Below are 88,247 nucleotides of genomic sequence, written 5' to 3'. Positions count from 1 at the left end.
GTCCTGTCTTTCAGACAGCTGGTATTGCTCATCCTTTTTCCGCAGGTCGATGACCCGCGGTTATGAAGATTTGGCTTTTCAAGCCATTTCACAACTCCTGATTGGCATTATTAAATATTTGTTTAAAAAAGTGACAAAAGTGACACCTTTTTCAATACTTTTCATTGTTACTATTTCTCTAGATAAGCCAAAGAACACTCCTTATTATTAGATAAATATATTTCAAAACAATGAATATAGATCATTAAAATACATTAGGGCAACCCAAATTAATTTTGGTTTTATTTAGAGCCTCTTAAATTTTATAGCAAATCTTTTTTATAGCTATTTTTAGATGTATTTTATCATTTTTGCTAGCCGAACCAACGGTCAGCGGAGCTAATTAGCGGGCTAGACCAAGAGTAAAAGGGAATTGAAAATCGGCGGAGCCAAAAATACGGTAAAAAGAGCATAAAAAAATTGCTAAGAACTATTGACCTGAACCTGTAATATAAATTTTCGCTAAAATTTAAACAGGCTCTAAATATATCGTTAAAAGATTCTATTACAGAGGGTAAGATAGGGTAGGGGGAGCCTACTCTTTTTCTTTTATGCGTACCAGCCGCATGATAATTTTATCGGGGTGGTCTTTATCTGTGACGGTTAAGATGTCGTCTTTTATTTCAAATTTACTCGTCTGCTGCTTTCCCATCCTGTCGGTAACAGTAATCAGGTTGCTGCTGATTGTATAAAAACCGAGACATTCACTCTTCGCTATCAGTCCGTTTGTCCTTACTTCCATATACATGGAGTCGCGGTCGATACGCAGTTCTGGGGCGACAATCGTATCTCCTCCGATAATAACCACTGTATCCCTGTTGTGATCCATTTCCATAGCCCATCTGCCCTCGATGGTCGGTTTTGTACTGCATGCCATGAGTACGATGATAAACGAAAAGCAAAAAAAGAGTTGTTTCATATTCATCCGGTTAATAGGCTGCAAGGTATGAAAAAAAATTAAATGATTGAATTTTGTGTCTCAAATTCAGATGGAGAAGGTGATAAGAATATGGCTTGAGGAGAGCTTCTGCTTTGTTATCCAATGCTAAAAAACATTTTGAGCGTTATTTCCTGGTAAACAATTGGCTTTGTTTGGTTGTTATTTTAATAAATATCCTATATTTGTTAAAAAGAAAATGTATAACACATAAAATACAGCACATTATGAAAGGATTTATATTAGGATTGGCTGTCGGCGCACTAGGTGTGTATGCGGCATTGAAGTTGTCGGATGAAGAAACAAGGCAGGAACTGCGCACAAGAGTAAATAATGCTACAGATAAGGCTAAATCGGAGCTGGATTATGGTATTTCTGTAGGGAGAAGCAAAGCTTTGCGTGCCGGAGTAAAAGCAAGGCAGGAAGTAAGAAAAGGAAAACAATTAATAAATGAAGTTACCGGAGAAGTTGCCGGAAAACTGGCAAGCGAATTATCTGAAATAGAAGCTAAAGCAAAAGCGAATGCCTGATTGGGTATGAATTCAGAAAAAACTATAAGCGAAAGGAGGCGATTGAAAAATCGCCTCCTTTTTTATCTGTGTACAGAATTATTCTCTGATTAATGGTAAGGTAGAGCACCGCAGAAGGCCTCCCATTTTCGATATTTCGTGGTAAGGGATGGTTTCTACAGTCATCCCCCATTTTTCGGACATGTGACGATTCAGCCTTTCGAAGTTTCTCTCGCTCACTACCACCGACGGGGAGATGGAGAATATATTCGTATTCATATAATACATCTCTTCCTGTGTGATTTCAAATACATTGTCCCTGCCGAAGAAATTGACAAGGAAATTGTAGTCGTCTTCATTCTTGAATCCCCGCTTGTATATGATGGCTTTGCCTTTGCCTACAGGCATAAATGTGCAATCGAGGTGGAGTATTCCTTTCCGCGGGTCTGTATCACTCTTTTCCAGTTCGAGCGGAACAAAAATTTTTTCGGGAAACAACTCTTTCAGAAAGGCGATAGCGTAAGCGTTTGTGCGGGCTGTTTTAAATTCGGAATAGTCACGTTCGGTATAAGTGCCTACAAAGATAGTTTCGTTGTACAATACCACATCCCCTCCCTCAACATGTGCCCTCTCAGGTAGATTATATATCTTGTTGAAGGCTATGTCGTTGTATATAGGTGCATAGGCTTCCTGCTCATCTGCCCTGTCGGGTATTATGTTGGAAGTGATAATCTTATCATCTATTACAAAAGCCACATCGCGCGCGTACACCTGATTGCAATTGGGCAATATAAGAGGGCGCAATACCTCTACATCATGTTTGAGCAATACCTGCTCGAAGGCTGACATTTCAGCGGCTATATCATCTTCTTTGGGATATGTCCCGTTTTGTATGCTTTCGTATGACTTGGCGTCATAAGATTCATCAAGAGCGGGTTCTTTTCCCAAAGAGTATGGTTGCCCTAAAACTACGGTTTTGAGCCGTGCAGTTTCATTTTGTATATTTAATATCATAAGTTCATTATTTATTACAAAGATAATGCTTTCAAATTGTATTATGAAACCTGAGAAACTGTTTAAATTTTATATCAATATCTTATAGCTCAACTCCTGCCTGAAAGGCAGAATCTACCTAACCGTATGCAAGCGCAGCGTAGCTTACGGAGCAAGGGGCAATTACACTCCCCCTGCCCGAAGCGGCAGGACACACAGTATGTCCTGTCTTTCAGACAGCTGGTATTGCTCATCCTTTTTCCGCAGGCCGATGATCCGCGGTTATGAAGATTTGGCTTTTCAAGCCATTTCTCAACCCCTGATTGGCATTACTAATAATATTTTATATTTTTATATTCTTAAAACACAATTAACATAATGAAGAGAATAGCGATAACCGGAGCTGCCGGAAATCTGGGCGGATTGTTGGCTCAGGGGCTGAAAGACAGAGCCGATGTCGGGCTAAACCTGCTGATACATAAGAAAAATGTTACTGATAACCTGAAAGGTAAGAAGAATATATCAGTGTTCAGGGTTGATTTGGCAAAAAAAGAAACGCTTGGCGATGCATTGCAGAATGTAGATGTTATCGTTCATTTTGCCGGAATCTTATTTAAGGCTAATCCTGAAAAATTCTTGCCAACGACCAATACTCAATACTTCAACAACTTACTGGATATTGCCGTACAGCAGGGGGTGAAACGTATTATATTGATTAGTTTTCCTCATGTAGAAGGCGAGAATACACCCGATAATCCGGCTAAAGGCGTCCTCACAGGCAGTCCTCAATCGATGCATGCCCGTACACGGCTCGAAGAAGAAAAACTGTTGTTCCAATATGGGGATAAATACGGTTTCGAAGCTGTGTCTTTACGTGTCGGGATGGTATATGGCGAAGGGATACTGATGATAGATGCAGGGCAGTGGTTTGCCCGCCATTGGCTGTTGGGTGTGTGGAAAAAACCTACATATATACATCTTATCTCTAAAGTGGATTTTGTAGATGCTACAATTGCCGCGTCACTGAATCCCGGTATACGAGGTATTTATCATCTTGGCGATGAGGGAGTGCAAACTTTGCAGCAGTTTCTGGATGACATTACAGTTTATAAAGGCAATCATAAACCGTGGCGTATGCCTGTATGGATGATAATGACAGCAGCCGGAAGCTTTGAACTGTTTTCGTCCGTTTTTGGAACCCGCAGCCCGTTGACTATAGACTTTGTCAGGATTGGGATGGCATCGTATTATGGCGATACGGGGCGTATGAGGACAGAACTGTTGCCTGAATTGAAGTACCGGACTTATAAAGATGGGATGGAGCTGTTTTGATATAAAAAGAGAAAAGAGCCTGTCATCTCGTATTAGAAGACGGGATGACAAATATTGGGATTAGCCTCTTTTTTTATCTTATTTCCTTACCAAACGGTACAAGAGCCAGATGTATCAGTTTGAAATGCTGTTTGCCAAACGGGATACCTATGATGGTAATGCAAAGGAGCACTCCCCAAAAGAGGTGTGTAAGGGCAATCCAGAATCCTCCGACGATAATCCATATTATATTCAAAATCAGGTTGAGGCATCCCGGAGCAGATTCTTTTGCTTCGACTGAACTGCCAAACGGCCAGATAGCGAGTATACCCAATTTGAAAGCCTGTAGCCCAAATGGTATGCCGATAACGGTAAGCAACATCACAAATCCGGATATAAAATATTCTATGGCTATCATAAAACCACCACAAATCAGCCAGATCAAGTTACCTAATGTTTTCATATGTTTCTTGCGTCGTTAATTATTATTCAGAATGATATAATGAAGCAAATATAGCAGGATTTTGCATACAGAATAATTTTTTATAAAGGTTAAATTCTTATTAATGGAAAATAATTCGTTTTTTTGTACCAAATAGATTTTATATGTCTAAACTGATACAAGTTATATTAGTCATATTATACTTACTTACTATCAGTAGTTGTAAGCCTTATAATAGCGATGAGGTTAATAACCGGATGATACAGGGCAAGTGGCGGCTGGTTGATATAGAAAGGGAACAGAGCGATACTGTTAACGAAGATCTGGAACAACAGGAGGTTTTTTTAATCTTCGACGGGAATAAATGTACACAGGATATGGTCGGATTGATTACGACTGAATATACCTTCTCGATACATAATTATACCTTGATGTTGTATAAAGATTCTGTTTTTGATAATAATCTTTATATAAATACGTTAACGTCCGATTCTCTGATTTTTACTAAAGGGGCGGATCAGGTCATGATATATAAAAAAATGGAGCAATAGCCTTACTGCTCCATTTTTTTTATATATCGTGTGTGATCTATTCCACCTTTTCCACCCATCTTTTCTCCGTATAGATATTCTCCGGATTTTTGTCTGTCCTGTATTCGTTGAAGCTGACAAAGGTGTCGCTATTCCACTCTTTAACCCATAGGAAGAATGATTTATTTTCTCTGTTTCCATTTTCATCCTGTACCTGGTAGAATGCATAGATGATATCGTCGACGATACTTGTCGGACAATTTATATCAGTCCACTCCCAGTTCCCGCTTTTGTCGTATACTTTATATTTATATATACACCTGAGGTCGTTTTTGTTATTGTATTCAAATGTATACACATTACTTTTGATTGTATCCAGATACGCTTTTGAGTAATTACGTAGAAATTCACCATTCAGAATCATCGCGTAGTCGGAAACTTCCCATGATCCTAACAGTTTATTTATATTGCCTGATACATCGATCTTTTCTACATTGGGATGTATAGTGGTGCCATACTTGCGCATCGATCTGGCATCTTTTACAATAAAGCTACTGCCTGAATTAAAGAATTTATAGACGGTTAAGGAACTTTTGTCTAAATATAACTGTGATATTACGTCTTTACTTACGAAAGACGTGTCTCTACCGTCATGTCTAAGAACAGACAGAATGATTGTATCTTTATTTATTTTGTAGTTACCACTATCTATTAAGGCATTCACTACATTCCTGTTTTCAAATGTATAGGTACCATCTGCACTTTTTTCAAATTTATTGATAAATCCGTCATATTCCGGATTCCTGAAACTAGGGAAATCCTTTCTCGAACCATCGCTAAGGAGCTGGCTTACTTTCTTTACAGAGTAATATATTTCCCATGTGCCCAGCAAGTCGTCTTCTTTTACACTTTTAGGATCAACTATAGGAGGTGTTGGATTTGGATCATCCGGATCAGAGCCACCGCTATTACAACTGCTTAAACCTATTGTGAGAAGAAGGGAAAGGGCGTAGATTAATTTCTTTATCATCGTTTTACTGGTGAACCGTTGTTGTATGTATGTTTATGTTTGACACAAAGATACAATAAATTAATAAAATATTAAGTTGTAAAGTTTAGTTTTCAATTTATTAAGAGTTTGTTTAAATTTTAGCGAAAATTAAAAAAGGCTCTTAACAGATCTGGCTCTTTTAAATGCTTAACGTATAATTTTGTAAATTATTATAGGGCGTTCATATTTATTTTCTATTGATAAATTACTCCTTATTGCCATCTCTATCTGTCGATAATTGCTTCTTCAATATCAGCGGGTAGCTGTAGTCGTAGTCGTTGACGAGCAATCTCATTATATTGTTATTTAAAGACAATACCTTGAAAGATATCTGTCTGGCTTTTCTATCGCCTGTCTTGCTATGCAGCAAGTCGAAATAAATGACATTGATAGTATCCTCCAGAAGCGTGTATTTTCCTGTAATGTTAAAAAGGATGACACCATCGGAAGCCTCTCCCAGATGAAATACATTATTCTCCCTGAATATGTATGTATAAGGATATTCCGGTTCCGTATAGGTTTCCGTGTTATCCGTTTCTTTCACTTCTACCCATCGTCCGGTGATCTTTTCTATTGCCAGAGGAGTGTCTTGGGAAAAGACGCTCAGGCAGAGACTCCAAAGTGACCAAAGTAAAATAATTTTCTTCATCTATGTTCTGTATCTTAGGTTGCCGGTTGATCCTCTATTATTTAGCCAGTTCAGCTATTTCATCGGACTGATATACATGGAAGCCCACGGTGTTTTGCCGGGCTATTTTGTACATGGCCTCAGCTACTTTCTTCGCTTTTATCGGCCTGTATTTTCTTAATTTGCCAATAAAAAACACAGATAGGAGCGTCATCACATATTTAGCTAATTTTTCTCCGAGCCGGAATTCTTTCCTGTTCCCTTCCAACAGGGATGGTCTGAATATAGAAATAGACTGGAATGGTAGTTTTCTCAATTCTTCCTCGCATTTCCCTTTTGTTCGCAGGTAAAAATTGTCTGATTCGGCATTAGCGCCGATGGACGATATAATTGAAAACTGTTTTGTACCATTTGTCGCAGCTACTCTGGCAAATTGCAAGGGGTAGGTAAGGTCTACTTTTTCGAAAGCTTCCTGGCTGCCTGCTTTTTTTATCGTAGTACCCAGGCAACAAAACATATCATTGCCTTCCACATATTCTTTATACGAATCGGTGTCGTCAAAATCAACAACATATTGTGTCAGTTTCGGGTGCGATATTTTTGTGTTTTGCCGTACAAAGCTGATTACCTTATCATAGATTTCGCTGTTTAGCAGTATCTTCAATAGATGCGATCCGGTTAGTCCTGTACTTCCAATTATAATAGCGGTCTTTGTCATTTATTCTGAATTAGTCTTTTGTTTATAACGTATTGATGGCAATAATAATGCCAATGTTTTATCCAGTTTTGACGTGCTTAGGCAAGATATGATATTTTTAAATATAAAAGGCATAAAAGCACTAATATTATATACAAAATAACAGTTGTAAGGACAGTTGCAGTTGCTATATAGATAATTCTGCTACTGGCCGGCATCACTTTTTTCTTTAGTATCCGCCACCAGATAAGCCCGATGGGTATCGCCATTATCAGAAAATATATTATAAGTTCATAGCCAAAGCCTAATGATATGCCGTCCGGGTTGATGTTTATATCCATTTTGTTTATTGTCTGGTTATTCAAGGTCGACCACGGTGATGCCTGTCCCTCCAAATTGTACGTGCTCGTCCTGATAGTGGCGTACACCCGGAGCCAAACGCAGGTAGTCCCGGATCATTTGCCGCAAGGCTCCCGTTCCCGTTCCGTGTAATATGCGTACGCGCGACATGCCTACCAGTATGGCGTCATCGACAAAATACATAACAGCTTGCAGTGCTTCTTCGCCGCGCATACCCCTTACGTCAATATCCTGTTTGAAGTTGAGCTTCTTTTCACGCACATCGTCACTGGCGGCGGCGCTTACAAGTGTACTCTTTGTCTCCCGTTTTACCTGATTTTTGCTTATATATTCAAGGGTGTCGAGCTTGGCGGTAGATTTTATCATACCGAAAGCAACCGTCGCATTCCCTTTTTGTATATCCAGTACCTGCCCTATCGAGGTTTGTCCTTTTATGCGTACATTATCGCCAACAGAGATGGGTTGTTCCTTGTGCTCTTTGGGTGGGTTATTTTTCGTTTTCTTGCCCTTTTCCTTCTCTTTTAATTTCTGGATTTTGCGCGCTATCTTCTCATCGGCGAAATTAGCATCATTGCCCAGAGAAGACTTGAACTCATTCAGAGCCTGTCTCGCCTGTTTGGTTTTTTCTTTTTCGGCCTGAGATTCACGGATTGTGCGTATTGTATTTTCTATTTTCGCGTTGGTCTCAGCTAAAATGCGTTCCGCATCTGCTTTTGCCTGACGGATTATCTCCTTTCGCTGCTTCTCCACACTGAGCAGGTCTGTTTCGTAAGTCTCTGTAATTTCCTCCAACCGCTTTTCCTTCTGGCGGATATTCTGGCGTTTGGTTTCCCAGTAGCGTTTGTCGCGGACAATATCCTGCAGGTATTTATCCATATTTATATAGTCGCTGCCTACTATTTCGGAAGCATCGGTGATGACGTCTTCCGGTAAGCCTATCTTGCGGGCGATCTCTATGGCAAAGGAACTCCCCGGATTACCTATCGACAGTGTAAACAGGGGTTGCATCAGGTGGCGGTCGTATAGCATGGCTCCGTTTATAACCCCTTTGTTCTCGTTCGCAAAATGCTTCAGGTTCTGGTAGTGGGTGGTAATTACGCCGAACGCGCCTTTTTCGTTAAAGCGTTTAAGGAGCGATTCAGCGATTGCCCCTCCAATCTGAGGCTCTGTTCCCCCTCCGAATTCGTCTATCAGCAGGATTGTCTTTTTATCGCAGTTCCTCACAAAAAACTTCATGTTGGTAAGGTGGGAGCTATATGTGCTCAGGTCGTTTTCGATAGATTGCTCATCGCCTATGTCGATAAAGACATTGTCGAATATCCCTACTATCGAGTTTTCGTCCAACGGTATCGGTACCCCGCATTGTACCATATATTGAAGCAGTCCAACGGTTTTGAGGCATACGGACTTGCCTCCGGCATTAGGCCCTGAGATAATTAATATGCGGTTGTCATCCTCCAGTTCTATGTCGAGGGGTATTATCTGTTTATTCTGTTTTCTGTGCGATAAGAACAAAAGCGGATGTTTTGCCCTGTACCATCTTATAATCTGTTTGTCCTCTATGGCCGGCTTTATAGCGTTGAGGTCGATTGACAAAACAGCCTTGGCTCTGATAAAGTCTATTTTAGCAAGAAACTCGTACGATTGCAGGATGTCCGGCACGGATGGGCGCAGGATATCCGTGAAATTTATAAGTATTTTTATAATCTCCCGGCGTTCCTCGCTTTCCAGTTCCCTGATCCGGTTGTTTGCTTCAACTACTTCGGCGGGCTCTATAAATACCGTTTTCCCTGATGCCGACTCATCGTGTACGATACCTTTTATCTTCCGCTTAAATGCCGGGGCTACGGGAATAACAAGGCGTCCGTCGCGCATTGTAGGCGTCACGTCCTTTTCTACCAGCCCTTCGCTTTGCGCTGTCCGCAGTATGGCGTTGAGGCTGCGCGATATGCCACCCGATACATGTGCGATGTCTTTCCTTATCCTGTTTAATTCAGTAGATGCATTGTCTTTTATCCGCCCAAATTTGTCGAGTATATTGTCTATTTTACTTATCAGCTGGGGGAAAACGGCTACATCGCCTGCTAAAGCATATAGATAGGGGTAAGGTGTATTTTCTTCATCCTCTTTTTTTAAGAAGCTCACGATGTCCCTGATTGTCTGCAAAGAACGTCGCAAGTCAAACAGGGCTGTCTCGTCTATCCATGTGCCTTCTACGCGTATGCTTTTTAGAGCAGGCCTTACATCGAGAAAATAATTCGTAGGGAAATTGTCTTCCTCTTTTATGATGCGGATGAATTCTTCGGTTTGGGATAAAGACCCTGTAATGTATGCGTAGTCGGAAGAAAATGCCAGTTCTGCTACCTTCTCTTCTCCTAGCGGGCTCAGGCATTTGTCTGTCAGCAGCCCTCTTATTTTGTCGAATCCTATTTTAGATTCAAAGTTTTCGGGATAAGTCACTATGTTTAGTAATATGTAAGTATTTAGAGTCTGTTTTTATAATATAACTATCTATTTATTGTTATATAAGTCAAAGTAATATATAGGCCGGAGACCTTAATTAAATCGGATACAAAGATAATGAAATAGATTAATCCGGATTTAAAACTTTTTTTTAATAAATTGATGGAATATGCTTGTTAAATAAAAAATTTAGTTTTATTTTTGTGAAGAATAATAAAAGAGGAATTATTTTTATTAATCTTTGCAAACTGTATAAATACGACGTATCAAATCTTCATTATTGAAAAAGAAAAGGACTATACATTAATTTTACTACCTGTAAAACGAAGAAGCCCAAAAAGATAACATTCAAAGTAATATAAGAGGTAAATTAATTAAAATCTTAGTGTTTTATAAGTATGTTCTGGTTTTGCTGATACGAATCAAAAATATATACCAATGCAAGAGAGGAGTGACTAAAGGATTTATTGGGCATTTATTATCCTGCAATGACTCTTATCTTTAAACTAACAAGTGTTTTACCTCATTTGTTTGCTTGTGAAAGTAGATTCTTGAGTTTTGTCATTGAAAACACTTCTCTTACGCATTGGTTTCTCTAAAAATATCCATATCTGATTTTTTTTATAAGTCTGGGGTTGAGTACATGGCAAAAATAGAATGTAATTCTATGCTGCCCTTCGGTTTCGCCGACTTTGGTCCGCCTTCGCTTCGACGATCGCTGATTCAATTCTGGGCACGCTTCTTCGTGGATTCTGTGTTGGGCATGGGATAACAGGCTTTTGATATATACTTCCTTCAGTGTATCCCGAAAGAAACAGGCTGAATGCCAGAAGTATTCGAAATCCTTTTTTATACTCATTCTAAATAAAGGTTGTTTTTCTTTCTCTTTTCAGATAAAAATACGCATCTTTGTATCCCTAAAATATAAGAAGGAAATAGATTATGCTTTTATCTGATTTGAAAACGGGAGAGAAAGGTGTTATTGTCCGGGTCAACGGTAGCGGCGCCTTTCGTAAGCGTATTCTTGAGATGGGTTTTATTAGAGGTAAGACAATTAAAGTTATACTGAACGCACCGCTTAAGGATCCCATCAAATATAAGATAATGGATTATGAGGTTTCGCTTCGTAGGAGTGAGGCAAGGCTTATAGAGGTGGTGTATTCTGATACCCGAAATAAGAAAGAAGAATCTACATTGCATAATGTTCATAATACCGTATCTTTTCAGCATTCCGAATCGGAAGAAATACACGCCCAGTCTCATAAGCCTCATTTTGAAAATAAGAAGATAATTACGGTAGCGTTGGTGGGGAATCCGAATGCCGGAAAAACGTCCTTGTTTAATATAGCCTCTGGCGCCCACGAACATGTGGGGAACTATGGCGGTGTAACAGTGGATTCAAAAGAGGGGAAGTTTAAACATGGAGGATATACTTTCCATATTGTGGATCTGCCCGGAACATATTCACTTTCGGCATATACACCCGAAGAATTGTTTGTGCGGAGGCATATTGTCGAAGATCAGCCTGATGTGGTAATAAATATAGTGGCGGCTTCTAATCTGGAGCGCAATCTCTATCTTACAACAGAGCTTATCGATATGGAAGTCCCTGCTGTGATCGCCCTCAATATGTATGATGAGTTGCAAGAGACCGGTAGTGAATTTGATTATCGGAGCTTGTCGGAAATGATCGGTATTCCTATCGTTCCTACAGTTGCAAAGTCGGGCTTGGGTATCGGAGACCTGTTTGACGCAGTAATCCGTGTTTATGAAGGAAATGAGCCTGTTGTGCGCCGTGTGCATGTGTATTATGGCAATGTGGTCGAAAATTCGGTAAGCAAATTAAATATACTTCTGGAAAAAGATAAAAAAAATCAGTTAGCTTTTCCCAGACGCTATATCTCTGTTAAGTTGTTAGAAAAAGATGAAGATATAGATAAATATGTAAGTTCTTTGCCAAACGCGAAAGATATCTATGCCTTAAGGGACGCTGAGGTAAGGTACATAGAGGAGACCTTAAAGGAGGATACGGAGTCGGTCTTAACGAATGCCCGTTATGGTTTCGTTGCGGGAGGATTGAAACAGACCTTGAAAGAAAAGTTGGTAGAGTCCGATGTTACGCGCGTGATAGATGCTGTGGTTACCAATAAATACCTTGGTTTTCCTATCTTTTTCCTTTTTATGTGGATCATGTTTGAATGTACATTCCGTTTAGGCGGGTATCCCATGGAGTGGATAGAAAGCGGGGTTGGCGCACTGGGCGACCTTGTACGTGGCAATATGGCGAATGGTATGCTTAAAGACTTATTGGTAGATGGGATTATAGGCGGAGTTGGAGGGGTAATAGTCTTCTTGCCCAATATCCTGATATTATATGCATTTATTTCCTTTATGGAAGATTCGGGCTATATGGCACGGGCGGCCTTTATAATGGATAAGGTGATGCACAAAATGGGCCTGCACGGTAAGTCGTTTATCCCGTTGGTTATGGGTTTTGGTTGCAATGTGCCGGCTATCTTGTCTACAAGGACTATCGAGAGCCGCAACAGCCGTATGATAACGATGTTGATAAACCCCTTTATGTCGTGTAGCGCGCGCTTGCCTGTTTACCTGCTGTTTGTCGGGGTCTTTTTTAAATCGTATGCAAGTTTTGTCTTGTTCGGCTTATATTTTACGGGCATATTGATAGCAGTCTTTTCTGCCCGCCTGTTTAAGCGTTTCCTTTTCCCTAAGGAAGATACGCCTTTTGTTATGGAACTACCTCCGTATCGTATGCCTACGGCAAGATCGGTAGCTATACATATGTGGGACAAATCCCAGCAATATTTACGCAAGATGGGAGGAGTCATCCTTATTGCATCTATTATAATATGGTTTTTAGGTTATTTTCCTCTCGATAAGGAGCGGGAAGCAAAATATGACGATATGGTGGCTCAGGTAGAGCAGCAGAATGATATAGCTTACGATGAAAAGGATACCCGTATAGTGGAGATAGAAGAACGGCGGAATATAGATCATCAGGAAGATTCGTATATTGGCCGTATAGGGAAAGCTATCGAGCCTGTTATGAGACCACTTGGCTTTGACTGGAAAATCAGTGTCAGTTTGCTCTCTGGTATGGCTGCTAAAGAGGTGGTGGTGAGTACGCTGGGTGTGTTATATACCGGAAGTTCGGAGAATCAGGAATCCTTGGAATCTCGTTTGACTGCGGAAAAGCAGGCTGATGGCTTACCTGTGTTTACTCCTTTGGTTGTTGTCAGTTTGTTGCTTTTTGTCTTGATTTACTTTCCATGTGTCGCCACTATTGCTGCTATAAAAGAAGAGTCCGGTTCATGGAAATGGGGCATTTTTAGTATCATTTATACAACGATGTTAGCCTGGATTATCTCATTTGTTGTTTATCAGGTTGGAAGTTTGTTCTAAATTGTCTGTATTTCCTGACTATTTGTTCTACTAGTGTGGTTTTTATAAATTTATGACAGGGAAAACGATGACTATTGTGGCTCTTTTCTTATTTTTACAAAACGCTAAAAAAAAGTGTTAAATCTTTGTTTTTCATAGAACAGCAAATCGCTGTTTACTAGCCGTATTCTTGGTTTAGACTGTAATTGCCTTTCAATATGTTCGTTATTTAACATTAGGTCTCTCTTTATATGCTCGTTTGTCTGCATTTTTGTATATATATGCTTTCAAAATGTCAAAATTTATATAAATTAATTCAATGTTTGTTTTTTCGTGAAAATTGTCTAAATTTGCATATCAAAAAGCAAACTGATGCTAAAACGTCCAATATCGCATCAAAGTGTTAAATGGATAGTGTCGATTTGAAGTTTTAATTTATAATTAAAAGTAGTGTTTGTATGAAGAAAAGAGTGATGTTGATTTTATCCTGCTTATTGCTAAGCATAGGATTTATTACAGCGCAAACAACTCGTGTAACCGGTGTCGTTGTAGACGATATTGGTGAACCGGTTATTGGTGCTTCGGTCGTTGTTAAAGGAACAACTGTTGGTACAATAACAGAAGTTGATGGTACTTTTGGTATTAATGTTCCTGAAGGACGTAATACCTTGGTTTTCTCACTGGTTGGGATGCAGCCGGTAGAAGCAACAGCCGCCCAAGATATGAAAGTGGTTATGAAGAATGACGATACAGCTTTGGCGGAAGTAGAGATTGTAGGAGCAATGGGTATTAACCGCTCCCCAAGGTCTGTGGGTTTCGCACAATCGGTAGTTGATCCGAAAGAAGCTGTTCTAAAAGCAGAACCGGATTTGTTCCGCTCATTGAGTGGTAAAATACCTGGAGTTCATATAGCTTCATCATCGTCAACCCCAGGTAGTGCTACGAAGGTTCAGGTCAGAGGAGCTACTTCGTTTTATGGCTCCAATGAGCCACTCTATGTTGTGGATGGTATTCCTTACAACAATCCCCAAATCGAAACAGGTAACAGGTTAACAACTGCTGGAGCTTACGGAACAGGTATTTCTACGCTCGACCCGAATGACATCGCATCAATGGATGTGCTGAAAGGGGCTGCCGCCGCTGCCCTGTATGGAAGCCGTGCTGCCAATGGTGTTGTGTTGATAACAACTAAATCGGGAAGTAAAAGAGCACGCCCTTCTCAGAAAAAACTTGAAGTAACACTTGCTTCATCATACTCTGTAGAGAATATCGCTTCATTACCTAAATATCAGAATATGTATGGGCAAGGTTCCAATTTTACATATTCTAATGCAAATGGTTCTTGGGGGCCTGCTTTTGGTTCTCTGGCAACCATTCCTACATATCCTGATTATCTTAAGGCTTATCCTGATATGGATGCAACAATGCCTTATCAGGCTTACCCGAATAATGTAAAAGACCTATTCAATACAGGTGGTATATTTGATAATTCGGTAAATGTGATAAGCTACAACGATAAAGGAAGTTTCAGTACTACCGTATCATATATTCAGCAGGATGGGATAGTCCCTCATTCCGAATTTGACCGTACTTCATTCAGTGTAGGCGGTAACCAGAAATTAGATAATGGTATTGTTGTGGGAGGTACACTAGCCTACTCCAAAACCAACCAGAGCGGCCCATTCTTCGGAGCCGGAAATTATGGGGGGTCAGTTAGCTCTTTTGCCCGTACTATGTTAATGCCACGTAACGTTGATGCCGCAGGATTGCCTTATGAGAAACTTGATGGATCAAGTCTTATGGCTTTCAGTGGCTCTTCTGTCGACAATCCTTTGTGGTCGTGGAAGAACAATAAAATTACTTCAGAGCAGGAACGTATTACAGCGACTGTTAATGTAAGTTATGATATTACAAAATGGTTGTCTGCTTATTATCAGTATGGTTTGAACCATTATAGAATGGATCGTAAACAAGTCATAAATATCGGTTCGACAGGACCTAGCGGTTTTGTTGGGCAAGGACAAATTACAGATGATAACTATAAGTCGGAGGAGTTTGAGTCGAATTTCAATCTTACATTCAAACACAAGATTATAGAAGATCTTGATTTGAGGGCGGTGTTTGGTCATAATGCCAATCAACGTAAAACTGTTCAGACGCAACTAGTTGGTAATAAGATGATCTATAAAGGGATTTATAATATTAGCAATACGGAGGAACAAACAGCAGATATTGATAATACGAGGAATATGAAGAGAAGATTGTGGGCATTGTATACCGACATCTCACTGAATTATAAAAATTATGCATTTTTTAATTTCACATTGCGTAACGACCACTCCTCTACGTTGCCGGTAAAGAATAACAGCTATTTCTATCCATCTTTCTCAGGTTCTTTCGTTTTCAGCGAAGCCTTTGGGATCGAAGATAGTGCTTTGAGTTTTGGTAAACTCCGTGCCAGTTGGGGACGAGTAGGTAACGATGCATCACCTTATGCTGTAAATGGGGCTTTTGGGCCGAACGGCACATTCGGTGGAAAGCCGTTAATGTATTTGCCAACCACTTTGTACGATCCGGAATTAAAACCGGAATTTAAGACCGAATATGAGTTTGGAACCGAATTATTGTTTTTTGGAGGTAGAGCAGGACTTGATTTTACTTGGTATCATCAAACAATGACCGATCAAATAGCTTCAGTTAGTTTGGCGCGTTCGACAGGTTCATCTGCTTATTATACCAATTTTGGGAAGATGACAAATAAAGGAATAGAAATGGGGCTCACCCTGGTTCCTGTTGAATTGAGAAATTCTTTCAGATGGCATATCTATGGAGTCTTTACCAAAAATGTCAATAAAGTTGTTGAACTGACAGGTGGACTGGATCAAATGACGATTTCAACCAATTCATCATCCGAGCCTCAGATCCTCATTAAACCGGGCTATTCTTACGGATATTTGCGCGGTTCGGGAATTGCGCGGGACGAAGACGGAACGCCGCTTATAAATCCAAATACCGGTACTTATATGGAGGCTTCAGAATGGATTGATTTAGGCGATCCATATCCTGATAGTAAATTGACAATTACAAATACATTTTCTTACAAAGGCTTTACTCTCAGCGCTATGTTTGATGCAAGCTTTGGTGGCAAAATAATATCCGGTACAGTGTCTGATCTGTTGGGACGTGGTGTTACAAGAGATACAGAAAATCGTTTGGGAACCCGTGTCCTATATGGAGTTTTAGCCGATCCTGACACTCAAAAACCGTTATTGGATGCTAGTGGAAACAGGATAATGAATACGGTACAGATGTCTGAAAACGAGCTATGGTTTGCGTCAAGTGGAACCAATCCTACATTTGCTATGAATGGTGTGCACGAGTTTCAAACATTCGACGCGACAGTATTCCGCTTGAATGAGATAACTTTAGGGTATGACATTCCTGCTGCCTGGTTGAAAAAAACATTTATAGGTTCAGCAACAGTCTCTGTTATCGGGAGAAACTTATGGTACTATGCTCCCGGAATACCAAAATACACAAAATTCGACCCAAGTTCCAATTCTTTTGGTGCGGGTAATGCACAGGGTATTGAAAGGGAAACTGCGCCTACAGCAAGAAGAATAGGATTTAACGTTAAATTAACATTCTAATTGGCAATTAATATGAAAAATATAAAAAAAATAGTATTGGTTTTATTTGTTGGAGTGCTTCTGGGAAGTTGCACAAAAGGATGGCTCGATATAAATGAGGATCCCAATAAACCAACAGCCCCTGTATTGTCGCAAATACTCTCATTCAGTGAAACTCAACTGGCAGGAGCAATGGGCCAAGGTAATTATCTCGGAACTGTCCTTTCGTCAGTCATGCATCAATCGGTATCGCGTGAATCGCAGAACTATGGGATAGATATGCAAGACAATAATACGTACAACTCGTGGAATACCTTTTATCTCTATACACTGAAAGATTTGGACGCGTTAATTGATTATGCCGAACTTGACGGTAATTTGATTTATGCAGGTATAGGGAAAACACTGAAAGCATATACTGTTGCTACAATGGTAGACCTGTGGGGAGATATTCCTTACTCGGAATATAATGTGGTAGGGATTAACGAACCTAAAGTAGATTCAGGTAAAGATATTTACAATGCGTTGTTTGTGCTTTTAGACGAGGCTAAATCCGATCTGCAAAATAAAGATGCGTTAAATATCGTAAAGCCGGGCTCTGATGATTTCTTTTATGGTGGCAATGTAGACAAATGGATAAGATTGAATAATACGATCCAGTTGAAAATGCTGTTGCAAACACGTAAGGTAAAAGCGGATATCTCCGATTGGCAAGCCAAATTTAATGCCTTGGTCAGCGCCAATAACTTTATTGCTTCGGGTGAAGATTTTGAATTCTGGTATAACGAAAAAACGAGTCCTTCCGATATGCGCCATCCGGCTTTCCGTGCGTCAGGATTTTATACCGGGCAGCATACATTCTACATAAGCCCATATTTTTATGAAACGATGATGGGACAAACTTATAATACCACAGACAACCCGTTTGCTGGTATAAAAGACCCACGTGTTCCTTATTATTTCGTTAATCAGCTAAGTACAGGAACAGAACCCGCAAATCCGTACGAATACCGGAACGGGAACTTCTTATCCATGTTCTTTGCTTCGAATGGGCCAAACAATTCAAGTTCCAACGACGGTTCTTTCACAAAAGTCGGAATTTATGCAAACGGAGGTAAGTACGATAACGGTAAGGGTGGTGCTGTTTCTTTAAAAACAGGAACAGGTGTTGCGCCAACCAAAATAATTACTTATCAGGCTCTTAAATTTATGCTTGCCGAACTGGTTCTAGCAGGAGAAACTGGCGGAGATGCCAAGGCGCTGCTAAAGGAAGGAATCACTGCTGCTTTTGCTCATGTGAATACTGTTGTCGAAAAACAACCAACAGTTCCTGAGTTAACAGACGATGATAGAGACGCGTACATTACATCTGTGCTGGCAAAATACGATGCAGCCAATGCTGAAGGAAAGATGAGGATAGTTATGACACAGAAGTGGATTGCCGGTTTTATGAGTCCTATCGATACTTATACCGATTACAGGCGTACGGGTTATCCAACGTTATTTGACCCATCAAAGACACAAAATCCTGGTTATGGTGTTAACCTTGTAGTTGCCGACCGATCTCCCGAACAAGTGCCATTGTTGAAATTTGCTTCATTCCCACGGTCACTCTATTATCCGAACGTTTCAGAAATTACGTTAAATTCGAATATAGAGCAGAAAACCAATTTGGCGAGCCCATTTGTATTTTGGGATAAATAATTATAAAAAACAGAATGTAATATGAAAAAAATATTTTTAGCATTTATATCGCTTACTCTGCTGTTTATTACATCCGGTTGCGATAAAGATCTTCCATATCCTATCGATCAGGTAACAAAAGGAGTCCTTGTTGATATTACTCGCGTAGCGGGTACAGATCCGGTAATGTATGATGGAGACGTATCCGGTAACTTCAAGGTGAAACTCCTTATACCAGAGAATCAAGGCGACTATTCTCAGTTGAAATATGTCCAGTTATTAGCCGTATTAGAGAATGTTGACGAAACAATAACTTCGCACGTTGTAGTGGATAATATCACACAATTTCCTTCAGAATTAACCATTGATGTTGCGGATATTTTTGGTAAATTTGGGCAGGCTGCACCGATTGCAGCACAAGCATTGTCTTTTACAGTCAATGTTGTATTGAATGATGGTACGGTTATTCCCGGATGGACTAAAGAAACTGGATTTAATAATGAGAAATTTCTTAATTGGCCGGTTGAAGATAGGTATTATTCCAACAAGGTTATGTACCCGGTAGTATGCGAATTGGTCTTGGACGACTTTGTAGGAACATGCACAGTAACCCTTGATGAATGGTGGGGTATGACACCTTATCCTGTTGAAGTAACAAAAATTTCCGATACGGAATTAAGTATTAAAGGGTTGTTTAACGGAGAGGCTGTAAATCCTTTGATTATTACCGTGAACAAAGAAGAATACACTGTGTCTTTTCCAAAACAAGTCTTATTGCCTAATTCGGCGTTGCTATGGTGGGAAAGCGATGGGACAGCCTATGATAACTTCAGTTTGGAAGGTTTAGGTACAATAAATTCTTGTGAAACCAGTATTTCATTTACAGCAGAGGCAAGAGTAAATGCCGGAGGCTTTGGTGATAATTCATTTAAATTGGGTAAAATAAAATAACCCTTTGAATATCGAGATAAAAAAGACTGCTTAGGCAGTCTTTTTTTATGTAAGGAGAGAAGCAATATGTAATATGTAACTCCAGTGAGTTTTTTATTTCTTTTAACCCCCATTTAACGCCATTTTTCTTTTTTCTTATATAACTTTGTTTTCAGAAACGGAGGGTAGATAAAATGTTTCAGGAAATTATAGTAGGTATCATAGGTATAGTAGTCGCTTTACTTGTCATATATAAAATATATGGATTCTTTTTTTCGAAGAATGAACAAAAAGGAAGTTGCGGATGTTCAAGTTGTGGCTGTGGTACTAAACATAAGCAAGTAAATATTGAACGTTTTAAGTGACGAAAACGAAACAAGGTTTTATTCCATGTTATCATAGAGTTACAAAAAAACGGTTGATGAAATTGAAATTTTATTTGGAACTAAGGATTAAAACCCTTATATTTGATATAGATAAAAGATTTAAGTCGTGTTGGTCGATTGGGAAGCTCATCAAGAAAAAAATGACCGAGACAAGCTTTTGATTCCAATGGCGGGCCACACCTTCGGGTTGCTTAGCGCGGTGGATTACAAAGGGATCGAAGCACTCAAATCCTGTTTTACGGAGTTTCGGTATATCCACCAATGCGACTTTTTATACAAGAGGAGTTACTTTACACAAAGTAGCTCCTTTTTTGATTACAAGCTCTTTGAATTTTATTCATATTTTCTTTATGCTATAATTTCTTTTGTTATTTCTATTAATTGTATATTTGTAGCCGGATAATTTTGATTGTTGTTATTTAGACCAAATAAAAATGAACACTTTAGAAAAACTGACAGCCGAAAAACTACTTAGTATAAGGGCCATTAAGTTACAGCCCTCAAATCCTTTTACATGGGCTTCAGGGTGGAAATCGCCTATTTATTGTGATAATCGTAAATTGATATCGTATCCTCGTATACGTACCTTTATAAAGACGGAATTGGCACGCCTGATCCTTGAAAACTTTCAGGAAGTAGACGCTATTGCCGGTGTTGCTACAGGTGCTATCGCACCAGGTGCATTGGTGGCCGATGCTCTCGGATTACCGTTTGTATATATACGTTCTACACCTAAAGATCATGGGCTGGAAAACCTGATTGAAGGAGAACTAAAGCCGGGAAGTAAAGTTGTTGTTGTCGAAGACCTCGTATCTACCGGTAAAAGCAGCCTGAAAGCCGTTGAGGCAGTACGTAGAGACGGCTCGGAGGTTATAGGGATGGTTGCCAACTTTACTTACGATTTTCCTATTGCTACAGACAACTTTAAAAATGCCGGCGTTGAACTGATTACTCTTACCAACTATGACGCCGTACTGAAAGAGGCTCTGCGTATAGAATATATTGCGGAATCTGATCTGGAAACATTGCAGGAATGGAGAAAATCTCCTGCCGACTGGAAATAAATCAACAAGATAAATAATGGCTGAATTTGTAAGCGAGATTAAAACAATACCACATGCCGATGTGGATATATATACGGTTCTTTCCGATTTGAATAATCTGGAATTGGCAAAGGGAAAGATTCCGCAGGATATGATTAAAGACCTCTCATTCGATCAGGATTCCTGTACGGTTACGGTCGATCCTGTAGGTAAAATCAAATTTGTAGTAGTTGACAGAGAACCGAATAAAACGATCAAATTCCAGTCGGAACAATTGCCGTTTGATGTTACCATGTGGATTCAACTAGTGGCCTCCGCGGATGAAGAAACGAAGATGAAGCTTACCATTAAAGCTGACTTAAACCCTTTCCTGAAGCCTATGGTTTCCAAACCATTACAGGCCGGATTGGATAAGGTCGCAGAAGGCTTGTCCACCTTGCCTTATGCCGACATTTTGAATAAAGGAAGAATAGAAGAATAATCGATGAAACTTTGGGAAAAAAGCGTTCAGGTAAACAAAGATGTAGAATCTTATACTATCGGGCGCGACCGTGAGTTGGATGTATATCTGGCTCCTTATGATGTTTTAGGTTCGATGGCTCATATTACGATGCTTGAGTCTGTAGGGTTACTTGTCAAAGATGAATTGGTGGTTTTGATAGAAGAACTTAAGGCTATCTATCATCAGGCTGTTTCAGGGCAATTTACAATAGAAGAGGGTATCGAAGATGTACATTCTCAGGTAGAGCTGATACTTACCCGCAAACTGGGCGACGTAGGGAAAAAGATTCATAGCGGGCGTTCACGCAACGATCAGGTTTTAATCGACCTAAAGCTTTTTACCCGCGATCAGATTCACTTATTGGTAGACTCAGTGTCTAAGCTGATCGATGTATTATTAGCTCAAAGTGAGAAGTATAAAGATGTGCTGATGCCCGGCTACACACATTTGCAGATAGCGATGCCTTCATCATTTGGCCTATGGTTCGGTGCTTATGCCGAAAGCCTTGTAGATGACTTGCAATTGCTTCTGGCTGCATATAAGATATGTAACCGCAACCCACTTGGGTCGGCGGCAGGATATGGTTCGTCTTTTCCGCTCAATCGCCAGTTGACAACCGATCTGTTGGGCTTCGACTCTATGGATTATAATGTCGTTTATGCGCAGATGGGCAGGGGAAAAATGGAGCGTATCGTTTCATTTGCTATTGCCAGCATTGCCGGAACATTATCCAAATTGTCTTATGACGCGTGTTTGTATAATAGCCAGAATTTTAGCTTTATCAAGTTGCCGGACGAATATACTACCGGTTCGAGCATTATGCCTCATAAGAAAAATCCGGATGTCTTTGAACTGACCCGTGCAAAGTGCAATAAATTGCAGGCACTGCCTAACGATATTACATTGATAACCAATAGTCTTCCTTCAGGTTATTTCAGGGATTTACAGGTTATTAAAGAATTGTTTATCCCTTCTTTTGAAGAAATGAACGATTGCCTGCAAATGGTGACCAGGATGGTAGGTGAAGTGAAAATCAATGAACATATACTCGATGACCCTAAATACCTTCTAATCTTTAGCGTAGAAGAAGTGAACAGGCTCGTATTAGAGGGGGTACCTTTTCGCGATGCGTATAAGCAAGTTGGTCTGGAGATAGAAAAAGGAAATTTCGCACATGATAAGAAAGTACATCATACACATGAAGGAAGCATTGGTAACCTGTGTAATGATCGTATCGATATCCTTAAGCAGCAGATTGTCGATCAATTTGAATTTGATAAAGTTGTTTCGGCTGAAAAAAAATTATTAGGAGAGGCATGACCGCTTCAATAGATTTCTTAATATATAGAGACTTATTTTACACATGGAAGAATCTGAAATAATCCTGGCCAGCCTGTCAGGAGAGGACAAACCTGGGGTAACAGCTACTTTGACGGCTGTTTTAGCTGAACATAACGCGAATATTCTCGACATAGGGCAGGCAAATATCCACCATTCCCTGTCGCTGGCTATAATGTTTGAAGCGACAAACACAGGAGATGTAATTAAGGATTTACTTTTTAAAGCAACAGAAATAGGTGTCATCATCCGTTTTTCGCCGATCAGTAAGGAAGAATATATGCGGTGGGTAAACCTGCAAGGCACCAAGAACCGCTATATAGTCACAGTATTGGGACGTACGCTGAATCCTGCTCATATATCGGCCGTAGCGGAAGTTAGCCAGAAGTATAAACTGAATATCGAAAAAATAATACGCCTGACGGGACGCGTTCCGTTAAATGCCTCGGAACGTCCAAGTCGTTCATGTATTGAACTGTCTATCAGAGGTTTCGTTGATGATGTAGATCAGTTGAAGCACGACTTTATGAAGCTGGCCGACGATTTAGGTATAGATATTGCTTTTCAGGTAGAGAATATGTATCGCCGTATGCGCCGTTTGGTCTGCTTCGATATGGATTCCACATTGATTCAGACGGAGGTTATAGACGAACTGGCAGAACGCGCCGGGGTAGGGGAGGAAGTGAAGGCTATTACCGAATCCGCTATGCGTGGCGAGATTGACTTTAGCGAGAGTTTCAAGAAGCGTGTAAGCTTGCTCAGGGGGTTGGATGAATCTGTAATGCAGGATATCGCAGAAAATCTTCCTGTAACAGAGGGTATGACACGCCTTATCCGTATCTTGAAAAAGAGTGGATGCAAACTGGCTATCCTTTCGGGAGGTTTTACCTATTTTGGTAACTACCTGAAAGATAAATACGGATTCGACTATGTATATGCCAACGAACTGGAGATTGTAGATGGCAAGCTAACCGGGAATTATGTAGGAGATATAGTAGACGGTAAACGTAAGGCCGAGTTACTTCGCTTATTGGCACAGGTCGAAAAAGTAGATATACGCCAGACTGTTGCAGTAGGCGACGGCGCTAACGATCTGCCAATGCTTGGTATTGCGGGACTTGGCATTGCGTTCCATGCCAAACCTAAAGTAAAGGCGAATGCAAAACAATCGCTGTCTACAGTCGGACTGGATGGGATCTTATACTTCCTTGGGTATCGTGATTCTATGTTGGAAGGAGAGAAGTAATAAAAACGATATATAAATGTAAAAAGTCCGGAAACGTCCGGACTTTTCTTTTTCATAAACCTTATTCCTGTGCCCACAGGCTTACCCGGTTTCCTTCTATCGTTGATAGTGCTGCCTCTATATCAGGGCAGGCTTATGAGAACACTATCCCGGGATGGATTGAAGTTTTCAACCCACGAAATAGCACCACAGGCATCGCTGCTATCGTTCGAAAAGAATGCCTTTTTTTATGGCCGCAGTTCATTACAGATAGTTTAGAGCCTGTTTAAATTTTATAGCAAATCTTTTTTATAACTATTTTTCAAGTCATCTGGATTTCGCCCTGTAAGAGTAGTATAACAGATAGTAACAGGCCTTATGTGTATTGTGACTTTTCTGTTGATAATAATTCTGCGGGGTAGTAATAATATCGAAAGGAGTTATACCCAATAACCGTGTTATCCAAAATCCACTTTCGCAAGCAGAAGTTTAAATCTGTAAGGTCGGTAATAAGTAAGGAGACTTACGCGGTTACTGAAGGTTACAAATGCCCAGAACACCCTTAGATAACTCCTTTCTGATATTTCTTTGTACAGGAAATTTATATTATTTTTTGTGTATATATGGATTACAATTGTGTTTAAAATACACGTAGCTTGCACATACAAATATAGCTAAATATTTATTACCAGCTACACTTATTATGTTAAATTTACACGTAGCTTGTGCTTTTTGCTGTAGACATACGTTTCAGGGTATATTCGATTTGAATATTGGGCATTATCCATAATGCAAAAAGGCAGATATCTTGTTTCAGATTCTGCCTTTCTTTATATTGGTCAGCTTAGGTTAGCTGTACATTTTTTCGCGTAGCGCTTTTATCTCATCCGATGTGATATAGTCATCATAATCCATGATTTTATCAATGGTTCCTTTCGGAGTCAATTCTATAACACGGTTACATACGGTCTGGATAAACTCATGGTCGTGTGATGCCATTAACACATTTCCTTTAAATTGTATCAGCGTATTATTGAATGCCTGTATCGATTCCAGGTCGAGATGGTTAGTTGGCGAGTCCAGTACCAGGCAGTTAGCACTTTTAAGCATCATGCGCGCGATCATACAACGCATCTTTTCGCCTCCCGACAAAACCTTCGTGTTTTTGAGTACTTCTTCTCCCGAGAAGAGCATTCTCCCCAGAAAGCCTTTAATATATATTTCACTGGTATCGTCAGAGAACTGCGACAACCAGTCAATCAGGTTAAGGTCTTCCTTGAAGTAGTCACTATTATCCAAAGGCAGGTAGGCCGGTGTAATTGTTTGTCCCCAGCTGAATGTGCCTGCATCAGCCTTTACATAGTCGTTTATGATTTCAAAGAAGGCTGTCATAGCGCGTGGGTCTTTAGATAAGAATACGATTTTATCGTCTTTCTCTACATTGAAGCTAACGTTATCAAACAGAACCTTGCCTTCTACTGTTTTGCTGAGGCCGTTTACTTCGAGTATCTTGTTCCCGGGCTCGCGGTCGGGAGAAAATATGATACCCGGATATTTACGGGAGGAAGGTTTTATTTCTTCGATATTCAGCTTCTCTATCATCTTTTTACGGCTGGTAGTCTGCTTCGATTTAGCCACATTGGCGCTAAACCGCCGTATGAATTCTTCCAGTTCCTTCTTTTTTTCCTCTGCTTTTTTGTTCTGTTGCTGTTGTTGGCGTAGTGCTAACTGGCTCGATTCGTACCAGAAACTGTAGTTTCCTGCAAACAGGGTTACTTTTCCAAAGTCTATATCGACAGTGTGTGTACATACCGAGTCCAGAAAGTGGCGGTCGTGCGATACGATCAGAATCGTATTTTCCGCGTTAGCCAGATAATTCTCAAGCCACATTACAGTTTCTATGTCGAGGTCATTGGTAGGCTCATCCAATAATAAGTTGTCGGGATTTCCAAACAAGGCGCGGGCTAATAAGATGCGTACTTTCTGTTTACCGCTCATGTCCCCCATCATCTGGTAATGCGTATCCTCGCTTACTCCAAGGCCGCTAAGGAGCATTGCCGCGTCATTTTCGGCATTCCATCCTTCCAGTTCGGCAAACTTCTCTTCCAGTTCCGATGCTTTGATACCGTCTTCGTCCGAAAAGTCTTCCTTGGCATACAGGGCGTCTTTTTCCTGCATTATAGCCCACAGAACGCTATGCCCCTGCAATACTGTATTCATTACAGTCTGGTCGTCGAAGGCGAAGTGATCCTGTGCTAATACAGAAAGGCGCTCGCCGGGACCTAACGAAAAGCTACCGCTTGTAGCGTCCTTTTCCCCGCTAAGTATCTTTAATAGGGTTGATTTTCCGGCGCCGTTAGCTCCGATTATACCATAGCAATTGCCACTTGTAAACTTAAGATTCACATCCTGAAACAAAACACGTTTGCCGAATTGAATCCCTAAATTAGAAACTGTTATCATTATTGTTTATTAGTTACAAATTATAGAAATACAGGATAATATCCCATTATCCGAATGCGGGCACAAAGGTACAAATTATTGGCTGATAATCAAAGCGTACCTGCCTGTTCTTAGCCTTAAAATGTCCTGATAGTTACAGATTGCCTTATTTGGGGAGTAACCTGGAAGATTCGCTTTTGTACGCCGTCCCAGGCTTCTATTGTGATCCTGTTGTCGCCTTTGCTGTTTATGTATTTCTCAAAGTTGTACAAGTAAGCAAACTGGGTAAGATAGTCTGATTTAGTAAACTCTTTTGCAATATCTGAATAGTATCCTACGCTCCAGAACATACAATCGGGATAACCTTCCGCATTCGTGAAACGGGTATCCTGATTCCTGAAAACCATAGTGTTATCAATAAATCGCTTATAGCCTGCGGACAGATAGTCTTTGTTCCGTTCAAACTTCTTATTGTTTACCTTTTGTATGATATAGCCCGGACGAAGGCCTGCAATGTAAGCAGGAGAGTTGAGATCCATATCTTTGATATGTCCGAGGTCATCGGCGTCAAAGTACAGTCCGGTATAGTTATATTTGTTTACTTCCACGATATACTGTGCTTCGGTTCTGTTGCCGGAATAAGGAAATTGCTTTAGCATCAGTGGAGTATGAAATTTTACATAGTCACTCAATGAATATTGAGCCGAGAGGTAATCTTTTATATTACAATCCCATATCTGAGTCAGCTTGGTGCTGTCAATATATTTACGGTCATAGAAACTGAATCCGTATTCTACGACATATTGTGCCGCCGATTCTATCTTAGGGTCTTTAGAGTTAAAGATGGGTAGGGATACCAGTCGCCTCTTTTCGCAATCAAACCGTAACGATGTAGGGGCATAATTAGCGTCGTTCAAGCCTGTATACCTGCCGTTAGGCGAATAACTGTAGTATGCCTGTACTATGATGTCGGGATTGGTAGTATTACGCTCCAATCCTTTAGCCTGAAGTTCCTTTTCTAATAAGGCTGTGATCTGCTTGTCTATGGCAGGCACATTTTTGCCGGCATCATAAAAGTCGAAAGTATGGTAGTCCGTAAAATCAACCTCCGGATTGGATTCTACATACAATGGTAAGGTAAATGTCTGTTGGTTAGTATTTTCCAGACTATAAAAAGAGTATACCTCCGAGAGCTGTTTCTCGCTGACTGAATTTACAGCTATACAGTTACGGATCAGCGGATATTCCTTGAAGTAGGTATTCATATTACGGATCGTAAACTTAACCTCAGGGTCGTACTTGTTGTCAAACAGCCAGTTGGCTATAGTCTGGTTATCCCGCAGGTATGTTGCCTGCCCATTGATTTCCATTATTATATCATCAATCTTTATGCCAGACTTTTCGGCAGGGGAGTTGGGCTCTACACCTGTAATAACCAGTTCGCCATATCCCCAGTTGGGATTTTTACTATTTTCGAATGTTATCCCGTAGTAGCAGTTCTTCTCATAGCTGCTCTGAGCTTTGGCTCCGAACGTTATTATAGATAAAAACAGAATAATATGTAGTATTTTGTTCATTATGAGTTCTCAATTGAAAATTAGAGCACAAATATAGGATTATTAGATTAAATGTGTGCTCTATATCACGGAAAAAAGAGAGCATATCAAAAGCCTGTCATTCCGTGCTTGACTCGGAATCCCCCAAAAACTAGCTTTGGATATGAGGGAATTGCAGGTCAGGCCCGCAACGACAAACACTTTTTTGACTTTTGGCATACCCTCATTTCGCTAAAATTTAAACAGGCTCTTATTTGGCCAGTTTTTCCACTATGGCGCACATTTGCCCGTAGTTGTCTTCCATCGATCGCAGTAGCTTGTACTGCGCACGGGTACGTACGAGGTTGTGTGTCTCATCCTTTACCTTATAGTAATTATCCCCGTCAATGTAGTCCATAAGGAAACGGAGTACCTGCTCAAATGTGATATATTTGGCGGAGAATGCCAGATTCTCTATCTCTGCCGGAGTAAGGAATACCTTGGTTTCGGACAGGTATCCCTTTGTATATCCTTCAAAAATGTCCATCTTAATATACACCTTGTCAAGGTTCTCATCGTCCTCCTTGCCGGCATTGGCGTAAGAGCGGATAGCATCGCCGTAATCGTTGAGGCAAATACTGCTGAGAACTGTGTCTAAATCGATGACACAGAGTACATTTCCCGTTTTGTCGAAAAGTATGTTACTTATCTTGGTGTCGTTGTGGGTTACACGCGTAGGTATTTCGCCATTTTCTGCTTTTGCCCAGAAGTCCAGCATTTCTTTCCTGCGGCTCTCTATCCAGCTTATTTCTTCCTGTACCTGCGACTTCCTGCCCACCGGGTCTTTTGCCAATACTTCGTCCCATTGACGGAAGCGGAAACGCATATTGTGGAATCCGGGTAGTATATCGGCCAGCGGATTTTTCATATCAGCCAGCATAGCCTGAAATTTGCCGATACCTTTGCCTCCCTGTGCAGCCAGTTGGGGAGAATCGGCATACTGGTATGTGATTGTATCTTCTATAAACAGGCAAGCAGCCCAATACTCGTTTTCGGCATCTTTATAATACGGCTTTCCGTCGGCTGTAAGCGTAACAGTGAGCGCTTCACGAAGCGGGTCGCCACCTTGTTCTATAATTTTCTTCTTTAAATGTGTGGTTACCTTATAGATATTATCCATCATAGCGGGTATGTCCTGAAAGATTTTCTTGTTCTTCCGTTGCAGGATGTAATTCGGGCTGTTACCTTCTGTTTCTACAAAGAAAGTGTCATTGATAAGCCCTTCTCCTAATGGGCGGATTTCTTTGATCGTTCCTTCGAAAGTGAATACATTTCCGATTTTAGATAGTGTTTCTTTCATGTTGTTTTATATGGTTAATTATAAGATTATGTAAGAGGCAAGATATGGTTGGGTTATCTGTAAGTATACAAAAGTAGCTAATTCTTTCCGGTTTTATATATTTTGGTTGAACAAAAGCTGTCATAAAGGATTGGTTAAAAGATGATTTATATACTACAATAGTATTAGGAATAAGGGATCAATCACAACACAAAAAAACAAATATTAACTCTTTATTTTAACTGAAAAATGACGAACGTAAAAGTCACTTATACAATCCTTTTTTTACCAGGCCTATATCGAAGACTAGTGGTATCTGATAATGCTGTATTTCTATTTAATTGATTGTAATGCATGTGTTTACAGGATGCTAAACATTAAATCCGCCGAAATAAAATGATTTTATAAAAACTTTTTTGTCTCTATGATGTTTATCTATACAAATAACAAGTTTAAAGATAGAAGAGGAAGACATACTTAAAAGACCAAGCCTTTTTTAAGTAATTTGAAGACAAGACTTAGAAAAATCATTTGAATTTTTCGATAAGATAAGGAGTCAAAAGCAGAGTATTGATGGAGTTAGAGACTATAAGTAATTATAGTCTCTAATTATTATAGTCTGTTTAAATTTTATAGCAAATCTTTTTTATAGCTATTTTTAGATGTATTTTATCATTTTTGCTAGCCGAACCAACGGTCAGCGGAGCTAATTAGCGGGCTAAACCAAGAGTAAAAAGGGAATTGAAAATCGGCGGAGCCAAAAATACGCTAAAAAGAGCCTAAAAAAATTGCTAAGAACTATTGACCAGAACCTGTAATAAAAATTTTCGCTAAAATTTAAACAGGCTCTTAGTAACTGTTAGGAAATTTCTCGTTCTGATTTTTAGAATTGTTTTTGAGATAATTTTTATTTCCACGAAGCGATAGTAGCGGGCTACTTGAGCTGAGTGAAAGAGAAAATTAGCCGAAAACAAGCTAAAAATGAACGAAGAACTCTTAACCTTTCTCTTATGAAAAAGAATTCGTGAAATTTCCTAACAGTTACTTATATAGCAATAAAAAAATTATCCTTTTTTGTTATCTTTATCACAATTTACTTCACAAGCTTAGAAAAACGATGAGAAATATTATCCTGTCCGGTTTCTTACTATTATTCCTCCCTGTTGTTCAGGCTCAGATACAACCTGTAGCGATAACCTTATCTACCAATCTGGAGCAGGGGGAAGTCATTAATATGAAGGTAGCCACTGCAAAAAAAGATACAAAAATAACAATCGATTACGGAGATGGTAAGTTGATAGAAAAAGTAGCAGAAGATAAGGATGATTCCACGATAATAGCTGATACCGTACGGGGCAATACCTTAAAAATATATGCATCGTCCACAGATATAGTAGAATTTATCTGCAATGAGAGTAAATTAGTAAGCCTTGATATATCAGCCAATCAGAATCTGGAAGTATTGGAATGTTCCAGAAATGAATTGACAGAACTCGATATTTCGCAAAATAAGAAACTTAAAACATTGCTCTGTTTCGCAAATGGACTTACATCCCTAAATGTTTTGCATAATACCGGCCTACAAATTCTATTTTGTTCATGGAACAAACTTACACAACTGGATATCAATCACCTGTCGCAACTGGGAGGACTATATTGTGATGGTAACCTGCTAAAACATATAAACGTATCGGAGAATAAGAAACTGACAACATTATGTTGCAGCCGAAATATACTATCAACACTGGATGTCACTTCAAACCGTAATCTAAAACAAATCAGTTGCGGAAAAAATCAACTCTATGTACTGGATGTATCAAAAAATGAAAAATTAACAAAACTAGAATGTGAGAGGAATCGGCTTTCAACATTGGATCTCACTCGTAATCGCAAGATAAAACAATTGAATTGCAGTGAAAACCAATTGAATGTAATAAAATTATCCAAGTGTGCCAAGCTGGAAACAGTATATTGTCAGAAAAACCAACTGACAGCATTAGACATCACAGCATTTACGGAACTGAAAATACTGGACTGTTCAGAGAGTATACTGGACAGCATCAATGTATCGAACAACAGGAAACTGAAATCATTGTATTGCAGCAAGTGTAATTTGTCATCCTTGGATGTATCTTACAATACAGCATTGAGTAGTTTATCATGCTGGCTTAATAATATTGAAGTACTGGATGTATCAAAAAATACAGAATTAGATAGGCTGATTTGCTGGAGTAATAAACTGATATCTTTAGACCTGAGTAAGAATACGAAGTTAAAAGAACTGGATTGTAGCAAGAATAAACTGGATGAGTCATCCGTAATATTGCCTCAGGTAGATAAATGGGAGCGTTTAGAGATCAAATAAAGTGAAACTATCTCAGTAAAAAGTCATATAAAATTTATTATCAGTATAATTTATGCCAATCAAGGGTTAAATGTGCCGTTAGGCACATCATATTGGTAGAAGCATGAATGAAATTCGTTTTTTTTGTGCCGTCAGGTACAAAATGTGAATTGTTCTGTAGATATTGCGTACCTGACGGCACGCAATTAACCGGTTAAAGCTTCTTTCTACCAACATTCAGTCCCTAAAGGGACAAAAAATAGCACATTTAACCCTTGATTCGCATAATTTATAAACTTGCAATGTTAACCTTAAATACTATTCTGTAAAATACAACTGATATTTCCCTAATCTTTATCAAAAATAAATTCTACAGAAAACATTGTTTTTGTCTTTTGATGAAAATAAAAAAGTGATAAGACTCGATATAACTTCATTGAATGATATATATTTGTATTCAGATGAACTTAAAAAAAGTTACTGGATCATATATAAAATAACAAATGACTCTGGACATAATCCTTATCGTAATCGGTACTATTCTTATCATTGCCGGCATTTTAGGTTGTATAATCCCTGCATTACCAGGGGTTCCGCTTAACTATCTGGCCATTGTATTATTGCAGTTTACGTCCAAAACGGACTTTTCCACACAGTTTCTGGTAGTATGGGGTATTGTGGTCATTGTGGTTCAGATACTGGATTACTATATCCCGGTCTGGGGTACAAAAAAGCTGGGAGGAGGTTCTTACGGCGCATGGGGCGCAGGCATAGGCGTTATCGCCGGAATGTTCGTTTTTCCTCCTTGGGGTATTATATTTATGCCGCTGGTGTGTGCCATATTAGGAGAATTACTCGACAATAAAGAGTTCAATGTAGCATTAAAGGCCGGATTCGGGGCATTTGTCGGTTTCCTTACGGGGATTGTTATGAAACTGGTAGTATCAATAACTTTATCATTCTTCTTTTTCAGGGAGGTCTACAGGTACATTTTCAGTTGAACGGGGCAAATCCGCCTCAGAATTCAGAATATTCATCTCATTATCCAGTATAATATCAATGGCTATCTCACTATATTCTATACTATTATAATCATTCTTATCCAGACTGATATATACACGATAGATATAAAATAAAGAAGGTCTTATTTCCTGAACTCTTTTGAGGGCTTTATCAGAACATATAGATAAAGCAATATTCTGGTTCCTGATATAAGCTAGACGAGACAAATTGGTCACCATAGCATCGTTGGTTGACGTTAAATTCTTTATTTCGCTTCCTATAATATAATAGTTTTGCCATAAATCCAGTGTCCTCTGATTATAACGAGCTTTATACTCCAAAGCTAAATTCCCTTCAAATTTTTGTTTGACATAACAGTCATTTTTCAGTGCCAGCCTTAGTGACTGATTGGTGGGGACATCATACTTGATCGCGGCTTTCTTATAACAAGGCAGAATATTATCCTGCACCCACTTTTCTGCTGTGGAACTTACATTCACAAACTCGGCATCATCCGAACTGCATGAAAAGAAAAACAGGACACATACAAACAACAATAGATGCTTCATCATATTATGTTATTAGCATGTAAAGATAATTTATTTGAGATACATACATCAAACAAAAGAGTGTAGATTAAAAAAACTACACTCTTCACCTGATTCACTCCCTAAACTATTTTTTCGTTATCGCTTTCTTTATACCTTCCAGATTATTGTTGAATTCTGCCAGTTGAGCTAGTACCTGTCCCGTCTGGTTGCTCTGGTCGATACCTGCAAACTTATTGTTCTTATTGAAGATATCCTTGATATGCTCCCAGCGGATATGCTCATCAGCCGTCAATAGATTGGCAATCTCTTTCAGTTTCAGGATATTTGCCTCGCTATCAGACGTCAGGGTCTGCGATTCGCTTTCGTAATGTGTGAGAATCAGTTCGCTAATCTCCTGTTTGTTCATCAGTGGTACTATCTGGCTCACCAGCTTGTTCATATCCCTGTAAGAGCCTTGCAGTTTGAATGGAGGTTCTACCCGGTATGCGTCTTGCATAGCCGCACTCAGTATATAATTCTGATTGACTTTGAGTACCACGTCCCTGACCGACAAGCTATTCTTAACCACTGCAATAAAATCGTCCACGTCCTGCTGGGTATGGTTGCCTTCGAGGTCGGGCATCATTTCACTTTTCGACTCTATATAATCTACCAGATTGTAAAAATCCGTAAAGCTTTTACTCGCTACCTTTTGCAGATAAGGATTTTCTACGATTGCATTTTCCAGCAAACTCAGTTTAAACAAAGTATCCGAACCACCAATCACATCTCCCAGATTGTATACATCGGCACGGTTGGCCAACATATCGGGTATCTGGAATTTCTCTCCGCTCTCGGTATAAGGATTTCCGGCCATTATTACACAGAAGCGTTTTCCGCGCAGGTCATAGGTTTTACTTTCACCTTCGAAGATACCATCCATCTTACGCTGTCCGTCTGCCAGAGATATAAATTTCTGCAAGAACTCTGAACTACAATGCTGAATATCGTCAAGATATAACATTACATTGTCAGCCATTTCGAAAGACAGGTTTATCTTCTTCAATTCTTCCCGCGCACCGGATGTTTTGGCTTCTGCCGGGTCGATAGAAGTAATGGAATGTCCAATGGTAGGCCCGTTTATCTTCACAAAATTCAGTCCCATAATATTTGCCAGATATTCCATCAATGTAGTCTTTCCATATCCCGGAGGCGAGATTAGCAAAAGCATACCCATACGCGCGGTGCGTTTGTTATCTCCGGCAACACCAAGTTGTTTTGCCAGATTGGCTCCTATCAGTGGCAGATAAGTCTCATTTATCAGTTTATTGCGGACAAACGATGTTAGCACACGAGGCTTCAGTTCATTTATTTTCAATGATTTCTTGAATGATTGTATCAGTTCTTCTTTCAGTTTTGTAAATTCATTGAATGTAGGAACACTTTCGTTTGCAAAGCATGCCAGTTTCTGAATAAATTCATGATAATCTATCTCATACACATTGTTTACAATAACCGAATGACTTCCCCTCAGGTCGGTAATCTCTATGATATCGGAGCTAGACCTCATTTCAAATTTATGGTCATGCAGCAGTAACATACACGAAGTTTCGCCGACATATTTTTTATACTTAGTATATTTATCGGATAAGTCGATGAACGATTCCAGCCAGTTGCGTACCAGATAGAAACGTTCCACCATGCTGAACGATTCCTCTGCCAAATCGGTATTGAAGCTGTCGGCTAACTTCTGTTTTTTCAGATAAGCTTTAAACTCCTTTTCCAGTTCTACCGATTGTTCACTGATAGTAAACTCCGGATTCTCGGCAAATTCACAAAACAGGTACATAGCAATTTGTTCCGGCTGCATACTTGAGAAGTGGAAACGGGTATTCCATTTTTCAAACATTTCCTGTATCTGCTTGAGCACATACTGATAGTTTTTAGAAGCCGGAAATGCTTTCAATACATTATTTGCTGAAACAATGAGCCCGTTCAGCAGCTTTTTGTCTTCTTTATCTACACTGTGCCAGAACAATTGTGCCGCAACACGCTCCTGAGGGCGGAATGACAAGAGTCCGAGTTGTGTATGTATAGCAACCAAACTTTCGTAAATCTTGATCGCATCAAAATCATGCACACCTTTCAGATAAGACTCCGAGTAACTTTGATCTACTTTCCGGGAAATAAATTCCTGAATATTGAAATTTTTGTTTTTCAAACTTTCTTCAAATGCCTGATAAGCCAGATACTCCGCACGGTAAACATTCCTGTTTTCGGAGACAACCTCCTGCTCCCAGATATCACGGTAACGGATAATATCACCGTCCCTCAGTTCGTGGTAGAAGTTCGTCCCGGTCAGGTGATAAAGCAACTTATCTTCGCGCCTGACTACCGTTAAGTCCATAGACTGCTTGTTGACTGCAAATTTATGGTTGCCGAGCGCTATAATATTCTCGCCGTCAACGAACAACTCCGTCTTATCTTTCAGAATACGCAAAGCATCCTCTAACGATGTTTTCAGGCTGTTTTCAAGGTTTTCAGCTTTCGACACATCTCCAAGCTCCCGTAAATCGTCAGCCAGCTTGCGCACTTTGTCTACCATCAGGTCTGCCGAATAAAACGCCTGTATCTCTTCTTTCGATTTGAATGACTGCGCCTTATTCTCCACATTCTTCAATACACGAAGCCCAATCTGCTCTAATGAGGAAGTACGCCTGTTAATCTGCTCTATCAATTGTGCCTTACGGCTATCGAATACTTTTACAACTTCATTTCTTTTATCAGATATGACCAAAATAAAATCGTCGAAGTCAGCAAACTTACTTTCCAGTTCTTCTATCTGAACACTTACCTTTGTAAAATATTCATCACTTTTTTCAGGGGAGGTCGCCAGTTCCAGATAGTTGACAATACTTTGTTCCAGCAATGTTAATTGTGCCCTGAACTCGGCAGAGGCTTCCTTGCTTTTCAGAGAATCGATCTTTTTCTTTAACAATGCCCTTACTTCGTTCAGTGATGCAAAAATCAAAGAGATTTTTTCAATAATCTTCGTTGTCTGTGTTGTATCATCAATTTTCAGGCTATTGAGGATGTCAATCAACAATTCCAGTTCTGACGAAATCAGTTTACAGTTGTCCTCTATCTTATTGGCATCAATGACTTTCTGTACTTTCTCTACTTCCTGTTTTTGCTCTGTTACCATATTTTCATACGGAATCAGGGCTTCGTCTCTCAACAGGAATTCGACAGTCTTGTCCGAAAGCTTGTTGCCTGTGGCAATCAGAGTTTCTTTCAGCTCGTTTATTTGCTCTGCATCAATATATTTCTGATTATTCAATTCAATGACTTCTCCCTGCATCCTGCGGGTATCAGCCAAAAGTTTTACTAACTTTTCTAATGAATCGAATTTCGCATTCTTGATAGAAAACAGAAGAGCTTCTACCTTATTTGTAGCCTCTTCTAATAATTCTGCAGAATGCTTTTTCTGAGCTTTTACTTTTTCAAATTCATCAATCGCCGTATTGGCAATTTCTTTAATCTGGGATAAAGGCTCCGATAGTTGATAAGTGGCCTGGTCGGATACCCAAAAGTAGGCATCGATGATATCGTTCGATTTCTTTAGAATATCTTCGTAAAGGCCTTCGTAGGTATCTTCCTTATTAATCAGGTAAATTACATCCTGACATTCGGCCATAGCCTTTACAATATCCTTGTTTCCTATCTTGTACAGAATATTGTCACGCTTCTCGTAATTCTCTATCAGCCTGTGTGAATATGGTGTTTGCCATATCTGTACCTGATGGTGGCGTGTAGCCTCCAGTTCGGAACGGAAGAATATCAATGTTCCATCATGGAATAGTGTATGGCCATTGCAAATAATCGGAGTCTCTACCTGTTGCCTGATGATGTTGTACGACATCAGCACATAAGTATTGCGCTCGTTTTGGTAGAATATATACAGGAAGTCTTCTCCATTGGGGGAAATTACCTTGCGGAAAAACTCAAGGTTATTGAGTTCGCTATCAAATATTTTATATTCACCATTTTGCAAATAATATCCATTCGGGAAAATAACACCATGATTATCAGGTAACAAAATGCCGGCATCATTCAGCATCTTTATATTATGTACCTCTTTGGTACGGGTATTAAATACAAATGTCCTATAATCTTCCTGATAAGGTTTTATGCGCACCAAAATAAGATTACCAAGGTCGGCATAATAGTATTCTGCATCATCAAGTTGCTGGTCTTTGTTTTCTACCTTTTCGGAATAAATACCTTTACCTGTATCTGTATTGTCTTCTACCTTGAATGTGATATCACCGCCAATGGCTTCGATAAACACTTTATCGAGGATAGACACATGCGGATGAACACCCAGGCGACGGTCTTCCAATGTGGTTTTAATCCATTTGAATTCGTGTTGTGGTGCTTTTACGACCTCATGAATACTTCTGTCGTCCTGATATATAAGTTTATTCCCTTTTATCAACCACTTGAAGGCTTTGAGGTCATCTATATTTTTGCTGGTCTGGAAAACCATATAGAGATAATTCTCCGTTCTCCTGAACTTGGAAAATATAGAGTCCCTGTAGTATTTGTAAAGGTTTTTGTAATCAGTGATAAAGTTGGGGTCTTCTATCAGTTCAAGTGTCTGAGGGGTAAATTGATTATTTTCGAACAGATAAATACTGAAAACATCGCTAAGCTGTATATCCGACCGCAATCCGAAATGGACATTATAACCGAAGATACACAGGTTGCCCAGTGCTAGGATACCGCGTGAGACACAATTGTTCTCCGTATTTATGCGTTGGTTTGCTATAAGGGAAAAGTCTGTTGAAGTGAAGACGTCTTTTCTCGCCCCATTCAATGAATTAAGGCGGTCGGTGAGGACATCTTTCTGGGTCTGGAGGCGTTTTCTTATGATTTCATAAGTACCGGCTTCCAACGTTTCAACAGTTTTATTTTTATCCAAATCTTGCATATTGGTTAAGATTAGGGTTTAAAGTTTAAGGGTTAAAGTTCAATGATTTAAAAATTGCTAATTATAAGTCATTTATCTTTAAATCATTGAATCTTTAAATTGACTTATTTCAGTTTCTTATTGGATATACCCATCGATTTTGCCATGCTAAGCAAGTTGCTCAGGAATCCTTTATCCTCATCGCTGGTTACTTGTCCCTGCATTTTCAGGATTAGGGCGGCAATGCTCAGATTTTTCACATCTTCGGTAGAGATACCGGTCATCTTAGCATAGTACCTGATGCGTTCCAATAAATCTCCTTCCGACTTTCCGTCTCCCAAGAGGGCTTTCTTAATCTGGGTAGCGTTTTCGCTTTCGTTCACTAAGCGGTCAAAGCCTTTGGCATTGGATATCTGTTTAACGATATTGTCGAAGAACATTGTTTCACCGCCCACGATGTCGATGTCAGCATTCTTAAGCGCTTCGGATAATACAAGAGCCTGTGCATCCGCAATGTCTTTCTGTATGCTGATTTGAGCCAGTTCCACCTCCTTCTCTTTCTGTAGGGAGAGTTTAAATTCTTCGTGCTCTTTACCCACTCCGTCGAGTTTCTTCATTGCAGCAGCTTTTTCTTCTATTCCGGTTGCTTCCGCCAATGCTTTTTCTTTGGTCACTTCGGCTTCCATCAATCCTTCTTTCTTCTTCGCATCTGCTTTAGCTTCGATACCACTTGCTTCCGCTTTAGCTTTAGCTTCTATTGCTTTGGCTTCTGCCAGCGAAGTTTTTTCTATAATACTGGCTTCTCCGGTAGCCGATGCCAATGCTTTTTCTTTAGTAACTTCTGCCTCTACAAGACCTTCTTTCTTCTTAGCTTCTGCTTTGGCTTCGATACCAACGGCTTCTGCTTTGGCTTTCTTCTCAATAACAACAGCCTCTGTAGTTCCCTGCAATTCGAGTGCTTCTGCTTTGGCTTTGATCACTTCTGCTTCTGCCAGTCCATAAGTTGCATCTTCGCGAGCTTTGGCATCCGCTAATATCTTGCGGGCTTCTGCTTGTTTGGCAGATGCTTCTTTTTGTGCTTCTGCATCTATCAGTAACTCTTTTGCTTTCTGTTCGGCAGCCAGTTTTTTCGCCTCAGCAGCTTTTACTGTTTCTATTAAGCGTTGTTCTGCTTCCTGTGCTGCTGTAGTTATACCCACCTGTTTCTGACGGTCAACAGTTCTGAAAGCTTCAATATCTCTCATATTTTGTTGTTCTTCCACAACACCTTTCTCCAGTTGTACACGCTCTTTGATTACATCCTGAATATTTTTCTTTTCAATCTCAATTACACGTTCTTTATCAATCTGGGCCAGTGTAACAATACGCTCGCGCTCTGTTTGTTCCAGCGAACGGTCTTTTTCTACGCGTTCTGCTTCAACGGCCTCGGTGCGTTGTTTATTCTTCTCAGCAATGATAATCTGGCGAAGCTTGTTTTCTTCCTGTACAGCAAGACTTTCTTCGGTACTGATTCTTACGGTTTCAGATTTCAGGCGTTCTTCTTCGCGTACTTTCTGAATTTCGGCTTCTTCACGCGCCTTTACATTATCAATTTCTCGTCTTTGCTTTTCTTCTTTTTCTGCCAATTGCCTTTCCAGTTCAAGGATAGCCTCACGTGCTTCCACGTTTTGTTTCTTAATCACCTTCTCTTCTTCCCTGCGGATAAGATTGGCTTTGATATTCTGTGCTGCTGTCAGGTCAGTGATCTTCTTTATACCTTCCGAGTCGAGGATATTATCCGGGCTTAGGAATTTCAGTTCTGTCTGTTCCAGATAGTCGATGGCACAGTCGTCGAGTACATAGCCATTGAGGTCGGTACCGATGATATTAATAATCTCGTCTCGGAATTCACGGCGGGCTTCGTACAGTTCGATAAAGTCAAACTTCTTACCTACAGTTTTCAATGCTTCCGAAAATTTGGCTTCAAAGATATCCTTCAATGTTGAGATGTCGCTGGCACGCTCGCAGCCAATAGATTGAGCTACGTTGATAACATCGTTTACCGACTTGTTTACCCTTACGAAGAAGGCTACCTTAATATCGGCACGGATATTGTCTTTACATATCAATCCGTCATGCTCCATTCGCTCTATCTGCACCTTTTTCAGAGAGATATCCATAATTTCCATTTTGTGGAATACCGGAATAACATACATTCCCTTATTGAATGCGACATGTGAGCCTCCGACACCTGTGCGCACAATCGCTTTTCCCTGAGGAATCTTTTTGTAAAATGATGCAAGTAAGCCTACAATTACCAGTCCGATAAAAATTACGGCTCCTGCAATGATAATGATTATTTGTTCCATAGTAATTTAGTTTTATATTAGTGTTAATTTATTTAATAATATGTTCTCGTCTAGGTTAAAATTATCAATTCATACAGACTGACTGTCAGTGCAATAATACAGGCAACTAATATACATATCATCTTTTATAGTTTTAAATATTATCACTAGTGTCCGGTTTAGAAAATATTGACATCGTTAAAACCCTTATGGATAAAGGGGAGTGAGCACGTTCTTTGATTTTTCGATTTGAATTTTCTCATCTTTGCGTTAAAAGCGCAAAAGTATGAACGTAGGAAAAACCGTGTTTGCTCAATTGATGTCATTTCTTCCGGACTATGAGTTTAATAAATGTGTAACAAAATATAAAGGCAATTACAAAGTAAGAACCTTTACTTGTCGCGAACATTTCTATGTAATGAGCTTTGCCCAGCTCACCTACAGAGAAAGTTTGAGAGATATCGAAGCCTGCTTGAAAGCGCTATCCAATAAATTATACCATAGCGGCATAAAACGGGCGGTTTCTAAATCTACATTAGCAGAGGCTAATGAAAATCGCGATTGGCGGATTTATGCAGATTTCGCACAAGTGCTGATAATAGAAGCACGAAAACTGTATAAAACAGACAATGATTTTTTGCTTGATGTTGACAATATGGCTTACGCCTTGGATAGTACAACAATAGACTTATGCCTATCCTTGTTTCCGTGGGCCAGGTTTCGCAAGGCCAAAGGAGCCGTAAAGGCTCACGTATTGTTAGACCTGCGAGGTTCTATTCCGACTTTTATAGAGATAACAGACGGAAGTGTGCATGATGTCAACATACTGGACCATATCACGATTGAACCCGGTGCTATCTATGTAATGGATAGAGGCTATCTGGATTTGGACAGGCTATATAACATGGATCAAAAAGGGGCATTTTTTATTACCCGGGCGAAAAGTAACACAGCCATGATCAGAGTATATAGCCGGTCTGTAGATAAATCTACCGGGCTCAGATGTGATCAATCTGTAAGGTTTAAAAGTCACTATTCAAAGAAAGATTATCCCCAGTTAATCCGAAGGATAAAGTTTATTGATGAAGAGACTTCTAACACTTACATCTTTCTGACGAATAACTTTGAGTTAGACGCCTTGCTTATAACTCAGTTATACAAAGAACGCTGGAAGGTTGAGCTGTTTTTCAAATGGATAAAGCAGCACCTTCGTATTAAAACATTTTATGGCACAAGCTACAATGCGGTATGTTGTCAGATCTGGACAGCTGTTTGCACATACCTGCTTGTGGCTATCGCAAAGAAAAGACTAGGTTTGGAGCATTCGCTCTACACTTTATTACAGATCTTCAGTCTTACTCTTTTTGAAAAAGTGCCTATAGATGAACTGTTTACAAAAAATAATTACAAATCAATAAGTCCTGGTGACGATAAACAGTTGAAACTGTTTGATTTATAACCGGACACTAGTGATAATTCATTACACATAACTTATAACTCAGAACTTATGGACAGACGAAATTTTTTACGAGCGATAGCGCTTACCGGAGCAGCCGCAACAATAAAAGCCAGCGGAGGCATGGACGTACTGGCCCAAACGCTCGAAAGCACCCAGACTGGTAAGCCTATAGACATGGTGGCAGTAATGGGCGGAGAGCCCGAAGCCATGTTTAAACGGGCAATCTCAGAAATGGGAGGAATGAGTAAATTTATCAAGAAAGGGTATAAAGTTGTAGTTAAGCCAAATATCGGGTGGGACAAAACACCTGAGCTAGCAGGCAATACCAATCCTAAACTGGTAAGTGAAATTATCCGCCAGTGCCTTGCTGCCGGAGCCAAGGAAGTTACCGTATTCGACCATACATGCGACGACTGGCTGAAATGCTATAAAAACAGTGGCATCGAAGCCGCAGCCAAAGCCGCCGGAGCAAAGGTCGTACCCGCGCACGAAGAATCATATTACCGCAGCGTATCCTTACCGAAGGGAGTCACACTGAAAAACGCCAAGATACACCAGGCCATTCTCGACTGCGATGCATGGATAAACGTACCTGTGTTAAAACATCATGGCGGGGCAAACCTTACCATCTCCATGAAGAACTATATGGGTATTGTATGGGACAGGCGAATATTTCACGGAAGCGGGCTGCAGCAATGTATCGCCGATATATGCACCTATTCTAAAAAGCCGGTACTGAATGTTGTGGATGCATACCGCATCGTGAAGACAAACGGGCCACAGGGAAGGTCTGCTTCGGATGTCGTAAATACGAAAGGCTTGTTCATATCCCAGGACATCGTGGCTGTCGATACTGCCGCCACCAAATTCTTCAGTCAGGTCAGGGACATGCCTCTCGACCATGTAGGGCATTTAGCCAACGGGCAAAAACTCAAGTTAGGGACTATGGATATAGATAAACTGAATATCAAGAGGATAAAAATATAACAAACCATCATCAATCATCAAATGCTAAAATACTTGCGAGTAGGAATATCCATCGTGATATTTACCCTCATCACATTCTATTTTCTCGATTTTGCCGCACTGCTACCCGACGGCTTTCACAGGCTGGCGCATATTCAGCTTGTGCCGGCAATACTGGGAGGCAGCTTCATCATTATGGCTGTACTCGTTATACTCACGCTCCTGTTCGGACGGGTCTATTGCTCGTCTATCTGCCCGATGGGCATATATCAGGATATTGTAAGCTGGATATCCAAACGGCGCCTGTTTTCCAAGAAAAAGAAACGTTATAAATACAGTAAGGCGAAGAATGTACTCCGCTGGTCAGTTCTGGGAATTACCATCATAGCTTACTTTGCGGGATTTCCGGTCGTACTGGGCCTGCTGGATCCTTACAGCGCGTGGGGCAGGATAATAACCAATGTATTCCGCCCTGTGTATATGGGAGGCAACAACCTACTGGAATCTATCTTTTCCAGTTTCGACAATTATACGTTCTATAAAGTGGAAGTTGTGATATTGAGCCTGTTTTCATTTATCATTGCATTGCTCACATTCTTTGCCATAGGCTTTTTTGCATGGAAATACGGCAGAACCTATTGCAATACAATCTGTCCGGTAGGAACGGTATTAGGCTTTTTAAGCAGGTTCTCGCTGTTCAAAATCAGGATAGACGACAGCTTGTGCAACAGCTGCGGCTCTTGCGCGGCAAAATGCAAGGCATCATGTATCGACAGTAAAAACCATACGGTCGATTATTCACGCTGCGTAGATTGCTTCAATTGCCTTAGCAGTTGTTCGCGAAACGCGTTGGCGTTTTCGCCTTCGTTAAAGAAACAACAGGTAAACCAGAGCAATACAGCCAATGATACGGACAACGGTAAAAGGCAGTTCCTTTTGGCAGGGCTGACAACCGCCGTTACCGTTCCTGCTGTTTATGCGCAGGAGAAAGCCGCGGAACTGACAGGAAACGACAAGTACATCCGTAAGAATGCGATCTGCCCTCCGGGAGCAGTCAGTGCCGGCCACTTGTCAAAACACTGTACATCGTGCCATCTCTGCATCAGCAGATGCCCGTCAAGGGTTATTAAGCCCGCCTTTATGGAATACGGACTGGGAGGTATGATGCAGCCTATGATGAACTACGAGAAAGGCTTCTGCAACTACAACTGCACGGTCTGCACCGATGTATGCCCTAACGGCGCCCTGAAACCACTGGCAATGGAAGAAAAGCACATGACCCAGATAGGCCGTGTGACTTTCCACGAGGAGATATGTATTGTACACACCGAAGGTACCAATTGCGGGGCTTGTGCCGAACACTGCCCTACGCAGGCTGTAACAATGATACCTTACGACAAGCAGGAAGGGCTCACCATACCATTTATCAATGCCGATATCTGTGTGGGATGCGGCGGGTGTGAATTTATCTGTCCGGTTCGTCCCTACAGGGCTATACGTGTGGAAGGTAATAAAGAGCATCAGCTACGGAAGGCATTTAAAGAAGAGAAGAAAGAAGATATCGTCGTTGACGATTTCGGTTTCTAATACTCTATATTTCGAAAATCGATGGGGATTTTCTCATACCTGAACAATTAGAAAACTTTATTTGAAAGGTGTGGAATGTATTCCGCACCTTTTTGTATTTCATGCAATCGTTTGCAAATTATTTTCATGAGAAAATAATGGTTTTTACCCACACAGTCGTACATTAATATGTAGTTTTGTTTTGCAGATATACATTTTAGTATAGAAGAACCATCAATCTATAACCATAAAAACTTCAACATGAAAATAAAATTGCATATTGATTATCACACTGTCTGGGGACAAAATGTCTATGTCTGCGGATCAGGTTCTACCCTGGGCAACTGGGATGAAGATAAAGCTTTGGGAATGGTATGCATCTCTCCGAATGAATGGGTTACAGAATTCGAAACCGAAGATGCATCTATCGAATACCGTTACATAATAAAAGAAAATGGGATCGTCACCATAAAAGAATGGGGCGAACCGCACTCTTTAACTTTAGATGCAAACAAAACATTTGAAATACAGGATTCGTGGCATGGCACACCGTCTCAAAGGTATCTGTATACCTCCGGATTCTCTGACAGTTTCTTCCATCACGACAATGCTCCGAAAGTAAAATATAACAAAAAGACAATCTTACTTAAAGTTGTTTGCCCATATATAAAGAAGAATCAAATAATGATCTTGTGCGGCTCATCAAAAGCATTAGGCGGATGGGACATTGAAAAGGCCCTACACTTCACAGCAGTCAATTTTGGAGAATGGCAACTGGCTATTAACGCTACATCCTTAAAGACTGCACAAGAATATAAACTTGCTATTTACGACTGTACAGAGAAGCAAGTTATTCATTGGGAAGAAGGCCCCAACAGGATATTAACCCCCATTGCCGCAAAGGAAGACGCGGTGAGGGTCGAAACATTTGACTACAATCATGGATGGATGGGCTGGAAAGCAGCAGGCGTATCTATTCCGGTTTTCTCTTTACGTTCGAACGACAGTTTCGGCATAGGCGAGTTTTCCGATCTGAAGAAGATGGTAGACTGGGCTGCTCAGACAGGCCAGAAGATAATACAGGTACTTCCCATCAATGATACTACGATTACATATACGTGGATAGACTCATATCCATACAACGCGATATCTATCTATGCGCTTCATCCCATCTATTTAGGACTGAAAGCATACCCCCTGAAGGATAAAGAATTATATGCAAAATACGAACAGGATGCCTCTGTACTGAATGCGTTAAAAGAGATAGACTATGACAAGGTTCTGGCTCTGAAATGGGCATATATAAAAGACCTGTTCAAAGAATCAGGCGCATCAGTACTGAAAAGCAAAGACTATCTTACTTTTTATCAACAGAATGAAGAATGGCTTTTCCCTTATGCCTGTTTCTCATACTTCCGTGATGTATACAAAACAGCCAATTTCTCAATCTGGAAAACTCACAATTCTTTCAACAAGAAGAAACTAACAACGTTAATCAACACCGATAAAGAGGCTAAAGAAAGTGTAGAGACGCTTTGCTTTGCCCAATATCTGCTACATAAACAATTAAGTGAAGTCAAAGAATACGCCCATCAGCATGAAGTGATCCTCAAAGGGGATATACCGATCGGTATCAGCCGCAACAGTGTTGAAGCATGGGTAGAGCCGCACCTTTTCAACCTTGACGTACAAACCGGCGCTCCACCTGATGATTTTTCTTTCTTCGGCCAAAACTGGGGATTCCCTACTTACAACTGGGACGAAATGGCTAAAGACGGCTACCAGTGGTGGGTAAAACGGTTCCGCAAAATGGCGGACTATTTCGACGCTTACCGTATCGACCATATATTAGGATTCTTCCGCATCTGGGAAATTCCTCTTTCATCGGTACAAGGCCTCTTAGGCTATTTCAGCCCTGCACTGCCTATGACCGCTGACGAAATCAGGTCGTGGGGGATGTGGTTCGACGACTACCGGATGACCAGTCCGTATATCCACGAACATTACCTGAAAGATGTATTTGGGGAACATACCCAGGAAGTAATTGATAAATACCTGAACCCGATAGCGTGGCAGCTTTACGAGCTGAAAGAGTTCTGTGATACACAGGTAAAGATAAAAGCATTGTTTCCGGATACACTGGACGAAAAAAGCAATTACCTGCGTGGCGGACTATACAGCCTGTGCAACGAGGTATTATTCATCAAGGACAAACGTGAACCTTGGAAATATCATCCGCGCATCACAGCGCAATATACACACTCGTACAAAGACCTGGACGATGGCGCCAAAATGGCATTCAACCGCTTATATGACGAGTTCTTCTATCGCCGCCATACACAGTTCTGGAGAGAACAGGCAATGACCAAGCTGCCAAGCCTGATAGCCTCTACCCGCATGCTCGTATGTGGCGAAGACCTCGGTATGGTTCCCGAATCTGTTCCGTCCGTAATGCACGAACTGCAAATATTAAGCCTCGAAATAGAGCGTATGCCGAAAATCAGGGAGATGCTTTTCAATTATCTGGGAAATCTGCCTTATATGAGTGTATGTACCACATCCACACACGATATGGCGCCGATAAGGGCATGGTGGAACGAAAACAGGGACATCACACAGAAGTATTACAACCAGGTATTATGGAAAAACGGAGCGGCTCCACAGGAGTGCACATCAGATATATGCCTGCAAATAGTAACCAATCATCTGAATTCTCCGTCGATGCTCACTATTCTCCCTCTTCAGGACTGGCTTTCTTTCGACGACAAGCTTAAAAGGACTGACCCGGAAGAAGAACGGATAAATATCCCGGCTATTGCGCAGCATTACTGGAGATACCGTATGCACCTTACTTTAGAGGAATTATTGGATGCGAAGGAATTTAACGAACATGTAAGAACAATGGTAAAATCCTCGGGAAGAGAATAAACAACCCTGCTTAGAGGTAACATGTAATCCGAACATGTAAGTAAATGAAATATTTTACCGTATAACTTTCTCTTATCGTTATACATAACATAGTAACAAACAGGTCTGAGACCTTAACTAAATTATACCCATGAAGAAAAACTGTTTAATATTATTATTACTCGTTTTTGTAAGTCAGTCAATCCTGGCTATTGATATCAAAAATGTCGATCCTGCATTCTGGTGGGCAGGGATGAAGAATCCCGAGCTACAGGTAATGCTCTATGGAAATGATATAGCCAAATCAGATGTTACTATAACTTCTAAAACAGCAAAAATAAAAGATATAGTAAAACTGGAAAGTTCTAATTATATACTGCTTTACCTGGACCTTTCGGATGCACAACCCGAAAAGTTCGATATTGTCCTGCAACAGGGTAAAGATAAGAAGGTAATCCCTTACGAAATAAAGCAACGGAAACAAGGGTCGGCAGACAGGGTTGGATTTAATGCCAGCGATGTACTATACCTCATTATGCCCGACCGCTTTGCTAATGGCGATCCGTCTAACGATGTAATACCCGGTATGCTGGAAGCTAAAGTAGACCGCAACGGGCAATACGCGCGTCACGGAGGCGACTTCAAAGGAATAAGCGACAATCTGAATTACATACATGACCTAGGTGTAACAGCTATCTGGTTCAATCCTGTTTTGGAAAACGATATGCCGGAAGGCTCTTATCATGGTTATGCAACAACAGATTATTATAAGGTTGACCGCCGTTTTGGTTCCAATCAGGAATTTGTCGACCTTGTAGACAAGGTACATGCTAAAGGAATGAAAGTCGTTATGGATATGATTTTCAACCATTGCGGAAGCCACCATTTCTTTTTTACCGACAGGCCTTCGAAAGACTGGTTCAATTATCCTGAGAAATATGTTCAAACCTCATATAAAACCACTACCCAGCATGACCCTTACGCTTCGGCTGCCGACAAAAAACTGGCCATAGACGGATGGTTTGTAGAATCTATGCCCGACCTCAACCAACGGAATCCTCATGTAGCAAAATACCTGATCCAGAATAGTATCTGGTGGATAGAATACAGTGGGCTCGATGGTATTCGTCAGGATACACACCCTTATGCCGATTATGATATGATGTCGCGCTGGTGCAAAGAGATAACGGAAGAATACCCGGATTTCAACATCGTAGGCGAAACATGGCTGAATAATAATGTCGCTATCGCATTCTGGCAAAAAGACAGTAAGCTGGCTGCACCAAGAAATTCCAACCTTCGCTGTGTAATGGACTTCCCGCTGATGGGTGTAATGGAAAAAGCCTTTGACGAAGAAACGAACCCTTGGGACAGAGGGATGTCACGTATTTATGAATACCTCGGACAAGATATCGTTTTCGAGAACCCGATGGAGTTGCTTATTTTCCTTGATAACCACGATACATCGCGTTTCTACAGAAATATTGAGCAAACCTCAAACCTCAATCGTTACAAACAAGCCATAGCCTTCCTGCTGACCACACGCGGTATACCCGAAATATATTACGGAACCGAGATACTTATGGCTGCCGACAAAAGTGAGGGCGACGGATACCTGCGCCGCGACTTCCCCGGAGGATGGGCAGGAGATCCGGTTAACGCATTCAATGCCAGTGAGAGGACAGCACAGCAGAATGAAGCATTCGACTATATGAAGAAAATACTGAACTGGCGCAAAGGAAATGAGGCCATCGCCAAAGGCACATTGAAGCATTTTGCTCCTATGAACAGTGTATATGTATATGAACGTAAATACAATGATAAGTCTGTAGTGGTTATCCTTAGTGGTTCTGAAGAAGAAAAGGTTATAAATCTGGCTGATTACAAAGAGATTCTGCCTAAAAATCAGGCAAAGGACATCATCAGTGAAAATACTATAAACTTAACCGGCGAAACGTTAACAATCGGACCTAGAAGTGTCTTTATATTAGAATTTTGATTACTTTTATAGGAAGTAAAATCAAAATCCATGTCCATGAAGAAAGGACCTCTTACCATTAAAGACATTGCAAAAGACCTGAATATATCGCCCTCGACCGTATCGAGGGCTTTGAAAGACAATCCGGACATCAGTCCGGAAACCCGGAAACTGGTACAGGATTATGCAAAGGAGCATAAATATAAGCCTAATGCGTTGGCTTTAAGCCTTAGGACACAGCACAACAACATCATTGGAGTCATTGTGCCCGAGCTCGCTAACCATTTCTTTTCGGGTGTATTATCCGGAATGGAAACCGTGGCGGAAGAAAAAGACTACCATGTAATTGTGTGCCAGTCTCTTGAGGACTATAAAAAAGAAGTAAGAAATGTACAGACCCTGATAAAAGCCCGTGTATGTGGCGTATTGATATCCCAATCGAAAACCACAACGCAGTACGAGCACTTTCAGGAATTGATTGACAATGACATACCCGTCATTTTTTTCGACCGGATCTGTACAGGGATTGACTCTGACAAAGTGGTGGTGGATGATTATAGCGGGACACTTACCGCGGTAGAATACATGATTAAAACAGGCTGTAAGCGTATAGCCTTCTTCTCCGCCCCAGCCCACCTCGAAATATCGAAGAACCGGAAAAACGGCTATCTGGACGCACTCCGGAAATATCAGCTGCCCGTAGAAGAACTATTGATACGCACAGCCGATACCAAACAGCTCGGATACGAAAGAGCGATGGAGATACTTCAGGAAGATGATCGCCCTGACGCTTTTATGGCGATGAACGATTATACAGCCTCCGGCATACTGGTGGCCTGTAAAAAGCTAGGACTAAAAGTCCCTGGGGATATATCCATCTGCGGATTTTCGAATTCGAACATATCGCAGGATACAGATCCTATGTTGACTACAATGGATCAGCACCCTATCGAAGTCGGGATGGAAGCGATGAAATTGATACTGGAAAAGATAGAAAACCCGGAGAACACATCCAGGAAAAATAAAATAATAAAAACATCCTTAATCGTCAGGCAAACAACACGCAATATCTCTGACGCGTAAGATACAATGTTTATACAAAAAACGTACGTACCATGAAACAAAAACCAACTCTCACTTTTTGGCAAATCTGGAACCTTAGTTTCGGATTTTTGGGTATACAAATAGGATATTCGCTACAAAGCTCGCAAACGAGCCGCATCCTCTCAGCTTTAGGAGCCGATCCGCATCATCTTCCTTTATTCTGGTTAGCAGCGCCAATAGCAGGACTGATTGTACAACCCATCATAGGTATGTCGAGCGACCGCACATGGACGCGTTTAGGACGCCGTATTCCGTTTATTTTGGGAGGAGCTATAGTTTCGGCTATCGCCATGTTCTTTATGCCTAATTCGGAGTTTGTAGCAGCTATTATGCCTCCGGTTTTCTTTGGAGCCGGAATGCTCCTGTTTATGGATTGCGCCTTCAATGTATCCATGCAACCTTTCCGCTCGCTGGTCGGGGATATGGTAAATGACAAGCAACGGAATCTCGGATATTCTACCCAGAGTTTCCTCACCAATGTAGGTGCGGTCGTAGGTTCCTTCCTGCCTTTTATACTCACATGGATCGGGATTCAGAATATACCGGAAGCCGGCGAAAAAGTCGCGCCTTCGGTTATATGGTCATTCTATATCGGTGGATCGGCACTTCTATTAACTGTTTTATGGACGAGCTTCAGGGTAAGGGAATACCCACCCAAAGAATATGAAGAATATAATAATATAACAGAAGCGGAGAAGCAGAAGAAATCTTTCCTGGAAATATTGAAAAGTACTCCAAAAACGATGCTGCAACTGGCTGTTGTGCAGTTTTTCTCCTGGTTTGCCCTATTCCTTATGTGGGTATATGGCATTGGAGGAATCGCCGAAAATGTATGGCATACGACAGACCCTTTATCCGAAGCCTATAATGAAGCCGGGAACTGGAATGGTGTATTAAGCGGGGTCTACGGTATTTTTGCCGCCGTATTCTCTATATTTATGGCCAAGATAGCTGACAAGCTGGGACGTAAAAAGGTGTATTCATTCTCTTTATTACTTGGAGCTTTGGGCTTGATGTCAATGTTCGTCTTCGAAGATAAATATTTACTACTCATATCTATGATAGGCGTGGGTATAGCATGGGCCAGTATATTAGCGATGCCTTATGCGATATTATCGGCAGCCCTTCCTGCCAGCAAGATGGGTGTTTATATGGGCATCTTCAATGCAACCATTACCATCCCTCAGATAGTGGCAGGGCTTACAGGCGGTCTTCTTCTCAGGTATATCGCAGGGGGAAGCTCTATTATCATGCTGATAGTGGCAGGTGTATCTATGTTGTTGGCTGCCATATCCGTAGCATTTGTACAGGATTCAAATAAAAACTTGGAACCTGAGTCTGTAAAATAAAAAAGATTCATTACCAAATTATATTCTATGAGAAATAAATTATTTATTGTCATTGCTGCCATAGCTCTGATCTGTTATTCGTGTAAGCCAAAGCCGCAAGCAGATAACGCAGAAGCCCAACCTGAAGAAAAATGCACCGTAAAGCATCTGGATTGGACCCGTAATGCTGTCATATATGAGGTAAATGTAAGGCAATATACCAAAGAAGGGACTTTCGCCGCATTCGAAGAACACCTTCCCCGCCTGAAAGAACTTGGAGTAGACGTGCTTTGGTTTATGCCTATACATCCTATTTCAGAGAAGAACCGTAAGGGTACATTAGGCAGTTATTACGCTGTAAAAAATTATAAAGAGGTCAATCCTGAGTTTGGAAATAAGGAAGACTTCAAACGAATTGTAGATAAGGCTCATGAGATGGGATTCAAGGTAATCCTCGACTGGGTGGCAAACCATACAGGCTGTGATAACATCTGGACTACAGAGCACCCCGACTGGTATATGAAAGACAGCGTGGGCAACCTCAAGAGCCCGTATGACTGGACCGATACATACGAACTGGACTATGACAACAAAGATATGCGCACGGCGATGACCGATGCCCTTAAATATTGGATAAAGGACTTCAATATAGATGGCTATCGCTGCGACATGGCGCATGAAGTACCTACCGGCTTCTGGAATGATGTACGCAAATCGTTGGATAGCATCAAACCTGTATTTATGCTTGCCGAATCGGAGAACTACGATCTGTTGGAGCATGCTTTCGATGCCAATTATTCATGGGAACTAATGCACATGATGGCTGATATAAATAAAGGGATGAAGAATGCCGACAGTATCGCCTCTTATATACAAAAACTGGATACAATCATGTGTCCTGATGCATACAAGATGGTATTCCTTACCAATCATGATGAGAATTCATGGAATGGTACAGAATTCGAGCGCTACGGGAAAGGGGTAGACGCTTTTGCCGTCCTCGCATATACTCTGAATGGCATGCCGATGATATATACCGGGCAGGAAATAGGATTGAAAAAACGCCTTTCCTTCTTTGAGAAAGACATGGTGCCTTCATGGGCAGAAAATGCCACTACCAAGTTTTATAAAAGGCTTAATGAGCTGAAACATACGCATCCTGCACTACAGGCTGGGAAAGGCGGCACTTTCAAAAGATACAATACTTCAGCCAATAAGGAACTGCTGATTTATTCAAGGGAAAGAGCCGGACAGGAAATCGTTGTGATGCTGAACCTTTCGAACAAGAATATCGATTACACCAGTAATGACGCCATAGGACGCGGTAGTTACACCGATTATTTTGCCGGAGTAAATGTACCGGAATTACCACGTTCGTTAAAAGCATGGGAATATAAGGTGTTTGTAAGGCCTAAGTAAGCATCATTATTGCTTTTACAAGTAATACAAGAATAGTATTTAGAATATATATAAAAGCTTAAGAGGAAACTTTTAAGCTTTTCTTTATATATAATTAATCCTTTCAAAAGGTAACAGTGTGAACAATACATTTACTTATAAGAGCATCACACAAAACCTATAATCTAAATAGGGTGTGTCAAAAGTATTTTTTCATATCTTTTTACATACGCTCCGCTCCTGTGACCGTTGGTTGTCATGTTGAACGGAGTGAAACATCTCGTATCTGGTAGGTCGAGATTCTTCGTTGCACTCAGAATGACAAAGAGAGTAGCAATTTGATAGAGATGTTTTACTTTTGACACACCCTCATGCTCATTCAAAAAAAGTGACAAAAGTGACAGTTTCTTTATTGTTTTTCTCTGTTACTTTTTTATTCTCGCAAAGACGCTAAGGCACAAAATACAAATAAATCAAAGAACAAAAAAGTAACAAAAGTAACGGTATCCTGTATATTTATATTGTTACTTTATTTTTCCTTTCAGAAACTGTTTAAATTTTATTCGTTCAAATTTTTAGAGATGTTTTTAGAGATGTTTATTTACATACGCTTTGCTCCTGTGACCGCTGGTTGAGTTGAGAGAAAGGAAAAAACAGCCGAAAACAGACTAAAAATGAACGAAGAAAAAGGTATAATAAAATATTCGTATAAAATTTAAACAATTTCTCAGTATGTCAAAGAACTTTATACTAGATAATTTTATTTCAAAAAAACAGAGATATTCTTTCAATAATAACTTTCAGCTGAATCTATATAAAAACAGAAAAGGTTACTCATCTAAGTAACCTCTTCAACTTTATATTTTATTTCTTAATTCTCGTGATGAGCAGTAGCTACAGCATCGAATCGTGACTGAACGAAGTCCAATTCAGTTTCGATACGCTGACGCTCTTTGGCAAGGCTTTCAGGAGTTGTAAAATATTTACCCAGGTCTCTCATTCCAACACGGTAAATACAACCTCTGTAATACCTGTTCCTGAAAATATCATAGATAGACGCGTTACTCAATACCGGAGTGATATTAGCAACCGCTACCGGAGAAATCGCTCTGGCCAGATAAACGCTTACATCGTCAAACATTGCCCAGAACATAGGGAATTGTCTTCCTCTGTCGCAAACGACCGGGCAAATAGCCTGAACGCGCACATCGCCTTTTCCGGTCTTAATATCATAATACCACCTTTCTTTTACCAGATAACCGATAATATTCATATTTGCCAGATCTTCACGTTTCACTGCCAAAGTATTATTATCGTTTTCAGTAAATCCGATCCGGTTCTGTTCCATTACTTCTTTAGCTGTCAGGGCGCTATTGTCGTTGAAGTCCGGCTGGTCTTCAAACTTATATACTGTAATAGTATTGTCTGAAATAAGATTCACAAGAAGTGAGAATAAATTCGCACGTTTGTCTGTAGATACTGCAGGATAGAACAGAGATTCGTTGCCTTCCACATCATAAACTTCCCGGTATATATCACGCGTCCATGTGGCAGAATAATAATCATTCATAGAGTTTTCCATAACGAAAAGTTCTCTGGACGAGATTTCAGTGACCATATCTTCTGTAGTAGATGTAGCTGGCGAACCATTCATCATCCTGTATGCGTTGTTTGCTGAGTTTTGCGCAATAAGTGAACTCGTCATAAGTAGTCCACCAAACATTAATGAAACGATATATTTCATAAGATGTATATTTTGTGTTAATTAATTAATCCTTATTTCCATTGGGTACAAATCCCGTTCAACACCATCCGGACCTTTCGCTTTTATTGTTGAAATATAGAATACCGTACCTCGAGTCATTCTTCTTATCTGATCTAACTGACGTGATGAAAAACTTGCTCCATTAGACATTTCCGGTGCCGTATTACCCATCGCATCAATCGACATTGTTCTAAAACTTAGTACCTGAAATGGAATATTTAAGATACCATCGTCTATAGAAGCCTTTATTCCCGGTGTATTCAAAATAATAGACCTGGCTAAAGCTCCTTTTCTAAAGACTTTAGGACTGCCATTCTGGTCTGTATATTCAATAAACGGAAGCGGCTCAGGCAAAGGACGTATCCTCAATTCCTTACGGGCGATAAACTGTTGTGTTCCATTTACTTTAGCAGATACAGAAATCACAAATTTCTGGCCGATCATCGAGGCTGACGGCACTGCTACCCAGTCTTTACCGGACGCTCTCAGAGTACCTCCGCTTACGACTGTTGCCTGTACATCCTGACTTGCTACTCCCGGCACGGTAATTGTCAGCGTATTCTGAACACCTGCATACAACACATCCATCCAATGCGGAGCAACTGTTGCCATCGGTTCCATTACTGTATATTCCTGAGAAAAATCCCGTTTAACAGGCATACCGCTTCTGTCCATCATTTCAATGAAACCATTGAATCTGAATGTACCTACAGCGCCTGTACCTGCTTCATACATACCATTTTTTTCAGTCGGCAACTCTTTGCCATTTACAACTATGCGAGGACGTTGAGTTGTATCTACAGCGGCCAAAATAATATTAGCCCTGTATGGCACACCTTTCATAACCATACTCGACTGTGGCACAACAAAAGCACTCAGTTCGTTTACACGAATATCTTTTAAGTCAATGTTCTTCGCCAAATCATTCAGCACCTCCCCTTCTGCCTGCTTTACATTTACCTGCAATTCCGACAGATAAGTAATAACTGCGATACTCGGCATATTTTCGAAAGAAGCCGTTATCCACGATTTATTCTCCTTTTTAGCTCTGGGAGAAGGCTCTGTGGATAGGGTACTCATCACTATCTTACGCTTTGCACTATCGGGTATCTGAGCGACCATAACCTCACGGTAGCGATCCAACATTTCTTTTAATCTTTTTCCGTGTCCACCCACCGGTGAGAGCATTACTTCGGAAGAAGCATCCAGGTTATCCTTCGATTTCAAGTTATCAATATCGGCATCGGCTCCGTCGCTCTTCTTGGCTATTTCAAGCTTCAAATGCTGAAGATAGCCAAAGATAGAATCAGTCTTGACCTTTACAGCCTGTGCCCTATCATAAGAATCTTTGGTTTTTTCAGGATTACTATCATAGGAAGCATTGATATCCGCATATATTTGCTTATTACGCTCATCTGTGACTTCGATCGATTCCTGAATATTATCATTAATCATCACAAATCCATCCAACACCTCTGTAGAAACATTTAAAGCCAGCATCGCAATAAAAACCAGATACATCAGATTTATCATCTTCTGCCTTGTCAATTGCCCTTTACTTAAAGCCATCTTTTATTCTCTTTTAGTTTCTAATTCAGTTTTTTCTTTTAGAATTTAGGTTGGTTTGGATTATTATTAGTCGTCATAGCTTGCAATAAACGAGCATATACATTGTTCAAAGCTTCAATATGTTTCGTCATTTTTGCAGACTCTTCTCTGAACATGTAACTATCACCAATAGCTCCATCATATAAATTCTTCATCCTACTCAAGCTATCGTTAATGTACCGGATAGCCGACATTTGTTCAGTTATAGTCTGTAATTGTGCGTTAAATACATCGTTCAAACCACTAACATTCTGGTTTAATGTAGTTATATTATCTACAAATCCGTTTGTTTCGGTGATCTGGTTGTAAGCTTTCAACAGTTTCTGCGAAGCTTCATTCAAAGACTGTATCGTAGTCGAAAATTCTTCTAAATTTTGGGCTGTATCGGATACACTTTGTCCATAATCAGGTGCGCCTGTCCTTACTGTAGAAGACTGGCCTCCTGACGACGTGGCTGCATACGAACCACCGGATGCAGGCGATGATGGAATGCCTCCAGCATTACCTACAACTGTAGTTGTACCACCTTGGCCGCTACCACCTCCCGATTGAACAACGCCACCTCCTGAAGAGGTACTGCCGGGAAAGGATGTACCACCACCTGAGGATGATCCACCAACTACTACGACCGAAGAACCGGAGACGCCGGAAGCAGCTGTACTACTTCCGGACTTTCCGTTTCCTGTTGTTTTTATATCAGATGACGAGTTGTCATCATAGTTAGCTCCGCTTATAATTACTCCAGATAAAGCATTTGCTCCAACTTCATTTCCTGACGGCGATGTATAGTCAAATCCGGCAGCGATAAAAACGATAACCTCCACAATCATACCAATCATTAAGACCTCGTTACCGCCTTGTATATGCATAATTTTAAACATTGCTCCAAGAATAACAACAGCAGCACCCCAGCTATAGAGGATATTAAATACAGTCTGTCCTCTCCTACTAGCTATTAACCGTCTAAAATTATGCCATGCTTTTTTCATTCGAGAATTACTCTAAAAGTTTTATTTCTTAATAGACTTTACCTTTTTCATTAAAGTTCCATGTTCTTACACATCTGAAACCAATGAATGAACGGCCTTTATCTTGGAATTCTACAGAACGATCTCCTGACTTAACAGTAGAATCTTTCCATGAACCACCTTTTACAATTTTACGTTTCAACACTTTCGGATCTGCAAGCACAGCCCTATAGCTAAAGTCAGGATTCGCCTCATCAGCCATACGGTCTACAGACTCAGTGAAAGTTGTCGTAGTCCATTCTGCGGCATTACCAGCCATATCATACAAACCGAAACGGTTAGGCAAGAATGTTGCGACCGGCGAAATCAAGTCTTTCAGGTCTTTCGATGCTCTGAAGTTTGCATGAGCCAATCCATCAGTAGTATGAGTCTTATCTGAATACCAAGGGTAGGTCAATTCTGAGCGACCATTTCTGGCTGCAAATTCCCATTCTGCTTCTGTAGGCAAACGATAACCTTCAAATCCATTCAGTTTACATTTCTTTTCTGCTATCATGCGGTCTGTACGCCAGGCGCAATAAGCATCGGCCATTTCCCAGGATACACCCACTACAGGATGACCATCATAGGCTTTGTCTGTAAAATATTTTCCTACATATTGCTCACTCTTGGCGTTAGCAAAATCCGTCATCCATGCCATTACATCCGGATAGATGTTCACAATGTATGTGTTTGTGAAATCCATTTTATCTCCATGTGACGTTCTGGCTAATGTTTCACGAATAATATCGCCTCTGGAGTTTACATACGCTGTATCTTTCGATATAACAATAGAACGTGCATCACCCTCTTTTAGTTTTGCTAAAAATGCAAAATAACTCTTAGAATCAAACCAATCGTATTTATAATTTAAAGCAGCACTTACTAAACCTGATTTGTCGGCAGCATACGGATTACCTCCCATAACACTCGCAATAGCAGCAGCTTCACGTTGCGTCGGATTTTTCCAAGGGATTGATTTATTCCAGTTCAAACGCTGGCCTACAGAGTTATTACGATCATCTGGTTTAACTAATACTTTAAACGTAGGGTCTCCACCATACGCAGGATCTGCCAAACGCTCTCTTATAATAGAGTCACGAACCCAGTAAACAAATTCGCGATACTGTTTGTTTGTAACTTCTGTCTCATCCATCCAGAAAGGGCTAACCGCCACTAACTTGCGAGGTACTTCATCGCCCCATAACGGATCAATTCCTGTACCCAGTTCGATATTACCTCCCGGAACCAAAACCATATTATCACAAGCACGCGCTATATTATAAGGTAAAAGCAAACGGGTTTCGAGAGCCGGATCAATATATTTAGGGTTTCTGAACTTATATGTCACACCTATAGTAGCCTGAGCCATACCATTTGTACTCTTATCTCCTTTTTGGCCATCAAATGTATCTCCAATAAGAACAAGTCGACCTTCTCCAAATATTTGCCAATGCCTTGTAAAATTGAATCCCAGATTCAAACCACCGCTACCACCAAACATAGTTGCGGTTTTAACCCCTCTATGAGCAAAACGTTGGTACATCCCAACTCCCACAAACGGATTTACTTCAAACTTACGTTCGGGCTGGTAACCGTTCAACAGGTTAAGTAAATTGATCTGCACATCTCCGGATATACTCATATAACGCAGATGTTGCATATAATATTGTTCGTTGGGCTGATATCCTAGCGGATGCCATACAGAGACTCCACTTTCATCAACCGGACTATAGTCATAATCAATGCCTTCAATCCAACCCATGTAATCCCAGGCCGGATCTTTTGTAAGCATTTTCAAACCATCGCCATGAGTACCATGTTTCCACCAAACATCATATGTACCACTCCAGCCATCATTGAACCCATGAAGGCTACCACCCGACAACTGGGCACGAAGGGTAACGAATGTACTCATTCTGCGCCCCACAGTAAGCGTTGGAGCCAGAGTCAACCGGCTCTTAAATGAAGGACGGTTTCCACCTACACCATCATCATCTTCGCCTATATACATCTGAGCACCCCCACCAATGGATATAAACCATACCGGATCTTTTAATAAATATTCATTTCGGGAAGGAACCGAATATTGCCCCGAGCTCTCGCTTTGAGCATAAGAAACTATTGACACACAGAGCAATAGTAGTGAAGTCAGTAAAGTCTTTTTGTTCATATGTTTTGTATCAGTTATAGTAACTATATATCAAGTGAGGCAAAGATAATATTTTTTTTTAAATTAATTATTTATTTATTATGTAAAAAATGCCTCCAATCAAGAATAGTCTCTTATTTTTAATACAAATGAAAACATAAAAAGGGGGATTCCAAACAGAATCCCCCTTTTTAACTATTATTTTAAAACTAATTTTGCAGTTCGGATGCCTCATCAAATTTATCGAAAGAACTTGAGGCTAAACGCTGGTAACTCTTATAACGCCACATCGCATTATTCTGAGCTGCAGCGTACAGATCTGTAGCTTCTGTCGGATTTGATTTCTGAAGAGAAGTATAACGAACCTCATTACCAAGGAATTCCTGGAATTTAGACCAATCCGGTTCTTTACTATCCATCGTAAACGGATTCTTACCTTCTTCTTCCAACATTGGGTTGTAACGCCACAAGTGCCAGTATCCGCAAGCAACGGCTGCTTTTTCTTCATCCTGCGCGTGCCCCATCCCTTTTCTCAAACCGTGGCTGATACATGGGGAATAAGCTATAACCAATGATGGGCCTTTGTATTCCTCAGCTTCTTTGATCGCTTTCAGGCATTGTCCCTGATTGGCGCCCATAGCTACCTGAGCTACGTATACATATCCGTATGTAGTGGCAATCATACCAAGGTCTTTTTTACGTATCTTCTTACCGGCGGCAGCAAATTTGGCAACAGCCGCTATCGGAGTCGATTTGGAAGACTGGCCTCCTGTATTAGAATATACCTCTGTATCAAGAACCAGGATATTCACGTCTTCGCCTGTAGCCAGTACATGGTCGAGTCCGCCGAAACCTATATCATAAGCCCAACCGTCACCGCCAAAGATCCAGATTGAACGTTTGATCAAATATTGCTTCAATGAATAGATTTCTTTACAGTAATCACATTTATCCTTTTCTACTTCAAGTAATGGTAGCATCTGTGCTGTAAGCTCTTTTGTCTTTTCAGCCTCATCCTTATTTTCCACCCATTCTTTATAAAGGGCTTTTATTTCAGGAGAACATTTATCACAATCCTGAGCCTGATTCATCAGTTTCACCAATCTGTCGCGCATCGTCATATTTGCTAATGCGTAACCTAAGCCGAATTCAGCATTATCTTCGAATAACGAGTTTGCCCAAGCCGGACCTTTACCTTCTTCATTCTTACGATATGGAGTAGATGGAGCTGAACCTCCATATATAGATGTACAACCTGTAGCATTGGCGATCAACATGCGGTCTCCGAACAACTGGGTAACGAGTTTGATATATGGAGTTTCGCCGCAACCGGAACATGCTCCGGAGAACTCAAACAACGGAGTTGCAAACTGAGAATTCTTCACATTCAGCTTAGTATCTACAAGATGAGCCTTGCTGGTTACATTTTTGATCATGAAGTCCCAATTGTTTTGCTCAGGGAACTGGGTTCCGATTTCAACCATCTTGAGGGCTGAATTTCCTTTTTTACCCGGACAGATGTCAGCACAGTTGCCACAACCAAGACAGTCGAGAACGTCCACCTGAATGCGGAAGCCCATACCATCGAATTGCTTACCCTGAGCTTTCAGTAAAGTCACGTCAGCCGGAGCTTTTGCCTGTTCTGCTGCATCCAGCACAAACGGACGGATAGTAGCGTGAGGACAAACATAAGCACACTGGTTGCACTGTATACAGTTTTCAGCTTCCCACACAGGAACGAATGCTGCCACTCCACGTTTTTCATATTCGGTAGTACCATGATCCCAGGTACCGTCTTCGCGACCAACGAAAACAGAAACAGGAAGGTCATATCCACGTTGTGCATTTACCGGACGAACTACTTTCTTGATAAATTCAGGAGCATCGTCTTCTACCGGTTTGCCAACAACAATGTTAGCCCATTCTGCAGGGACTTCTACCTTTTCTATTTCGATACCACGGTCTACGGCTGCATTGTTTTTCTTAACCACATCCTCTCCCTTACGTCCGTATGACTTAACGATGAATTTCTTCATTTGCTCTACTGCCAGGTCGTAAGGTATTACGTTCGAGATTTTGAAGAATGCCGATTGAAGGATAGTATTGGTGCGTCCGCCAAGACCGATTTCGGTAGCGATCTTAGTAGCATTGATAATATAGAAATTGATATTATTTACAGCCAGATATTTTTTCACGTTATCGGGCAGGTAGTTACCAACTTCGTCTTTATCCCAAACTGAGTTCAACAGGAATGTACCGTTTTTCTTCAAACCTTTGGTTACATCGTACAGATGCAGGTATGCCGGAACGTGACATGCTACAAAGTTCGGTGTATTTACCAGATATGTAGAACGGATAGGATTGTCGCCAAAACGAAGATGGGAAGCAGTAAAACCTCCGGACTTCTTAGAGTCGTAAGCAAAGTATGCCTGACAATATTTATTGGTGTTATCTCCGATAATCTTAACTGTATTCTTATTTGCACCTACTGTACCATCCGAGCCCAACCCGTAGAATTTGGCTTCGTATGTAGTATCGTCTACCGAAACTTCTTCTTTTTGAGGAAGGGATTTGAATGTAACGTCGTCTACGATACCAATCGTGAAATCGTTCTTAGGCAAGTTCATTGCCAGATTTTCGTATACTGACATAATCTGAGCAGGAGTAGTATCTTTAGATGATAGACCATAAATACCACCTACAATTGCAGGAGCATCAGCTTTTCCGAAGAAACAGTCTTTTACATCCATATATAGTGGTTGTCCTAGTGCTCCCGGTTCTTTAGTACGGTCGAGAACTGCAATTTTCTTCGCTGTTTTAGGTACAGCAGACAAGAACGCCTCAGCTTTGAACGGACGGTAGAGGTGAACTGCCACAAGACCTACTTTTTCGCCTTTAGCATTCAGGAAATCTACAGTTTCTTTGATAGCTTCTGTTACCGAACCCATTGCAATGATTACGCGGTCGGCATCGTCTGCTCCATAGTAATCGAACAAACCATATTTGCGTCCTGTGATCTTAGATATTTCAGCAAGATATTTCTCTACAATTTCAGGAACCGCATCATAGAATTTATTTGCAGCTTCACGCGACTGGAAGTAAATATCATCATTTTGTGCCGTACCACGGGTTACCGGATTTTCAGGATTAAGAGCCCTGTCGCGGAATTCCTGAAGCGCCTTTTGGTCGATAAGCGGAATCAGGTCATTTTGATCCATTTCTTCCACTTTCTGTATTTCGTGAGAAGTACGGAACCCGTCGAATATATTCATAAACGGAATGCGTGCTTCAAGTGTAGCCAGGTGTGGTACTGCCGACAAGTCCATCACTTCCTGTACCGACCCGGAGAAGAACATGGCAAATCCCGTCTGACGAGCTGCCATAACATCCTGATGGTCTCCAAAAATAGAAAGAGCCTGAGCTGCAAGAGCACGGGCTGATATATGAAATACACTAGGAAGAAGCTCCCCGGCAATCTTATACATATTAGGGATCATGAGTAACAACCCTTGCGAAGCTGTATAAGTAGTAGTCAACGCGCCTGCCTGCAACGAACCGTGTACTGCTCCGGCAGCACCACCTTCGGATTGCATTTCCTGCACCCTGAGTACTTCGCCGAAGATGTTTTTACGTCCGGCGGCTGCCCATTCATCAACATATTCTGCCATTGTTGATGATGGTGTGATCGGGTAAATAGAAGCTACTTCACTGAACATATACGAGATATGTGCCGCAGCCTGATTACCATCACACGTAATAAATTTTTTTTGTTTAGCCATACTTTTTGTAATAGTTGATTATCTTTTTTTAGTTTACATTGTTTGATTTGGCTGAGCCAATAGCCGTGTCACTATTGCTCATTTATATTATCAATACAGAAAACCAAATAGCCATAAAGGGATAACATTCTTATCGCCTTTTTCCAGATTGGCAACGACATAAAATATGTCAGGCTTATGCTTTCCTCTGGTCTTCTGTCCTTCTATCTTAAATGTATAATTTCCTTCTCCGTTCTCAACTATAAAGACACTGCCTTTAGCGCCCTTATTCAACTTGCAGTCGCTATGATGTACCTGATTGTAAAAGAAGGTTTCTCGTAATTCCTGATCTCTCACATCCGATAGCTTCAGAGGAAAAATCAAATTGGTATTGTGCATGTAAACCATGTCAGGTTTTTTAGGAAACTCTTCCCCTTCCTGGTACAACATATTTATCAATCTGGCACTCCTCAAATATTCCAGGTAATTGGTAACGGTCGCTCTCGATATTTCGCAATCGATGCTCAACTGGCTGATATTTGGTTTACCCGGGGTAGATAAAGACAATAAATATAATAATTTCCTCAGTTTTGGCAGATATGACATCTCGATTTGCTTGATAGATAAAACATCTACCTCTAACATCATGTTTACCGTTTTAAGTAAATTTTCCGAAAAATTCCTTTTTTCGAGAAAAAACGGATAATATCCGTGATGCATATATCCCCACAGATGGTCTAAAGGATTGATTTTAGAGAATACCTCTTCGGCTATTTCCTGGTGGTTGTTTACAACATCCTCCAGCGTGTATGCCTCAAAGTCCTTTCCGTGCTGGATATTCAAAAACTCCCTGTATGAAAATCCTCTCAGATTGTAAACATCTACAATTGAAGAAATTTCTTCATTTTCGCCGAGTTTCATCACCGTGGAACCGGTAAAAACAATCTTCAATTGTGGAAAACGTTCGTAACATTCCTTTAATTCTTTCGACCAATCCGGATATTTATAAACCTGATCAAGCAACAACGTTTTACCTCCACGGTCTACAAATTCTTTCGCAAAAGATGTTATTGTCCTTACTGTAAAATAAAACTGGTTCATGTTGATATAAAGACAATCCCGCCTGTCCAGCTCAAAGAACTCTTTTGCGTATTGTAACAAAAAGGTAGTCTTCCCTACTCCTCTTGTCCCCTTTATTCCAATTAATCGACGCGACCAGTCGACCTGTTTCATCAACAGCCTGGGTATTGCACCGTCAAAAAGATGCTCAACCAGATATCTATGTGTCCGAAAAAATGATTCCACTCAATATTCAACTTCATTAGTCGTTTCTCGTGACTCGGCATAAGATGAAACAAGTTTCCATTCTGCTCTCGCTACTCAAAACGTTCAACTTCATTAGTCGTTTCTCGTGACTCAGCATAATATGAAACAAGTTTCCATTCTGCTCTCACTACTCAAAACGTTCAACTTCATTAGTCGTTTCCCGTGACTCGGCGTAAGATGAAACAAGTTTCCATTCTGCTCTCGCTACTCAAAACGTTCAACTTCATTAGTCGTTTCCCGTAACCTGCATAACTTAAATAAAAAATCCAGCCCCCGCCCCGCTACTTAGAAACGCTTATTAAAATCAGACGAAGATAACTTTTTTTTATGTCATTGCAAAGTCCAGATAGCAATTTTAATCATTTTTCTTCAAACAATCCATAAAAAAGCAAAGAAAAAAATATTATATCACTAAAAATGTGATATTTCATGTAAAATCAGAATTAATAATCACTATTATTCTAAAGGGTTCATATCTTTGCCAAAATATCATTACTTATAGTATTTTCTGTATATTTTGTCATACACCTGCGTTTCTTTCATCCGCTTGATCCATACATTCAACGAATCGAGCAGTACCGGAGCATCGCGCCTGACCGCCCATGCTTCTAAATGGGTAAAACCTATAAAGGTGGAATAATCTATTTCGGGTAAGGTTTTAGCTACATTCGCCGCCGCTTTTTCGTCACAGACTGCAAAATCGATATCCTTCGCAGCCACCATCATAGCCAGCTGTTCGGCTCCATAGGTAGGGTCTTCTTTTATATAAATAGTGTCCCCTATTTCGTGCGCCAGATTCTGTATTCTCATAATAACGGGAGACTTGGCCGGGACATACAGTGTTTTTTTTGCCAGAGCGAGATGGCTCCTGATAGGCTCTACATCATCATTAAACGCTTTTTTACGCTGTATCAGCACCTGCCTGTTCTGTGCCACGGGTTCGGTGAAATTAACCGAATCCCTCAATTCGGACGTTACCGGTATACTACGTGCTACAATATCATATTTGCCGGATTTCAGCCCATCCATGCTTTTATCTAAACTAGACTCAAGCTGAATATCAACTTCTACGGGTATATATGTCTTCAACAATTGAATGAGATCGTGGTTGAACCCGGCAATCGTATCTCCTGACACAAAATAACCTACAGAGTTATAGTCTGTCACAATATTCAGTACTCCCTGACCTTCTATCCGGGGGTAGTCCCTTGTCTGCTTATCTACCTTATTCTCACGCATAAAGATCCAGATAAGAACCAATATGATGACAATAATAGGTACAGATAAGAAAGCCTTATTTTTCATTGCTATTGAGTTATAGGTTATGAATTATAATCTTTAAAATCTCAATTGATAATATATTTTTGCTAATTGCTCCGCAATTTTTAATTGTTGAAACGCCATGAAATACCCAGTTTCATAATCCGTGGATTTACCGGATAACGGTAGAGGGAGAAAGATTCGCCATTTCCCATCCCGTTAGTCAGGTTGTACATCATTATAAAGAAACGTGTGTATTTGAGATGCAGGTTCAGATAAGCCGTTGTTACGGGGAAATTACCCAATTTGGTATCCCGCTGATTATAGAACTGCATTGTAAGGGGTTCGTAGCCCGGCATATAATACTTGGTATGGAAATGTGCGTCAGCACCCAGCTGCAATGTCAGCACTCTGGCCAGCTTTGTTGTGATATAAATATTGGAATACACACTGAGTGTAGGCAGGGGGATGGCTTCCTCATCGTTACTGTACTGATATACGGCCCGGTTGTCCCAATGAAAGATTCCTGCCTGAAAATTCTGATCGAGGCGAAGGGAGATAACCTGTACATCTCCTCCCCTTTGGGCTACCAGTCCATTCTTATCGTAGTATATCTGACCTGAAATAGTTTCCACACCTCCGCTTATTCTTGTCTTGGAGAAAGACAGTTCGGGAAAGACAATCTCCCCTCCGATATAAACCTTCCGGGTATCTTTTAATCCCATATCTTTCCAGTTCCAGTATTTAGACGAGAAGTTATCCTGAAAGAAGCTTGGGCTTATATTCTTTATATACGCATTCGCTTTTACCGAAAAGTCTTTATTCTTAAAGTTTAGCTTTGTCGTAATCTCTCCCTCAAGCCGGTAATCGCTGTTAATCAGGTCTTTTTCTGCTGTAGCCTTGTAACGGAGAAATTTACCTTTTTCTTTAGATAATACACCACCAACGAATAAAGCATTCTGGCTATAATGTGAAAATGAACCCTGCATACCTATAGCTTGCCCCGCATCATTAGCTATAAAATTCGGCATGGAATATTTTCGCATATCATATTCGATGAATGCAGTCAGGCCGAATTTAGTCCATTTGCGGAAGCCTTCGTTCATAGCCAACGCCAATGTATTCTTGAACGAATAGTAAGACATATAGTCATCCACATCGCCATCATATTTGAAAATCTTCTGCTCTTCGCCTGCATATTCTTTCCAGCCCGAAGCTGAATTATCCCACAGTTGAGCAGTATATAAATCATCCATTCCGGCGTATGTAGAGTTAAACCTGCGGCGCTGATCGGTATAATGGGTGGTGAGAATGGCACTGGCCAGGGGGATGTAGTCTTTCTTCTTACGCATTCCCATAACACTGTCGTTGACAGCATATTCTTCCATATCATTGCCTAAGTCGTAGCGGTTGGTTACATACAGGTGCCGTCCCCTCATCCTGTTCCATGTATCCGTCATCCTGACAGGAATATCCAGAGAGTTTCCTTTAAAGTCTGCCTCTTCGATACTCGGGTCATCGGGGTTGGTTATATACAGGGGGTTGGCTATACCGCCATTTTCGATTATAGTGAAATTGTTATTATGGAATAGCGCGTGCATCTTATACTTGTCTCCGATATAGCTTGCATAAAAGTCGTAGGTCACTCCCTTATTAGCTAACGAATTATAAAATCCACGGGAATAAATATAGTCAAAATTGAAGCCGACATTCAGTTTCTTCCCCATATTCATGGTAATTTCAGCCTGAAAGCGGTTTTCCGCGCTTTGTCCTCCGCCACCGCTCTGGTACTTGATTTCAGAATAAGGAACTTTGGTATTATAGAAAATCTGGTCTTCGGGGTTTTTCCTCCACACACGTACAGGGTCGAGGAATATAAAGCGTGAGGTTTCGGGACGATTGAAGAATATTTTGGATTGAAGCGGCGAACCGATGTTACCCAGATAGCCTACTGCCACATCTTTTCCGTCAACCAGCATACTTTGATGAAAGTCAATTACTGCTGAATCGCGTGGGATAAAGACGCGTTCTCCCAAGCGTGGTGTGATCTTCCACACATAAATATTAGGAACCTCAACCTTAACCGTATCTATCTTCCTGCCACTGGAAGGCAAATTTGTAATACCCGGAGGTAAAGAATCTATTCTTGTACCGGCTACATCGGATGTAGGAATAGCCTTGTCCTGTGCATTAACGACAAGAGAAATTGCAAAAATCGAGAATAGAAAGACTATAATTTTTTTCATCGGTGCAAACTTACACAAAAAATGAAAATGGAGACGTTAATGTTTCTATAAAAACAGATATATGTGTCTATTTATTGCCTCAGCCAGAAGCAATCAACCAAGAGCCTTTTCAGATGACCCCCTTAGTCGATGGTAGTTCGTAATTGAATATATCACGTTTTTTAGCCATTTTCAGAGCCCGTGCCAAAGCCTTGAAAATGCCTTCTATCTTGTGATGTTCGTTTGCGCCTTCCGCCTTTATATTGAGGTTCATCCTGGCTGAATCGCTCAATGACTTGAAGAAGTGCAGAAACATTTCGGTAGGCATATCCCCTACCCTCTCGCGATGAAAGTCGGCATCCCATACCAGCCACGGGCGGCCACCAAAATCGAGGGCAACCGAACACAGGCAATCGTCCATAGGCAGGCTGTAGCCGTACCGCTCGATACCTCTTTTATCGCCCAAAGCCTTATATATAGCTTCACCGAGGGCTATAGCCGTATCTTCTATCGTGTGGTGTTCATCAACATTCAGATCACCTTTCACCTGTATAGTAAGATCCATACCGGAGTGCTTGCCTATCTGCTCCAGCATGTGATCGAAAAAGCCCAGTCCTGTAGAAATATTGCAATCGCCTTTCCCGTCAAGGTTCAGGGCTATATAAATATCCGTTTCTTTTGTCGTGCGTTTTACTTCTGCCTTACGTTCGCCTGCAAAAAGAAATTCAGTAATTACATCCCAGTCGGTAGTTTGCAAGGCGCAAGTATTTTTCAGTTCGTCAGGCAGATTTATACTATCCTGCATAAAGACAGCTTTACATCCGAGGTTTTTAGCCAGCTCCACATCCGTCAGGCGGTCGCCGATAACATAGGAATGCGCGAGGTCGTAATCCTCTGTGAGGTATTTCCCCAGCATGCCCGTACGGGGTTTTCTTGTTGGGGCGTTATCCTCGGGAAAGCTTTTGTCAATTAAAATATCATCAAAGACAATACCCTCTCCTTCCAGTGTCTTCAATATCTTGTTTTGAGCCGGCCAGAAGGTATCTTCGGGAAAAGATGATGTACCCAAACCATCCTGATTGGTTACCATCACAAACTCAAAATCAAGGTTCTTGCGGATAAAATACAGGTTGCGGATCACCTTAGGGTAAAACTCCAGTTTTTCGAGACTATCCAGCTGGTAGTCTACAGGTGGTTCCAGAACCAATGTACCATCGCGGTCGATAAATAATGCTCTTTTTTTCATTTATGGATTAATATATAGCTAGAAAGACTCAAAAGACGAATCCCATTCTCTTTAATCAATAATTACACCACGTTTTTCCATATCCCACATCAGATAAGATTTTTCAGATTTTTCTTCTTTAGGAAGGATATACCGGGTTTTCGTATTTTGCTTTAAGTCAAATACTTCGAGTGTATATTCCCCAATATCACCGGGAACCGCATATCCTGCTATGACAAACATACCATTATCTACCCAGAAAGCGGCATCTGCACTGTCTGAATATCCACGGTATGTAACCAGAACTGCACTCTTGTCTTTACGGTTGAACAGGGTAATTCCCTGGCTATCGTCCGAACCGTCGTAATGGTATTTTCCATCATCAGCCTTGTAGACAAAGGTTGCCTCCAGAACATTCAGATACAAACTCTTATCGGGAGAATAATCATAGAACTGAGGAGTGTATACATCGCGCTCTTTAGTAAATTCGATGTAATTATAGTATGCGTATGTGGTATCCGCCTTCAAATTCTCTATATCCATAGCAACTTCTGCACTTTTCTGAAAATCAGAAATGTTCAGATTATAGTATGTAAGCCAGCCATCTATCTCAGGTTTAAGTTTTGTGGCTAAATTTTCATCAATACTTTGAACGGTCAACGAATCAACTGTTTCTGTAGTAATTTTCGTATCCGAAGTATTATCGGACTCTGTAGTGGCCTGCTTTTTACAACTGAAAGTTATACAGGCAAAAACGCATATTGCAAAAATATATTTCATCTTTAATTACAAATTACACCTCTGGATTTTAAATCATGTATAAAATATTCAGAGCCCGGAGGTATTTCATTCATATCTGTATAATAATTGGCATTTATCTTACCCCTAAGGTACAAAAAACGTTTCGCTTCTTCATAATCTGTATATCCGACAATAATAAAAGTATCGTTATTGAGCCAGAAAGCCGCTTCGGCAAATGCTGACGAGCCAAGCCACAGAATAATCGCGCTATTCTCTTTCTTCCTGTCAGTCAGATAAACTTCCATGCAGTCGTCACCTCCTTCGTAACGCCATTTATTGTCTTCATCCCGATAAACCAATGCTGTCTCACGCACATTCAGATAAAAACGCTTATTGGGAGAATAGTCATAAAGCACCGGCTCATAAATATCGTCTGACTCTTTATTAAACGGTCTATGATAAATAGAGGCGGTATCCACAGATATTGCCAGGTCTTCAAGAGTAGAGGATGTTTCACCTTGCTGCCCTAACCGGAATTTATGAATATCCAGATTATAAAAATCAAGCCAGCTTTTTAGAACAGGCTTTAACTTATTCGCCAGTTTTTTATCAATATAATCCTTTGATTCTGCTTCCTGCCATGCTAGTTCGAGAGGCTGTGCATTTACCATGTTATAATTGATAGAGAACAAGGCAAATATAAAGATAATATTTAAAATAGATTTATTCATAGGCTACTTTTGTTTATTCCCTCTCGCACGGGATAATATCATTATTGCTAACGTTGTATTTTTCGATTAAAGCATCTACTGTATTGTACATAATATGCCCAACGGTATTGGTTGCTGTAATCTCAAAAATGGTGGAATGGATACGGATAGCCCTATAAGGTATCTTTGCATATACATTTTCCATAATAAAATCTACACTTTCGCCTTTTCTGAAGGCATCATTATATGCTTTACAGTGTTCGTCAACAACGGCCTGCGCCTCCGGGATATCTGAGAGCCTGAATGCTTCGATGGAAACACTTCTGTAGTTAATGGTTTTGTCAACAAACAAAAGACATCTGGTATTCTTCAATCCTGTATGTTTAGACAGGCCCAGGTTGTCGCACCAGGTTTGTTTTTGTGCTAACGTATCGATATGAAAGTTTACCGGCCATTTCTTGCATTCTTCCTCAAAGAATGCTTTAAAATCTTCAATAATAAGGCTGTCTTTATCAATTACAGGCTCAGAAACAGGGACAGGAAACTGCGCTGAATCTCCGGCAACGGATATCTTCTCCGCCGCCTGTTTCTTGCAGCCAGCAAACATTAAAAGTATAACAAATATGTAAAGTGCATATTTCATCTTTTTGTAACTAAAGAGACTGTAATGTATCTATCAATATCCTATTCTCTTCGTCTGTGCCCACTGTGATACGCAGACAACCAGCACAAAGCGATACCGAATTGCGGTTGCGCACAATTACCCCTTTGTCTGCCAATTGTTTGTATAGTCCGTTGGCATCACCTACTTTCACCAGCAGAAAATTGGCATCTGTAGGGTATATTTTTTCTACAAAAGACAGCTTTGGTAATTCATTTTTCAGGTAGTCACGCCCTTTCAACAGTGTGGAAATCCATTCTTTCCTCAATTCCAGTTTATCCAGTTCTTCGCTGACAAAATTCTGAGTCAGAATATTTACATTGTATGGGTACTTCACTTTATTGAAAAGCCTGATGATTTCGGGGGAAGAAAAAGCCATACCCAAACGTACGGCAGCTAATCCCCAGGCTTTGGAAAATGTCTGTAAAACAACAAGATTAGGGTATTTATCCAGTTCGCTGAGCCATGAGTCTTCGGAGGCAAAATCAATATAGGCTTCATCGACAATAACAATACCGGCAAAAGAGTCCAGTATCTTTTCTATCTCTTTCCTGTTCAGCAGATTCCCTGTTGGATTATTCGGCGAACATAGAAATATCAGCTTTGTATTGCTATCCACCTTCTCCAAAAGCTTTGCGGCATCGAGGTCAAAGTTTTCTTTTAGCAAAACTTTACGGTATTCTATATCATTCACATCGGCACATACCTGATACATCCCGTATGTAGGGTCGATAGCTACAATATTATCTTTACGGGGTTCGCAAAAAACCCGGATGACAAGGTCGATAGGTTCATCACTGCCATTTCCGAGAAAAATATGCTCCGGCGATACGCCTTTCACCTTGCCTATCTTCTCTTTCAGAGCCCACTGCAAGGGGTCGGGATAACGATTGTATTTATCATTCAGCGGGTTTTCATTTGCATCCAAAAAGACTGAAGCGTCTCCCTTAAACTCATCCCTGGCCGATGAGTAGGGTTTCATATTCCAAACGTTTGCACGTACGAGTTGCTCTAAGTTCATTGTTCTTCAGTTTGGTTGATAGGTAGTTACCACAAATATTATCAACGGTTCGTCACTTGTGTTAATTATCGAATGATAATTATTATCTCCCTGTATAGCAGTCACATTCCCTTTTTTCAGGTTAAACTTCCGGGTAATTTTATCCGGTCCATCGCGTTCGATATATTCGCCTTCGCCATGTACCAGAACATAAAGTTCCTGTTCTTTTTTGCTGCCATGTTCGTGAAATCCTGCCTGGTCGCCTTTGTTCAGCAAAACCATATAGGTACCGATACGGTTGTTTACCAACTCCCCTTTTTCGAAGATGGAAAGCATATATACTACACCGTTGCCGTCATACATCGGGTCACGCTTTTCTATGTCTATCACTGTCCGTTGCGGTTTGGCGAAAGGGGTGAGTGTGATGTCAATGTACTTTGAGACTGTTTCTAATACCTGCTTTTTTTCGTTTTCCATTATTTTATATTTAAAGATTCAAAGATTTAAAGATTTAAAGATTTAAAGATTTAGAGATTTAGAGATTAGCGGGAGTAAGATTTTTCTCCATTCTCAGATGAGGAATACCAACTTCGATAAACTCCTCTCCTACTATATTATAATTGTATTTCAAATAAAAGCCTGCTGCTATTTTTCGGGCATGAAGCGTAATCTTACCGAATCCTTCTTTAATTGCCACAGACTCGGCAAAAGATAGCATGAATGCACCTATCCCTGTTCCCCGAAGGCTATCATCCACAGCCATTTGCCTAAGTTTCACAACATCCTTATCAATTCGGGTAAGGATACAACAAGCGCCAATCCTGCGAGGACGGGGTATAGACAATCCCAACAGAATATCGTTCGCATCTTTTGCCAAATCGTGCTCTGTAAATGACAAGCCAAGAGGTTTCCGCAAGACTTTATCCCGTAGTGCAACCATCTCATTGTATGGTTCACTCTTATATTCTATTAATACCGAAAGTATCATTTTTTCTCCATCAATCGTAATGTTACTGCATTCTTATGTGCGAATAATTCTTCATTTTCGGCCATTACTTCAATTGTTCTTCCCAGATTCCGGATTCCGTCTTTGGTAATCTTCTGGAAAGTAATTTTCTTGACAAAACTATCCAGGTTGACACCGCTATAGGCCTTTGCATAGCCATTGGTCGGCAATGTATGATTAGTGCCGGAGGCATAATCGCCAGCGCTTTCGGGTGTATAATTCCCCAGAAAGACCGAACCTGCATTCACAATCTCGTCAGCAATATCCATATAGCCGGCAGTTTCGATAATCAGATGCTCGGGTGCATACTCATTTGTCATATCTATAACCTCCCGATTGTCTTTCAGGAGAATCAACTTACTGTTTTGCAATGCTTTTTCGGCAATCTCGCGACGTGGGAGTTCAAACAATTGCCGTTCTATTTCATGCAAAACTTCCGAGATGAATGGCTCGCTCGTAGAGGTTAAAACAACCTGACTATCTGCCCCATGCTCAGCCTGTGATAATAAGTCTGCCGCCACAAACGCCGGAATGGAAGTTTCGTCTGCTATGACCTGTACTTCCGATGGGCCTGCCGGCATATCTATGGCTACATCGCGCAGACTGACAAGCTGTTTAGCTGCCATCACATACTGGTTGCCCGGGCCAAATATTTTATAAACCTTCGGTACTGTTTCCGTACCATATGCCATAGCGCCAATAGCTTGTATTCCTCCTGCCTTGAATATCTTATCTACTCCGGCTTCCTTTGCTGCAAATAAAATTGCAGGATGAATCTTGCCTTCCTTATCAGGAGGCGAACATAGAATAATCTCCTTACAGCCTGCTATCTTTGCCGGAATGGCAAGCATCAGCACTGTAGAGAATAACGGAGCCGTTCCTCCCGGAATATACAAGCCAACCTTTTCGATACCTACAGCCTTTTGCCAGCAGGTAACGCCCGGTGTTGTCTCCACCTTCTTTGTCTCGAATAGCTGGCTGCGGTGGAATATTTCGATATTATCCTTTGCCTTACGAATGGCTGCTTTCAACTCATCCGAAACGAGGTTTTCGGCATTATTAATTTCTTCTTCGGAGACAACCAAAGAGGATAGCTTTACCTTATCGAATTTTTCTTCGTATTCGAATACAGCATCATCACCTCTTTCTTTTATATCATTCAATACAGCACTCACCGTATTGTTTAGTGATGATGTATCGAAGACAGGACGAGCCAGTATTTTCGACCACTCCGAACGGGTGGGGTATTTTATTATTTGCATATTTATTAATTTCAAGATTTCAAGATTTCAGGTTTCAAGATTAATAATTTTGAAACCTGAAATCTTGAAATAAATTAAATTTTATATTCTCTCCTCAAGAGGCTATACACTACAATATCTGTAAACACATTATCTACCAACAGTTCGCCGTCACGTTCTATACCTTCCTCCCTAAAGCCCAGTTTTTCGGGAATGCGGCGGCTTTTTTGATTATCTACCGCCACTTTTATTTGAATGCGGTTCATACCCAATTCAGAAAAAGCATAGTCGACGAGTTTCGAAACCGACCGGGTCATAATACCCTTTCCCTGCGCATATTGCGAGAGCCAGTAGCCAATTTCTATTTTCTTATTATCCTTATCTGTCTCTTTAAAACCGATTAATCCTACGAATTGCTCTTTATAATATATTGTAAACTGCTCATCTTCTGTCTCCAATACATGTCTCACATAGTTACCTGTATCTTCCACATCTTTGGTGGCATCTACAAAGGGCAGCCATTCGCGCATATATTCCCGCTCACGATCCAATGTGTTGAATATCCTGAAAATATCATCTACCGACAAGGGATATAATGAAATATCGTCCGAAACCTGTATCATAAAATCATTTTTTCTATAGGTAATACAATAATTCCCTCTGCACCAGAGGCTTTCAGCCGGGTGATCACTTCCCAGAAACGCTTATCTTCGATTACCGACTGTACCGAACACCAGCCTTCTGTGGCCAATGGTGTCACGGTAGGGCTACGCATACCCGGCAAGATATCAAATATTTCGTCAAGTTTATCTTCGGGCGCATTCAAAAGTACATATTTTTTGCCTTCGGCGCTCTGAACAGCCTCAATCCGGAATATCAGTTCGTCCAATATATCTTTTTTCTCCTGCGGCAAATTCTTTGTTGCTATTAGCAAAGCTTCCGATTGCATTACCACTTCTACCTCTTTCAGGCGGTTGCTCACCAGTGTACCGCCGGAACTTACAATATCGAATATGGCGTCGGCAAGACCTATGCTCGGCGAGATTTCCACAGAACCGGTTATGATATGGATCTCCGCCTTTATGCCCTGCTTTTCCATATATTTATTTAATATATGCGGGTATGAAGTAGCAATCTTTTTACCTTCGAACCATTGTATGCCTTTATAATCCTCATCTTTAGGGATAGCAAGGGACAACCGGCACTTACTGAAACCAAGACGTTTAACGATATCGGCGGCCTCGTCTTTTTCCATATACTCATTCTCTCCTACGACTCCTACATCGGCAACGCCCGTTGCCACAGCCTGCGGGATATCATCGTCGCGCAGAAAGAGTATCTCGACAGGAAAATCTTTTGCCGGAATAAGCAATGTGCGCTTGATGTTGTTCAATTTTATACCTGCTTCCTGCAGAAGCTCCATTGTTTCTTCAAATAACCGGCCTTTCGACTGGACTGCGATTCTTAATACCATGATTGTTCGTTATAATTAATAAGTTATGAGTAAGTTATGAATTTAAAATTTGTTTATATACCCCTATTCTAACAAATAGAGGAAACCTCTGAATAGAATCTTTCTCCTCCCTTTAGGGCAGGGCTGTTAAGTTCTTATATTGCCACGCCTTTCAAGGCGTAGATAAAAGGCTTCTAAGGAAAGACTTTAGTCAAAAAGGTTCGGCTAAAGCCATTCCCTGATTCTAAAACATATTCCTCCACTTGAAAGTGGAGGCAATTAAATCAGAACTTAACAACTCTGCCCAAAGGGGAGGCCGGGTGGTGTATGAACAAAAAAAGAGCCTACCTGTCAGGTAAGCTCCTCGTTATATTTTTGCAGACACCACATCAATATAATTACTTACCTTATGGCAGCAACAAATGATGATGATGTAGTTTATTGTTCATAATTTTACTTTTTCCAAAAACAAAAGTATATATTATTTACAATAAATCAAACTTTATGTCATTATTTTTTCGATTTCAATCGAACTTTTCTCCCGGATGATGCTTTTCCCGGTGGCGCTTCAATGCGTCTTCCTTGAACTTAATATCGGCTGCCCTGTATTTTTCCAGTTTTTCTGCCGGTAACACGGCCGCAAACTTTCTAAAGTATTCTATCTGCAATTCCGATTCTTTTTGTTCCGATTGAAGATCGAGTTGTACGATGCGTTTATAGTCGGCATCCGTCTTGTTTTGTTTCTTTTTCAGTTCGCGAGTTTCCCTGCGGGCATCGCGGTTTACTTCAAACTTCTTTTTCGAGAACTCGGCTTCTAAGGGAAAGAAAGCTTTTGCTTCGGCATCTGTCAGGTTCAGTTCTTTTTTCAGATATTCGGACTTTTTCTGAATAAACGCGTCAATATCAAACCGCCCTCTCCTTTGTCTATCCTGAGCTGCCAACGAAAAAGTAAAACAGAGTAATAATAACAGAATCAGGATATTTTTTATTTTCATATCAAATCCCCTTTATTTAATAATTATTGAACATTTCCTTAAATTGAGATTTTCTTACCTCATCCTGTATAAACAAGTAATAATCTTCTTCCTCGTCAGCCTCACTGTATGTGCCTACTGATTCTATCTTATCACTTTTTTGTTCGGCAAGAACTTTATCTGCATTAACTTCAGTTGTATCAAACAGACCAACAGAAAACATGACACCAAATAATGCGGCAGCTACTGCTGTCCATGGTAATACTTTTTTCCACAACGGAACAATCTTCGCTTTATTTTCCTCTTTTACAGGAAGTTGCTCCATTATACGACTATTAAAGTTTTCGAAATAATTTTCGGGAACTTTAAATGGGGTCTTCTTTTTATCAATATTATTCAACATGATCGATTAGTTTTTGAATCACTATCTGTAATATAGACTATAAATTAGATAAAAGGTTTAATTCTCTTTTGATAAAAATTCTTCAATTTTTTTTACGGCGTGATGATATGAGGCTTTCAAGGCACCTACAGAGGTATCCAGAATGTCCGACATATCTTCGTATTTCATTTCATCAAAATATTTCATATTAAAGACGATCCGCTGTTTTTCGGGGAGTGTCAAAATCGCTTTCTGTAGTTTCAGCTGTGCTTCATCCCCATCAAAGTATTCATCGCTCTCCAGCTTACCCAGCAGGAACATATCCGCATCGTCTACAGAAATATTATTCTGGGAGCGTTGCTTGTTTAAAAAAGTTATAGCCTCGTTAACGGCTATGCGGTACAGCCATGTAGACAGCTTGGAGTCTCCCCTGAAACTATCAATACTGGTCCATACCTTTATAAAGGTATTTTGCAAAACATCATTCGAATCGTCATGGCTTAATACGATTTTTCGTATCTGCCAGTACAATGGTTCGCTGTACTCCTTTACCAGTTCGGAGAAGGCAGCCTGTTGAGTTTTGGCATCATGTAACCTCTCTACCAGCCTGCTCTCTTTGTATTCTTCTTCTTGTGACATTTACTTTAATTTCCACTCTGTTTTCAATTCGAGCCTTCCTCCAAATCAGAATCATCCCCGAAATCCGCTTCATCATCAGCACTTCCCTGACCATGTTCGAACCACTCAATAAAATTGTCTACTTGTGTCTTATTCTTGTTCCACCATGTCAGCGACTCAGGAAAATAAGCGACACTCACATAACGGCAATATGTATCGAAATGCCCCGAACCTAATATTTCCTCATACGTGGGAACAAAGAAAAACCATAGCAAACCGCTCTGCGAATCATTTTGCATCTGGGCCACAGTAAAGAATATCAATTTGGACGCTTCTACAAAAAAGAAATACTGAGAGGCCGGATCTGTAGCCTTCGGTTTCTTTAACTCGATATTTTTATAAAGCCAGTTCCTGTCAATGCCGTCTTCGGGAGCCAGCCTTACGGAACCCTGTTCCAGTTTAGCATTCAGTATATCATACATTTCGCCGAAAGCATCCTTCGACCTCCCTGTATTGGGTTCCAGAAGCAGGAAGAAATGGAACGCGTAGAAGCTCTGAACCCACTGGTCCAAATCATTCAGTGCATAAGCGTACAGCAGGAACGCGCTGGAATGGGTAGCGTCTATCTCGATGGCTTTGCGCAAATGATAAGCAGCCATCTTGTTATCCTTGTTGTTGAAATAGCAAAGCCCCAGATTGAAATGAAGCAGATACTCATCGCCACAACGCGACACTCCCTCATTCAAGGTTTTAATGGCATCATTCATCTTATCCATATTAGCCTGCGCAGTACCTTTCACTATGTAAGCGTCCATCAGCAAGGCCTGAAAATTAGCGTTTATCACCTTCGAACTAAGGCTCACAGCCCTGTCGTAATTCTTCAGCTTAAGATAAGACAAAGACATCTCATACACGGCAGACATCGAGGTGGGGTTTACCTTCAATGCTTCTTCATAACACTTAATCGCATCATTATAACGCCCCCTATCATGCAGGCTCACACCCTCTCTTATCAGTTTTTCGGAGGAAGTTTGTGCTTTAATCGATAATGCCGTTAATAATAAAATAAATATAATGGTAATACTTCTCATGCTATGAATTTGTTTAGTAGCTACAAAAATAAGAAAATACTCTTAAAATAAGCCCTTAACTAAAATTCTTAGACATTTTTAATGGATGATAGTTTAATGGAAACCATCTACAGTAAAAAGATATAAGAACTTTTTATTCCTTTGTATTATAGAGATTAGTTTCGAAAGACGAACATCCTTATCTATCTATTAATATAATATATCTATATAAAAGACTGTTAATCATAGAATATTTTTATTATTTTTGTTATCATCGGTATTGTAATTTAACTAAAAACCCTATAATCAATGAGAAGTAATACGTTTGACATAGAAATGATTCGTAAATTCTACGAATCGTACCCGCAAAAAGTTGATGAAGCGAAGAAAATACTGAAACGCCCTTTGACCCTCAGCGAGAAAATTTTATACGCGCATCTATCAGCTGACGAACCTGTGAAAAGCTATGTACGTGCTACTGATTATGTAAACTTCTCGCCCGACAGGGTAGCCATGCAGGATGCAACGGCGCAAATGGCCTTACTGCAATTAATGAATTCGGGCAGGACAAGGGTTGCCGTCCCGTCGACCGTACACTGCGACCACCTGATACAGGCATACAAGTCGGCTAAAGAAGACCTCAACACGGCCGAGGTAACTAACAAGGAAGTATATGATTTCCTCAGCGCCGTCTCCAATAAGTTTGGCATCGGCTTCTGGAAACCGGGAGCAGGAATAATCCATCAGGTAGTACTCGAAAACTATGCGTTCCCCGGAGGAATGATGATCGGTACCGATTCGCATACTCCAAATGCAGGAGGGCTGGGCATGGTAGCCATCGGCGTAGGAGGCGCCGACGCAGTGGATGTGATGGCGGGTATGCCGTGGGAACTGAAGATGCCTAAACTGATAGGTGTAAAGCTCACGGGAAAACTCTCCGGCTGGGCTTCCCCTAAAGACGTAATACTGAAACTGGCGGGAATACTTACCGTAAAAGGGGGTACAAATGCCATTATAGAATATTTCGGAGAAGGCACAAGCTCGCTCTCCGCAACAGGCAAAGCCACAATCTGTAATATGGGGGCGGAAGTAGGCGCTACTACTTCAATCTTTCCTTATGATAAAAAATCGTCCGATTACCTGAAAGCTACCGACCGTACAGATGTAGCCGAACTGGCTGACAGAATAAGCGGATACCTGCAACCTGACGCCGAAGCGGTAAATAATCCGAAGGAATATTTCGACCAAGTCATCGAGATTGACCTCTCTGCACTGGAACCGTATGTAAACGGGCCATTCACGCCGGATGCGGCACACCCGATTTCCGAATTTGCCAAGGTGGTAAAAGAAAAAGGTTATCCGCAGCAGATGGAAGTAGGGTTGATAGGCTCTTGTACAAATTCGTCATACGAAGACCTGTCCCGCGCGGTGTCGATTGTAAAAGATGCCAAGGACAAACATATAAAAGTAAAAGCCCAGTTCATTATCAATCCGGGCTCAGAACAGGTACGCTATACTGCCGAGAGGGATGGCATCCTTCCCGTATTCGAAGAAGCCGGCGCAACCATTATGGCGAATGCCTGCGGCCCGTGTATAGGGCAATGGAAGCGCGAAAGCGAGAACCCTGAGCGCCCTAACTCCATCGTAACCTCATTCAACCGCAACTTCGCGAAAAGGAATGACGGCAATCCGAATACCCACGCGTTCGTTACTTCTCCCGAAATAGTAGCCGCGCTGAGTATCGCGGGCGACCTTTGTTTCAATCCGATGACCGATGCGCTGGTCAACGACAAAGGAGAAAAAGTGAAGCTGGATGAACCGAAAGGGTATGAATTGCCGCCAAGAGGATACGAACTGAAAGAGTCGGGTTTTACAGCACCTGTTGCCGATGGTTCGGGCATCGAAGTCAGCATAGCGCCTGATTCGCAGCGCCTGCAAGAGTTGAAACCGTTTCCGGCATGGGATGGCAAGGATATTATAGCGCAGCCGCTGCTGATAAAGGTAAAAGGAAAATGTACGACTGACCATATATCGATGGCTGGCCCTTGGCTACGGTTCAGGGGACACCTTGATAACATATCCGACAATATGCTTATCGGAGCGGTTAACGCGTTCAACGATAATACAAATTCGGTACTCGACCCTGAAACAGGAGAATATATTGCCGTGCCCCTACTGGCCAGAAAATTTAAGGCTGAAGGTCTGGGTTCGGTTGTCGTAGCTGAGGAAAATTACGGGGAAGGTTCGTCCCGCGAACACGCGGCTATGGAACCCCGCTTCCTGAATGTGAAGGCAATCCTTGTCAAATCATTTGCCCGCATCCACGAAACGAACCTGAAAAAGCAAGGTATGCTGGCGCTCACATTTGTCAATAAGAACGATTATGACAAGATACGCGAAGATGATAAGATAAGCGTTGTTGGACTCACTGATTTTAAACCGGGTAAAAACCTGGCCGTTGAGCTCGTTCATACAGACGGGACAAAAGAATCTTTTGAGGTTGCCCACACATATAATGAAGCGCAGATAGCATGGTTCAGAGCAGGCAGTGCCCTTAATTATATGAAAGGGAAATAGAATTTATCTAGTATTAAGAGTCTGTTTAAATTTTATACGAATATTTTATTATAGCTTTTTCTTCGTTCATTTTTCAGCTGTTTTTTCCTTTCTCTCAATTCAACCAACGGTCACAGGAGCGAAGCGTATGTAAAATATCATCTCTAAAACATCTCTAAAAATTGGAACGAATAAAATTTAAACAGTTTCTAGTATTAATGTAGCATTTATATATTTGTTTAGGGGCGTATTCAGTTACACCCCTATTATATAAATTCGTCCGGCAAATTCACCAGATAGAGTTTCGAACTGGCCCGTGTTATCGCGGTATACAACCAGCGGTAGAAGTTTACTCCCAGATGTTCTTCCGATATATAGCCTAGGTCGAGAAAAACTGTATTCCACTCCCCTCCCTGCGCTTTGTGGCAAGTGATGGCATAAGCAAATTTTACCTGTACGGCATTGTAGTATGGGTCTGTCTTTAGTTTCTTCATCTTCCCTGCCCGGGTAGAAATATCGGCATAATCTTCGAGAATGTTCAGGAAAAGTTCTTCAGCCCGTTGGCGGGACAATCCGGCTACATCCGAATGAAGTGTATCCATCAATACCTTTACTTCAAACTCTAAATCATAATCGATACTGCGTACCTCTACATCGCAAAAACGGAATCCGTAAAGTTCCTGTTCGCGGCGTACACGCAGCACTTCTACTATCTCCCCGTTGGCAAGGAAATCGATACCCTCGATGTTTTCAGTCCAGTAATAGTTGTTCTTGGTTATCATCAGCATATCCCCAGCCGAAAGCTCTTCTTCGCGGTATAAAATACGGTTGCGCACACCCTGATTATATATATTGCTCCGCTTATTCGAACGGGAAATGATCATCGTGCTGTCCAATCCCTCCCTATCGTAAGCCATAGAGATTTCATCTATCAGGTCTTCCCCCGAAATACGTAGAATGTCAGAAAATCCGTCCAGCCTGAGTTTAGGATAAGCTTCCGTCTTGCCTTCGTTCAGTATATTCCTTATATTGGTAGCGTTATAGAGAATGCCCGAACTTTCGGCCTGCCGCACTATCTGCGATAACATGGCCTGATGTACTTCAAGCCCGTAACCCTCAAGCACAGCCGTCTGTAGAGCAGGGCTATCTTCTTCCATCACTGGCGGAAGCTGCGCCGAATCGCCGATAAGCAACAGGCGGCAGTTTTCTCCGGAATAAACATAATGGATCAGGTCGTCGAGCAAATGCCCAGTACCGAAAAACGAAGAATCCATCCCGCTATTGCTTATCATAGACGCTTCGTCGACGATAAACAAAGTATCTTTATGCAGGTTATCCATCAGCCCGAAACTGCCGAAGTCTCCCGCATATTTCTGCTGACGGTATATCTTCTTGTGGATGGTAAATGCCGGATGATTGGCATAAGATGAGAAAACTTTGGCTGCACGCCCCGTAGGAGCCAGCAAGACTGTCTTTTGCTTAAATTCGGTCATTGTCTTTACCAAAGCGCCCAGTAACGAAGATTTCCCTGTTCCGGCATAACCTTTCAGCAGGAACAAGGTTTCTTCCTTCTGCAAAAACAAAAAGTGCACAATCTTCTCTAAAGCCTCACCTTGCTGGGTGGTAGGCTCGAAAGGAAAGTTTTGCTTAATTTTATCCAGAAAGAAATCACTAATCATAATGGGAGGGTTCTGACGAATTGAAGACCAAAAGTAGTGGATAAAAATATCTTTTTCTAACTTTGTGTAAAGAAATTATAAAATATGTTTCTACCGGAAAGTATAGACCTCGGACAATCAGAGAAATACATACTATCTATCCGCATAAAACCGGATAGTTTTATGTTTTCCATTTCAGAACCTGAAGCTGGACAGAATTACTGTTTGAGGGAAACCTCATTTACGATGAGTGATAATCTCTTGGCTAATGTACAACGGATTATATTCGACTATAACTTTCTGACACAGGAATTTAAGCAGACGAATGTAATATTCGTATCCGCCCGGTACGACCTTATTCCGGCTAACTTCTTCGATGCTAAAGAAAAAAAACTGCTTTATAACTTTTCGCATACGGATAAAGCGGAGCATGTCGTCGCCGGTATTATCGAAAAACAGGACATTATAACTTTATTCGGTCCGGACAGGGATGTATTCGAATTTCTTTCACGGAATTTATGGACTCCCCGTTTTTTCCATCATTCCAACTTACTGGCTAATTACTACGAGGATAAAAACAGGGTTACAGGGAATGCAGCGCGCATGTATCTGAATTTCCACGACAACCTCATGGATATTATTTGCTTTACAGGCCCTAAGTTAATCCATTGTTTGACATACGAAAACGAACACGCGCTGAACCAGCTCTATTATATCTTAAAGCTTTGGGAACAATGCCGTTTCAACCAGATGGAAGACTACCTGTTTATATCCGGAGACCCTGACAAACAGCTGGTAAAGCAATTGCAGGAATATATTAAAAATATAGACTCACTAAACAGTCCCAGTGAAATTTATCTTTGGAACGAAGACGCGCAAAAAGCGCCACTGGATTTACTTAGCTTATCATTATGAGAATAATCAGCGGAAAATATAAAGGGCGGCGGTTTTCCCCGCCTAAAAGCTTTAAGGCTCGCCCCACAACCGATTTTGCAAAGGAGAACATTTTCAACGTACTGAATAACAGTATCGATTGGGAGGAGACTTATGCCCTCGACTTGTTTGGTGGGACGGGAGGAATCAGTTTTGAACTGGTTTCGAGAGGATGCCCGCGGGTTATATGTGTGGAGAAAAACTTCGCGCATGCCGCTTTTATCGAGAAAACAAAAACGGAACTAAAAATACAATCGGAACTGCAATTACTCAAAATGGATGCTTTCAGCTATCTGGAACATTGCAAGGAGCAGTTTGACCTGATATTTGCCGACCCCCCTTACGATTTGAAGAATTTTGCGGACGTTCCACGGCTCGTATTCGATCGGGATTTAATAAAACCCGGAGGTATCTTCATTCTCGAACATTCAAAGGAGTACGACTTTTCCGGTCAGCCCCTATTCGAAACGAAGCGTATATACGGCAGTGTGAACTTCACTATATTCAGAAAGGAAGACTTAGAAACTGTTTAAATAAAGAATTTCATTAGCTGAAAATCTCCTGAGCCGGAGAATCTCCCTTTTCAACATAAAGCGTCTGGGATGGAAACGCGAAACTCAGCCCTGCCTTGTTGAACGATGTAAGAATTTCCATATTCACATTGGAAACAGTTGCCGAAATATCCCCTTTTTTTTCTATAAAATAAGTAAAAGTTATTATTAATGCAGAATCGGCAAAATCAGAGAAGTTAGCTTTTAAGTCTTTAGATGATACATATTCTACCTTCGAAGGCATATCCCTGAGTATGTCCATTGCTTCCGCCATTTTTTCAGGGGTTGTGTTATATACCAGTCCCAGCTTAGTGACAACCCGCCTCATAGGCTCTGCCGATATGTTCACAATGGAAGCGTCTGCTATTTTATAATTCGGAAAAGTTATTATCCGTTTGTCATACGTCCTCATTTTGGTACTGCGGGCTCCTACATCTACGATTGTACCTTCAAAACTGTCAATCCTGACAACATCTCCAATGCTAAAAGGCCTGTCAGCAAATATAGTAAACGCACCGAATATATTCTTTATAGTATCTTGTGCCGCCAGAGCAAACGCAATACCTCCAATGCCCAATGTACCCAGCAGTGCGCTGATATTTACACCTACATTGCTCAGTGCCATCACTATACCGATAATCCAGATAACGACAAGGACTGTCCGCTTTATTACAGGCATCATCCTGTTGGTATGCTTTTGAGTTCTCTGTGAATTATCAGATCTATTGATCCAATATACCTCAAGTAAACTATTTACCAACCGTACAAAAAACCAGGTCATATTTAATACGACCAATATTTTGTAGGCGGCATTTATAGCCACTACAACATTATCATGTGCCGCTAAACGGTGGATGGCAATCCACATACCCAGCAGGGCTACGGCAAATAATACAGGAGATTCTATCGCATCATATATGATGTCATCAAGACGATTGGATGTCTTTCGGGTAAAATTTTTAATAATCTTTTTATTAAAAAGTGAGATCAACTTGATAACGAGAATTGCACCTATAACAAAAAGTATGGATATACCCCAATTTTGCAATGTATTTCCCCAGATTTCCTTTTCCAGCATCACTTCAATTTTTTTTAGAGTCTGTTTAAATTTTATAGCAAATCTTTTTTATAGCTATTTTTAGATGGATTTTATCATTTTTGCTAGTAGGTTTAGCTCGCTAAACCAAGAGTAAAAAGGGGAAAAGACGCTAAAAAGAGCATAAAAAAATTGCTAAGAACGATTGACCTGAACCTGTAATAAAAATTTTCGCTAAAATTTAAACAGGCTCTTAATATTTTACAAAAATACAGACTTTGTAAAGAAAGGAGAATAAATAGATAAGAATAATTACGACTTTCAATCTCCGAAATCAGAACCCATCCGAATAGCTTTTTATGGATAGTATATAAAAAAGAAAAGGTTGTCGTCACGACAACCAATCTTCATTGTTAACCTTAAATCTAATACCATGAAAAACACAGTACAAAGATAAGACTTTTTATGTTATAAAACATGTTTTTGCGATATTTTTTCATAAATTTTTTCTATCAAAATATAAATGGCTATTATATACTATGCGTAACCGATTTATTATCAATAAATAACCACTATTTATTCATTGTGTGGAAAAAGAAAAAACAATACATATTTTTTGTAGTAAGTAATGGAAAGTATTTATTGCAACATAATTTTCGTTCCTGTCATGCTGACGATAGGAAGCATCTCTTGTTACTTTCTCCTTTGAACAACGAGATCCTTCGTTCCTCAGGGTGACAAAGAGAATGTTGCATTAATTATTAATGCGAATCAAGGGTTGCTCTGGGTTGAAGTATACTATTATAAATCAATCTTCTGTTTTGCAGCCAGGGTTCTAAGTCCACGAAGTGGGCTAATATGGATAACTACGGGTAAAACCCGTGGAAAAAGCGGATAGGGAGAGGTCGTCTCCGTAGGAGGCGAATGGTATTCGCTTTTGCTATTTGCCTCCTACGGAGACATATTTCCCAGCCAGTACCTGCCACGGGTTTTGCCCGTGGTTATCCACCTTCAGTCCCTTCGGGACAATAAGTTACTGTGTTTTTTAACCCTTGATTCGCATTGTTATTGATTACTTATATCCAACAAGCCCCCACAGGTGTAAGACTTTAACAACCGTATGCAAGCGCAATGCAGAGCGATAACTGGAAGCATACCTATATAAAAAAGAAAAGGTTGTCATCGCGACAACCAATCTTCATTGTTAACCTTAAATCTAATACCATGAAAAACACAGTACAAAGATAAGACTTTTTATGTTATAAAACATATTTTTCAAACATTTTTTTATAAAAATTTTCTATCAAAATATAAATGGCTACAACAATATAGCTATAACCTTCTTATTATCAACAATAAATATGATTTATTTATTGTGTAGAAAAGAAAAAACAATACATATTTTTTGTAGTAAGTAATGGAAAGTATTTATTGCAACATAATTTTCGTTCCTGTCATGCTGACGATAGGAAGCATCTCTTGTTACTTTCTCCTTTGAACAACGAGATCCTTCGTTCCTCAGGGTGACAAAGAGAATGTTGCATTAATTATTAATGCGAATCAAGGGTTGCTCTGGGTTGAAGTATACTATTATAAATCAATCTTCTGTTTTGCAGCCAGGGTTCTAAGTCCACGAAGTGGGCTAATATGGATAACTACGGGTAAAACCCGTGGAAAAAGCGGATAGGGAGAGGTCGTCTCCGTAGGAGGCGAATGGTATTCGCTTTTGCTATTTGCCTCCTACGGAGACATATTTCCCAGCCAGTACCTGCCACGGGTTTTGCCCGTGGTTATCCACCTTCAGTCCCTTCGGGACAATAAGTTACTGTGTTTTTTAACCCTTGATTCGCATTGTTATTGATTACTTATATCCAACAAGCCCCCACAGGTGTAAGACTTTAACAACCGTATGCAAGCGCAATGCAGAGCGATAACTGGAAGCATACCTATATAAAAAAGAAAAGGTTGTCATCGCGACAACCAATCTTCATTGTTAACCTTAAATCTAATACCATGAAAAACACAGTACAAAGATA

The 88,247-nt window shown here is 40.7% G+C and carries 63 protein-coding genes; 26 read left to right on the top strand and 37 right to left on the bottom strand.

The window, feature by feature from the left end:
- Positions 1-211: hypothetical protein (locus D0T84_RS22520; protein ID WP_221413114.1), on the top strand; the 211-nt coding region annotated here is incomplete at its 5' end.
- Positions 212-574: 363 nt separating this feature from the next.
- On the opposite strand, the gene D0T84_RS04760 is transcribed toward D0T84_RS22520, so the two are convergent.
- Complete coding sequence (locus D0T84_RS04760) at positions 575-958, bottom strand: hypothetical protein (protein ID WP_185155686.1); 384 nt, start codon at positions 956-958, stop codon at positions 575-577.
- A gap of 245 nt (positions 959-1,203) precedes the next feature.
- On the opposite strand from D0T84_RS04760, the gene D0T84_RS04755 reads away from it, so the two are divergent.
- Positions 1,204-1,506 carry a hypothetical protein gene (locus D0T84_RS04755; protein ID WP_163306555.1) on the top strand — a complete coding sequence of 101 codons (303 nt, stop codon included), beginning with the start codon at positions 1,204-1,206 and terminating at the stop codon, positions 1,504-1,506.
- Between the two features lie 78 nt (positions 1,507-1,584).
- Here D0T84_RS04755 and D0T84_RS04750 read toward each other — a convergent pair whose 3' ends face one another.
- Positions 1,585-2,499 carry a dimethylarginine dimethylaminohydrolase family protein gene (locus D0T84_RS04750; protein WP_163306553.1) on the bottom strand — a complete coding sequence of 305 codons (915 nt, stop codon included), beginning with the start codon at positions 2,497-2,499 and terminating at the stop codon, positions 1,585-1,587.
- Between the two features lie 357 nt (positions 2,500-2,856).
- Between D0T84_RS04750 and D0T84_RS04745 the strand changes: the two genes are divergently transcribed.
- Positions 2,857-3,810: an NAD(P)-dependent oxidoreductase gene (locus D0T84_RS04745; protein ID WP_163306551.1), complete on the top strand. Its 954-nt coding sequence runs from the start codon at positions 2,857-2,859 to the stop codon at positions 3,808-3,810.
- Positions 3,811-3,883: 73 nt separating this feature from the next.
- On the opposite strand, the gene D0T84_RS04740 is transcribed toward D0T84_RS04745, so the two are convergent.
- Complete coding sequence (locus D0T84_RS04740) at positions 3,884-4,252, bottom strand: YccF domain-containing protein (protein WP_163306549.1); 369 nt, start codon at positions 4,250-4,252, stop codon at positions 3,884-3,886.
- A gap of 143 nt (positions 4,253-4,395) precedes the next feature.
- Here D0T84_RS04740 and D0T84_RS04735 point away from each other — a divergent pair, with 143 nt between their 5' ends.
- Positions 4,396-4,782 (top strand): hypothetical protein, encoded by a 387-nt coding sequence (locus D0T84_RS04735; RefSeq protein WP_163306547.1) that lies wholly within the window; start codon positions 4,396-4,398, stop codon positions 4,780-4,782.
- Between the two features lie 37 nt (positions 4,783-4,819).
- Here the strand turns inward: D0T84_RS04735 and D0T84_RS04730 are convergent, their stop codons facing one another.
- The 4 genes from D0T84_RS04730 to D0T84_RS04715 form a co-directional block, all read right to left on the bottom strand.
- The gene (locus tag D0T84_RS04730; RefSeq protein ID WP_163306545.1) at positions 4,820-5,791 is read right to left on the bottom strand and encodes a hypothetical protein; all 972 of its coding nucleotides are present in this window, start codon (positions 5,789-5,791) and stop codon (positions 4,820-4,822) included.
- 226 nt (positions 5,792-6,017) lie between these two features.
- A complete protein-coding gene (locus tag D0T84_RS04725) occupies positions 6,018-6,461 on the bottom strand; it encodes a lipocalin family protein (protein WP_163306543.1) in 444 nt (147 codons plus the stop codon).
- 37 nt (positions 6,462-6,498) lie between these two features.
- Positions 6,499-7,158, bottom strand: a complete 660-nt coding sequence (locus D0T84_RS04720) for an oxidoreductase (protein ID WP_163306541.1) — start codon at positions 7,156-7,158, stop codon at positions 6,499-6,501.
- Positions 7,159-7,494: 336 nt separating this feature from the next.
- On the bottom strand, positions 7,495-9,957 hold the full coding sequence (locus tag D0T84_RS04715; protein ID WP_163306539.1) for an endonuclease MutS2: 2,463 nt from the start codon (positions 9,955-9,957) through the stop codon (positions 7,495-7,497).
- A 945-nt stretch (positions 9,958-10,902) separates the two neighbouring features.
- Between D0T84_RS04715 and feoB the strand changes: the two genes are divergently transcribed.
- The 9 genes from feoB (at position 10,903) to D0T84_RS22815 (ending at position 24,377) form a co-directional block, all read left to right on the top strand.
- Positions 10,903-13,383: a ferrous iron transport protein B gene (gene feoB / locus D0T84_RS04710; RefSeq protein WP_163306537.1), complete on the top strand. Its 2,481-nt coding sequence runs from the start codon at positions 10,903-10,905 to the stop codon at positions 13,381-13,383.
- 437 nt (positions 13,384-13,820) lie between these two features.
- A complete protein-coding gene (locus D0T84_RS04705; protein ID WP_163306535.1) occupies positions 13,821-17,012 on the top strand; it encodes a SusC/RagA family TonB-linked outer membrane protein in 3,192 nt (1,063 codons plus the stop codon).
- A 12-nt stretch (positions 17,013-17,024) separates the two neighbouring features.
- Positions 17,025-18,695, top strand: coding sequence for a SusD/RagB family nutrient-binding outer membrane lipoprotein (locus D0T84_RS04700; RefSeq protein WP_163306533.1), 1,671 nt, complete (start codon positions 17,025-17,027; stop codon positions 18,693-18,695).
- Positions 18,696-18,716: 21 nt separating this feature from the next.
- On the top strand, positions 18,717-19,625 hold the full coding sequence (locus tag D0T84_RS04695; RefSeq protein WP_163306531.1) for a hypothetical protein: 909 nt from the start codon (positions 18,717-18,719) through the stop codon (positions 19,623-19,625).
- Positions 19,626-20,424: 799 nt separating this feature from the next.
- Positions 20,425-21,054, top strand: a complete 630-nt coding sequence (gene pyrE / locus D0T84_RS04690; protein WP_163306529.1) for an orotate phosphoribosyltransferase — start codon at positions 20,425-20,427, stop codon at positions 21,052-21,054.
- Between the two features lie 16 nt (positions 21,055-21,070).
- Positions 21,071-21,514: an SRPBCC family protein gene (locus tag D0T84_RS04685; RefSeq protein ID WP_163306527.1), complete on the top strand. Its 444-nt coding sequence runs from the start codon at positions 21,071-21,073 to the stop codon at positions 21,512-21,514.
- A 3-nt stretch (positions 21,515-21,517) separates the two neighbouring features.
- Positions 21,518-22,855: an argininosuccinate lyase gene (gene argH, locus D0T84_RS04680; protein WP_163306525.1), complete on the top strand. Its 1,338-nt coding sequence runs from the start codon at positions 21,518-21,520 to the stop codon at positions 22,853-22,855.
- A gap of 43 nt (positions 22,856-22,898) precedes the next feature.
- The gene (gene serB / locus D0T84_RS04675; protein WP_163306523.1) at positions 22,899-24,119 is read left to right on the top strand and encodes a phosphoserine phosphatase SerB; all 1,221 of its coding nucleotides are present in this window, start codon (positions 22,899-22,901) and stop codon (positions 24,117-24,119) included.
- Positions 24,120-24,254: 135 nt separating this feature from the next.
- The gene (locus D0T84_RS22815) at positions 24,255-24,377 is read left to right on the top strand and encodes a hypothetical protein (protein ID WP_255495190.1); all 123 of its coding nucleotides are present in this window, start codon (positions 24,255-24,257) and stop codon (positions 24,375-24,377) included.
- Positions 24,378-24,947: 570 nt separating this feature from the next.
- Here D0T84_RS22815 and D0T84_RS04670 read toward each other — a convergent pair.
- The 3 genes from D0T84_RS04670 to D0T84_RS04660 all read right to left on the bottom strand — a co-directional run bounded on the left by D0T84_RS04670 (position 24,948) and on the right by D0T84_RS04660 (position 29,435).
- Complete coding sequence (locus tag D0T84_RS04670; protein ID WP_163306521.1) at positions 24,948-26,561, bottom strand: ABC-F family ATP-binding cassette domain-containing protein; 1,614 nt, start codon at positions 26,559-26,561, stop codon at positions 24,948-24,950.
- Positions 26,562-26,677: 116 nt separating this feature from the next.
- Positions 26,678-28,117, bottom strand: a complete 1,440-nt coding sequence (locus D0T84_RS04665) for a PDZ domain-containing protein (protein WP_163306519.1) — start codon at positions 28,115-28,117, stop codon at positions 26,678-26,680.
- Positions 28,118-28,346: 229 nt separating this feature from the next.
- A complete protein-coding gene (locus D0T84_RS04660; RefSeq protein ID WP_163306516.1) occupies positions 28,347-29,435 on the bottom strand; it encodes a phosphotransferase enzyme family protein in 1,089 nt (362 codons plus the stop codon).
- Between the two features lie 1,096 nt (positions 29,436-30,531).
- Here D0T84_RS04660 and D0T84_RS04655 point away from each other — a divergent pair.
- Together D0T84_RS04655 and D0T84_RS04650 are read left to right on the top strand one after the other, a co-directional pair.
- On the top strand, positions 30,532-31,779 hold the full coding sequence (locus D0T84_RS04655) for a leucine-rich repeat domain-containing protein (RefSeq protein ID WP_163306514.1): 1,248 nt from the start codon (positions 30,532-30,534) through the stop codon (positions 31,777-31,779).
- A 488-nt stretch (positions 31,780-32,267) separates the two neighbouring features.
- Complete coding sequence (locus D0T84_RS04650; RefSeq protein WP_185155690.1) at positions 32,268-32,759, top strand: DUF456 domain-containing protein; 492 nt, start codon at positions 32,268-32,270, stop codon at positions 32,757-32,759.
- Here the strand turns inward: D0T84_RS04650 and D0T84_RS04645 are convergent.
- The 3 genes from D0T84_RS04645 to D0T84_RS04635 form a co-directional block, all read right to left on the bottom strand.
- The gene (locus tag D0T84_RS04645; protein ID WP_163306510.1) at positions 32,715-33,332 is read right to left on the bottom strand and encodes a hypothetical protein; all 618 of its coding nucleotides are present in this window, start codon (positions 33,330-33,332) and stop codon (positions 32,715-32,717) included. The two genes, D0T84_RS04650 and D0T84_RS04645, sit on opposite strands and share 45 nt — an antisense overlap.
- A gap of 103 nt (positions 33,333-33,435) precedes the next feature.
- Positions 33,436-38,283, bottom strand: coding sequence for a DNA repair ATPase (locus D0T84_RS04640; protein WP_163306508.1), 4,848 nt, complete (start codon positions 38,281-38,283; stop codon positions 33,436-33,438).
- 104 nt (positions 38,284-38,387) lie between these two features.
- Positions 38,388-40,610 carry a flotillin family protein gene (locus D0T84_RS04635; protein WP_163306506.1) on the bottom strand — a complete coding sequence of 741 codons (2,223 nt, stop codon included), beginning with the start codon at positions 40,608-40,610 and terminating at the stop codon, positions 38,388-38,390.
- A gap of 265 nt (positions 40,611-40,875) precedes the next feature.
- Between D0T84_RS04635 and D0T84_RS04630 the strand changes: the two genes are divergently transcribed.
- From D0T84_RS04630 to D0T84_RS04595, 8 genes are all read left to right on the top strand, one after another.
- Positions 40,876-42,048, top strand: a complete 1,173-nt coding sequence (locus tag D0T84_RS04630) for an IS4 family transposase (protein ID WP_163306504.1) — start codon at positions 40,876-40,878, stop codon at positions 42,046-42,048.
- 48 nt (positions 42,049-42,096) lie between these two features.
- Complete coding sequence (locus tag D0T84_RS04625) at positions 42,097-43,035, top strand: DUF362 domain-containing protein (protein ID WP_163306502.1); 939 nt, start codon at positions 42,097-42,099, stop codon at positions 43,033-43,035.
- 21 nt (positions 43,036-43,056) lie between these two features.
- On the top strand, positions 43,057-44,601 hold the full coding sequence (locus tag D0T84_RS04620) for a 4Fe-4S binding protein (protein WP_163306500.1): 1,545 nt from the start codon (positions 43,057-43,059) through the stop codon (positions 44,599-44,601).
- 240 nt (positions 44,602-44,841) lie between these two features.
- Positions 44,842-47,508: a 4-alpha-glucanotransferase gene (locus D0T84_RS04615; protein WP_163306498.1), complete on the top strand. Its 2,667-nt coding sequence runs from the start codon at positions 44,842-44,844 to the stop codon at positions 47,506-47,508.
- A 130-nt stretch (positions 47,509-47,638) separates the two neighbouring features.
- Positions 47,639-49,486 carry a glycoside hydrolase family 13 protein gene (locus tag D0T84_RS04610; protein WP_163306496.1) on the top strand — a complete coding sequence of 616 codons (1,848 nt, stop codon included), beginning with the start codon at positions 47,639-47,641 and terminating at the stop codon, positions 49,484-49,486.
- Positions 49,487-49,522: 36 nt separating this feature from the next.
- Positions 49,523-50,548 carry a LacI family DNA-binding transcriptional regulator gene (locus D0T84_RS04605; RefSeq protein WP_163306494.1) on the top strand — a complete coding sequence of 342 codons (1,026 nt, stop codon included), beginning with the start codon at positions 49,523-49,525 and terminating at the stop codon, positions 50,546-50,548.
- Between the two features lie 32 nt (positions 50,549-50,580).
- Positions 50,581-51,918: an SLC45 family MFS transporter gene (locus D0T84_RS04600; protein WP_163306492.1), complete on the top strand. Its 1,338-nt coding sequence runs from the start codon at positions 50,581-50,583 to the stop codon at positions 51,916-51,918.
- A gap of 27 nt (positions 51,919-51,945) precedes the next feature.
- Positions 51,946-53,316: an alpha-amylase family glycosyl hydrolase gene (locus D0T84_RS04595; RefSeq protein WP_163306490.1), complete on the top strand. Its 1,371-nt coding sequence runs from the start codon at positions 51,946-51,948 to the stop codon at positions 53,314-53,316.
- An 850-nt stretch (positions 53,317-54,166) separates the two neighbouring features.
- Here the strand turns inward: D0T84_RS04595 and gldN are convergent.
- The 22 genes from gldN to D0T84_RS04485 form a co-directional block, all read right to left on the bottom strand.
- Positions 54,167-55,039 (bottom strand): gliding motility protein GldN, encoded by an 873-nt coding sequence (gene gldN, locus D0T84_RS04590; RefSeq protein ID WP_163306488.1) that lies wholly within the window; start codon positions 55,037-55,039, stop codon positions 54,167-54,169.
- Between the two features lie 21 nt (positions 55,040-55,060).
- Positions 55,061-56,629, bottom strand: a complete 1,569-nt coding sequence (gene gldM, locus D0T84_RS04585) for a gliding motility protein GldM (protein ID WP_163306486.1) — start codon at positions 56,627-56,629, stop codon at positions 55,061-55,063.
- A gap of 38 nt (positions 56,630-56,667) precedes the next feature.
- The gene (gldL, locus tag D0T84_RS04580; protein WP_163306484.1) at positions 56,668-57,657 is read right to left on the bottom strand and encodes a gliding motility protein GldL; all 990 of its coding nucleotides are present in this window, start codon (positions 57,655-57,657) and stop codon (positions 56,668-56,670) included.
- Between the two features lie 28 nt (positions 57,658-57,685).
- Positions 57,686-59,848, bottom strand: a complete 2,163-nt coding sequence (locus D0T84_RS04575) for an SUMF1/EgtB/PvdO family nonheme iron enzyme (RefSeq protein ID WP_163306482.1) — start codon at positions 59,846-59,848, stop codon at positions 57,686-57,688.
- A gap of 188 nt (positions 59,849-60,036) precedes the next feature.
- Entirely contained in the window at positions 60,037-63,606 is a 3,570-nt protein-coding gene (nifJ, locus tag D0T84_RS04570; RefSeq protein WP_163306475.1) for a pyruvate:ferredoxin (flavodoxin) oxidoreductase, read from the bottom strand.
- Positions 63,607-63,696: 90 nt separating this feature from the next.
- Positions 63,697-64,890, bottom strand: a complete 1,194-nt coding sequence (locus tag D0T84_RS04565; protein ID WP_370525422.1) for an AAA family ATPase — start codon at positions 64,888-64,890, stop codon at positions 63,697-63,699.
- Between the two features lie 513 nt (positions 64,891-65,403).
- Positions 65,404-66,216: a transporter substrate-binding domain-containing protein gene (locus D0T84_RS04560; protein WP_163306472.1), complete on the bottom strand. Its 813-nt coding sequence runs from the start codon at positions 66,214-66,216 to the stop codon at positions 65,404-65,406.
- Positions 66,217-66,296: 80 nt separating this feature from the next.
- Positions 66,297-68,417: a putative porin gene (locus D0T84_RS04555; RefSeq protein ID WP_163306470.1), complete on the bottom strand. Its 2,121-nt coding sequence runs from the start codon at positions 68,415-68,417 to the stop codon at positions 66,297-66,299.
- Positions 68,418-68,526: 109 nt separating this feature from the next.
- Positions 68,527-69,642 carry a bifunctional histidinol-phosphatase/imidazoleglycerol-phosphate dehydratase HisB gene (hisB, locus tag D0T84_RS04550; protein ID WP_163306468.1) on the bottom strand — a complete coding sequence of 372 codons (1,116 nt, stop codon included), beginning with the start codon at positions 69,640-69,642 and terminating at the stop codon, positions 68,527-68,529.
- 51 nt (positions 69,643-69,693) lie between these two features.
- Positions 69,694-70,401 (bottom strand): hypothetical protein, encoded by a 708-nt coding sequence (locus D0T84_RS04545; RefSeq protein ID WP_163306466.1) that lies wholly within the window; start codon positions 70,399-70,401, stop codon positions 69,694-69,696.
- Positions 70,402-70,403: 2 nt separating this feature from the next.
- Positions 70,404-71,093, bottom strand: coding sequence for a hypothetical protein (locus tag D0T84_RS04540; protein WP_163306464.1), 690 nt, complete (start codon positions 71,091-71,093; stop codon positions 70,404-70,406).
- Positions 71,094-71,106: 13 nt separating this feature from the next.
- Complete coding sequence (locus D0T84_RS04535) at positions 71,107-71,715, bottom strand: hypothetical protein (RefSeq protein WP_163306462.1); 609 nt, start codon at positions 71,713-71,715, stop codon at positions 71,107-71,109.
- Positions 71,716-71,725: 10 nt separating this feature from the next.
- Complete coding sequence (gene hisC, locus D0T84_RS04530) at positions 71,726-72,754, bottom strand: histidinol-phosphate transaminase (protein ID WP_163306460.1); 1,029 nt, start codon at positions 72,752-72,754, stop codon at positions 71,726-71,728.
- 6 nt (positions 72,755-72,760) lie between these two features.
- A complete protein-coding gene (locus D0T84_RS04525) occupies positions 72,761-73,210 on the bottom strand; it encodes a cupin domain-containing protein (RefSeq protein WP_163306458.1) in 450 nt (149 codons plus the stop codon).
- Positions 73,211-73,268: 58 nt separating this feature from the next.
- Entirely contained in the window at positions 73,269-73,721 is a 453-nt protein-coding gene (locus D0T84_RS04520) for a GNAT family N-acetyltransferase (protein ID WP_163306456.1), read from the bottom strand.
- Positions 73,718-75,001 (bottom strand): histidinol dehydrogenase, encoded by a 1,284-nt coding sequence (gene hisD, locus D0T84_RS04515; protein ID WP_163306455.1) that lies wholly within the window; start codon positions 74,999-75,001, stop codon positions 73,718-73,720. Before hisD ends, D0T84_RS04520 begins: the two co-directional genes overlap by 4 nt.
- Positions 75,002-75,075: 74 nt before the next feature.
- A complete protein-coding gene (locus D0T84_RS04510; protein WP_163306453.1) occupies positions 75,076-75,603 on the bottom strand; it encodes a GNAT family N-acetyltransferase in 528 nt (175 codons plus the stop codon).
- Entirely contained in the window at positions 75,600-76,454 is an 855-nt protein-coding gene (gene hisG / locus D0T84_RS04505; RefSeq protein WP_163306451.1) for an ATP phosphoribosyltransferase, read from the bottom strand. The genes D0T84_RS04510 and hisG overlap by 4 nt, the downstream gene beginning before the upstream one ends.
- Before the next feature lie 503 nt (positions 76,455-76,957).
- Positions 76,958-77,428 (bottom strand): hypothetical protein, encoded by a 471-nt coding sequence (locus D0T84_RS04500; RefSeq protein ID WP_163306449.1) that lies wholly within the window; start codon positions 77,426-77,428, stop codon positions 76,958-76,960.
- 16 nt (positions 77,429-77,444) lie between these two features.
- A complete protein-coding gene (locus D0T84_RS04495; RefSeq protein WP_163306447.1) occupies positions 77,445-77,810 on the bottom strand; it encodes a hypothetical protein in 366 nt (121 codons plus the stop codon).
- A 57-nt stretch (positions 77,811-77,867) separates the two neighbouring features.
- Entirely contained in the window at positions 77,868-78,428 is a 561-nt protein-coding gene (locus D0T84_RS04490) for an RNA polymerase sigma factor (RefSeq protein ID WP_163306445.1), read from the bottom strand.
- Positions 78,429-78,451: 23 nt separating this feature from the next.
- Complete coding sequence (locus D0T84_RS04485; protein WP_163306444.1) at positions 78,452-79,498, bottom strand: tetratricopeptide repeat protein; 1,047 nt, start codon at positions 79,496-79,498, stop codon at positions 78,452-78,454.
- 288 nt (positions 79,499-79,786) lie between these two features.
- On the opposite strand from D0T84_RS04485, the gene D0T84_RS04480 reads away from it, so the two are divergent.
- Positions 79,787-82,054 (top strand): aconitate hydratase, encoded by a 2,268-nt coding sequence (locus tag D0T84_RS04480; RefSeq protein ID WP_163306442.1) that lies wholly within the window; start codon positions 79,787-79,789, stop codon positions 82,052-82,054.
- A gap of 245 nt (positions 82,055-82,299) precedes the next feature.
- Here the strand turns inward: D0T84_RS04480 and D0T84_RS04475 are convergent, their stop codons facing one another.
- On the bottom strand, positions 82,300-83,712 hold the full coding sequence (locus D0T84_RS04475) for an ATP-dependent RecD-like DNA helicase (protein WP_163306440.1): 1,413 nt from the start codon (positions 83,710-83,712) through the stop codon (positions 82,300-82,302).
- Positions 83,713-83,796: 84 nt separating this feature from the next.
- On the opposite strand from D0T84_RS04475, the gene D0T84_RS04470 reads away from it, so the two are divergent.
- Complete coding sequence (locus tag D0T84_RS04470) at positions 83,797-84,606, top strand: DUF3822 family protein (RefSeq protein WP_163306438.1); 810 nt, start codon at positions 83,797-83,799, stop codon at positions 84,604-84,606.
- Positions 84,603-85,157, top strand: coding sequence for an RsmD family RNA methyltransferase (locus tag D0T84_RS04465; RefSeq protein ID WP_163306436.1), 555 nt, complete (start codon positions 84,603-84,605; stop codon positions 85,155-85,157). The genes D0T84_RS04470 and D0T84_RS04465 overlap by 4 nt, the downstream gene beginning before the upstream one ends.
- 13 nt (positions 85,158-85,170) lie before the next feature.
- Here the strand turns inward: D0T84_RS04465 and D0T84_RS04460 are convergent, their stop codons facing one another.
- Positions 85,171-86,253: a mechanosensitive ion channel family protein gene (locus tag D0T84_RS04460; protein ID WP_163306434.1), complete on the bottom strand. Its 1,083-nt coding sequence runs from the start codon at positions 86,251-86,253 to the stop codon at positions 85,171-85,173.
- Between the last annotated feature and the right edge of the window lie 1,994 nt (positions 86,254-88,247).

Source organism: Dysgonomonas sp. 521 (assembly GCF_010501055.1).
GTDB lineage: Bacteria > Bacteroidota > Bacteroidia > Bacteroidales > Dysgonomonadaceae > Dysgonomonas.
Note: the sequence above shows the minus strand (reverse complement) of the source record. Positions and strands in the feature narration are given on the sequence as shown.

Bases quoted from the DNA above. Each gene is read 5' to 3' on its own strand.
- serB (WP_163306523.1), top strand. From the start codon at position 22,899: ATGGAAGAATCTGAAATAATCCTGGCCAGCCTGTCAGGAGAGGACAAA.
- D0T84_RS04520 (WP_163306456.1), bottom strand. From the start codon at position 73,721: ATGATACTTTCGGTATTAATAGAATATAAGAGTGAACCATACAATGAG.
- nifJ (WP_163306475.1), bottom strand. From the start codon at position 63,606: ATGGCTAAACAAAAAAAATTTATTACGTGTGATGGTAATCAGGCTGCG.
- D0T84_RS04755 (WP_163306555.1), top strand. From the start codon at position 1,204: ATGAAAGGATTTATATTAGGATTGGCTGTCGGCGCACTAGGTGTGTAT.
- hisG (WP_163306451.1), bottom strand. From the start codon at position 76,454: ATGGTATTAAGAATCGCAGTCCAGTCGAAAGGCCGGTTATTTGAAGAA.
- feoB (WP_163306537.1), top strand. From the start codon at position 10,903: ATGCTTTTATCTGATTTGAAAACGGGAGAGAAAGGTGTTATTGTCCGG.
- D0T84_RS04610 (WP_163306496.1), top strand. From the start codon at position 47,639: ATGAAGAAAAACTGTTTAATATTATTATTACTCGTTTTTGTAAGTCAG.
- D0T84_RS04670 (WP_163306521.1), bottom strand. From the start codon at position 26,561: ATGATAACAGTTTCTAATTTAGGGATTCAATTCGGCAAACGTGTTTTG.
- D0T84_RS04655 (WP_163306514.1), top strand. From the start codon at position 30,532: ATGAGAAATATTATCCTGTCCGGTTTCTTACTATTATTCCTCCCTGTT.
- D0T84_RS04595 (WP_163306490.1), top strand. From the start codon at position 51,946: ATGAGAAATAAATTATTTATTGTCATTGCTGCCATAGCTCTGATCTGT.
- D0T84_RS04625 (WP_163306502.1), top strand. From the start codon at position 42,097: ATGGACAGACGAAATTTTTTACGAGCGATAGCGCTTACCGGAGCAGCC.
- hisD (WP_163306455.1), bottom strand. From the start codon at position 75,001: ATGCAAATAATAAAATACCCCACCCGTTCGGAGTGGTCGAAAATACTG.
- hisB (WP_163306468.1), bottom strand. From the start codon at position 69,642: ATGAAAAAAAGAGCATTATTTATCGACCGCGATGGTACATTGGTTCTG.
- D0T84_RS04555 (WP_163306470.1), bottom strand. From the start codon at position 68,417: ATGAAAAAAATTATAGTCTTTCTATTCTCGATTTTTGCAATTTCTCTT.
- D0T84_RS04685 (WP_163306527.1), top strand. From the start codon at position 21,071: ATGGCTGAATTTGTAAGCGAGATTAAAACAATACCACATGCCGATGTG.
- D0T84_RS04730 (WP_163306545.1), bottom strand. From the start codon at position 5,791: ATGATAAAGAAATTAATCTACGCCCTTTCCCTTCTTCTCACAATAGGT.
- D0T84_RS04665 (WP_163306519.1), bottom strand. From the start codon at position 28,117: ATGAACAAAATACTACATATTATTCTGTTTTTATCTATAATAACGTTC.
- D0T84_RS04645 (WP_163306510.1), bottom strand. From the start codon at position 33,332: ATGATGAAGCATCTATTGTTGTTTGTATGTGTCCTGTTTTTCTTTTCA.
- D0T84_RS04575 (WP_163306482.1), bottom strand. From the start codon at position 59,848: ATGAACAAAAAGACTTTACTGACTTCACTACTATTGCTCTGTGTGTCA.
- D0T84_RS04535 (WP_163306462.1), bottom strand. From the start codon at position 71,715: ATGAAATATGCACTTTACATATTTGTTATACTTTTAATGTTTGCTGGC.
- D0T84_RS04545 (WP_163306466.1), bottom strand. From the start codon at position 70,401: ATGAAATATATTTTTGCAATATGCGTTTTTGCCTGTATAACTTTCAGT.
- D0T84_RS04760 (WP_185155686.1), bottom strand. From the start codon at position 958: ATGAAACAACTCTTTTTTTGCTTTTCGTTTATCATCGTACTCATGGCA.
- D0T84_RS04735 (WP_163306547.1), top strand. From the start codon at position 4,396: ATGTCTAAACTGATACAAGTTATATTAGTCATATTATACTTACTTACT.
- D0T84_RS04615 (WP_163306498.1), top strand. From the start codon at position 44,842: ATGAAAATAAAATTGCATATTGATTATCACACTGTCTGGGGACAAAAT.
- D0T84_RS04660 (WP_163306516.1), bottom strand. From the start codon at position 29,435: ATGAAAGAAACACTATCTAAAATCGGAAATGTATTCACTTTCGAAGGA.
- D0T84_RS04475 (WP_163306440.1), bottom strand. From the start codon at position 83,712: ATGATTAGTGATTTCTTTCTGGATAAAATTAAGCAAAACTTTCCTTTC.
- D0T84_RS04705 (WP_163306535.1), top strand. From the start codon at position 13,821: ATGAAGAAAAGAGTGATGTTGATTTTATCCTGCTTATTGCTAAGCATA.
- D0T84_RS04720 (WP_163306541.1), bottom strand. From the start codon at position 7,158: ATGACAAAGACCGCTATTATAATTGGAAGTACAGGACTAACCGGATCG.
- D0T84_RS04700 (WP_163306533.1), top strand. From the start codon at position 17,025: ATGAAAAATATAAAAAAAATAGTATTGGTTTTATTTGTTGGAGTGCTT.
- D0T84_RS04490 (WP_163306445.1), bottom strand. From the start codon at position 78,428: ATGTCACAAGAAGAAGAATACAAAGAGAGCAGGCTGGTAGAGAGGTTA.
- D0T84_RS04540 (WP_163306464.1), bottom strand. From the start codon at position 71,093: ATGAATAAATCTATTTTAAATATTATCTTTATATTTGCCTTGTTCTCT.
- argH (WP_163306525.1), top strand. From the start codon at position 21,518: ATGAAACTTTGGGAAAAAAGCGTTCAGGTAAACAAAGATGTAGAATCT.
- D0T84_RS04725 (WP_163306543.1), bottom strand. From the start codon at position 6,461: ATGAAGAAAATTATTTTACTTTGGTCACTTTGGAGTCTCTGCCTGAGC.
- D0T84_RS04495 (WP_163306447.1), bottom strand. From the start codon at position 77,810: ATGTTGAATAATATTGATAAAAAGAAGACCCCATTTAAAGTTCCCGAA.
- D0T84_RS04560 (WP_163306472.1), bottom strand. From the start codon at position 66,216: ATGAAAAATAAGGCTTTCTTATCTGTACCTATTATTGTCATCATATTG.
- D0T84_RS04460 (WP_163306434.1), bottom strand. From the start codon at position 86,253: ATGCTGGAAAAGGAAATCTGGGGAAATACATTGCAAAATTGGGGTATA.
- gldL (WP_163306484.1), bottom strand. From the start codon at position 57,657: ATGAAAAAAGCATGGCATAATTTTAGACGGTTAATAGCTAGTAGGAGA.
- D0T84_RS04600 (WP_163306492.1), top strand. From the start codon at position 50,581: ATGAAACAAAAACCAACTCTCACTTTTTGGCAAATCTGGAACCTTAGT.
- D0T84_RS04500 (WP_163306449.1), bottom strand. From the start codon at position 77,428: ATGAAAATAAAAAATATCCTGATTCTGTTATTATTACTCTGTTTTACT.
- pyrE (WP_163306529.1), top strand. From the start codon at position 20,425: ATGAACACTTTAGAAAAACTGACAGCCGAAAAACTACTTAGTATAAGG.
- D0T84_RS04695 (WP_163306531.1), top strand. From the start codon at position 18,717: ATGAAAAAAATATTTTTAGCATTTATATCGCTTACTCTGCTGTTTATT.
- D0T84_RS04630 (WP_163306504.1), top strand. From the start codon at position 40,876: ATGAACGTAGGAAAAACCGTGTTTGCTCAATTGATGTCATTTCTTCCG.
- D0T84_RS04465 (WP_163306436.1), top strand. From the start codon at position 84,603: ATGAGAATAATCAGCGGAAAATATAAAGGGCGGCGGTTTTCCCCGCCT.
- D0T84_RS04750 (WP_163306553.1), bottom strand. From the start codon at position 2,499: ATGATATTAAATATACAAAATGAAACTGCACGGCTCAAAACCGTAGTT.
- gldN (WP_163306488.1), bottom strand. From the start codon at position 55,039: ATGAAATATATCGTTTCATTAATGTTTGGTGGACTACTTATGACGAGT.
- D0T84_RS04635 (WP_163306506.1), bottom strand. From the start codon at position 40,610: ATGGAACAAATAATCATTATCATTGCAGGAGCCGTAATTTTTATCGGA.
- D0T84_RS04740 (WP_163306549.1), bottom strand. From the start codon at position 4,252: ATGAAAACATTAGGTAACTTGATCTGGCTGATTTGTGGTGGTTTTATG.
- D0T84_RS04620 (WP_163306500.1), top strand. From the start codon at position 43,057: ATGCTAAAATACTTGCGAGTAGGAATATCCATCGTGATATTTACCCTC.
- D0T84_RS04485 (WP_163306444.1), bottom strand. From the start codon at position 79,498: ATGAGAAGTATTACCATTATATTTATTTTATTATTAACGGCATTATCG.
- D0T84_RS04745 (WP_163306551.1), top strand. From the start codon at position 2,857: ATGAAGAGAATAGCGATAACCGGAGCTGCCGGAAATCTGGGCGGATTG.
- D0T84_RS04525 (WP_163306458.1), bottom strand. From the start codon at position 73,210: ATGGAAAACGAAAAAAAGCAGGTATTAGAAACAGTCTCAAAGTACATT.
- D0T84_RS22815 (WP_255495190.1), top strand. From the start codon at position 24,255: ATGAGAACACTATCCCGGGATGGATTGAAGTTTTCAACCCACGAAATA.
- D0T84_RS04640 (WP_163306508.1), bottom strand. From the start codon at position 38,283: ATGCAAGATTTGGATAAAAATAAAACTGTTGAAACGTTGGAAGCCGGT.
- D0T84_RS04605 (WP_163306494.1), top strand. From the start codon at position 49,523: ATGAAGAAAGGACCTCTTACCATTAAAGACATTGCAAAAGACCTGAAT.
- D0T84_RS04480 (WP_163306442.1), top strand. From the start codon at position 79,787: ATGAGAAGTAATACGTTTGACATAGAAATGATTCGTAAATTCTACGAA.
- D0T84_RS04510 (WP_163306453.1), bottom strand. From the start codon at position 75,603: ATGATACAGGTTTCGGACGATATTTCATTATATCCCTTGTCGGTAGAT.
- D0T84_RS04470 (WP_163306438.1), top strand. From the start codon at position 83,797: ATGTTTCTACCGGAAAGTATAGACCTCGGACAATCAGAGAAATACATA.
- hisC (WP_163306460.1), bottom strand. From the start codon at position 72,754: ATGAACTTAGAGCAACTCGTACGTGCAAACGTTTGGAATATGAAACCC.
- gldM (WP_163306486.1), bottom strand. From the start codon at position 56,629: ATGGCTTTAAGTAAAGGGCAATTGACAAGGCAGAAGATGATAAATCTG.